General features: G+C 71.1%; 67 protein-coding genes and 1 riboswitch. Of the genes, 20 read left to right on the top strand and 47 right to left on the bottom strand.

Annotation, left to right across the window (positions count from 1 at the left end; all coding sequences use genetic code 11):
• Positions 1 to 117: 117 nt before the first annotated feature.
• From ilvC to ACFWA7_RS09655, 5 genes are all read right to left on the bottom strand, one after another.
• Positions 118 to 1,119, bottom strand: coding sequence for a ketol-acid reductoisomerase (ilvC, locus tag ACFWA7_RS09675; RefSeq protein WP_385536461.1), 1,002 nt, complete (start codon positions 1,117 to 1,119; stop codon positions 118 to 120).
• Between the two features lie 101 nt (positions 1,120 to 1,220).
• Positions 1,221 to 1,748, bottom strand: coding sequence for an acetolactate synthase small subunit (gene ilvN, locus ACFWA7_RS09670; RefSeq protein WP_358836664.1), 528 nt, complete (start codon positions 1,746 to 1,748; stop codon positions 1,221 to 1,223).
• Positions 1,749 to 1,771: 23 nt separating this feature from the next.
• Entirely contained in the window at positions 1,772 to 3,640 is a 1,869-nt protein-coding gene (locus ACFWA7_RS09665) for an acetolactate synthase large subunit (RefSeq protein ID WP_385536463.1), read from the bottom strand.
• A gap of 229 nt (positions 3,641 to 3,869) precedes the next feature.
• Complete coding sequence (locus tag ACFWA7_RS09660) at positions 3,870 to 6,719, bottom strand: putative bifunctional diguanylate cyclase/phosphodiesterase (protein ID WP_385536581.1); 2,850 nt, start codon at positions 6,717 to 6,719, stop codon at positions 3,870 to 3,872.
• 468 nt (positions 6,720 to 7,187) lie between these two features.
• Positions 7,188 to 8,126: a 2-hydroxyacid dehydrogenase gene (locus tag ACFWA7_RS09655; RefSeq protein ID WP_385822032.1), complete on the bottom strand. Its 939-nt coding sequence runs from the start codon at positions 8,124 to 8,126 to the stop codon at positions 7,188 to 7,190.
• Positions 8,127 to 8,209: 83 nt separating this feature from the next.
• Between ACFWA7_RS09655 and ACFWA7_RS09650 the strand changes: the two genes are divergently transcribed.
• Positions 8,210 to 9,211, top strand: coding sequence for an aldo/keto reductase (locus tag ACFWA7_RS09650; protein WP_385536467.1), 1,002 nt, complete (start codon positions 8,210 to 8,212; stop codon positions 9,209 to 9,211).
• A 207-nt stretch (positions 9,212 to 9,418) separates the two neighbouring features.
• A complete protein-coding gene (locus tag ACFWA7_RS09645; RefSeq protein WP_385822029.1) occupies positions 9,419 to 10,576 on the top strand; it encodes a PQQ-dependent sugar dehydrogenase in 1,158 nt (385 codons plus the stop codon).
• 42 nt (positions 10,577 to 10,618) lie between these two features.
• On the opposite strand, the gene ACFWA7_RS09640 is transcribed toward ACFWA7_RS09645, so the two are convergent.
• Together ACFWA7_RS09640 and ACFWA7_RS09635 are read right to left on the bottom strand one after the other, a co-directional pair.
• A complete protein-coding gene (locus ACFWA7_RS09640; RefSeq protein ID WP_385822026.1) occupies positions 10,619 to 13,726 on the bottom strand; it encodes an AAA family ATPase in 3,108 nt (1,035 codons plus the stop codon).
• Positions 13,727 to 13,744: 18 nt separating this feature from the next.
• Positions 13,745 to 13,972, bottom strand: a complete 228-nt coding sequence (locus tag ACFWA7_RS09635) for a hypothetical protein (protein ID WP_385822023.1) — start codon at positions 13,970 to 13,972, stop codon at positions 13,745 to 13,747.
• Between the two features lie 231 nt (positions 13,973 to 14,203).
• Here ACFWA7_RS09635 and ACFWA7_RS09630 point away from each other — a divergent pair, with 231 nt between their 5' ends.
• A complete protein-coding gene (locus tag ACFWA7_RS09630) occupies positions 14,204 to 14,905 on the top strand; it encodes an SIMPL domain-containing protein (protein WP_385822020.1) in 702 nt (233 codons plus the stop codon).
• A 4-nt stretch (positions 14,906 to 14,909) separates the two neighbouring features.
• Here ACFWA7_RS09630 and ACFWA7_RS09625 read toward each other — a convergent pair whose 3' ends face one another.
• From ACFWA7_RS09625 to gatC, 8 genes are all read right to left on the bottom strand, one after another.
• A complete protein-coding gene (locus tag ACFWA7_RS09625; protein WP_385822018.1) occupies positions 14,910 to 15,554 on the bottom strand; it encodes a hypothetical protein in 645 nt (214 codons plus the stop codon).
• Between the two features lie 35 nt (positions 15,555 to 15,589).
• Positions 15,590 to 16,159 carry a GNAT family N-acetyltransferase gene (locus tag ACFWA7_RS09620; RefSeq protein WP_385536479.1) on the bottom strand — a complete coding sequence of 190 codons (570 nt, stop codon included), beginning with the start codon at positions 16,157 to 16,159 and terminating at the stop codon, positions 15,590 to 15,592.
• Between the two features lie 11 nt (positions 16,160 to 16,170).
• Positions 16,171 to 18,405, bottom strand: coding sequence for an MMPL family transporter (locus tag ACFWA7_RS09615; protein ID WP_385822016.1), 2,235 nt, complete (start codon positions 18,403 to 18,405; stop codon positions 16,171 to 16,173).
• 205 nt (positions 18,406 to 18,610) lie between these two features.
• Positions 18,611 to 19,123, bottom strand: coding sequence for a hypothetical protein (locus ACFWA7_RS09610; RefSeq protein WP_385536483.1), 513 nt, complete (start codon positions 19,121 to 19,123; stop codon positions 18,611 to 18,613).
• A 159-nt stretch (positions 19,124 to 19,282) separates the two neighbouring features.
• On the bottom strand, positions 19,283 to 20,791 hold the full coding sequence (gene gatB, locus ACFWA7_RS09605; protein WP_371654886.1) for an Asp-tRNA(Asn)/Glu-tRNA(Gln) amidotransferase subunit GatB: 1,509 nt from the start codon (positions 20,789 to 20,791) through the stop codon (positions 19,283 to 19,285).
• A 17-nt stretch (positions 20,792 to 20,808) separates the two neighbouring features.
• The gene (locus ACFWA7_RS09600; RefSeq protein ID WP_385536485.1) at positions 20,809 to 21,048 is read right to left on the bottom strand and encodes a hypothetical protein; all 240 of its coding nucleotides are present in this window, start codon (positions 21,046 to 21,048) and stop codon (positions 20,809 to 20,811) included.
• The gene (gene gatA, locus ACFWA7_RS09595) at positions 21,045 to 22,538 is read right to left on the bottom strand and encodes an Asp-tRNA(Asn)/Glu-tRNA(Gln) amidotransferase subunit GatA (RefSeq protein ID WP_385536487.1); all 1,494 of its coding nucleotides are present in this window, start codon (positions 22,536 to 22,538) and stop codon (positions 21,045 to 21,047) included. Before gatA ends, ACFWA7_RS09600 begins: the two co-directional genes overlap by 4 nt.
• A gap of 4 nt (positions 22,539 to 22,542) precedes the next feature.
• Positions 22,543 to 22,839, bottom strand: a complete 297-nt coding sequence (gatC, locus tag ACFWA7_RS09590; protein WP_073772988.1) for an Asp-tRNA(Asn)/Glu-tRNA(Gln) amidotransferase subunit GatC — start codon at positions 22,837 to 22,839, stop codon at positions 22,543 to 22,545.
• 301 nt (positions 22,840 to 23,140) lie between these two features.
• On the opposite strand from gatC, the gene ACFWA7_RS09585 reads away from it, so the two are divergent.
• Positions 23,141 to 24,559 carry a hypothetical protein gene (locus tag ACFWA7_RS09585; protein ID WP_385536489.1) on the top strand — a complete coding sequence of 473 codons (1,419 nt, stop codon included), beginning with the start codon at positions 23,141 to 23,143 and terminating at the stop codon, positions 24,557 to 24,559.
• Positions 24,560 to 24,623: 64 nt separating this feature from the next.
• The gene (locus ACFWA7_RS09580) at positions 24,624 to 26,600 is read left to right on the top strand and encodes a phosphocholine-specific phospholipase C (RefSeq protein ID WP_385822013.1); all 1,977 of its coding nucleotides are present in this window, start codon (positions 24,624 to 24,626) and stop codon (positions 26,598 to 26,600) included.
• A gap of 25 nt (positions 26,601 to 26,625) precedes the next feature.
• On the opposite strand, the gene ACFWA7_RS09575 is transcribed toward ACFWA7_RS09580, so the two are convergent.
• From ACFWA7_RS09575 to ACFWA7_RS09555, 5 genes are all read right to left on the bottom strand, one after another.
• Positions 26,626 to 28,740, bottom strand: a complete 2,115-nt coding sequence (locus ACFWA7_RS09575; protein ID WP_385536493.1) for a putative bifunctional diguanylate cyclase/phosphodiesterase — start codon at positions 28,738 to 28,740, stop codon at positions 26,626 to 26,628.
• A 253-nt stretch (positions 28,741 to 28,993) separates the two neighbouring features.
• Positions 28,994 to 31,195 (bottom strand): NAD-dependent DNA ligase LigA, encoded by a 2,202-nt coding sequence (gene ligA / locus ACFWA7_RS09570; protein WP_385536495.1) that lies wholly within the window; start codon positions 31,193 to 31,195, stop codon positions 28,994 to 28,996.
• Positions 31,196 to 31,220: 25 nt separating this feature from the next.
• Positions 31,221 to 32,249, bottom strand: coding sequence for a methionine synthase (locus tag ACFWA7_RS09565; RefSeq protein ID WP_385822011.1), 1,029 nt, complete (start codon positions 32,247 to 32,249; stop codon positions 31,221 to 31,223).
• A complete protein-coding gene (locus ACFWA7_RS09560) occupies positions 32,246 to 32,935 on the bottom strand; it encodes an SDR family oxidoreductase (protein ID WP_385822009.1) in 690 nt (229 codons plus the stop codon). The genes ACFWA7_RS09565 and ACFWA7_RS09560 overlap by 4 nt, the downstream gene beginning before the upstream one ends.
• Positions 32,936 to 32,951: 16 nt before the next feature.
• Complete coding sequence (locus tag ACFWA7_RS09555) at positions 32,952 to 33,491, bottom strand: TIGR00730 family Rossman fold protein (protein ID WP_385536500.1); 540 nt, start codon at positions 33,489 to 33,491, stop codon at positions 32,952 to 32,954.
• Positions 33,492 to 33,670: 179 nt separating this feature from the next.
• Here ACFWA7_RS09555 and ACFWA7_RS09550 point away from each other — a divergent pair, with 179 nt between their 5' ends.
• On the top strand, positions 33,671 to 34,048 hold the full coding sequence (locus ACFWA7_RS09550; protein WP_385536583.1) for a DUF427 domain-containing protein: 378 nt from the start codon (positions 33,671 to 33,673) through the stop codon (positions 34,046 to 34,048).
• A gap of 7 nt (positions 34,049 to 34,055) precedes the next feature.
• Here ACFWA7_RS09550 and mnmA read toward each other — a convergent pair whose 3' ends face one another.
• The 4 genes from mnmA to ACFWA7_RS09530 all read right to left on the bottom strand — a co-directional run bounded on the left by mnmA (position 34,056) and on the right by ACFWA7_RS09530 (position 36,905).
• Positions 34,056 to 35,180: a tRNA 2-thiouridine(34) synthase MnmA gene (gene mnmA, locus ACFWA7_RS09545; RefSeq protein ID WP_385536502.1), complete on the bottom strand. Its 1,125-nt coding sequence runs from the start codon at positions 35,178 to 35,180 to the stop codon at positions 34,056 to 34,058.
• 89 nt (positions 35,181 to 35,269) lie between these two features.
• Positions 35,270 to 36,439: a cysteine desulfurase family protein gene (locus tag ACFWA7_RS09540; protein ID WP_385822007.1), complete on the bottom strand. Its 1,170-nt coding sequence runs from the start codon at positions 36,437 to 36,439 to the stop codon at positions 35,270 to 35,272.
• Positions 36,440 to 36,474: 35 nt separating this feature from the next.
• Entirely contained in the window at positions 36,475 to 36,744 is a 270-nt protein-coding gene (locus tag ACFWA7_RS09535) for a DUF4190 domain-containing protein (protein WP_385536506.1), read from the bottom strand.
• Between the two features lie 2 nt (positions 36,745 to 36,746).
• Positions 36,747 to 36,905 carry a hypothetical protein gene (locus ACFWA7_RS09530; protein WP_329401865.1) on the bottom strand — a complete coding sequence of 53 codons (159 nt, stop codon included), beginning with the start codon at positions 36,903 to 36,905 and terminating at the stop codon, positions 36,747 to 36,749.
• Between the two features lie 135 nt (positions 36,906 to 37,040).
• On the opposite strand from ACFWA7_RS09530, the gene ACFWA7_RS09525 reads away from it, so the two are divergent.
• Positions 37,041 to 37,688 carry a TetR family transcriptional regulator gene (locus ACFWA7_RS09525; RefSeq protein ID WP_385536508.1) on the top strand — a complete coding sequence of 216 codons (648 nt, stop codon included), beginning with the start codon at positions 37,041 to 37,043 and terminating at the stop codon, positions 37,686 to 37,688.
• 60 nt (positions 37,689 to 37,748) lie between these two features.
• Here the strand turns inward: ACFWA7_RS09525 and ACFWA7_RS09520 are convergent, their stop codons facing one another.
• The 11 genes from ACFWA7_RS09520 to ACFWA7_RS09470 all read right to left on the bottom strand — a co-directional run bounded on the left by ACFWA7_RS09520 (position 37,749) and on the right by ACFWA7_RS09470 (position 50,065).
• Positions 37,749 to 38,594, bottom strand: coding sequence for a thioesterase family protein (locus tag ACFWA7_RS09520; protein WP_385536511.1), 846 nt, complete (start codon positions 38,592 to 38,594; stop codon positions 37,749 to 37,751).
• A gap of 172 nt (positions 38,595 to 38,766) precedes the next feature.
• Entirely contained in the window at positions 38,767 to 39,426 is a 660-nt protein-coding gene (locus ACFWA7_RS09515) for a trimeric intracellular cation channel family protein (protein WP_385822005.1), read from the bottom strand.
• 58 nt (positions 39,427 to 39,484) lie between these two features.
• Positions 39,485 to 40,891, bottom strand: coding sequence for a M1 family metallopeptidase (locus ACFWA7_RS09510; RefSeq protein WP_385536515.1), 1,407 nt, complete (start codon positions 40,889 to 40,891; stop codon positions 39,485 to 39,487).
• A 96-nt stretch (positions 40,892 to 40,987) separates the two neighbouring features.
• Complete coding sequence (locus ACFWA7_RS09505) at positions 40,988 to 42,247, bottom strand: ABC transporter ATP-binding protein (RefSeq protein WP_385536516.1); 1,260 nt, start codon at positions 42,245 to 42,247, stop codon at positions 40,988 to 40,990.
• Positions 42,244 to 43,338 (bottom strand): ABC transporter ATP-binding protein, encoded by a 1,095-nt coding sequence (locus ACFWA7_RS09500; protein WP_385536519.1) that lies wholly within the window; start codon positions 43,336 to 43,338, stop codon positions 42,244 to 42,246. The genes ACFWA7_RS09505 and ACFWA7_RS09500 overlap by 4 nt, the downstream gene beginning before the upstream one ends.
• Positions 43,335 to 44,345, bottom strand: a complete 1,011-nt coding sequence (locus tag ACFWA7_RS09495) for an ABC transporter permease (RefSeq protein WP_385536521.1) — start codon at positions 44,343 to 44,345, stop codon at positions 43,335 to 43,337. The genes ACFWA7_RS09500 and ACFWA7_RS09495 overlap by 4 nt, the downstream gene beginning before the upstream one ends.
• A gap of 99 nt (positions 44,346 to 44,444) precedes the next feature.
• The gene (locus tag ACFWA7_RS09490; protein ID WP_385822002.1) at positions 44,445 to 46,202 is read right to left on the bottom strand and encodes an ABC transporter substrate-binding protein; all 1,758 of its coding nucleotides are present in this window, start codon (positions 46,200 to 46,202) and stop codon (positions 44,445 to 44,447) included.
• Between the two features lie 65 nt (positions 46,203 to 46,267).
• Positions 46,268 to 47,266: an ABC transporter permease gene (locus ACFWA7_RS09485; protein ID WP_385822000.1), complete on the bottom strand. Its 999-nt coding sequence runs from the start codon at positions 47,264 to 47,266 to the stop codon at positions 46,268 to 46,270.
• Positions 47,267 to 47,641: 375 nt separating this feature from the next.
• On the bottom strand, positions 47,642 to 48,439 hold the full coding sequence (locus ACFWA7_RS09480; RefSeq protein ID WP_385536527.1) for an enhanced serine sensitivity protein SseB C-terminal domain-containing protein: 798 nt from the start codon (positions 48,437 to 48,439) through the stop codon (positions 47,642 to 47,644).
• 96 nt (positions 48,440 to 48,535) lie between these two features.
• The gene (locus tag ACFWA7_RS09475) at positions 48,536 to 49,312 is read right to left on the bottom strand and encodes an enhanced serine sensitivity protein SseB (protein WP_385821998.1); all 777 of its coding nucleotides are present in this window, start codon (positions 49,310 to 49,312) and stop codon (positions 48,536 to 48,538) included.
• A gap of 126 nt (positions 49,313 to 49,438) precedes the next feature.
• On the bottom strand, positions 49,439 to 50,065 hold the full coding sequence (locus ACFWA7_RS09470; RefSeq protein WP_385536531.1) for an AAA family ATPase: 627 nt from the start codon (positions 50,063 to 50,065) through the stop codon (positions 49,439 to 49,441).
• Positions 50,066 to 50,194: 129 nt separating this feature from the next.
• Positions 50,195 to 50,317: riboswitch (glycine riboswitch) on the top strand.
• Between the two features lie 143 nt (positions 50,318 to 50,460).
• Here ACFWA7_RS09470 and gcvT point away from each other — a divergent pair.
• The 4 genes from gcvT to ACFWA7_RS09450 all read left to right on the top strand — a co-directional run bounded on the left by gcvT (position 50,461) and on the right by ACFWA7_RS09450 (position 54,838).
• Positions 50,461 to 51,573 carry a glycine cleavage system aminomethyltransferase GcvT gene (gene gcvT, locus ACFWA7_RS09465; protein ID WP_385536533.1) on the top strand — a complete coding sequence of 371 codons (1,113 nt, stop codon included), beginning with the start codon at positions 50,461 to 50,463 and terminating at the stop codon, positions 51,571 to 51,573.
• Positions 51,574 to 51,642: 69 nt separating this feature from the next.
• A complete protein-coding gene (gene gcvH, locus ACFWA7_RS09460; RefSeq protein ID WP_385536536.1) occupies positions 51,643 to 52,017 on the top strand; it encodes a glycine cleavage system protein GcvH in 375 nt (124 codons plus the stop codon).
• Positions 52,018 to 52,040: 23 nt separating this feature from the next.
• Positions 52,041 to 53,300 carry a serine hydroxymethyltransferase gene (gene glyA / locus ACFWA7_RS09455; protein WP_385536538.1) on the top strand — a complete coding sequence of 420 codons (1,260 nt, stop codon included), beginning with the start codon at positions 52,041 to 52,043 and terminating at the stop codon, positions 53,298 to 53,300.
• A gap of 152 nt (positions 53,301 to 53,452) precedes the next feature.
• On the top strand, positions 53,453 to 54,838 hold the full coding sequence (locus ACFWA7_RS09450; protein ID WP_385536540.1) for an L-serine ammonia-lyase: 1,386 nt from the start codon (positions 53,453 to 53,455) through the stop codon (positions 54,836 to 54,838).
• Positions 54,839 to 54,889: 51 nt separating this feature from the next.
• Here ACFWA7_RS09450 and ACFWA7_RS09445 read toward each other — a convergent pair whose 3' ends face one another.
• Entirely contained in the window at positions 54,890 to 55,102 is a 213-nt protein-coding gene (locus ACFWA7_RS09445) for an EF-hand domain-containing protein (RefSeq protein ID WP_385536542.1), read from the bottom strand.
• Between the two features lie 137 nt (positions 55,103 to 55,239).
• Between ACFWA7_RS09445 and ACFWA7_RS09440 the strand changes: the two genes are divergently transcribed.
• The 3 genes from ACFWA7_RS09440 to ACFWA7_RS09430 all read left to right on the top strand — a co-directional run bounded on the left by ACFWA7_RS09440 (position 55,240) and on the right by ACFWA7_RS09430 (position 57,355).
• The gene (locus ACFWA7_RS09440) at positions 55,240 to 55,878 is read left to right on the top strand and encodes a GNAT family N-acetyltransferase (RefSeq protein WP_385536544.1); all 639 of its coding nucleotides are present in this window, start codon (positions 55,240 to 55,242) and stop codon (positions 55,876 to 55,878) included.
• A 182-nt stretch (positions 55,879 to 56,060) separates the two neighbouring features.
• Positions 56,061 to 56,780, top strand: a complete 720-nt coding sequence (locus ACFWA7_RS09435) for a tRNA-dependent cyclodipeptide synthase (protein WP_385821996.1) — start codon at positions 56,061 to 56,063, stop codon at positions 56,778 to 56,780.
• Entirely contained in the window at positions 56,777 to 57,355 is a 579-nt protein-coding gene (locus ACFWA7_RS09430) for a hypothetical protein (RefSeq protein WP_385821994.1), read from the top strand. Before ACFWA7_RS09435 ends, ACFWA7_RS09430 begins: the two co-directional genes overlap by 4 nt.
• Positions 57,356 to 57,407: 52 nt before the next feature.
• Here the strand turns inward: ACFWA7_RS09430 and ACFWA7_RS09425 are convergent, their stop codons facing one another.
• The 6 genes from ACFWA7_RS09425 to ACFWA7_RS09400 form a co-directional block, all read right to left on the bottom strand.
• On the bottom strand, positions 57,408 to 58,589 hold the full coding sequence (locus ACFWA7_RS09425) for a YncE family protein (protein WP_385536550.1): 1,182 nt from the start codon (positions 58,587 to 58,589) through the stop codon (positions 57,408 to 57,410).
• A complete protein-coding gene (locus ACFWA7_RS09420; RefSeq protein ID WP_385821992.1) occupies positions 58,589 to 59,389 on the bottom strand; it encodes a polysaccharide deacetylase family protein in 801 nt (266 codons plus the stop codon). The genes ACFWA7_RS09425 and ACFWA7_RS09420 overlap by 1 nt, the downstream gene beginning before the upstream one ends.
• A 423-nt stretch (positions 59,390 to 59,812) precedes the next feature.
• On the bottom strand, positions 59,813 to 60,454 hold the full coding sequence (locus ACFWA7_RS09415; RefSeq protein ID WP_385536585.1) for an ATP-binding protein: 642 nt from the start codon (positions 60,452 to 60,454) through the stop codon (positions 59,813 to 59,815).
• 115 nt (positions 60,455 to 60,569) lie between these two features.
• Entirely contained in the window at positions 60,570 to 61,337 is a 768-nt protein-coding gene (locus tag ACFWA7_RS09410) for an enoyl-CoA hydratase/isomerase family protein (RefSeq protein ID WP_371654851.1), read from the bottom strand.
• A gap of 112 nt (positions 61,338 to 61,449) precedes the next feature.
• Entirely contained in the window at positions 61,450 to 62,706 is a 1,257-nt protein-coding gene (locus tag ACFWA7_RS09405; protein WP_385536556.1) for an Ig-like domain-containing protein, read from the bottom strand.
• 227 nt (positions 62,707 to 62,933) lie between these two features.
• Positions 62,934 to 64,181 carry an Ig-like domain-containing protein gene (locus tag ACFWA7_RS09400; RefSeq protein WP_385821989.1) on the bottom strand — a complete coding sequence of 416 codons (1,248 nt, stop codon included), beginning with the start codon at positions 64,179 to 64,181 and terminating at the stop codon, positions 62,934 to 62,936.
• A gap of 141 nt (positions 64,182 to 64,322) precedes the next feature.
• Between ACFWA7_RS09400 and glgX the strand changes: the two genes are divergently transcribed.
• The 4 genes from glgX (at position 64,323) to ACFWA7_RS09380 (ending at position 73,111) form a co-directional block, all read left to right on the top strand.
• Positions 64,323 to 66,584: a glycogen debranching protein GlgX gene (glgX, locus tag ACFWA7_RS09395; RefSeq protein WP_385536560.1), complete on the top strand. Its 2,262-nt coding sequence runs from the start codon at positions 64,323 to 64,325 to the stop codon at positions 66,582 to 66,584.
• 178 nt (positions 66,585 to 66,762) lie between these two features.
• Positions 66,763 to 68,697, top strand: coding sequence for an ABC transporter ATP-binding protein (locus ACFWA7_RS09390; protein ID WP_385536562.1), 1,935 nt, complete (start codon positions 66,763 to 66,765; stop codon positions 68,695 to 68,697).
• Positions 68,694 to 70,643 (top strand): ABC transporter ATP-binding protein, encoded by a 1,950-nt coding sequence (locus ACFWA7_RS09385; protein ID WP_385821987.1) that lies wholly within the window; start codon positions 68,694 to 68,696, stop codon positions 70,641 to 70,643. Before ACFWA7_RS09390 ends, ACFWA7_RS09385 begins: the two co-directional genes overlap by 4 nt.
• A gap of 425 nt (positions 70,644 to 71,068) precedes the next feature.
• On the top strand, positions 71,069 to 73,111 hold the full coding sequence (locus ACFWA7_RS09380; RefSeq protein ID WP_385536566.1) for a M4 family metallopeptidase: 2,043 nt from the start codon (positions 71,069 to 71,071) through the stop codon (positions 73,109 to 73,111).
• 141 nt (positions 73,112 to 73,252) lie between these two features.
• Here ACFWA7_RS09380 and ACFWA7_RS09375 read toward each other — a convergent pair whose 3' ends face one another.
• The 5 genes from ACFWA7_RS09375 to glgP all read right to left on the bottom strand — a co-directional run bounded on the left by ACFWA7_RS09375 (position 73,253) and on the right by glgP (position 88,211).
• Positions 73,253 to 73,606, bottom strand: a complete 354-nt coding sequence (locus ACFWA7_RS09375; RefSeq protein ID WP_385536568.1) for a hypothetical protein — start codon at positions 73,604 to 73,606, stop codon at positions 73,253 to 73,255.
• Complete coding sequence (locus tag ACFWA7_RS09370) at positions 73,606 to 84,186, bottom strand: LamG-like jellyroll fold domain-containing protein (protein WP_385821985.1); 10,581 nt, start codon at positions 84,184 to 84,186, stop codon at positions 73,606 to 73,608. The genes ACFWA7_RS09375 and ACFWA7_RS09370 overlap by 1 nt, the downstream gene beginning before the upstream one ends.
• A gap of 251 nt (positions 84,187 to 84,437) precedes the next feature.
• The gene (locus tag ACFWA7_RS09365) at positions 84,438 to 85,070 is read right to left on the bottom strand and encodes a BMP family ABC transporter substrate-binding protein (RefSeq protein ID WP_385821983.1); all 633 of its coding nucleotides are present in this window, start codon (positions 85,068 to 85,070) and stop codon (positions 84,438 to 84,440) included.
• Positions 85,067 to 85,462, bottom strand: coding sequence for a hypothetical protein (locus ACFWA7_RS09360; RefSeq protein ID WP_385821981.1), 396 nt, complete (start codon positions 85,460 to 85,462; stop codon positions 85,067 to 85,069). The genes ACFWA7_RS09365 and ACFWA7_RS09360 overlap by 4 nt, the downstream gene beginning before the upstream one ends.
• Before the next feature lie 121 nt (positions 85,463 to 85,583).
• On the bottom strand, positions 85,584 to 88,211 hold the full coding sequence (gene glgP, locus ACFWA7_RS09355) for an alpha-glucan family phosphorylase (protein WP_385536575.1): 2,628 nt from the start codon (positions 88,209 to 88,211) through the stop codon (positions 85,584 to 85,586).
• Positions 88,212 to 88,763: 552 nt separating this feature from the next.
• On the opposite strand from glgP, the gene ACFWA7_RS09350 reads away from it, so the two are divergent.
• Both ACFWA7_RS09350 and treS read left to right on the top strand, forming a co-directional pair.
• Positions 88,764 to 90,848, top strand: coding sequence for an alpha-1,4-glucan--maltose-1-phosphate maltosyltransferase (locus ACFWA7_RS09350; protein WP_385821978.1), 2,085 nt, complete (start codon positions 88,764 to 88,766; stop codon positions 90,846 to 90,848).
• On the top strand, positions 90,845 to 92,554 hold the full coding sequence (treS, locus tag ACFWA7_RS09345) for a maltose alpha-D-glucosyltransferase (RefSeq protein ID WP_385536579.1): 1,710 nt from the start codon (positions 90,845 to 90,847) through the stop codon (positions 92,552 to 92,554). Before ACFWA7_RS09350 ends, treS begins: the two co-directional genes overlap by 4 nt.
• Positions 92,555 to 92,617: the final 63 nt, after the last annotated feature.

The following is a 92,617-nucleotide window of genomic DNA, read 5'->3' as shown; positions in this document are numbered from 1 at the left end:
GGGGTGCTCAAGGGGGGGTTCTCCGCCGGGGCGCACCGAACCCCGGTTGGGTTTGGACGGGGTTTCCAGGGCGGCGAGGGGGCCGGCCGCGATGTCCGCCCCCGTCGGCCCGGAGGCTTACGCCTCCTCGTTGTCCACCCAGCTCATGAGCTTGCGCAGCTCCTTGCCGGTGGTCTCCAGGAGGTGGTTCTCGTCCTGGGTCTTGTACTCGTTGTACTTCTTCAGACCGCCGTGGTACTCGTCCATCCAGTTCTTGGCGAACGTGCCGTCCTGGATCTCCGTGAGGACCTTCTTCATCTCGGCCTTGGTGTCGGCGGTGATGATGCGGGGGCCGGTGACGTAGTCGCCCCACTCGGCGGTCTCGGAGACCGACCAGCGCATCTTCTCCAGGCCGCCCTCGTACATCAGGTCGACGATGAGCTTCAGCTCGTGGAGGCACTCGAAGTAGGCGATCTCCGGCTGGTAGCCCGCCTCGACGAGGGTCTCGAAGCCCGCCTTGACCAGCGCGGACGTACCGCCGCAGAGCACGGCCTGCTCGCCGAAGAGGTCGGTCTCGGTCTCCTCGGTGAAGGTCGTCTTGATGACGCCGGCCCGGGTGCCGCCGATGCCCTTGGCGTACGAGAGCGCGAGCGCGAAGCCGTTGCCGGTCGCATCCTGCTCGACGGCCGCGATACACGGGACGCCGCGGCCCTCCTCGTACTGGCGGCGGACCAGGTGGCCCGGGCCCTTGGGGGCGACCATGCAGACGTCGACGCCCTCGGGGGCCTTGATGAAGCCGAAGCGGATGTTGAGGCCGTGGCCGAAGAACAGCGCGTCGCCGTCCTTCAGGTTGTCCTTGATGGACTCCTCGTAGACCTGGGCCTGGATCGGGTCCGGGACCAGGATCATGATGACGTCGGCCTCGGCGGCGGCCTCGGCGGGCGTGACCACGCGCAGGCCCTGCTCCTCGGCCTTGGCCTTGGACTTGGAGCCCTCGTGCAGACCGACGCGGACGTCGACACCCGAGTCACGGAGCGACAGCGCGTGGGCGTGGCCCTGGCTGCCGTAACCGATCACCGCGACCTTGCGGCCCTGGATGATGGACAGGTCGGCGTCGTCCTCGTAGAACAGCTCGGCCACTGGGATATCTCCTTGGTGTGCTGGTGTTGCGTCCCACCGTACGGCGGGGATGCGTCGGGAAGTTTTGAGTCTCGCGATACGAACACCGCGAGGGGGCGGGTTCAGGCCGAGCGGTCCAGGGCCCGCAGGCTGCGGTCGGTGATGGACCGCGAGCCGCGCCCTATGGCGATCGTCCCGGACTGGACGAGCTCCTTGATGCCGAACTGCTCCAGCATCTTGAGCATCGCCTCCAGCTTGTCGGCGCCGCCGGTGGCCTCGATGGTCACGGCCTCGGGCGAGACGTCGACGGTCTTGGCACGGAACAACTGGACGATCTCGACGATCTGGGAGCGCGTTTCGTTGTCGGCACGCACCTTCACCAGAACGAGTTCACGCTGGATCGCAGCGCTGGGCTCGAGTTCGACGATCTTCAGGACGTTGACCAGCTTGTTGAGCTGCTTCGTCACCTGCTCCAGGGGCAGGTCCTCGACATTGACCACAATGGTGATGCGGGAGATGTCGGGGTGTTCGGTGACACCGACCGCGAGCGAGTCGATGTTGAAGCCGCGACGGGAGAAGAGCGCGGCGATCCGGGCGAGGATGCCGGGGGTGTTCTCCACCAGGACGGAGAGCGTGTGCTTGGTAGACATGGTGACGGTCTCTCTCTGCTCTCTCAGTCGTCTTCGTTGTCGCCGAAGTCGGGACGGACGCCCCGGGCGGCCATGACCTCGTCGTTGGAGGTGCCTGCGGCGACCATCGGCCACACCTGCGCGTCCTCGTGGACGATGAAGTCGATGACGACCGGGCGGTCGTTGATGGAGTTGGCCTCCTCGATGGCCTTGTCCAGGTCCTCCGGGCGCTCGCAGCGGATCGCGTAGCAGCCCATGGCCTCCGACAGCTTCACGAAGTCCGGGACGCGGGTGCCGCCGCTGGGCTTGCCCTGTTCGGCGATGCCGTCCTCCGGGCCGCTGTGCAGCACGGTGTTGGAGTAGCGCTGGTTGTAGAAGAGGGTCTGCCACTGGCGGACCATCCCGAGGGCGCCGTTGTTGATGATGGCGACCTTGATCGGGATGTTGTTGAGCGCACAGGTGGTGAGCTCCTGGTTGGTCATCTGGAAGCAGCCGTCGCCGTCGATCGCCCAGACCGGGCGGTCCGGCATTCCGGCCTTGGCGCCCATGGCCGCCGGGACCGCGTACCCCATCGTTCCGGCGCCGCCGGAGTTCAGCCAGGTGGCGGGGCGCTCGTAGTTGATGAAGTGGGCGGCCCACATCTGGTGCTGGCCGACGCCTGCCGCGTAGATGGTGTCGGCGGGGGAGAGCTCGCCGATGCGCTGGATGACCTGCTGCGGCGAGAGGGTGCCGTCGTCCGGCTGGTCGTAGCCGAGCGGATAGGTCTCGCGCCACCGGTTGAGGTCGTTCCACCAGGCGGTGTAGTCACCGGTGTGGCCCTCGGTGTGCTCGGCCTGGACGGCCTGCACCAGATCGGCGATGACCTCGCGGGCGTCGCCCACGATCGGCACGTCGACCTCGCGGTTCTTGCCGATCTCGGCCGGGTCGATGTCCGCGTGGATGATCTTCGCGTACGGGGCGAAGCTGTCCAGCTTGCCGGTGACCCGGTCGTCGAAGCGGGTGCCGAGCGCGACCAGCAGGTCCGCCTTCTGCAGCGCGGTGACGGCGGTGACCGCGCCGTGCATACCGGGCATCCCCACGTGCAGCGGGTGGCTGTCGGGGAAGGCGCCGAGCGCCATCAGGGTGGTGGTGACGGGCGCTCCGGTGAGCTCCGCGAGGACCTTCAGCTCGGCGGTCGCGCCGGCCTTCAGGACGCCGCCGCCGACGTACAGGACCGGGCGCTTGGCCTGGACGATCAGCTTGGCCGCCTCGCGGATCTGCTTGGCGTGCGGCTTGGTGACCGGGCGGTAGCCCGGCAGGTCCATGTGCGGCGGCCAGGAGAAGGTGGTGCGCGCCTGGAGGGCGTCCTTGGCGATGTCGACCAGGACGGGACCCGGGCGGCCGGTGGAGGCGATGTGGAAGGCCTCCGCGATGGTGCGCGGGATGTCCTCGGCCTTGGTGACCAGGAAGTTGTGCTTGGTGATCGGCATGGTGATACCGACGATGTCCGCCTCCTGGAAGGCGTCGGTGCCGATCGCCTTGGAGGAGACCTGGCCGGTGATCGCGACCAGCGGGACGGAGTCCATGTGGGCGTCCGCGATCGGCGTGACCAGGTTGGTGGCGCCGGGGCCGGAGGTCGCCATGCAGACGCCGACCTTGCCGGTGGCCTGCGCGTAGCCGGTGGCGGCGTGACCGGCGCCCTGCTCGTGGCGGACCAGGACGTGGCGGACCCGGGTGGAGTCCATCATCGGGTCGTACGCCGGGAGGATCGCGCCGCCCGGAATGCCGAAAACGGTCTCGGCCCCGACTTCCTCAAGAGAGCGGATGAGGGACTGCGCGCCCGTGACGTGCTCAACGGTGGCGGCGTGGTGTCCGCCGTTACGGGCCCGCGGCTGCGGGTGGTGGGCCCCGGTGGCCTGCTCGGTCATCGGCATTCTCTTCTCGAAGCTGAGGGTTTTTGCAGGGGTTTGGTCGAGATCGCTGTCGTGCTTCAGGGGTGCCAGTGCAACAAAAAACCCCTCGTGCCGTGAGGCAAGCGAGGGGAGCGCGTCGGGGTGTGGTCCACTGGGCCCGCGTGCGGGCCCGGCTTCAGCCGACGCGCTTTCCAAGTACGAGAATTCGGGTGCGCATGGCAATGACCCTCCCCCCGGCGCCCCGGTAGTGTCAAGTGGGTGGGACGGGTGTCTCACTATTTGAGTGGTTGACCCGGACGGAGGGCAGCGCCCGGCCGCTGAGCACGGGCAACGCGGCCCCGCCCGGCACCGGGAAGGTGCCCCGCACCAGGGCCCGGCGCAGCCGGTACTCGTCCAGCGGCCCGGAGAAGGCCATGCCCTGCCCGTGGGTGCATCCCATGGCCCGCAGCGCCAGGACCTGCTCCGGCACGTCCACGCCGTCGGCCACGGACTGCATCCCGAGGTCGCAGGCGATCCGCAGCAGCCCGCTGGTGATCTTGTGCAGCCGGGCGGACTCGACCACGCCCTCGACCAGTCCCCTGTCCAGTTTCAGTACGTCGATGGGGAGCCGGCGCAGGGCGTTGATCGCCGCGTACCCACTGCCGAAGCCGTCGAGGGCGATCCTTACGCCGAGCCGGCGCAGGGCCACCAGACGTCGCTCCAGCTCGTCGAAGGAGATCCTGGGATCACTGTCGGCCAGCTCGATCACCAGGGCGCCCGACGGCAGCCCGTGCCTGGCCAGCAGGGCTTCCACGGAGCCCAGGGGCATCGACTTGTCGAGCAGCCGGCGGGCCGGGAGGCGGACCGCGACCGGGGTGTGGTGCCCGGCCCGGCCGCGCTCGGCGGCCTGCGCGACGGCCTCTTCGAGGAGCCAGCGGCCCAGCTCCGCGGTGCGCTCGCTGTCGTCGGCGACCCGTAGGAATTCGGCCGGGGTGAACAGGATCCCCTGGGCGGATCTCCAGCGCGCCTGCGCGGCCACGGCGGCCACCCGCCCGGTGGTGAGGTTGACCACCGGCTGGTGCAGCAGCGCGAACTCGCCCTCGTGCAGCGCGGTGCGCAGCCGGGCGGCCAGCTCGGTCTTGCGGACGACCTCGGCCTGCATCTGCGGCGCGTACATCTCGACGCGGTTCTTGCCGCCGGACTTGGCCCGGTACATCGCGAGGTCGGCGTTGCGCATCAGTTCGCGGGCGCTGACGTCGCTCTCGGCGAAGGCGACGCCGATGGAGGCGGCGACCCGTACCTCGTTGCCGTCGATCTGGTACGGCTGCGAGAGCTTCAGGCGCAGGCGGTCGGCGATCTCGTACACCTGGCGCTGGCGGGCCGCCCGGTCGCGGCCGCCGTCGCCGAGGATCAGGGCGGCGAACTCGTCGCCGCCGAGACGGGCCGCGGTGTCCCCGGCGCGCACCGAGTCCTGGAGGCGGCGGGCCGCCTGGATCAGCAGCTCGTCGCCGGCCTGGTGGCCGATGGTGTCGTTGACCTGCTTGAAGCCGTCGAGGTCGATGAAGAGCACCGCCGTGCCGGGGTCGGAGGCGCGGCGCCCGCTCAGCGCCTGGCGGACGCGCTCGGTGAACAGGGCGCGGTTGGGCAGGTCGGTGAGCGGGTCGTGCTCGGCGTTGTGCTGCAACTGGGCCTGCAGGCGCACCCGTTCGGTGACATCCCGGCTGTTGAGGATGAGGCCGCCCTGGTGGCGGTTGATGGTCGACTCCACGTTCAGCCACTCGCCGGTGCCCGACCTGAAGCGGCACTCGATCCGGCCCGCCGGCTCGTCCTGCGGGGGCGCGGCAAGGAAGCGCCGCACCTCGTGCACGACCCGGCCCAGGTCCTCGGGGTGGATGAGGGAGGCCAGCTCGGAACCGACCAGGTCCTCCGCGTCCCGCCCGTAGACGCCCGCGGCGGCGGGGCTGACGTAGCGCAGTATCCCGGTGGGAGCGGCGATCATGATGACGTCGCTGGAGCCCTGCACCAGGGAGCGGAAGTGGTTCTCCTTCTGGGCCAGTTCATGGGTCAGCGCGATGTTGTCGACGAGCATGATCCCCTGGCGTACGACCAGCGCGAGCACCACCGTGCACCCGGTGAAGACCACCACGCGGTCGACCCGGCGGCCCTCGATGACGTTGTAGAGGATCCCCAGGGTGCACACGGCGGCCGCGAGGTAGGGCGTGAGCGCCCCCAGCGAGCCCGCGATCGGCCTGCCGGCCGGCAGCGCGCCGGGCCGCCGGGGCGGCGGTGGCGGTGCGAACCCGAGGCCCGGGGCGAGCTTGCGGGCGCCCCACGGCGCGTAGGCGAGCAGCAGCGACGCGGCGAACCAGCCCGCGTCCAGGAACTGGCCGGAGCGGTAGTGCTCGCGCAGCAGCGGTGAGGTGTACAGCGCGTCGCACAGCACGGTCAGGGCGAGCGCCGCGATGGCCGTGTTGATCGCCGACCGGTTGGCGTAGGAGCGCCGGAAGTGCAGTGCGAGCACCATGCTCACGAGCGCGATGTCGAGCAGCGGGTACGCGAGCGCCTGCGCGGCCCGGGCGACGCTCTCGCCCTCGAAGTGCGCGGTGTGCGCGAGGGCCAGGCTCCAGGAGAGGGTCAGCAGCGAGCCGCCGATCAGCCAGGAGTCCAGGGCCAGGCAGACCCAGCCCGCCCGGGTGACCGGACGCTTGGCCAGCACCAGCAGCCCGACGATCGCGGGCGGCGCGAAGAGCAGGAAGAACAGGTCGGCCAGCGAGGGCGAGGGGACCGGTTGCCCGAGGACCACTTGGTACCACCCCCAGACTCCGTTGCCGCTTGCCAACATGGCGGAAGAGAAAGAGAAGAGCAGCCACGCGGGCCGAAAGCGGCTCTCCACCTCCCCGGCGCTTCCGCGCGCGTAGAGGAAGCAGGAGACCGAGGCCGCCGTCGCCGCGGCGCTGAGCCCGAAGTCCCCCATCACATCGGCGACTTCCGGGGATCCCCAGCCGAGCGCCGCTCCCGTCGCGTACCCCGCGCAGATCACCGCGAGGACGAGCTGGAGCACCGTGCCCGTCCCGCCACCGGGGCCGGGCCGGTGGGGCAGCGCCACTCCCGGGGCGCTCACCGGGCCCCTCCGGGTCCGGACGCGGTACGGGTGCGGGGCGACCCGGGGCCGCTCCCCCGGCCCGGCGGGTGGGCCCTCGCGGCCGCCGGGCGGGCGGTCGGGGAGGGCGGACGGGCCGCCCGGGCCGGCGGCCGGGTCCGGGCCGGCATCCGGGTGCGGGCCCGGCTGCGGATCCTGGGCCGGCTGCGGCCCCTCGGGAGCCCCGCCCGTGCGCCCCGGGGTAGCCGTCGACGGCTCCGCCGCGTCGGATCGTTGGTCCATTGGCAGTGCATCGCCCGTCGCCCCCCTCGCTGTGACTTCCGCTCCCCCGCGCCGCCAGACACACGGCGCAGCCCCCGGTCGGGACGATACACCAGTCTCGTCACTCAGGGACATAGTTCCTCTACGCTCCGTGACCACCAAGGGAGTTGTGGACACGGATCGCATTCAGGCCGGTGCGCAGGGTTGCCAATCGAAGGCGGCGGGGCCCTACTCGGTGGTCAGGACGATGTTGTCCAGCGGCCGGCCGGCCGCGTACTCGGTCAGCTGACGGGCGATCAATACCTTCGCGCGCGGCAGGAACGCCGAAGTGGAGCCCCCGACATGAGGGCTGATCAGAACGTTCGGCGCATGCCACAGCGGGTGTCCGGCGGGCAGCGGCTCGGGGTCGGTGACGTCGAGGGCGGCGCGGATGCGGCCGTTCTCCAGCTCGGCGAGGAGCGCCTTGGTGTCCACCACCGGGCCCCGGGCCACGTTCACCAGGAGCGCCCCGTCCTTCATGCGGCCCAGGAACTCTGCGCCCGCCAGGCCCTTCGTCTGCTCGGTGAGCGGCGTGGAGAGGACCACCACGTCGGCTTCCGGGAGGAGTGCGGGCAATTCGGTGAGGGGATGCACTGGGCCGCGCGCAGTCGTGCGCCAGGAGCGCGCCACGCGCGCCACCCGGGCGCATTCAAATGGCGCGAGCCGGTCCTCGATGGCGGCGCCGATCGATCCGTACCCGACGATCAGCACCGACTTGTCGGCGAGGGCCGGATAGAACCCGGACCGCCACTCCTCCTTCTCCTGCCCCGCGATGAACGAGGGAATACCCCGCAGCGAGGCGAGGATCAGCGCGAGGGTGAGCTCGGCGGTGGACGCCTCGTGCACACCGCGCGCGTTGCAGAGCCGTACGCCCGCCGGCAGCGCGCCCAGGCCCGGCTGTACGTGGTCGATGCCCGCCGACAGGGTCTGCACGACCCGTACACCGGTCATCGCGGCGAGCGGCCGCACCGCGGTGGCGGTGCCCTTCATGTACGGGACCACGTAGAAGGCGCAGGCGGCGGGATCGGCGGGGTAGTCCGGACCGCCGTCCCAGAAGCGGTAGGAGAGGCCGTTGGGCAGGCCCGGGATCTCATCGGCCGGGAGGGGGATCCATACGTCTGCAGTCATGCCGGGAGGCTATGTCAGGACCGGTGGCGGCCAGAGGTTAGTTTGGGGGGCACACCCAGGGCGGTACGGAGGGGTACGGGGAGTTGGAGCGCAGGACTATCGGTGCGGCGGCCCTGGAGGTGGGCGCGATCGGCCTCGGCTGTATGCCGATGAGCTGGGGCTACACCACGTCGCAGCAGCGCGGGGACCGCTCGCTGCGCGCCGTGCACGCCGCGCTCGACGCCGGGTCCACCCTGCTCGACACGGCGGACATGTACGGCCCGTTCAAGAATGAGCTGCTGGTGGGCCGGGCCCTGAAGGAGCGGCGGGCCGAGGCTTTCGTCGCCACCAAGTGCGGGCTGCTCGTCGGCGGCGATGCGCACGTCGTGGCCAATGGGCGGCCCGGCTATGTGAAGCGCGCCTGCGACGCCTCGCTGCGGCGGCTCCAGACGGATGTGATCGACCTCTACCAGCTGCACCGGGCGGACCCCGAGGTGCCGGTCGAGGAGACCTGGGGCGCGATGGCGGAGCTGGTGACGGCGGGCAAGGTGCGGGCGCTCGGGGTGTGCGCGACAGGCGGCGCGCCGAGGGCCCGCCGGTCCGGCGCCCCTTATGAAGTGACGATTCGTCAACTGGAGCGCGTACAGCAGGTCTTCCCGGTCAGCGCCGTCCAGGCGGAGCTGTCGGTGTGGTCGCGCGAGGCGCTGGACGCGCTGCTGCCGTGGTGCGCGGCGCGGGGCGTGGGCTTCCTGGCCGCGATGCCGCTCGGCAACGGCTTCCTCACCGGCACGCTCACCCCGGGCCAGGGCTTCGAGCCGGACGACGTACGGGCCCGGCACCCCCGCTTCACCGCCGAGATGATGGCGGCCAACCAGGTGGTGGTGGTGGGCCTGCGCCGGGTCGCGGCGCGCCACGGGGACGAGGTGACCCCGGCCCAGGTCGCCCTGGCCTGGCTGCTCGGCCGGGGCCCGCACGTGGTGCCGGTCCCGGGCACCAAGCGCGAGGAGTGGGCCCGCGAGAACGCCGCGGCGGCCGGGCTCGCGCTGACGGCCCGGGACGAGGCGGAGATCGAACGGCTGCCGGGTCCGCGGGGGTCCTGGGACTGAGGGGGCGGGTGGGGCTGGAGGTGACCCGGGTGCGGCCGGGCGGCGGCCGGGGTGCGGCCGGGCGGCGGCCGGGCGGCGGCCGGGGTGCGGCCGGGTTTCCGCGGAAGCCCGCGATTTCCCGGAGCGCCGGAAACGTGATCGGGAACCTGAGCGGCTCGGGCGGTGTAAGTACGGTAGAGACCGCAGCCGCTCGAAAGGAAGCGAACCGTGCAACGTCCTGCTGTGACGGCCCTGTTGGCCGCTGCCGTGCTGGTGCTCGCGGCCGGGTGCTCGTCCGGGACCGCCCCGCGGCCCGACGGCGGCGCCCGCTCGACGCCCGCGCCCAGCTCCCCGGGGGCCTCGGCCTCCACGCCCGCCGCCGACCTCCCACCGCCGAAGGGCTCGGTGAAGGTCACCAGAACCGTGGCCCAGGGCCTGAAGTCGCCCTGGGGCGTGGCCCCGCTGCCCGACGGGGGCCTGCTGGTCGCCTCGCGCGACGAGGGCACGGTCAGCCGGATCGACCCGGCCGGCAAACAGACCGTGATCGGCAGCGTGCCGGGGGTCGAGCCGGGCGGCGAGGGCGGCCTCCTCGGCCTCGCGCTCTCCCCCGCGTACGCCTCGGACCACCAGGTGTACGCGTACTTCACCACCGAGTCCGACAACCGCATCGCCCGCATGATCTACGACGAGAAGCGCCCGGCGGGCGAGCAGCTGGGCGCACCCGACACCATCCTGCGGGGCATCCCCAAGGGCACCATCCACAACGGCGGCCGGATCGCCTTCGGCCCGGACAAGATGCTGTACGCGGGCACGGGCGAGACGGGCGACCGGGGTCTGGCGCAGGACAAGAAGTCGCTGGGCGGCAAGATCCTGCGGATGACGCCGGACGGACAGCCGGTGCACGGCAACCCGGAGGCGGACTCGGTGGTGTATTCGTACGGCCACCGCAATGTGCAGGGCCTCGCCTGGGACGGCGCGAACCGGCTGTGGGCCTCGGAGTTCGGTCAGGACACCTGGGACGAGCTGAACGTGATCGGGCCGGGTGAGAACGACGGCTGGCCGGTGGTCGAGGGCAAGGGGGGCAAGCCGGGGTTCGTGGACCCGGTGGAGCAGTGGAAGACCGCAGACGCCTCACCGAGCGGTATCGCGTACGCGGCGGGCAGCATCTGGATGGCGTCCCTGCGCGGCGAGCGGCTGTGGCGCATCCCGCTCGACGGCACCAGACCGCTCGCGCGGCCCGAGGCGTTCCTGACGTCCACGTACGGACGGCTGCGCACGGTGACAGCGACGGGGCCGCACACCCTGCTCCTGGTCACCAGCGCGACCGACGGCCGGGGCACCCCGAAGCCGGGCGACGACAGGATCCTCGAACTGGAGGTGACGTAGGCGTACGGGACGGGGCGCGCCGAACCGCGCCCCGCGCCCCGCTCAGGCCGCCCGCTCCGTGAAGAGGTTGAGCCGGTGGGCCAGTGCGGCGGCCTCGCCCCGGCCCGAGACGCCCAGCTTGGCCAGGATGTTGGAGACGTGCACGCTGGCCGTCTTCGGGGAGATGTACAGCTCCTCGGCGATCTGGCGGTTGCTGTGTCCCACGGCGACCAGCCGCAGGACGTCCTGCTCGCGGCTGGTCAGCCCGAGCGCCCCGGCCGGGTCGGCGGCCTCGTCCGGGACGGCGGGCTCCGGCGCGGTGAGCGGCAGCCGGGCCCGGCGGGCCAGCAGCTCCAGCTCCTCCACGAGCGGCCGGGCCCCGAGGCGTACGGCGGCCGAGTGCGACTGCCGCAGCAGCGTGCCGACGGTGTCGCGCTGGTTGCCCTCGGCGAGCAGCGCGACGGCCCACCGGTGGCAGACCCGGGCGAGTTCGTAGGGGCGCTCAAGGGGCTGGAGCGCGGCGGCGGCCGCCTCCCAGCGGGCGGCGTCGTCCCGGCCCTCGGCGCGGGCCAGCTCCGCCTCGACGCACCGGGCGTACGCCTTGGCGAGCGGGCTGGGGGTGGGCATCGTCCGGGCCGCCGAGCGGATCAGGACGAGGGCCTCCGCCCGGCCGGGCCCGGCGGCGGGCAGCCCGCGCAGATCGGCCTCCACGGCGGCGGCGGCGATCAGCAGCGGCCAGCCGTACCGCTGGGTGCCGGGCGGGAAGCCGGCCTCCACCGCGCGGGCGAGCCCGGCCCGCGCGTCGGCGAACCGGCCCTGCCCGGCCGCGACGGCCAGCTCGGCCCTGGCCACCTGCAACGCGTTCTGCGGGAGCGGGTCGCGGGCGCCGAAGTAGCCGACGGCGTCGGCGAGACGGGCGGCGGCGAGGTCCAACTCGCCGCGCACCAAGGACAGTTGGGCAAGACGGAGTGCGGAGTAGCCCCTGGGTTTGCCGCTCACCCCGGAGCGCTGGACCCACTCGACGCGCTCGGTGGCCTCGTCCCAGCGGCCGAGGCTGAGCAGGGCGTCGGACTCGTTGCCCGCGGCCCAGGCCTCGTTGTCCAGGAGGCCGTACTTGCGCGACACCCGTACGCCCTGGGCCGCGGTCCGCGCGGCCTCCTGGGAGCGGCCGACCGATTCGAGACTGGAGGAGAGGTTCACATAGCCGCGGCCCGCCTCGCCGACGAGACCGAGCTCCAGCGAGCGATCGACGACCCCGCGCATCATGGCGAGGCCGCCCTCGATGTCGCCCGCGTCGACCATCAGGCTACCGAGGGTGAGCCGGGCGTTGAGCTCGGTCTCCTCGGCGTCGACGAGCTTGGCGTATTCCACGGCCCGTTCGGCGGCGGCGAGCGACTCGGGGCCGGGGCGGTGCAGCATGCCCCAGCCCGCGGCGGTGGCCAGGACCGCCGCGTGCACGGCGGACGGCGGCAGTCCGCGCACCAGCTCCTGGGCGGTGGCGATCTCGTCCCAGCCGTCGCCGCGCCCGAGGTTCTGCACCAGCTTGGAGAGCTCGGTCCAGAACCAGGCGGCCCGCAGCGGGGCGCCGTGGGGGGTGCCGGGCGGGGCGGCCGCCTCATCGGCCTCGATGAGCCGCAGCGCGCGCTTGGCTATCTTCACGGCGCGCTCGCGCTCACCGCAGAAGCGGGCCGCGACGGCCGCCTCGGCGAGCAGGTCGAGATAGCCGAGCGCAGTGGTGGCGGGGTCGCAGCCGCCGCACGAGGGGTAGGCGCCCGCGTAGTCCAGCGGACGCAGGTCGGCGCGGACTTCGGCGGGCACCGAGTCCCACAGCTCCATACCGCGTTCGAGCAGGCGCAGCTGCTCGGAGTAGGCGTGCCGCTTGCGGGCCTCGACGGCGGCGCGCAGCACCACGGGCAGCGCCTTGGCGGCGTCGTGCGCGGAGTACCAGTAGCTGGCCAGGCGGGTGGCGCGCTCGTCGGCGCGGACCAGCGAGGGGTCGGCCTCCAGGGCCTGGGCGTAACGGCGGTTGAGGCGGGAGCGCTCGCCCGGCAGCAGGTCGTCGCTGACGGCCTCGCGGACCAGCGAGTGCCGGAACCGGTAGCCGTCGCCGTCCTCCGTCGGCAGCAGGATGTTGGCGCCGACGGCCGCCCGCAGCGCCGCGTTGAGGTCGTCCTCGGCGAGCCCGCACACCGCGGCGAGCAGCGGGTGCTCCACGGTGGAGCCGCCTTCGGCGAGGATGCGCACGACGACCTGGGCGTCCTCGGACAGCGTCTCGACCCGTACGAGCAGCAGGTCGCGCAGGGTCTCGCTGAGGCCGCCGCCGGGGACGCACCCCGACTCGTGGCACACGCTCAGCTCCTCCACGAAGAAGGCGTTGCCGTCGGAGCGCGCGAAGATCTCGTCCACCAGCGCCTGTTCGGGCTCGGCGGCGAGGATCCCGGTGAGCTGGTGGTGGACCTCGCCCCGGTTGAAGCGGGACAGCTCGATGCGCCGGACCGTGCGCAGCCGGTCGAGTTCGGCGAGCAGGGGGCGCAGCGGGTGGCGGCGGTGGATGTCGTCGGCGCGGTAGGTGGCGACGACGACGAGCCGGCCGCGCCGCAGGGTGCGCAGCAGATAGGCGAGCAGATGGCGGGTGGAGGCGTCCGCCCAGTGCAGGTCTTCGAGCACCAGGACGACCGTGCGGTCGGCGGCGGTCCGCTCCAGGAGCCGTACGGTGAGTTCGAAGAGGCGGGCGGTGCCGTCCTCGCCGCTCTCCCGGCTGGCCTCGCCGAGCTCCGGCAGCAGCCGGGCCAGCTCCTCCTCCTGGCCTTCGGCGGCCGCGGCGAGCTCCTCGGGCAGCCGGCGGCGCAGGGTGCGCAGGGCGGTGGAGAACGGGGCGAACGGCAGGCCGTCGGCGCCGATTTCGACGCAGCCGCCGACCGCGACCACGGCTCCCGCGTCGCAGGCGGCGTTGGTGAACTCCTCGATGAGCCGGGTCTTGCCCACTCCGGCCTCACCGCCCACCAGCAACGCCTGCGGCTCGCCCGCGGTGGCGCGGGCGAGCGCTTCGTTCAAGGCGGTCAGTTCACCGGCGCGGCCGACGAACACGGGGCTGAAAGACCTGGTCTCCACGTCGCCGAGCATCGCACAGCCGTCCGGTCCCGCGGCACCCGTTGTGACGATCAAGGTCATCGCGGTTCTCGTGGGCGCTCAGGCGGCGTGCGCGAAACGGTCGCGCAGGTCCCGGAGGTGGCTCACCCGCCCTTCGGCTTCGTGACCGGCGTTCCGGCGGGCCCGGCGGGCCGCGCGGGCCTGGTGGACCAGCCGCTGGGCGGCGGCCTCGCGGAGCAGCTCGGCCTGGTTCACCTTGTGCATCTCGTACGCGAACATCTTCGGCTCCCTGGTGCCCCGGGTGAGGGGCTTGAGTGGGTGGTCCATCGCTTCCTGCGATGCCTCAACTCTCGTCTCCCAGGGGGTCCCGGCACATCGGGAGAGTGCCGCATCCGCACGGCGGCGGGGCCTTAGACGCGCGGCGGGCGGCCGGGCGGGGTGCTTAGGCGCCCGGCGAGCGACTTAGACGTCGGGCAGGGGACTTGGGCGTCCGGTGGATGCCTTGGGGGCAGGGCCGGTGGAAGAGTGGGCCGCACCCAGCCACCCCAGGGAGCCGAGATGACCCAGCCGTCCCCGCACCTGCCCTACGGCACCCCCGACGCCCCCCGGATCGCGGTCCGGGGCGAGGCGGTGCTCGACGTCGACCCGGAGATCGCCCGGCTCGGTGTGACGGTCACCGCGCGCGGTACCGACCGCCGTTCCGCGCTGGAGGACCTCACCCGCCGCAACGCGGCCGTCCTCGACCTCGCCAAGTCGTACGGGGAGGCGGTGGAGCAGTTGGAGACGGGCTCGTTCTCGGTCGGCCCCGAACTGGGCAGGCACGGCCGGGGCGAGCGGGTGCGCGCGTACCACGGGCAGGTGCGGGTGACGGTGGAGCTCGGAGACTTCACGGCGCTCGGCGAACTCGTCTCGCGCCTGGCCTCCCTCGAACTGACCCGGGTGGACGGCCCGTGGTGGGGCCTGCGCCCGGCCTCGCCCGCGTACGGGAAGGCCCGCCGCCGGGCCGTCGAGCAGGCGGTGGAGCGCGCCCGCGAGTACGCGACGGCGCTCGGAAGCGAGCTGGTGGCGCTGCTCGAACTGGCCGACGAGGGCGCCGAGGACGCGCGGCCGTATCCGGCGGCGGCGCCCGGGATGATGCGCGCGGCGGGATACGGCGGCGGCGCGCCGGAAGCCGTCCTGGAGCTCGATCTGGAGCCTCAGCGCCAGACCGTGCGCGCCGCCGTCCTGGCCCGCTTCACGATGGCGCCCCCGGCGCTCTGAGGCGTCAGGAGCCGGTCGAGGGCAGGGTCGCGAACAGGTCGAAGTACATCCCGACGGAGAGCAGCAGGCCGATCGCGCCGAGGACGAGGCCGCCGAGCGCGACCGCCCGCACCCAGACGGGCTGCGGCGGGGCGCCGGGGGCGCCGAACGCCGGGCGGGCCAGGACGAACGCGCCGACGAGCAGGGCGAGCAGCGCGAAGCCGCCGTTGACGGCGGCGGTGGTGTGCCAGGAGTCGCCGTAGATCTCGTGGATCTGCGCGGAGGCGGAGCCGCCCTGAGCGGTCTTGATCTGGCCGAGCAGGGTCTCCCGCTCGGAGAGGATCTTGCCCGTCCAGGTGCCGGTGAGCGAGGCGAGGCCGAGCGCCCCGGAGACGACGGCGGCGGCGCCGGCGCCGATCCCGGTGCGGACGGGCGCGACGGGCGGAACGTCGTCATCGAGCTCGTCGCCGAGCTCGTCGCTGTCGCCGTCCTCGGCCTCGGCCTCGTCGGTGAGCGGTTCCTTCGAAAGCGGCGCCTTCTCGGCGTGGTTCTGCGAGCCTTCCGGGGTCTGCGCGGCGGTGTCACCGGCAGCGGCCCCGGACTCCTCGGCAGCCGTCGCCTGGGCGTCGGCTTCGTTGTCGGTCTTGGTGGTGGCGGGGGTGACAGTCATGCCGGGGACGGTAGGCGGCCTTTCTGAGAGGCGCCTTAACGGACGGGCCGCGCCTTGCGGGCCGCCCGCCACTCCGGGGCCAGCACCGCCCACACCTCGGTGTCCTGGCGTACGCCCCGGTACGGGTAGTTCTCCCGCAGCACCCCGTCCCGCGACATCCCGAGCCGCTTGGCGACGTTGATGCTGGCGGTGTTGCCGGAGGCGGCGAGCCACTCCACGCGGTGGATCCCGCGCTCCTCGACGGCCCAGTCGATCAGCACCCGGACCGCGCGCGTGACGAGCCCGCGCCCGACCGCCGACTCCTCCAGCCAGCAGCCGGCCTCGGCGGTGCCGAGCCGGGCGTCGAACGTACGGAAGAGGACACCGCCGACGAGCGTGCCGTCGGACCAGATGCCGTAGAGGCGCCCGGTGTCGGCGGCCGCCTTGTCCGCGTACCCCTGGAGGAACGCCCGCGACGATTCGAGGTCCTGGCTCACCTCGGCGAGCAGGATGAACTGCCCGATGAAGTCACGCCCCCGGTCGATGTGCGCGAGGTACTCCTCGGCGTGGTGCGGCTCCAGCGGCCGCAGCTCGGCGCCGTCGTCCCCCAGCGATATCGCGAACATCCCGCTGCTCCTCACATGTCGTGCGTCGTCCCGTTCGGCTGGCCCACGAGCTCGTCCACCGACTCGCTCGCGCGCTGCACCGGAATCGTCGCACGGCGGCACTCGGGCGGTTCGATGCTGATCCTGGGGAGCCGCCGGTCCAGCCAGCCGGGCAGCCACCAGTTGGCGCCGCCGAGCAGGTGCATCAGGGCCGGTACGAGCAGGGTGCGCAGCACGAACGCGTCGAGGGCGACGGCCGCCGCGAGGGCGATGCCGAACATCGCGATCACCCGCTCGCCGCTGAGCACGAACGCCAGGAAGACCGAAATCATGATCACGGCGGCCGAGTTGATCACCCGGCTGGTCTCGGCGAGGCCGACCCGGACCGCGCGCCGGTTGTCGCCGGTCGCCAGCCACTCCTCGTACATCCGGCTGACCAGGAACACCTGGTAGTCCATGGAGAGCCCGAAGAGCACCGAGACCATGATCACGGGAAGGAACGGCTCGATCGGGCCGGACCGGCCCAGGCCCAGCAGCTCGCTCCCCCACCCCCACTGGAAGACGGCGACGACGATGCCGAACGCGGAGGCCACCGCCGCCACGTTCATCGCGGCGGCCTTGAGCGGGATGCCGAGCGAGCGGAAGGCGAGGAGCAGCAGGACGCAGCCGAGGGTGATCACCACACCGACGAAGAGCGGCAGCTTCCCGATGATCACGCCCGCGAAGTCGTCGTAGCTCGCGGTCACGCCGCCCACGTGGACGTCGAGCGAGGTGCCCTTCTCGGCGCCCGGCAGCACCTCGTTGCGCAGCCGGTCGACGAGGGCGCTGGTGTCCTGGGACTGCGGCGCCGAGTCCGGCACCACGGTGAGGACAGCCGTGTCGCCGCTGGCGTTGTACGTCACCGGGCTCACCGAGGCGACGCCCTCGCTGGACCGCAGCAGCCCGGGCAGCCGCTCCATGGCGAGCCGGTCGTCGGCGCCGTCGAGCTTGCCGGCGAGGGTGAGCGGCCCGTTGACGCCGGGCCCGAACCCGTCGGCGAGCAGGTCGTAGGCGGTCCGGGTGGTCGACTTCGCCGGGTTGTTGCCCTGGTCGGAGGTGCCCAGATGGAGCGAGAGCGTGGGCAGGGCGAGCACCAGCATCACCACGGCGGCGACCGCGCCGAGCAGCTTGGGACGGCGCTCGACGAAGGCGGACCAGCGGGCCGCGAAGCCGGTGGGCAGCTCCGGCTGCGGCCCCCGCTCGGCGAGCCGGCGCCGCTCGCGGCGGCTGAGCGCCCGCGTCCCGATGAGGGAGAGCAGCGCGGGCAGCAGCGTCACGGACGCGGCGACGGTGAGCACGACGGTCAGCGAGGCCGCGACGGCGACCCCGTTGAGGAAGCCGAGCCGCAGGATGAGCATGCCGAGCAGCGCGATGCAGACGGTCGCACCCGCGAAGACCACGGCACGCCCGGTCGTCGCCACGGCCCGGGTCGCCGCCTCGTCGACCGAGAGCCCCTGACGCAGGCCCCGGCGGTGCCGGGTGACGATGAACAGGGCGTAGTCGATGCCGACGCCGAGCCCGATGAGCAGGCCGAGCATGGGCGCGAAGTCGGCGACGGTCATGGCGTGGCCGAGCAGCCCGATGCCCGCGTACGCGGTGCCGACGGAGATCACCGCGGTGACGATGGGCAGGATGCTGGCGGCGAGCGAGCCGAAGGCGAGGAAGAGGACCACGGCCGCGACGACCACGCCGACGATCTCACTGAGGTGCGCGGAGCTGGTCTCGGTGAGCGCGGCGGCGCTGCCGCCTACCGCGACGTGGAGGCCGTCGGCGGAGGCGGCCGTCGCGGTGTCGACGACGGCCCGCGCCTGGGCCTCGGGGATCTCGTCGGCGGCGTGGTCGAAGGTGACGGAGGCGTAGCCGGTGCGCCCGTCGGCGCTGATCTGCGCGCCGCCGTCGCGGCCGTACGGGCCGGTCACGGAGGCCACACCGGGGAGCTTCGCGACCGTGCCGAGGGCCTTGGACACGCGCTGCTGTACGTCGGGGGCGCGTACGGATCCGGTGTCGGTGCGCCAGACGACCGTGTCGGTGTCGCCGCCGAGGCCGCCGTGGAATCCGGCGTCGAGCAGGGCGGTGGCGCGGCCGGACTCGGTGCCCGGGACTTCGTAGTCGTTGGAGTACGCGGAGCCGGCGACGGCGGTGGCGGCCGTGGCGCCGCCGAACGCGAGGAGCCAGAGCAGGACGGCGACGAGGCGGTGCCTGATGCACCACCGTGCGATGGCTGCCAACGAAGGTGCTCCCTGGATGGTTCGTGGATCTTTGCCCGGGAACAGCCGGTACGACTTGAACAGCCCGCAAAGAACGCATGACCTCTACGCGCTGCAACTCTGACAGCGAATAGTGATCGTTTGCCCGTTTCGTGGGGTTACTCACAGGGCAGTGCGGGATTACTCACCGGTCACTGCGGGCAGGGGCCCCAGCGGCCCCTGTCGGTCACTTGCGGCGGGCGCAGGTGACGAGCAGGTCCTCGGCGCCGTCGCCCCGGAAGGCGAGGGCGAGGACGCCCTTGCTGTAGCGGGCCTCGACGGCGGTGCCGATGCTCGACCAGCCGCCGGAGAGCGTGAAGAGCTCGGAGAACGACCGGGTGACCTTCTCCGGCATGCTCGTCAACGTGAAGGCTTCCTGCTCCTCGGACTCCGCGTCTCCGGCGGGGGCGTCGGTGCTCACCGAGAGGACGGCGCCGTCGAGCATCCACTGACCGGACATTCCACCCCATTGAGTGACAGACCAGTGGCCGTCGGGGTTGACCGTCAGAACGCCCTGGTGGTTCTGGTTCGAGCGGTAGGCCCACTCGCCCTTCATGAACGCCTTCAGCGCCTGCTTGCGGGGCCCCTCCGCCGCCCCCGCGCCGGTACAGGCCGACACCGCACTGGCCGCCGTCCCCAGCGCCAGATACCGCAGCGCCGTACGCCGCCCGAGCACTCTCACCGCTTCTCGCCCGTCCACGCTCGGCACCCTATAGACGTTCTGTAACGAGGTCACCCGGCAGGAGGGTTTGATTCCGCCCAGCCGTGGCGTATGACCCGGCCCCCGCATCCCTGGGATGCGGGGGCCGGCTCGTACACGTACGGCGTACGCGGGAGAACGTGCTCCGGGATCAGGGGCTCAGCCCTCGACGCCCAGCTTCTCCAGGATGAGCTCCTTGACGCGGGCCGCGTCCGCCTGGCCGCGCGTGGTCTTCATGACCGCGCCGACCAGCGCGCCGACGGCCTGCACCTTGCCGCCGCGGATCTTGTCCGCGATCGCCGCGTTGCCCGCGATGGCCTCGTCCACGGCCGCGCCGAGCGCGCCCTCGTCCGAGACGACCTTGAGGCCGCGCTTCTCGACGACCGCGTCCGGGTCGCCCTCGCCCGCGAGGACACCCTCGATGACCTGGCGCGCCAGCTTGTCGTTGAGGTCGCCGGAGGCCACGAGGGCCGCCAGACGGGCCACCTGGGCCGGGGTGATGGGCAGCTCGTCCAGGGCCTTGCCCTGCTCGTTGGCGTTGCGCGCCAGCTCGCCCATCCACCACTTGCGGGCGGCCGCGGCGTCCGCGCCCGCCTCGATGGTGGCGACGATCGGGTCGACCGCGCCCGCGTTCAGGATCGACTGCATGTCGTGCTCGGAGACGCCCCACTCCTCGCGGAGCCGGTTGCGGCGCACCCGGGGCAGCTCGGGCAGCCCCTTGCGGAGCTCCTCGACCCACTCGCGGGCCGGGGCGACCGGGACGAGGTCGGGCTCCGGGAAGTACCGGTAGTCCTCGGCGTTGTCCTTGATGCGGCCGGAGGTGGTGGAGCCGTCCTCCTCGTGGAAGTGACGGGTCTCCTGCACGATCGTGCCGCCGGACGAGAGGACCGCCGCGTGGCGCTGGATCTCGAAGCGGGCCGCGCGCTCGACCGACCGCAGCGAGTTGACGTTCTTCGTCTCGCTGCGGGTGCCGAACTTCTCGGTCCCGTTGGGGCGCAGCGACAGGTTCACGTCGCAGCGCATCTGGCCCTTGTCCATCCGGGCCTCGGAGACGTCGAGCGCCTTGATGAGCTCGCGCAGCTCGGCGACGTACGCCTTGGCGACCTCGGGGGCCCGCTCGCCCGCGCCCTCGATCGGCTTGGTGACGATCTCGATGAGCGGGATGCCGGCCCGGTTGTAGTCGAGCAGCGAGTGCGAGGCGCCGTGGATACGGCCGGTGGCGCCGCCGACGTGCGTCGACTTGCCGGTGTCCTCCTCCATGTGGGCGCGCTCGATCTCCACGCGGAAGATCTCGCCGTCCTCCAGCTGGACGTCCAGATAGCCGTTGAAGGCGATCGGCTCGTCGTACTGGGAGGTCTGGAAGTTCTTCGGCATGTCCGGATAGAAGTAGTTCTTCCGGGCGAAGCGGCACCACTCGGCGATCTCGCAGTTGAGCGCGAGGCCGATCTTGACGGCCGACTCGACGCCGATCGCGTTGACGACCGGGAGCGAGCCGGGCAGGCCGAGGCAGGTGGGGCAGGTCTGCGAGTTGGGCTCGGCGCCCAGCTCGGTAGAACAGCCGCAGAACATCTTGGTCTTGGTGCCGAGTTCGACATGGACCTCAAGGCCCATGACGGGGTCGTACGACGCGAGGGCGTCCTCGTACGAGACCAGGTCAATGACGGTCACGGTGAAAAACTTCCCTCTCAGCCCAGCAGGACGTCGTCGTCACCGATGCGCTTGAGCTCGCGCAGCAGGATGGCGACGCCGGTGGCGATGGCGGCGGCGGAGACGACGGCGTCGAGCAGCTTCAGCGTGTCGTGCTCGGTGCGGGCCTTCTTGGCCTGCTTGACCACGCTGATGACGCCGAACGCGGTGGTGCCGATGGACAGGTACGTACCGGTCTTGGACTTCTTGAAGCCCTTGGCCTTGGTCAGTGCACTCACAGCGACGGTGCCTCCTCAAGCAGCGGGTGGCCCCACTTTTCCACGAAGGCGGCCTCGACGGCGGCGCCGACCTTGTAAAGACGGTCGTCCTTCAGGGCGGGGGCGATGATCTGCAGGCCGACCGGCAGGCCGTCCTCCGGCGCCAGGCCGCAGGGCAGCGACATGGCGGCGTTGCCCGCCATGTTGGTCGGGATGGTGCACAGGTCCGCGAGGTACATCGCCATCGGGTCGTCGGCGCGCTCGCCGATCGGGAAGGCGGTGGTCGGGGTCGTCGGCGAGACGATCACGTCGACCTGCTCGAAGGCCTTCTCGAAGTCCCGCGTGATGAGCGTGCGGACCTTCTGGGCGCTGCCGTAGTACGCGTCGTAGTAGCCGGAGCTCAGCGCGTACGTACCGAGGATGATCCGGCGCTTGACCTCGTCGCCGAAGCCCGCCTCGCGGGTGAGTGCGGTGACGTCCTCGGCCGACCTCGTGCCGTCGTCGCCGACCCGCAGGCCGTAGCGCATGGCGTCGAAGCGGGCCAGGTTGGACGAGCACTCGCTCGGCGCGATCAGGTAGTACGCGGAGAGCGCCAGGTCGAAGGACGGGCAGTCCAGCTCGACGATCTCGGCGCCGAGCGACTTCAGCAGCTCGACCGACTCGTTGAAGCGCTGGACGACGCCGGCCTGGTAGCCCTCGCCGCCGAACTGCTTGACGACGCCGACGCGCATCCCGGCCACCGAGCCGTTGCGCGCGGCCTCGACGACCGGCGGGACCGGCGCGTCGATGGAGGTCGAGTCGAGCGGGTCGTGCCCGGCGATGACCTCGTGCAGCAGCGCCGCGTCCAGGACCGTACGGGCGCAGGGCCCGCCCTGGTCCAGGGAGGACGAGAAGGCGACCATGCCGTAGCGGGAGACCGCGCCGTAGGTCGGCTTGACGCCGACGGTGCCGGTGACGGCTGCGGGCTGGCGGATGGAGCCGCCGGTGTCCGTGCCGATGGCGAGCGGGGCCTCGTAGGACGCGAGCGCCGCGGAGGAGCCGCCGCCGGAGCCGCCGGGGATCCGGGTGAGGTCCCACGGGTTGCCGGTCGGGCCGTACGCACTGTTCTCCGTCGAGGACCCCATGGCGAACTCGTCCATGTTGGTCTTGCCGAGGATGACGACGTCGGCGGCCTTCAGCCGCTTGGTGAGCGTGGCGTCGTACGGCGGGATCCAGCCTTCGAGGATCTTCGAGCCGACCGTGGTCGGGATGCCCTCGGTGGTGAAGATGTCCTTCAGCGCCAGCGGGACACCGGCGAGCGGGCCCAGCTTCTCGCCCGCCGCGCGCTTGGCGTCGACGGCGCGGGCCTGCGCGAGCGCGCCCTCGCGGTCGACGTGCAGGAAGGCGTGCACCTTCTCGTCGACGGCGTCGATCCGGGCCAGGTGGGCCTCGGTGACCTCGACGGCCGTGAGCTCGCCGGACGCGATCTTCGAGGCGATCTCGGCGGCGGTGAGCTTGATGATGTCCGTCATGTGATTAGTCCTCCCCCAGGATCTGCGGCACCTTGAAACGCTGCTGCTCCTGGGCCGGGGCGCCGGAGAGCGCCTGCGCGGGGGTGAGCGACGGACGGACCTCGTCCGCGCGCATGACATTGGTCAGCGGCAGCGGGTGGGAGGTCGGGGGCACGTCTTGGTCGGCGACCTCGGAGACGCGGGCGACCGCGCCGATGATGTCGTCGAGCTGTCCGGCGAAGTGGTCCAGCTCTTCGCTCTTCAGCTCCAGACGCGCCAGCCGGGCGAGGTGGGCGACCTCCTCGCGCGTAATGCCAGGCATGCAGCGATCCTCAGGGGTGAGTGAGTGTGGTTTGGGGCCAATCCTATGGGGCCGGGCCGCCACAGGACTAAACGGTTTGTGCGGCGGCCCCGATCACGGCCCGCGCGGCCCCACCCGCCGCCACCCCCACCGCGCCCCCGGCCACGCGCGCGTGCCCCGTCGGCCCACCGCGCGCGTGCCCCGCCGACGCGTCCCCGGATCTGCGGCCGCCGGTCATGTCCCGTTCACGTCACGGGAGGGAAGTCCTGGCTGACTGGGCGAAGTTGTCCAGCCAACTCAGCCCGAGAGGACCAGACCCTCCGTGTCCCCCCTCAGAACGGCCGCGGCCCCCGCCGCCACCCTGACCCTCACCACGCCCACCGCTCCCCGCGAGGGCGACCGGCTCGCCTTCCACTGGGCCACCGACGCGCCCGACCCGAAGAACTGGATCGGGATCTACGACGGCGACCGCCGCCCCGGCACCGGCTCCGCCCTGGTCTGGTCGTACGTCACGGCCGCGTCCGGTGACGTCACGCTCGACACCTCCGGCCTCGGCGAGGGCGTCTACACCGCGTACCTGCTGGCCAAGGACGGGTACGGGATCCTCGCCCGGACACCGCCCGTCACCGTCGCCGCCCGGCCGCCCGTCGTCCGGCCGCACGCGGTCACCGACGCCTTCACGACCGGCGCGTACGGGCCGGGCGAGCGCGTCTCGGTGGCGCTGGCCCCGCTGTGGATCCGCCCGGCGGGCAACCCGTCCGGCACCCCGTCCTTCCGCCGGCTGTCCGGCGACGCCTGGCTGAACATGGGCCCCGACGGGACGGTCACCGGCACCGCACCCGCCCGGCCCGGCGCGCACCCCGGCCGGATAACGGTCGCGGTGAGGGACAGCGCGGGCGGCTCCGACACGGTCACGGTCCAGGTGCCGGTGCGCCGCCCCGGGACCCGGCCGACGCTCACGGTGGCGTCGCTGAACCTGTGGGACGCGGGGGCGCACACCGCCGACGCGCACGAGAAGCTGCTGCGGCTCGTCCTCGGGCAGCGGCTCGACGTGGTGGCGCTTCAGGAGTCCGCCGCGTCCTCGGCCGAGGCTCTCGCGCGTGCCCTCGGGTGGCACGCCCATGACACGGCGGCAGGGGTCGGGCTGCTCAGCCGCTTCCCGCTCGACGACCTCTCGGAGCCGGTCGCGGACGTCCCCGCGGTGGCCGCCACCCTGCGACTGCCCGGCGGCCGGGCGGTACGCGTGTGGGCCGCGCAGCTCGACGAGGGCGGGTACGGCCCGTACGCGCTGCGCGACGGGCGCTCCCCCGCCGAGGTCGAGGCGGCCGAGCTCACAAGCGCGCGCTACCGGCAGGCCAAGGCGCTGCTGGCGGCGATGAAGGACGACCTGGCGTCCCGGCGGACCCCGCTCGTGCTCGCCGCCGGGCTCGCCTCGCCCTCGCACCTCGACCGGGGCGCCCGGGTGCGCTGGCCGGTCACCGTGGCGCTGGCCGCCGCCGGGCTGCGCGACGCCCACCGCGAGGCGCACCCGCGTCCGGCGCGCGAGCCGGGGGCCACCTGGTCGCCGGTGCGCCCCGACGAGCCGCAGGACCGGATCGACCAGGTCCAGTACGCCGGGCCGCTCCGGGTCGAGGCCGCGCACACGCTCTGCACCGGCTGGCCCCGGCCGGTACCGGACACCGCCGCCAACGGCTGGCCGTCCGACCACGCCGCCCCCGCCGTCACCTTCACCCTCCACTGAGCTTCCGACCGAGCTTTCCCCTGAGCTTCCCCCTGAGCCTGAGCTTTCGAAGGACATCGCTGACATGACTCCGCTGAGCCGCCGCGCCTTCGTGGGCGCGTCCGCCGCGACCGCCGCCGCCGCTGCCGTCGGCCTGCCCGAGACCGCCGCCGCCGTCACCGGGGCGCGCGCCGAGGGCAGCGTCGAGGACGTGAAGCACGTAGTGATCCTGATGCAGGAGAACCGCAGCTTCGACCACTACTTCGGCACCCTCTCCGGCGCCCGCGGCTTCGACGACCGCCAGGCGCTGACCCTCCCCGGCGGCGACTCCGTCTTCCGCCAGCCGAGCCCGGGCCGCGCCGACGGCTTCGTCCTGCCGTTCCGGATGGACACCACCAAGTACAACGCGCAGAACGCGGGCGGGCTGCCGCACGACTGGGGCACCGGGCACACCGCGATCAACGGCGGCGCGATGAACAAGTGGGTCGCCGCCAAGGGCGAGCGCACCATGGGCTACTTCACCCGCGAGGACATCCCCTACCAGTACGCACTCGCCGACGCGTTCACGCTCTGCGACGGCTACTTCTGCTCGCAGGCCGGGCCCACCGACCCCAACCGGCTGTATCTGTGGTCGGGCACCTGCGGCCCCGGCAAGGACGGCACGACCGGCCCGTGGACGGACAACACCCCGGTCACCGACAACCCCGTCGCGGACTGGACGACGTACGCCGAGCGCCTGGAGACGGCCGGGGTGAGCTGGCGCGTCTACCACAACCCCGGCAAGGACGACCGGACCGGCGACTACGACGACAACGGGCTGTCGTACTTCAAGCAGTTCCACGCCTTCCCCAAGGACGACCCCCGGTACGTCAACGCGATGACGAAGTTCGACCTCACCGCGTTCGACCAGCACTGCAAGGACGGCACGCTGCCGACCGTGTCGTGGCTGGTGGCGCCGTACCTGTTCTGCGAACACCCGGCCGCGAGCCCCGACTACGGGGCGCACTGGGTGAACACCGCCCTCCAGTCGCTGTTCGCCAACCCCGAGGTGTGGAAGCACACGGTCTTCCTGCTGATGTACGACGAGAACGACGGCTACTTCGACCATGTGCCGCCGCCGTTCCCGGAGCCCGGCACGCCCGACGAGTTCGCCGGCGGGCGGCCGATCGGGCTCGGCAACCGGGTGCCGCTGTGGGCGATATCGCCCTGGTCGCGCGGCGGCTGGGTCAACTCCCAGGTGTTCGACCACACCTCGGTCCTGCGCTTCCTTGAGGTGGTCACCGGGGTGCGGGAGCCCAACATCTCGGACTGGCGCCGGGCCGTCTGCGGCGATCTGACCAGCTGCTTCGACTTCAGCAAGCCGGACTACTCGATTCCGCGGCTGCCCGACACCACGGCGCTGATGGCGAAGGCGGACGCGGGCAACGCGCTGCCCGCGGTGAAGCTGCCCGGCAACGGCGCCCAGTCCATGGCCACCCAGGAGCCGGGCTCCCGCCCGCACCGCCCGCTGCCGTACCGCCCGTGGGCGGACGTCTCGGTGGACCGGGTCTCCGGCAAGGTCACCTGCACGCTCGCCAACCACGGGAGCGAGACCTTCCACTTCCTGGTCCTGCCGAAAGCCCTCAAGCCGTTCACCGGTACGCCGTTCACGGTGGCCCCCGGGGCGCGCGCCACGTACGTCTGGGACACCGCCGAGACGGACGGCCGCTACGACTTCTCCGTGCACGGCGCCGACGGCTTCCTGCGGCGCTTCTCGGGCACGGTCGTACGGGCGGCCCGCGAGGCGGGAGCGGCCGCGCCGTCAGCGACGGCGGTGCTGCGCGGCGCCCGGCCGGAGCGCGCCACGGTGGAGCTGCGGTTCGCCAACTCCGGTGACACGGCGACCGCGTTCACGGTCACGGCCGACGACGACGTGCGCGGCGCGCGCACGGTCTGGGTGGGCCCGCACGGCCACGGCTCGCTCAACTGGCGTGTCCTGGAGGGCCGCTACGACGTTACGGTGACGTCGGACGCGGGCACCCGGTTCGTCCAGCGGTACGCGGGCACGGTCCACGCGGGCTGAGCACCGCGACGACGGGCACGCCGGGTCACTGGACCGGCGTGCCCGACGGCTCCTCGGCCGCGGCCAAGTTGGCCGCCGCCTCCAGGTCGGCGGGGCGCTGCCAGCCGCGCGAGCCGCGGGCGAGCAGCCAGGCGGTGGCCTCGGCGGGCGGCATCGCGGCGGCGACCAGCCAGCCCTGGACGGCGTCGCACCCAAGGTCGCGCAGCCGCTCCCAGGTCTCGTCGTCCTCGACGCCCTCGGCGACGACGAGCAGGCCCAGGGAGTGGGCGAGGTCGAGGGTGCAGCGGACGATCTCGGCGTCCTCGTTGTCGATGGCGAGCCGGGCCACGAAGGAGCGGTCGATCTTGAGTTCGCTGACGGGCAGCCGGCGCAGATGCACCAGCGACGAGTACCCCGTACCGAAGTCGTCCAGGGACATCTTCACGCCGTGGCTGGTCAGGCCCGCCAGGGTGTCGGCGGCCCGCTGCGGGTCCTCCAGGAGGACGTGCTCGGTTATCTCCAGCTGGAGGGAGCCCGCCGGGACCCCGTGCCGGGCCAGCCGGGCCGCCACCGCACCCGCGAAGCCCGGGGTGTGGACGTCGCGCGGTGACACGTTCACCGCGACCGGGACGTCGAGCCCCTGCGCCCGCCACCGGGCGACCTGGGCGAGCGCCGTCTCCAGGACGTACTCGGTCAGGTGCGGCATCAGCCCCGAGGACTCCGCGATGGCGATGAACTCGTCGGGAGGTACCCGGCCGCGCTCCGGGTGCACCCAGCGCACCAGCGCCTCAAGCCCGGCCACCTGGCCGTCGAAGCGGACCTTCGGCTGGTAGTGGAGCTCCACGTCGCCCGCGTCGAGCGCGCGCCGCAGATCACCCAACAGGCCCAGCCGGTCAGGGGTGTTGGAGTCGCGCTTCGACTCGTACACCTCCACGCCCGTGCGGTCCCGCTTGGCCTGGTACATCGCCACGTCCGCCCGGCGCAGCAGCCCCTCCGCGTCCAGCGCGTGGTCGGGGTAGACCGAGACGCCCGCGCTGGCCTCCAGGACGAGGGTGAGTCCGTCGAGGTCGAGCGGCGAGGAGAGCTCGGCGACCAGGCCGCGGGCTATCCGCATGGTGCTGGTCGCGGAGTCCGCCACGGGCAGCAGCACGGCGAACTCGTCGCCGCCGAGCCGGGCCGCCTCGGCGCCGCGCGGCAGGGCGAGCCGCAGCCGTTCGGCTATCTGGAGGAGCAGCCGGTCTCCGGCGAGGTGTCCGAGGGTGTCGTTGACCGAGCGGAACCGGTCCATGTCGATCAGGACGAGGGCGGCCCGGTTGCCGGGGCCCTCGGCCTCCTCCAGGGCCGCCCAGGTGCGTTCCAGGAGCCACTGGCGGTTGGGCAGTCCGGTCAGCGGGTCGCGCAGCTGCTCCTCGGCGCGGGCGCGGGCGATCCACAGGGTGGAGTCGAGGGCGATCAGCGGGACCGCGAAGAGCGGCAGCAGGACCGGCAGGGCCATCGCGACCACGCAGATCAGCGGGGCGATGCCGAGCAGGGCGACCGCGACGAGGCCCTGCCGCAGCAGGGCCGTCCGGGCGACCGTGGGCAGTCCGCCGCCGCGCGGCGCCAGCGCGTACCAGAGCAGTATCCGGGTGACCACCAGATACGTTCCGGCGGCCAGGACCACCACCGGAGCCGAGGAAACCGTCCACTCGATGGGCCACCAGGGTGAGCGGACGCTGGGATGGTGGCCGAACACGGCGAGCACCAGCGCGGCCGCGCCGATGCCGAGGACGTCGACCGCGCCGTGCAGCACGCCCTGGCGCCAGCGGTGGCGGCGGGCGGCGCCGACGAGCACCACCACCGCCATGGAGACGAGCCCGGCCGGCACCCAGCCGTACAGGAGCAGTACGGCCAGGGTGAGGGCGGCGCCGGAACCGGTGCCGCCCCACCAGCGGTCGCGCCCCAGCGCGACCAGATGGCCCACGATGATCCCGGTGAGGACAGCCAGCGCCCAGCCCGTGGTGGAGCCGGGGAAGAGGGCGTCGCCCGTGTCGAGGGCCCGGTAGAACCCCACGGCCAGGGCGAGGGCGGCGGTCCCGAGGACTCCTGCGGTCAGCCTGGAGGAGAATCCCGCGAACCCGCGCAGCCGTGCGGCCGGGGCGGCGCTCTCGGTCGGTTTCATTCCCGTCCCTCTCACAGCCGGCGGTGCCGATGCCACGCGATGGCCCCTTGGTCATGCCACCACGACCGGGAACTCCCCCAAGCTCCCCGGTTCAGCCGTGCACGACTGGCGCTCATCACAACAGTAGGCCGCGGAGGGCTCTGACGGGCAGCGGTCTACAGCTCTTGCCCGAATGCCACCTGGCCACCGTGATCCGTCTGCTATGCGCTGAACGGGTGACCGAACGCCGTCCGAGAGGAGCCCTCCACTCCTGTTATTCCCCCTCTTCCGCGCTCGGCACAGCTGCTTCGCGAGCCGCTTCGGGACCGTGTTCCAGCAGGACAGCGAACCCGTCCTCGTCGAGAACCGGAACCTTCAGCTGCATCGCCTTGTCGTACTTCGAACCAGGGCTGTCTCCGACGACGACGAACGACGTCTTCTTGGAAACGGAACCGGTGACCTTGGCTCCACGGCTCTGGAGCGCCTCTTTCGCGCCATCTCTGGTGTGGTTGGCCAGGGTTCCGGTCACCACGACGGTCAGCCCCTCCAGCGGACGCGGCCCCACGTCCTCGCCGGAGCCCTCCTCCTCCATGCGGACGCCCGCGGCCTTCCACTTGCGCAGGATCTCGCGGTGCCACTCCTCCTCGAACCACTGCTTGAGCGAGGCCGCGATGGTCGGGCCGACGCCCTCGACCGCCGCCAGCTCCTCCTCGGTGGCCTGTTCGATGCGCTCGACCGAGCGGAACTCGCGGGCCAGCGCCTCGGCGGCGACCGGGCCGACATGACGGATCGACAGACCGGTGAGGATCCGGGCCAGCGGGCGCTCCTTGGCGGCCGCGATGTTCTCCAGCATCGAGACCGCGTTCTTGCGCGGCTCGCCGTTCATGTTGGCGAAGACCAGGGCGACCTTCTCCTCGCCGGTCCTGGGGTCGCGCTTGGGCAGCCCGCTGTCCTGGTCCAGGACGTACGCCTTGATGGGCAGCAGCCGGTCCATGGTCAGGTCGAACAGGTCGCCCTCGTCGAGCAGCGGCGGCTCGGACGGCTCCAGCGGCTTGGTGAGGGCCGCGGCGGCGACATAGCCGAAGTTCTCGATGTCCAGGCACTTGCGGCCCGCCAGATAGAACAGCCGCTCACGCAACTGGGCTGGGCACGACTGCGCGTTGGGGCAGCGCAGATCGATATCGCCCTCCTTCATGGGCCGCAGCCCGGTGCCGCACTCGGGGCACTCGGCGGGCATCACGAACTCCCGCTCGGTGCCGTCCCGCAGGTCCGCGACGGGGCCCAGGATCTCCGGGATGACGTCACCGGCCTTGCGCAGCACCACCGTGTCCCCGATGAGGACGCCCTTGGCCTTGACCACGTCCTGGTTGTGCAGGGTGGCGAACTCGACCTCGGAGCCCGCCACGGTCACCGGCTCCACCTGCGCGTACGGCGTGACGCGGCCGGTGCGGCCGACGCCGACGCGGATGTTGACCAGCTTGGTGTTGACCTCCTCCGGCGCGTACTTCCAGGCGATCGCCCAGCGCGGGGCGCGCGCGGTGGAGCCCAGGCGGCCCTGGAGGGGGATCTCGTCGAGCTTGACGACGACGCCGTCGATCTCGTGCTCCACCACCGAGTGGCGGTTCTCTCCGAAGTACGTGATGAACTCCCGCACCTCGTCCAGGGAGCCGACCACCTTGTTGTGCTGGGCGGTGGGCAGGCCCCACTCGCGCAGCAGCTCGTACGCGTGCGAGAGGCAGTCGATGGTGAAGCCGTCGCGCGCGCCGATGCCGTGCACCACCATGTGGAGCGGGCGGGTGGCGGTGACCTTGGGGTCCTTCTGGCGCAGCGAACCGGCCGCCGCGTTGCGGGGGTTGGCGAACGGCTTGTCGCCCGCCTCCACCAGACGCGCGTTCAGCCCCTCGAACGCCTCCATCGGGAAGTAGACCTCGCCCCGGATCTCGACCAGGTCGGGGACGCGGTCGCCCTTGAGGCGGTCGGGGATGTCCGCGATCGTACGGACGTTGGGCGTGATGTCCTCGCCGGTGCGGCCGTCGCCGCGGGTGGCGGCCCGGGTCAGCCGCCCGTGCTCGTACGTCAGGTTGACCGCGAGGCCGTCGACCTTCAGCTCGCAGAGGTAGTGGTACGCGGCGGTGCCGACGTCCTTGGCGACGCGCTCGGCCCAGGCGCCCAGCTCCTCGTCGTCGAACGCGTTGTCCAGCGACAGCATCCGCTCGCGGTGCTCCACCGAGGCGAAGTCCGTCTCGTACGCCCCCGCGACCTTCTGGGTCGGGGAGTCCGGGGTGCGCAGCTCCGGATACTCCTCCTCCAGGGCCTCCAGGCCGCGCAGCAGCTTGTCGAACTCGCCGTCGCTGACGACCGGCTGGTCCTTCACGTAGTACCGGAAGCGGTGCTCCTCGACCTGCTCGGCGAGGAGCGCGTGCTTCTCCCGTGCGTCCGCGGGCACCACGTCGTTCTGTTCGCCAGCCACTGTCATGTCCTCCCGTTTCCCGTCTTCCCCGTCACTCAGGGTTGTCCGCGAGCGATCTCGCCGCCCGGACGCAGTGGGCGAGGGCCGCACGGGCATACGCCGGCGAGGCGCCCGCGAGTCCACACGACGGGGTGACCACCACGGACTCGGCGAGAGTCCCCGGATGCAGCCCCAACCTGCGCCACAACGTCCTGACACCCATGACGCTACCGGCAGGGTCTGACAATGGGCCGTCGGTGCCGCCGACCACTCCGGCGAACAGCCGGGTGCCGCTCTCCACCGCCTCACCGATCACCTCGTCGTCACGCTCGGTGAGCAGGGAGAAGTCGAACGAGACGGCGGCGGCGCCGGAGCGGCGCAGCAGCGCGAAGGGCACGTCGGGCGCGCAGGAATGGACGACGACGGGGCCGTCGTGCACCGCGACGACGTCCCGCAGCGCCGACTCGACGACCTGCCGGTCGACCGCCCGGTGGGTGCGGTAGCCGCTGGCGGTCCTGATCTGCCCGCGCAGCACGGCGGTGAGGGACGGCTCGTCGAGCTGGAGCAGGATCCGCGCGCCCGGCACCCGGCGGCGCACGTCCGCGAGGTGGGCGCGCAGGCCCTCGGCGAGCGACCCGGCCAGGTCGCGGGAGGCGCCCGGGTCGCCGAGCGCGGCCTCGCCGCCGCGCAGTTCAAGGGCGGCGGCGAGCGTCCACGGCCCGACCGCCTGGACCTTGAGCGGACCCTCGTACCCCTGGGTGAACTCCTCCAGGGCGTCCAGGTCCTCGCCCAGCCAGGAGCGGGCCCGCCGGGTGTCGCGGCCCGGCCGGTCGCCGAGCCGCCAGCCGCTGGGCTCCACGCGCGCGTACATCTCGACGAGCATCCCGGCGGTGCGCCCGATCATGTCGGCGCCGGGGCCGCGCGCGGGCAGTTCGGGCAGGAACGGGAAGTCGCCGGCCGATCCGTCGGCCCCGATGAGGGAACCGGTGGCGGTCCTGGCGGCCTCGCGCGCGTCGCCGCCGGGCATGGAGCCGACGCCGGTGGCCGAGCCCCAGGGGAAGTCGCTGACGGTGTCGCTCATCGGCCCGGCCGCACCGTCAGGTCGTTGACCTCGGCGTCGCGCGGCAGATCGATCGCCATGACGATCGTGGTCGCCACCGACTCGGGGTCGATGAACTTCGCCGGGACGTACTCCTTGCCCTCCTGCGAGTGCACCTTGGCCTGCATGGGGCTGGCGGTGCGCCCCGGGTAGACGGAGGTGACGCGCACCCCGCCCGCGTGCTCCTCCTGGCGCAGCGAGTCCGCGAGCGCCTTCAGACCGTGCTTGGAGGCGGCGTACGCGCCCCACTCGGCGTGCGCGTTGAGCCCGGCGCCGGAGTTCACGAACAGGACGTGTCCGCGGGCCGCGCGCAGCTGGGGCAGGAAGAGCCGGGTGAGCTCGGCGGGCGAGATCAGGTTCGCGTTGAGCTGCTGGTGCCAGGTCTTGGGGCGAAGGTCACCGATGGGGCCGAGGTCGACGACACCCGCGATGTGCAGGAGGGAGTCGAGGCGGTCCGGCATCGGCTGCATGCCGAGCGACTTGGAGATGCGGTCCGGGTCGGCGAGGTCCGCGACGACGGTACGGGCGCCGGGGAAGCGCCCCGCGAGTTCCTTGGCGCGCCCGGCGTCGCGCGCGAGCAGCAGGAGCTCGTCGCCGCGCTCGTGCAGCCGCCGCGCCACCGCCGCGCCGATGCCGGAGCCTGCCCCAGTGATCAAGTGTGTAGCCATACCCGACATGCTCGCACTACTGGATGCCGGCGGACTCCTCCAGGTAGGCGAGGGCGGCGACCGCGTCCTCCGCGAAGAAGACCAGGTCAGTGAGGGGCACCGGCAGGAAGCCCTCGTCGTCCATGCGGCGGAACTGCTCCTTGAGGCCGTCGTAGAACCCCGCGGTGTTCAGCAGCACCACCGGCTTGGTGTGCTTGCCGTGCTTCTTCAGCTCCAGGATCTCGGTGGCCTCGTCGAGGGTGCCGGTGCCGCCGACCATGATGACCACGGCGTCGGCCCGGTCCAGGAGCAGCGCCTTGCGCTCCGCGAGGTCCTTGGCGATGACCATCTCGTCGGCGTTCGCGCGGGCCTTGGCCGCCAGGAAGTCGACGGAGACCCCGACGAGCCGTCCGCCCGCCTCCTGCACGCCGTCCGCGACGACCTTCATCAGACCGCTCTCCGAGCCGCCCCACACGAGGGTGTGGCCGCCCTTGCCGAGCAGTTCGGCGAACTCGCGGGCGGGGCCCGTGTAGCGGTCGTCGAGGTCGGCGGCGGAGAGGAAGACGCAGATGTTCATGACTCAACCGTACGCCGGGACACCTCCACCACTCGAACGGGTGAACAGTGTCCCGAACGGCGAATCGGGGGAACAACCGGCGGGCTATGGGCCGTTGAGCGGGCATGACTACGACGATTCGCACGATTCTCGCCGAGCCCACCGGCGCCGCGACACCTCCGCCCGGTCCGCCCCCGGCGATGGATCCCGACCATGCCGTGACCGCCGAGGAGGGCTCGGTGCGCGTGCGGGTCCTGTGGGACGGGCAGGTGCTCGCCGACAGCACCCGCCCGCTGCTGGTCCGCGAGACGGGCCTCCCGGTCCGCTACTACCTGCCCGCGCAGGACGTGCGCCTCGACCTGCTGGCGCCGTCCGGCACGCGAACGACCTGCCCGTACAAGGGAGTCGCCTCGTACTGGTCGCTGCCGGACGCGCCGGACATAGCGTGGTCCTACCACGAGCCGCTGGCGGCCGTGAGTTTGATAAAGGACCACCTGTGCTTCATAGGCACGGAGTCCGACGCCGAATCCGACACCGAGTCCGGCACTGCCTCCGGCGAGACCCTCGCGGTGAACTAGGCCCGGACTAGGCCAGCGCCTCGGTACGCCGCGTGGTGGTCGCGATCGTCGCCGATCCCACCACGCGCGTGCCGTCGTAGAGCACGATCGCCTGGCCGGGCGCGACGCCGCGCACCGGCTCGGCGAAGGTCACCACCAGCTCGTCGGCCACCAGCTCCGCCGTCACCGCCGTCTCGCCGCCGTGGGCGCGCAGCTGGGCGGTGTACGTGCCGGGGCCGGCCGGGGCGTCGCCGCACCAGCGGGGCCTGATCGCGGTCAGGCCGGTGACGTCCAGGGCCTCCACGGGGCCGACGGTGACCGTGTTGTTCACCGGGGAGATGTCCAGGACGTAGCGGGGCTTGCCGTCGGCGGCCGGGTGGCCGATGCGCAGACCCTTGCGCTGGCCGATGGTGAAGCCGTACGCGCCCTCGTGGGAGCCGACCTTCGTGCCGGACTCGTCGACGATGTCGCCCTCGGCCTTGCCGAGCCGGTTGGCCAGGAAGCCCTGGGTGTCGCCGTCGGCGATGAAGCAGATGTCGTGGCTGTCCGGCTTCTTGGCGACGGCCAGGCCCCGGCGCTCGGCCTCGGCCCGGATCTCGTCCTTGGTGGTGAGGGTGTCGCCGAGCGGGAACATCGCGTGGGCGAGCTGCTTCTCGTCGAGGACGCCGAGGACGTAGGACTGGTCCTTGGCCATGTCGCTGGCGCGGTGCAGCTCGCGGCTGCCGTCCTCGTTGAGGACGACGGTGGCGTAGTGGCCGGTGCAGACGGCGTCGAAGCCGAGGGCGAGGGCCTTGTCGAGCAGCGCGGCGAACTTGATCTTCTCGTTGCAGCGCAGGCACGGGTTGGGAGTGCGGCCCGCCTCGTACTCGGCGACGAAGTCCTCGACGACGTCCTCGCGGAAGCGTTCCGCGAGGTCCCAGACGTAGAAGGGAATGCCGATGACATCGGCTGCGCGGCGGGCGTCGCGGGAGTCCTCGATGGTGCAGCAGCCCCGGGCGCCGGTGCGGAAGGACTGCGGGTTCGCGGACAGGGCGAGGTGGACGCCGGTGACGTCGTGGCCCGCCTCGGCGGCGCGGGCGGCGGCGACGGCCGAGTCGACGCCGCCGGACATGGCGGCGAGCACACGGAGGGGGCGCGGGGGTGTCTTCGTCATAGCACCCATAAGGGTACGTGGCGTGAGGAGCGGCTGGCTCGTGAGTATCCCGGGGCGCGGGGTGCGGGCCGCGCCGCATCCCGCCGGGGTCAGCTCAGCCCCGCCGTCCTGGCCCGCTCCACCGCCGGGCCGATCGCCGCCGCCACCGCCTGGACGTCGGCTTCCGTGGAGGTGTGGCCGAGGGAGAAGCGGAGGGTGCCGCGAGCCAGGTCGGGTGGGGTGCCGGTGGCGAGCAGGACATGGCTGGGCTGGGCCACGCCAGCCGTGCAGGCGGAGCCGGTGGAGCACTCGATGCCCTGGGCGTCCAGGAGCAGCAGCAGCGAGTCGCCCTCGCAGCCGGGGAAGGTGAAGTGCGCGTTCGCCGGGAGGCGGCCGCCCGGGGCGGGGTCGCCGCCGAGGATCGCCTCCGGGACCGCCGTGCGGACCGCGTCGACCAGCCGGTCGCGCAGGCCTCCGACCTCGTGGGCGAAGTCGGCGCGGCGCTCGGCGGCCAGCCGGCCCGCCACCGCGAAGGCGGCGATCGCCGGGACGTCCAGCGTGCCGGAGCGGACGTGGCGCTCCTGGCCGCCGCCGTGCAGCACGGGCACGGGGGTGTACTCACGGCCGAGCAGCAGCGCCCCGATGCCGTACGGGCCGCCGATCTTGTGGCCCGACACCGTCATCGCGGCCAGGCCCGACGCGGCGAAGTCGACGTCGAGCTGGCCCACGGCCTGGACCGCGTCGGCGTGCATCGGGACGTCGAACTCCCGTGCCACGGCGGCGAGTTCCGCCACCGGCAGGACCGTGCCGATCTCGTTGTTGGCCCACATGACGGTGGCCAGGGCCACGTCGGAGGGGTCGCGCGCGATCGCCTCGCGCAGGACTTCCGGGTGCACCCGCCCGTACCGGTCGACGGGCAGGTACTCGACCGTCGCGCCCTCGTGCTCGGCGAGCCAGTGGACCGCGTCGAGCACGGCGTGATGCTCGACGGGGCTGGCCAGGACCCGGACCCGGCGCGGGTCGGCGTCGCGGCGGGCCCAGTACAGGCCCTTGACGGCGAGGTTGTCGGCCTCGGTGCCGCCGGCCGTGAAGACGACCTCGCTGGGCCGCGCGCCGAGTGCCTCGGCGAGCTCCTCGCGGGCCTCCTCGGCGGTACGGCGGGCCCGGCGTCCGGCGGCGTGCAGAGAGGACGCGTTGCCGGTGGCGGTGAGCTGGGCGGTCATCGCCTGGACCGCCTCCGGGAGCATCGGGGTGGTCGCGGCGTGGTCGAGGTAAGCCATGGTGGGCCCGATTCTACGAGCCACCGGGACCGGCCTCAGGCGCCGAGCCCCCAGGAGATGGTTCCGTCGGCCATGACCAGGCCCGCGAGCACCGCCAGGTCGGCGATGCCGAGGGCGAGTCCGAGCCAGGCGCGGGCGGGGCGGGTGGTGCGGTACCGCAGGGCGAGTCCGGCGAGCACGATGGCCATCGGGCCGAGTACGACGTTCATGACCAGCAGGCCCAGCAGGCCGAGGACGAAGGCGGCGACGGCCATGCCGTCGGCGTCCTTGTCGCGGACACGGCGGCGGTTCAGGACGAGTTCCATGGTCAGGCCCTCCGGTGCGAGGAGATGCGTTCACGTACGGCGAAGACGATCAGCCAGAGCCCGATGGCGCCGGCGACGGCCAGGGTGACCGGGAGCGGAAGGTGCGCCGCTGAGCCCAGCACGACCCCCAGCAGGAGGAGGGCTGCGACGAGGAAAAGCATGGGATGCCTCTCTGGCTCGTTTTCGGATCAGGCTTCGGATCAGGTTTCAGATCGAGTCGCTTTCGGAGCACGACTGTTCACTGACTACCCAGTCTAGCCTTCCCAAATTCAGCGAACAGCTGTTTACTGAGTGGTATGAGCCACACTCTCGGGATCCGGCAGGCCCAGAAGCAGAAGACGCGTCAGGCCCTCCTGGACGCGGCGCTCGGGCTGTTGGAGCACCAGAGCCTCAGCAGCCTGGGGCTCCGTGAGGTCACCCGGGCCGTGGGGGTCGCTCCCGCCGCGTTCTACCGGCACTTCAAGGACACCGCCGACCTCGGGGTGGCGCTGGTGGAGGGGGCGCTGGGGAGTCTGCACGAGACGATCCGGGCGGCGATCGTGACGACCGGCGGGAGCGACGAGCGCATCGACCGGGCCGTGGATCTGATCGCCTCTCATGTACGGGCGCACCCGGCGCACGTCCGCTTCATCGCACGGGAGCGGCACGGCGGGGTGGCGCCGGTGCGCGAGGCCATAGGCGTCCAGCTGCGGCGGTTCGCCGACGAGGTGGCCGAGGCACTGGGCGCGGACCCCGAGTCGCAGGGGTGGAGCGCGGCGGATCTGCGGATGCTGGCCGGGGTCTACGTCGACCACATGGTGATGACGGCCTCGGCGATCCTGGAGGCGGGCGCGGGCGCGGAGGGCGACGAAGAGGCCGCACGGCGCGCCGAGGAGACCGTAGTGGCCACCGCGCGGCGTCAGTTGAGGCTGGTCACGCTGGGCCGCCGCCACTGGCTGGACTGAGGCGGCGACGGCCCGACGGCGGCCCGGCGAGAGGTACGCGTACGGGCTGCGGGCTGCGGGCTACGGCGTGCGCAGGGCGCGGGCGAGCTGGCGGGACTGGGCCACGAGGCGGTCGGCGCTGTCCCAGACCTCGGCGTCCTCCTCCAGGAAGCCGCCGGCCAGGTTGCGGGTGGTGATGGAGACCCGCAGCGGGCCGGGCGCCGGGCGGCAGCGGATGTGCGCGGTCAGCTCGACCGTGGGGGTCCAGCCCGTCAGGCCCATCTCGAAGGCGGTCGGCGGGAGCGCGTCGACGGCCAGGAGCAGCGAGTACGGGTCGGCGTCGCGGCCGTCGGCCAGGCCGAACCAGCCGCGCATCTCGCCCTTGCCGGAGGGGGCGCCGACCGCCCAGCCGAGGGTGGTCGGGTCGAGCTTCAGCATCAGCCGCTCGGTGATGGCCGAGCTGCCCGGGATCGGGGCGGGGCCGTCCGCCGGGCCGAGGCAGTGCTCGATCGGCGGGATCACGGGCGGCTTGGCGGTGGTGCGCACGTCGTCCGGGAGCGCGTCCAGGTCGCCGTACGAGGCGAGGACGCGGATGCGCTCGACCTCGGCGCCGTCCTCGTCGTACTGGAAGAGCGAGGCCTGGCCGGTGGAGAGCGTACGGCCGGTGCGGACGCGCTGGGTGCGGACGACGGCCGGGCCGGGGGCCGAGGGCGTGAGGTAGTGGGCCGTCACGCTGAACGGGTCGGCGTGCGGGAGGGCGCGGCCGAGCGTGCGGCCGAGGAGGGCGAGGAGATATCCGCCGTTCACGGCGTGGATGATCGTCCACCCCGCCGAGAGGTGGGCGTCGTAGACGCCGTCTTCGTTTTCGCGCGGGGTGACGGCGGTGTCCCGGTCGAACTCGCTGTCCCCGATCGTTGCCTGTGCCATGCGGCAAAGGTACACCGACACATTACTGAGCGGTAGCTTTTTTTCTGAGACTCCCCGCCCCTTCCCCGAACCCGCCGGCGGTGGGGGCGGGGGAGGAAGGGATTACCCGGGGCTCCGCCCCAGGGCCCCGGCGGGGCTGCCGCCCCAGGACCCCGCCACGGGACTTCGCCCCCTACCCCTCCTCCGCCGCAGCGCTCCGCCGGTTCCACGCCCTCGGCGCGCGCCAGTGGTAGCGCATCGCCGCCAGCCGCAGCAGGAACGCGGTGACGATGGCGAAGCCGCTCGTGACCGCGTTCAGGGTGTCGAAGCGGATGCAGAGGGCCACGATCGCGGCGCCCACGATCGCCGGGACCGCGTACAGGTCGCGGTCCCAGCGGAGCAGGGACGGGACCTCGTTGGCCAGCACGTCGCGCAGGACGCCGCCGCCGACCGCCGTGGCGAGGCCGAGGGCCGCGGACGAGGTGAGGCCGAGCCCGTGGTCGTACGCCTTCGTCGTGCCCGTGACGCAGAACAGGCCGAGGCCCGCCGCGTCGAACACGTTGACCGCGTTCTGGGTGCGTTCGACCTCCGGGTGGAGGAAGAAGACCAGGACGGCGGCGAGCAGCGGAGTGATGAAGTACCCGAGATCGCTGAACGCTGCGGGCGGCACCGCGCCGATGATCAGATCCCGGAACAGCCCTCCGCCCAGCGCGGTGACCTCGGCCAGGACCGCGATGCCGAACACATCGAAGTTCTTGCGTACGGCGAGCAGCGCGCCGGAGATCGCGAAGACGAAGATTCCGACGAGGTCGAGCGCATGCTGGACGGAGGGGGTGAACAGTTCGTGGAGCACCCGATATTTTTACCCCGATACGGTTTCCCGCTCGAACGTGTCGGGTGTTCGGGCTCTCCTACCAGGTCGGCTTGCCGGTCGAGTAGATCCACGTCTGGAAGAGGTCGTCCAGCTGCTGCCCGGAGACCTTCTCGGCCAGCTTGATGAAGTCGGACGTGTTGGCGTTCTGGTACCGGTGCGATTTCGTCCACGCGGGCAGCAGCTTGAAGAACGCCCCGTCGCCGATGCGCTCGCGCAGCGCCTGGAGCGTCAGCGCGCCGCGCCGGTAGACGGCGTTGGCGAACATGGTGTCGCGCTGCGGGTCCGCGACCTTCGTCTGCCAGAACGCGTCCCCGGCCGGGACCCGGTTGTAGTAGGCGCGGGCCAGGTCGTGCGCGGTCCCCCGCCCCTTGTGCTCCTCCCACAGCCACTGCGAGTAGCTCGCGAAGCCCTCGTTGAGCCAGATGTCCTTCCATTGCGCCACCGAGACCGAGTCACCGAACCACTGGTGGGCGAGCTCATGGACGATGGTGGTCTCGTTGCGCACCGCCGAGTACGCGGGCTTGGACTGCACTTCGAGCGAGAAGCCCGCCTGGGGCATGTCGTCGACGATCGCGCCCGTCTCCTCGAACGGGTACGGGCCGAAGACCTTGGACCAGTAGTCGGTGGCCTCGGCGGTGACCGCGTACACGTCGACCTGGTTCTGCCCCTTGAGCACCGGGTCGATCGCCACGTAGATCGGCGTCCCGGCCGGGGTCTTCCCGGTCTTCACGTCGAACTTGCCGATGGTCGCCGTGGCCAGGTAGGTCGCCATCGGCCTGTTCTCGCGCCAGTGGGCGTACGAGCGGTCGCCGCGGTCGTACGAGGAGACCAGCCGGCCGTTGGAGACGCCGGTCAGACCCTTGGGGGCGTCGATGCGGATGTCGTAGGTGGCCTTGTCGGCGGGGTGGTCACTGGAGGGGAACCAGGTGGAGGCGGCGTTCGGCTCGCAGGCCACGAAGACGCCGTCCTTGGTCTTCATCCAGCCGTAGTCGGAGCCGAAGACGATGGGCCCGTTGAGCGCGACGGGCACTCCGCCGTAGACGACGGTGACCTCGAACTCCTGCCCCTTTCGCAGCTTATGACGGGGCGTCACCACGATCTCGTCGCCGTTGCGGGTGAAGTCGGCAGGTCTGCCGTTCACCCGTATCGCGTCGACCGTGAGCTTCTGGAGGTCGAGGTCGAAGCTGGTGAGGGTCTGGGTGGCGCGGGCGGTGATCGTGGTACGCCCGTCGAGCCGCCCGGAGTCCGGGTGGTAGCTGACGCCGAGGTCGTAGTGGAGGGCGTCGAAGCCGCCGTTCCCGAGGTCGGGGAAGTAGGGGTCGCCGATGCCGGCGGCGCCGGGCGAGCCGCCGCCGGGTGCGGCGGCGATGGTGAAGGCCGATGCCGCCGCGGTGGCGAGGGCGAGCAGCCGTGAGGTACGGCGTGCCGAGCGGGAGAGTGCCATGGGTCTGCCCTTCGAACGCGTTTCCGTGCGTACGGACAGGCAGACTCTGCACTCTCCCGTTTCGGCGTGAACATGACTTTGCCGAACCGTCATGCGTTACTTGTCGGTTGACTCCTGAACGGTGGAGTCCGGTCCGGTCGCCGACTCCGGCTCGGCCTCGGCGGCGTCCGGCGTTTCCGCGTCGGCGGGCGTCTCGGCGACCTCGGCGGCCTCGGGGGCCGTCTCCTCCGCCGCGGGCTCGCCCTTCGCGATCGAGACCACCTCCACCGACTCCCGCGCCTCGGGCAGCACCGCCTCGCCCGGGGCCTGGTCCGGCGCGTTCTCCGGGTGGTGGCAGGCCACCTGGTGGCCGGTCTTCAGGGCGATCAGCGGCGGCTCCTGCGTCTTGCAGATCTCCGTCGCCTTCCAGCACCGGGTGTGGAAGCGGCAGCCGCTCGGCGGCGAGATGGGCGACGGCACATCGCCCTTGAGCAGGATCCGCTCGCTCTTGGCGCCCTTGCGCTTGGGGTCCGGCACCGGCACGGCCGAAAGGAGCGCCTTGGTGTACGGGTGCATGGGCGCCGAGTACAGCGACTTGCGGTCGGCGAGCTCCACGATCTTGCCGAGGTACATCACCGCGATCCGGTCCGAGACGTGCCGGATGACCGACAGGTCGTGGGCGATGATCACGTACGTGAGGCCCAGCTCGCTCTGGAGGTCGTCGAGAAGGTTGACCACCTGCGCCTGGATCGACACGTCGAGCGCCGAGACCGGCTCGTCCGCCACGACCAGCTTCGGGTTGAGCGCGAGCGCGCGGGCGATGCCGATGCGCTGGCGCTGGCCGCCGGAGAACTCGTGCGGATAGCGGTTGTAGTGCTCGGGGTTGAGGCCCACCAGCTCCATCAGCCGCTGGACCTCCTTCTTCACCCCGCCCTCGGGCGTGACGCCCTGGAGCCGGAAGGGGGTGGAGACGATCCCGCCGATGGTGTGGCGCGGGTTCAGCGAGCCGTACGGGTCCTGGAAGATCATCTGCATGTCGCGGCGGAGCGGACGCATCCGTCCGGCCGACATGTGCGTGATGTCGTGGCCCTCGAACTCGACCTTGCCGCCCGTCGGTTCGAGCAGCCGGGTGACCAGCCGGCCCATCGTCGACTTGCCGCAGCCCGACTCGCCCACCACGCCGAGGGTCTCACCCGCCCGGACGTCGAAGGAGATGCCGTCGACCGCCTTGACCGCGCCGCTCTGCCGCCCGAACAGGCCCTTCTTGATGGGGAAGTGCTTGACGAGCCCCTCCACCTTGAGAAGCGGCTCGGGCGAAGAGGCCGACTGCTCCGGGATCGCCTTCTCGGTGCCCTGCGTGGGCTTGTTGTCGCTCACAGCTTCGGCGCAATCTCTTCGGTCCAGATACGGGCCCGCTCCTCCTGCGACATGTGGCAGGCCGAGAAGTGCCCTTCGGCGTCGTCCCACTGCTTGAGCTCGGGACGCACGGTGCGCGTGACGTTGTCCTTGGGGAGGTCCGCGTACGGGCAGCGCGGGTTGAAGGCGCAGCCGGACGGCACGTTGATCAGCGACGGCGGCTGGCCCTTGACCGGGATCAGCCGGTCCGTCTCCTCGCGGTCGATGCGCGGCATGGACCCCAGCAGACCCCAGGTGTACGGGTGCTGGGGCTCGTAGAAGACCTTCTCGGCCGGGCCGCGCTCGATGCACCGGCCGCCGTACATCACCAGGAGGTCGTCCGCCATCTCGGCGACCACGCCAAGATCGTGCGTGATCATGATGACGGCGGAGCCGAACTCCTTCTGCAGATCGCGGATCAGGTCCAGGATCTGCGCCTGGACGGTGACGTCCAGGGCGGTGGTCGGCTCGTCCGCGATCAGCAGCTCGGGGTTGTTGACCAGCGCCATCGCGATCATCGCGCGCTGGCGCATACCGCCGGAGAACTCGTGTGGATAGGAGTCCACGCGCTTGCCCGGCTCGGGGATGCCGACCCGGTCGAGCATCTCGATCGCGCGCGTGCGGGCGACCTTCTTGCTGACCGGGTTGTGGACCCGGTAGGCCTCCACGATCTGCGCGCCGACCGAGTAGTACGGGTGCATCGCGGAGAGCGGGTCCTGGAAGATCATCGCCATCTTCCGGCCGCGCAGCCGCCGTACGTGCTCGGGGTCGGCGCCGATCAGCTCCTCGCCGTCCAGCCACACCTCGCCGGAGATCTTGGCGTTGGCGCTGCGGTGCAGCCCCATCAGACCGAGCGAGGTGACGGACTTGCCCGAGCCGGACTCGCCCACGATGCCGAGGGTCTGGCCGGGCTTGATGTCGAAGCTGACCCCGTCGACGGACTTGACCAGGCCGTCGTCGGTGTTGAAGTGGATGCGCAGGTCCCGTACGGAGAGGAAGGCCTCCCCGGCGTCGGCGGGGCGGTCGGCCACCGGCTCGCCGACGGCCGCGCCGGTCTTGTTCAGGTCGCTCACGAGAGCCTCACCCTGGGGTCGATCGCGGCGTACACCAGGTCCACCAGCAGATTGCAGAGAACGATGAAGAAGGCGGCGACCAGGGTCACGCCCATGACGATCGGGAGGTCGTTGTTCTGGACGCCCTTGACCGCGTAGAAGCCGAGGCCCTGGAAGGAGAAGACCTGTTCGGTGATGACCGCGCCACCGACGAGCAGACCGAAGTCCATGCCGAAGATGGTGACGATCGGGGTGAGCGCGGCGCGCAGGCCGTGCTTGCCGACGACGGTCCGCTCCCGCAGGCCCTTGGCGCGGGCGGTGCGGATGTAGTCCTCCCCCATGGTCTCCAGCATTCCGGCCCGGGTGAGCCGGGCGTAGAGCGCGGAGTAGAGGAAGGCGAGGCTGCACCAGGGGATCAGCAGGTTCCAGGCCCAGTCGGCCGGATTTTCCGTGAACGGCACATAGTTCACGCCGTCCCAGATGGGCCATTGGACGGTGAACAGCCCCAGGAACAGCATTCCGGTGAAGAAGATCGGAAGGGAGACGCCGGCGAGGGCGATGCCCATGAAGAAGCGGTCCAGGAGCGAACCCCGCTTGAGGGCGGAGACCACACCCACCGCAACACCGGAGATCAGCCAGATGACGGCCGCACCGATGGCGAGCGAGAAGGTGACCGGGATACGTTCGGTCAGCTGCGGCCAGACCTCGACGTGGTTCTTGAACGAGTAGCCGAAGCAGGGGGCGTGGCAGACCGAGGCGTCGGGACCGAACTGGTAGGTCGCGCCGACGAAGATCTGCTTGAGGAAGTGCCAGTACTGCTCGTAGAGCGGTTGATCGAACCCGAGGTTCTTCTTCACCGCGGCGATCGCACTGGCATTGGCGTCCTTGCCCACGTACTGGGCGGCCAGCTGGTCCATCGTCTGGCCGGCGAGCCGGGGCACCAGGAAGTAAATCGCGAAGGTGACCGCGCTGACGATCAGCAGCAGGACCACCGCGCCGAAAGCGCGTCGGAGGATGTACGCAGCCACAGCTGTCCGGCAGCCGGTGCCCGCCAGGCCGGGGGTTTCCCGACCCGGCGGGCACCGGAGCCTTCACCTGCCTTTCAAAGAACTCGGGGGCTCAGCCGCTTACTTGGAGGAACCCATCAGCAGGTAGTCGTACATACCGAGGTACGCCTGGGTGACCGTGACGTTCGTCGCGGACGTCGGGCGGAACAGCAGGTTCTTGCGGTAGATCAGCGGAACGGCGGAGGCGTTGTCGGCGACCATCTTGTCGATGTCACCCCAGGCCTTCTCACGGGCGGCCTTGTCCGTGTTGGAGATGGCGTCGTTCAGCGCCTTGTTGATCGCCGGGTCGTTCAGCTCCTGGACGTTGTTGCCACCGGACGGCTTGATGGCCGAGCCGTTGATGATCTGGTCCAGGAAGCCGAAGCCGGTCGGCCAGTCGGCACCCCACGCGGTCATGATCATGCCGAGCTTGTGGTCGTGCACGTACTGCGGGTTGCCGGCGAAGTTCTGGAAGTACTTACCCGCGGGGAAGGACTTGATCTCGGCGTTGATGTTGAGCTTCTTCAGCGACGCCTGGACCGCGGTGGCCATGGCCATCTCGGACGGGCGGTCGGAGCGGGCCGTCAGGTTGGTCGAGAAGCCGTTCGGCTGATTGCACTGCTTGAGCTCGTCCTTGGCCTTGGCCTCGTCGCCCTTGTCGCCCGGGGTCTCGTAGAGGTTGAACTTGGCGTAGCCGTTGACGGTCGGCGGCAGCAGCGTCGAGGCGACGTCACCCTTGGGCGCGCCACCCGCGGCGGCCTGGATCGACGCCTTGTCGATGCCCCACTGGACGGCCTTGCGGCAGTGGATGTTGTCGAACGGGGCGACGTTCACGTTCAGACCGATGTACGAGGTCGCGCCGGCGTACGAACCGTCCGTCTGCGCCTTCAACTTCGCGCTGGTGAGGACCTTCGGCTGTGTCTGCGGGGCGACACCGGTGCCGGCCGCGTCGACCGTCAGGTTGTCGGCGACCAGCTCGTTGTCGACGGTGACCGCGTTGACCTGGAACCGGATGCTGATCTTGTCCGGCAGCGCCGGGCGGTTCGGGTCGGTCTTCGGGTCCCACTGCGGGTTGCGGACGAGGGTCGCGCTCTTGCCCTCCTCGTACGACTCGAACTTGTACGGGCCGGAGGAGACGATGTGCTGGACGTAGGTCGCGCCCTTGTCCTTGTCCCTCGGCACCGGCGCCGTCTGCGAGAACGTCGCCAGGTAGTCGAAGTCCGCGAAGGCGTCCTTCAGCTTGAAGACGATGGTGTTGTCGTCCGGCGTCTCGATCGACGCGATGCCCTTGGGGTCCTTGTTCTTGTACGGACCCTCGTACTTGTCGCCACCCTCCAGGTGGGACTTGAAGTACGTCGGGCCGTTGGACAGGGCCTCGGGGGCGAAGTTCGAGCGCTCGACGGCGTACTTGACGTCCTTCGAGGTGATCGGCGTGCCGTCCTCGAACTTCAGGCCCTTGCGCAGGGTGTACGTCCAGGTCTTCGCGTCGGCGCTGGCCTTGCCGAGCGACTCCGCGAGGTCCGGGACCACGGTCAGACCGTCCTTGCCGGCGGCCGGCTTGAACGTGGTGAGCGTACGGCCGTACAGACGGGAGAAGTTCTGCACCCAGCCGTAGTACGTGTTGCCCGGGTCCAGGGAGTCCGGCACGTCCGTCATGGCGTACGTGGCGGTGCCCCCCTTCTTGTCGGACTTGTTCACGATCTGGCTGAGCCCGGCGTCAGTGACGGACTTGCCGCCGCTGCTGCCACCCTTGTCGTCCTTGGAGTCGTTGCACGCGGTGGCCCCCAGTGTCAGCGCCACGGCAGTAGCGATCAGAATGGTCGCTTTTCTCGTCTTCACCTGAGGAATGCCCCCTCTATGGATGGTTGCGGCAGATGTGTCGTTGTCCGGCAGGTGCCGCGTGCTTACTTGCCTCGCGGGTCGAGGGCGTCTCGCAGCCCGTCGCCCAGCAGGTTGAACGCCAGGACCGTGATGAAGATCGCCAGGCCCGGCACGATCATGTACTGCGGGTCCGCCTCGTAGAGGTCGGTCGCGGTGGAGAGCATTCCGCCCCACGATGCCTGCGGCGGCGCGATGCCGACGCCGAGGAAGCTGAGGCCGGCCTCGAACAGGATGTTCGTGGGGATCAGGAGCGTCGCGTAGACCAGGATCGGTGCGACCAGGTTCGGCAGCAGCTCCCGGATCAGGATGAACGGACCGCGCGCGCCGAGGCTCTTGGCGGCCTCGACGAACTCGCGTTCACGCAGGCTGAGCGTCTGGGCCCGGACGATACGTCCCATGTACGGCCAGCTGAAGAAGCCGATCACGAAGATCAGCACGCACATCCTCAGTGGCAGCCCGGTCAGTCCGAACGCCCCGTCCTGGAGGGACGCGGAGATCGAGATGGCGAAGAGCAGCAGCGGGAACGCCAGGAAGACGTCCATCGCCCGGCTGATCAGGGTGTCCGCCCAGCCTCCGTAGAAGCCTGCCGTGACGCCCATGATCACGCCGATGACCACGGAGAGCATGGTGGCGCCGCCCGCGACGAGCAGCGACACCCAGGAGCCCTCGATGATCCGGGACAGGATGTCGCGTCCGTACTGCGGGTCGACACCCAGTGGGTGCTCCCAACTCATGCCGCCCCAAGCTCCCTTGGGTGCCAGCAGGGCCGGGTCGATCAGGTCCTGGTGGAACTCGTTCGGGTCCAACCCGAACGCCCACTGGATGGGCTTGGAAAGAACGGCGAGCAGGACGAGCAGGACGACGACGACGCCACCGGCGACCGCGAGTTTGTCGCGCTTGAAGCGCGTCCAGGCGATCTGTCCGAGCGAACGGCCCTCGATCTGGCTCTGCTTGGCCCCCGTGAGTACTGCCTCCGGCGGCACCTCGGCAGCCGATCCGGTGGTCTCGAGCGGTGCGGTCACAGTGCCTCTGACCCCTCCCGGCCGGCGGATGGCCGGCCCGTACCAGCCGCTGTGGCGGCTTGTTCCATCAGGTGGTGCGGTGATCTGCGACGGGCCAACCGGCCCTTGTTAGCCGGGAGTCTTCAACGCGTTCGCGATCACCCGCCAGACCTGACGGTGAATGGTTGCCTAAACGTGATGCGGTCAGGTGTCTTCCGTTATCCGGACGTCGTGATCGTCTGAGCGGATCAGTCGTGCACTAACCGGCCAGATCGGTCATGTCACCCAACTGCCTTTATGCACTGCCAAATTGGGTGAAGAAGTTCGGGCAACCGGGACAGGAGGTGACCGATGAAGAGGGATTTGATCGGTGTTGCGTAGGTGACGCGTGTGACGTCAATATGCGCGCGGGGCCGCCGGGGGGTATCCGTACCCGCCCGCGGGGGCTGCCGGGGCGGCGTGCGCCTCGCGGTCGTAGAAGGGGCGCCCGTTGGCGCGCAGCCACATCCCGACCGGGTCGTACTCGTCGGACAGGGCGACCGTGGAGACCGGCAGCCCGTCGGGCACGGCGGAGACGGCCTGCTGCATCATCGCGCGCACCGCGTCGACGGACTGCGGCCCGGTGTCGTAGAGGTCGAGACCGATGGCCAGATACGGCGTGCCGAGCGCGGGCTGCACCCAGGCGCGGCGCAGCGCCCGGACGGCCGGGGTGCGGTGCGCGTGCTGCGTGAGCAGGGCGTAGAACTGCGGGATCTCCACGGCCGGTTCGGTGATCCGCAGCGGGCCCGCGGGCATCCGGTCGAGGCCGGTGGCGATCCGGCGCAGATCCGGCCAAGGGATGCCGACCCCGCCGCCGGGGGCGTGCGGGTTGAGCCAGATCCCGTACCGGTCGGGGTAGAGGGCGCGGGCGATGTCACGGCCGGTGACCATCTCGTGGTCCCGGTTCCAGCCACTGGCGGAGAGCTCCTGGGCGGAGGTCACACAGGGCGCGTACGCCACCCCGTCGACCTCCATGTTCCCGTACTGCGCGTCGGAGGCGCCGGGCCGGCCGTGCCAGAGCAGCATCCACAGCCGGCCGGACGAGGGGTCGGCGAGGGCGTGCAGCAGCGCCTCGTACGCGTCGTAGCGTCCGGGGGCCACCTGGCGCAGCATGTGCTCGACCTGCCCGGCCGCCGCGGTGCCTGACGCACTCACCCTGGGTCCCGCCCCTCTTCGTTCCCCCGCGCCGCCGGTGCACAGGCGTGCGGCCGTGGGGATCTACGGATTATGAAACCAGCTTATGCGGGAGGACTAGGGGGTGGCCCGCGTGTAGAAGGGGCGCACGCGCTCCCGCATCCACTCGCCCACCGGGTCCTGGGCCACGTCGAGCAGCACCAGGTTCACCGGCCGGCCGACCGGGGCCCGGCCCAGCGCGCGGCCCAGCGCCTCCATGGGGGCGTTGCGCCCGGCCCCGTCCCAGGTGGAGAACTCCACGCCGATGAAGAGCGTCGGGTCGTCGCCCTCGATGGAGGCGAGCGCGCGGCGGGCGGTGCGCACCACGCCGGTGGCGTCGAACTCCTCGGCCGCGGCGGTCAGGAAGTCGATGGGGTCCTCCTGCCAGTCCGGCTCGAAGAGCCGCACCCGGGCGCCGGAGGCGGGCCCGTCAAGGGCGGTGCGCCCGGTGCGGCACAGCTCGGCCACAGCGGGCGGCGGCAGCGGTACGCCGACCGCGCCCTCCGGGTTCAGCGCGATGCCCAGCTGCGGCGGCAGCCCGCGGGCGAACTCCACGGCGGGCGCGACGGCGAACGACATGTGCGGGCCGACACACTGGAGGAACTGCTGCTCGGAGCTGTAGACGGGGACGTAGGGGGAGCCGGCGATCTCCATGGTGGGGAGGTCGAGGTCGGCGCTGTCCCGGCTGCCGCCGTTGGGGAGGGGGATCCAGACGGGGTTGCGCCCCAGGACCTCTATCAGGCGGGGGCCCGCACCCGGGACGCCGAGCGAGGCGGACAGTGCCTCCTCCAGCTCGTTGCCCGGCCAGCCGCCGCCGCCCTGGGGGTGCGGAACCGCATGCTGCGGGTAGTCCATGTGCCGTCCTTCTCCCCCGGTTCGACTGCGGGCCGTGCGTGGCTGTTCGCGCTCACGCGGCGGAGCCGCGTATGCCAGCGCCCCGCGCCCCTGAGAGCAGGGGGCGGATCCCCTGCACCTGAAACCTTAGCGGCGGGCGGCCCCCTCCCCGAAAGCGATCCGGCTCACCGTTTCCGCCGCCGGCCTGTCCAGCAGGACCGCCGATGCGACCCCCCGGGGCAGGCGGCCCTCCGCCACCGCCGCTATCAGGCGGGGTACCGCCCTCGCGTGGCGGGCGAAGGCGTACGAGGAGACCTTGCGGCCGCGGGCCACCTGGCCCGCCAGGGCGGTCTCCGGGGTGACGTCGAGGAGCACGAGGTGCAGCGAGCGGCCTTCCCGTGCCGCACCCTTCGCCAGCGACCAGCGCACCCAGGCGTGGGTGCCGCAGTCGTGGACGGCCAGGCCCCCGCCGGACCGCAGCGCCCGGTGCATCCGCAGGAAGTGGGCGACCCGCACCACCGGGCGGTACAGCGCGTACGGCACGCCGCCCATCCTGGCCTCCCAGGCGCGGCGGGTGTCCTGCGAGTCGATACCGACGCCGGTGACGGCCCGGCGCAGCAGGGTCGTCTTGCCACTGCCGGGCAGGCCGGAGACCACCACCACGTCCCCCTCGGCGAACCGGAGCGTGTGCGGTGAGCGACCGTCCCGGCCGCGCAGGTCCCGTACCGCCGGAACCGGGGCCTCCGCCTGCGCCGCCGCCGTGTGAACCGTCATCGGTGCTCCCCCTGCCGGGTCGGACGACCCTTTACCCATGCGCGTAAAAGGATGGTAATGAGACTCAGGTGATGTGATGCCCGTGGGAGGCGTGCAATGATGTGCGCGCCTAACTGCATACCGGCCGCTTGAATCCACGCGGGAGAGTCCCCGGCAGTTCCCCCAAGGCCCCAGAAGGCCGGGAGGATCGCGGGGCGCCGAAGGAGCAAGTCCCTCCCTTGAATCTCTCAGGCCCCGTACCGCGTGGATGAGGCAGATCTGAAAAGCGGGCCGCACGTTCTCGGACGGAGCGGCTCCACCCAAGGTGCAAGCCGGGTCTCCCGGCGAACCTCTCAGGTTCCGATGACAGATGGGGAGGATCGTCCTCGCCGTCATGCCCTGGGAGCCACACCCTCATGAGCAATCCCCGTCTCACCGCCCTTGACGCGACTCACCGTTCGCTGGGCGCGACCATGACCGACTTCGCCGGCTGGGACATGCCGCTGCGGTACGGCAGCGAGCGCGACGAGCACAACGCCGTCCGTACCCGGGCCGGTCTCTTCGACCTCTCCCACATGGGCGAGATCACCGTCACCGGCCCGGACGCCGTCAAGGCGCTGGACTACGCGCTGGTCGGCAACATGAGCACCATCGGTGTGGGCCGCGCCCGCTACACGATGATCTGCCAGGAGGACGGCGGCATCGTCGACGACCTGATCGTCTACCGCCTCGGCGAGGACGAGTACATGGTCGTCGCCAACGCCGGCAACGCCCAGGTCGTGCTGGACGCGATCACCGAGCGCGCGGCCGCCTTCGACGCCGAGGTCCGCGACGACCGCGACGCGTACGCGCTCCTGGCCATCCAGGGCCCCGAGTCCCCCGGCATCCTGAAGTCGCTTACCGACGCCGACCTGGACGGCCTGAAGTACTACGCGGGCCTGCCCGGCACCGTGGCCGGCGTCCCGGCGCTGATCGCCCGTACGGGCTACACCGGTGAGGACGGTTTCGAGCTCTTCGTGGCCCCGGCCGACGCCGAGCAGCTGTGGCGCGCGCTCACCGACGCGGGCCAGGACGCGGGCCTGGTGCCGTGCGGTCTGTCCTGCCGCGACACGCTGCGCCTTGAGGCGGGCATGCCGCTGTACGGGCACGAGCTGACCACCGCGCTCACCCCGTTCGACGCGGGGCTCGGCCGGGTCGTGAAGTTCGAGAAGGAGGGCGACTTCGTGGGCCGGGAGGCCCTGGAGGCCGCCGCCGAGCGCGCCGCCGCCAAGGCCCCGCGCAAGCTGGTCGGGCTGATCGCCGAGGGCCGCCGGGTGCCGCGCGCCGGATTCTCCGTGGTGGCGGGCGGCGAGGTGGTCGGCGAGGTCACCTCGGGCGCCCCGTCGCCGACGCTGGGCAAGCCGATCGCCATGGCGTACGTGGACGCCGCGCACGCCGCACCGGGCACCTCCGGCGTCGGCGTCGACATTCGCGGTACGCATGAGCCGTACGAGGTCGTGGCGCTGCCGTTCTACAAGCGCCAGAAGTGACCCCTCGCACACGCACCGCACGACTCATCTGTTCACCACCACTCCCCCTCGTACAGGAGAATTCAGGCCATGAGCAACCCCCAGCAGCTGCGCTACAGCAAGGAGCACGAGTGGCTGTCGGGCGCCGAGGACGGCGTCTCGACGGTCGGCATCACGGAGCACGCGGCCAACGCGCTCGGTGACGTGGTGTTCGTCCAGCTCCCGGAGGTCGGTGACACGGTGACCGCGGGCGAGACCTGCGGCGAGCTGGAGTCGACCAAGTCGGTCAGCGACCTCTACTCCCCGGTCACGGGCGAGGTCGTCGCCGCCAACCAGGACGTCGTCGACGACCCGTCGCTGGTGAACTCCGCCCCGTTCGAGGGCGGCTGGCTGTTCAAGGTCCGCGTCACGGACGAGCCGGGCGACCTGCTCTCCGCCGACGAGTACACCGACTTCGCCAGCTGACCTACCACTCCAGGGATCTTCTGATGTCGCTTCTGAACCAGTCCCTCCATGAGCTGGACCCGGACGTCGCCGCCGCCGTCGACGCCGAGCTCCACCGTCAGCAGTCCACCCTCGAAATGATCGCCTCGGAGAACTTCGCTCCGGTCGCGGTCATGGAGGCCCAGGGCTCGGTCCTCACCAACAAGTACGCCGAGGGCTACCCGGGGCGCCGCTACTACGGCGGCTGCGAGCACGTCGACGTGGTCGAGCAGATCGCGATCGACCGCATCAAGGCGCTCTTCGGCGCCGAGCACGCCAACGTGCAGCCGCACTCGGGTGCGCAGGCGAACGCGGCCGCGATGTTCGCGCTGCTCAAGCCGGGCGACACGATCATGGGCCTGAACCTGGCCCACGGCGGTCACCTGACCCACGGCATGAAGATCAACTTCTCCGGCAAGCTCTACAACGTGGTCCCGTACCACGTCGACGAGACCGGACAGGTCGACATGGCCGAGGTCGAACGCCTGGCCAAGGAGTCCAAGCCGCAGCTGATCGTGGCCGGCTGGTCCGCGTACCCGCGCCAGCTGGACTTCGCCGCGTTCCGCCGCATCGCGGACGAGGTCGGCGCGTACCTGATGGTCGACATGGCCCACTTCGCGGGCCTGGTCGCCGCGGGTCTGCACCCCAACCCGGTGCCGCACGCCCACGTCGTGACCACCACCACGCACAAGACCCTCGGCGGTCCGCGCGGCGGTGTCATCCTGTCGACGCAGGAGCTCGCCAAGAAGATCAACTCGGCGGTCTTCCCCGGTCAGCAGGGCGGCCCGCTTGAGCACGTGATCGCGGCCAAGGCGGTCTCCTTCAAGGTGGCGGCCTCGCCCGAGTTCAAGGAGCGCCAGGAGCGCACCCTGGAGGGCGCCAGGATCATCGCCGAGCGCCTGATCCAGGACGACGTGACCGAGGTCGGCGTCTCGGTCCTGTCCGGCGGCACGGACGTCCACCTGGTCCTCGTGGACCTGCGGAACTCCGAGCTCGACGGCCAGCAGGCCGAGGACCGCCTCCACGAGGTCGGCATCACGGTCAACCGGAACGCCATCCCGAACGACCCGCGCCCCCCGATGGTCACCTCGGGCCTGCGGATCGGCACGCCGGCACTGGCCACCCGCGGTTTCGGCGCCGACGACTTCCGCGAGGTCGCCGACATCATCGCCGAGACCCTGAAGCCGGACTTCGACAAGGACGCTCTCGCCGCCCGGGTCTCCGCCCTGGCCGCGAAGCACCCCCTGTACCCCGGCCTGAAGTAGTTTCGTACCCTTTTATTCGTACGAACCTTCGGGGCACCGCGCACACTGGACAGTGAGTGCGGTGCCCCGAACCCTTGCACCGCCCGTTTTCCTGCTCGTTCCGCACCACCCCGGCAGACAACGGCGTCTACCAACCCACAAGGAGTCCTCCCGTGGCCATCTCGGTCTTCGACCTGTTCTCGATCGGCATCGGCCCGTCCAGCTCCCACACGGTCGGCCCTATGCGCGCTGCCCGGATGTTCGCGCGGCGGCTGAAGAACGAGGGTCTGCTGGCCCACACGGCCTCGATACGCGCCGAGCTGTACGGCTCGCTCGGCGCCACCGGCCACGGCCACGGCACCCCCAAGGCCGTGCTGCTCGGTCTGGAGGGCAACTCGCCGCGCACGGTCGACGTGGAGAGCGCCGACGAGCAGGTGGAGCGGATCAAGTCGGCGGGCCGGATCAACCTGCTCGGCGCCCACGAGATCCCCTTCGACTTCGACGAGGACCTGATCCTGCACCGCCGCAAGGCGCTGCCGTACCACGCCAACGGCATGACGATCTTCGCGTACGACCGCGAGGGCGCCCTGGTCCTGGAGAAGACGTACTACTCGGTGGGCGGCGGGTTCGTCGTCGACGAGTCCGCCCTGGACAAGGAAGGGGTGGCGGGCGAGAACCCGATCGTGCCCGACGACACGGTCCTGAAGTACCCCTTCCGCACCGGTGACGAGCTGCTGCGCCTCGCCAAGGAGACGGGCCTGTCGATCTCCGCGATGATGCTGGAGAACGAGAAGGCCTGGCGCACCGAGGACGAGATCCGTACCGGTCTCCTGGAGATCTGGCGCGTGATGCAGGCGTGCGTCTCGCGCGGCATGTCCCGCGAGGGCATCCTGCCGGGCGGCCTCAAGGTCCGCCGACGGGCCGCGACCACCGCCCGCCAGCTGCGCGCCGAGGGCAACCCGGACGCGCACGCGATGGAGTGGGCGACGCTGTACGCGATGGCGGTGAACGAGGAGAACGCGGCGGGCGGCCGCGTGGTCACCGCGCCCACCAACGGCGCCGCGGGCATCATCCCGGCCGTGCTGCACTACTACATGAACTTCGTGCCCGGCGCGGACGACGAGGGCGTGGTCCGCTTCCTGCTGGCCGCCGGCGCCATCGGCATGCTGTTCAAGGAGAACGCCTCGATCTCCGGCGCCGAGGTCGGCTGCCAGGGCGAGGTCGGCTCCGCCTGCTCGATGGCCGCGGGCGCGCTTGCCGAGGTCCTCGGCGGCACCCCCGAGCAGGTCGAGAACGCCGCGGAGATCGGCATGGAGCACAACCTGGGACTGACCTGCGACCCGGTCGGCGGTCTGGTCCAGATCCCGTGCATCGAGCGCAACGGTATGGCGGCCGTGAAGGCCGTGACCGCCGCGAAGATGGCGATGCGCGGCGACGGCAGCCACAAGGTGTCCCTCGACAAGGTCATCAAGACCATGAAGGAGACCGGCGCCGACATGTCCGTGAAGTACAAGGAGACCGCGCGCGGCGGTCTGGCCGTCAACATCATCGAGTGCTGACGGCTCCGTCCGCCGGGCCGCGTCACCGCGGGCCGGCGGACGGGCTCGGGGTCACTTGTTGAGGGACGCCCAGAACTCCTCGAAGGAGAGCTTGCCGTCGCTGTTGGCGTCCTTGGCCCTGATGATGGCCTGGGCCACGGTCTCGGTGACGTGGAAGTCGCCCAGCTGGGCCATGACCTGCTTGTACTCGGTCGCCGTCACCTCGCCGTTGCCGTCGACGTCGAGTCGCGCGAACGCCTTGCGGGCCTCTTCGATGTCCGCCACTGGGTCCACCCCTATCTTGGTGCGTTTTTGACGGGGGTCAGACTAACCGGCCCGGCGCCCTCCCCCGTACGGCGCCCGGCCCCGCCCGTGGGCGATCATGGTGGGCAGCACAGATGGTCAGGAGAGGTGGCAGGGGCATGGGGCAGGAACTGGGCGACATACTGGCCGCCGCCGCGCGCGGGCACTTCCCGCCGGCGGACGGGGCGACGACCGTCGTTCCCCAGCCGAACCCGCGCGACGCGGGCGTGCTCGCGTTCACCGCGCACTCGGTGGTCTTCCTGGACGAGGACCCGGAGTGGCTTCGCGCCACCCTGGCCGCGACCGACGCCGATCCGCTGGGCGCCTCGATGAATCCGGGATTCCTGGCCGCGCTGATGGCCCGTACCGGCCGTCGGATGAACTGCGTCGACCTCCTCACCTGCGCGCCCGCCCTGCCCGGTGAGCCACCGCTCGCGCTGACCGAGCTGGCGGACCCGGACCACCCCCGGGTGGCGCGGGCACTGAAGTTCCGCGACGAGGTCCGGGTGTGGGCGACCTACGGCGGGGTGCTGGTCCTCGGGCGGGGCGTGGCGGGCCGCTGGGAGGCGGCGATCGAGGTGGACGAGAGCGCGCGGGGACGCGGTCTGGGCGTACAGCTCGCGCTGGCGGCGCGGCATCTGGCGCCGGAGCCGGTGATCTGGGCGCAGCAGTCGCCGGGCAACGCCCGCAGCGTACGGACGTTCCAGGCGGCCGGGTACCGCCCCGTCGGCTCGGAAGCGCTGCTCGTCGCGCACTGAGCCGCCCGACCGCCGGGGACGGGCGCCAAACACCGGCCACGGCATTTCGCGGGGGCGAATTCCCGCCAAAAGTCCGGGATCCCCTTCCCTACGCTCCGCCACCGGGCGATAACTTCTTGTCGTCGCCGCCACACCGGGAGCACAGGGCTCCCAGGGACTCGCGGCGCTGGGGCGATTCAGGAGTGACTGCCACCACTGAAGCAACCACCACCTTTACCTTCCAGCCGTTCACCCGGAGCTGTCGGTTCATCTGGGACGAGGGCGACCACGTCCTCATCGGGGTGAGTCCGGGAAACAGCTATTTCAGCGCCGACCGCATCGCAGGTCTCGTCCGCTGGGCCGCCACCCGCTTCGACCGGGTCGACCTCGTCTACGCCGACCGCCATGTGGACCGGATGTTCGCGACACTCGGCCATGACGACGAGCACGCGCGCAGGCGGGCCGCCAAGGAGCTGAAGGCGGTCCGCAGAAGGATCGTGCGGGGCGTCGAGGAGGCCGGCCGCCCCGGGCTCCCGGTCGGCGTGCACGCGCTCTCGGAGTTCGAGGGGAACCCGGTGTACGACCTGTTGCACCGCCGGGTGCGGCACTTCCTCGCGACCGACCGCGAATTCCGCACCGGCTGCGAGGAGATGGCCGCCGCGTTCCTGGCCGGGAAGGCCGACGGCGCCCCGGTGAGCCCGGCGCAGACCGCCGCCTGCCTCGACTACATCGCCGCGGAGCTCCCGTTCTTGCTCGACACCCCGGGAATCCTCCAGGTCCCGTCCTCGGTGTCCAGCTATCACGCGCTGATCCCGCTCACCGAACTCCTCTACGCCAAGGGCGGCGGTCTGCGCGCCTCCCGCAACCAGGCGTACGCGGTCGTACGCCCGCAGGCCGTCCGCCCGGAAGGAGTCGCCGCATGAGCCGCACGAGCACCACCAGCCCGACCACCAGCACCACCAGCACCACCAACACCAACACCACCACCAGCAGCACCGACCGGCTGCTCCACTTCCCGCTCGGCCGGCGCGGTGACGTGCTCCCCGAGGAGTGCGCCGCCCTGCGCGCCAAGGAGCCGGTGGCCCGGGTGCGCACCATGACCGGCGACACCGCCTGGCTGGTGAGCAGTTACGCGCTGGCCAAACGCGTCCTGGAGGACGACCGGTTCAGCCTCAAGGACACCGCGGCCCCGGACGCCCCGCGCCAGTACGCGCTGACGCTGGTGCTCGTCCTGGTCGAGGGCGCCAACTTCGACCCGGAGGTCTTCACCGACCCCGAGCGGCTCGACCTGGACCGCGAGGTCAACCCGCACCTCTCGTTCGGCGCGGGCCGCCACTTCTGCCCGGCCACGGGCCTGGGCCGGGCGCACGCGGAGACCGCCCTGAGCGCGCTGGTGGAGCGGCTCCCGGGGCTGCGCCTGGCGGTCCCGCCGGAACAGCTGGTGTGGCGCACCGGCTTCATCAAGCGCCTGCCGGAACGGCTGCCGGTCCTCTGGTGAGACGCGGCTGCCCCCGGGGATGTCCTCCCCGGGGGCAGCGGTGCGTACGGGCTCAGCGGAAGATGCCGGTGTGGCCCAGCGAGTAGCGGCCCGGCTGCGGGTAGACCGCGAGGCCGTGCGGCCCCGAGCCGACCGGGATGCGGGCGAGCTCACGGCCGGTGGTGGTGTCGATCGCGTACACCTCGGCGTCGTAACGGCCGGACAGCCACAGGACCTTGCCGTCCGCCGAGACCCCGCCCATGTCGGGGCTGCCGCCGCCCGGCAGCTGCCACTTCTTGGTCAGCTTGTTCTGGGCGAAGTCGAAGATGGAGATCGTGCCCTCGCCCCGGTTGGAGATGTACATCTCCTTGGAGTCGCGGCTGACGTACAGGCCGTGGCAGCCCTTGCCGGTGGGCAGCAGCGTCGGCGTGCTGAACCGGTCGCCGTCCAGGACCCACATGCCGTGGGCCATCATGTCGGCGATGTAGAAGGTCTTGCCGTCCGGGGACATCTTCACGTCCTGCGGCATCGCCCCCTCGAACGGCAGCTTCTGATGGGCGATGACCTGCATCTTCTCCGTGTCGACCTTGAGCAGCTCGCCGGAGAACTCGCAGGAGACGATGAAATAGCGGCCGTCCATGGAGAAGTCGGCGTGGTTGACGCCCGCACAGTGGACCGGGACGGTCTTGACCCGGTCCATGTTGACGGGCTCACGGAACACCAGCTCGCGGTCCATCGACGCCATCACGACCGCGTACTTGCCGTCGGGCGTGAAGTAGAGGTTGTACGGGTCGGAGACCTTGACCGTGCGGCCCGTCTTGCCGGTCGCCGGGTCGATGGCGGTGAGGCTGTCCCCCAGGTCGTTGTTGACCCACAGGGTCTTCATGTCCCAGGAGGGGACGACGTGCTGGGGCTGGTGCCCGACCGGGATGGTCTCGATGACCTTGTACGTCTTGGGGTCGATCACCGACACCGTGTTGGAGTTGGTGTTGGGCACATAGACGCGTTCGAGGAAGTTCTTCACGGCCGGCTGGAGCGCGCCCGGGCGGTCCGCGGCGTAGGCGTCCTTGGGGTCCAGGACCGGCGGCATCCCGGGCAGGCCCTGCGGCACGGCCTTCTTCGGCACGGGCTGCGCGGCGCCCTTGGTGCCCAGGGCCTCGTTCCCTCCCTTGTCCGCGGACGAGCCGCATCCGGCGAGCGCGGCGAGCAGCAGGCCGCACAGCAGCGCGGCGGTCCTCTTGGTGGGGGTCGGCATCAGGTCAGCAACTCCGTGGTGGTCACCGCGCGCAGTCCGCGGCGGTCGAGATCGGCGAGGAGGACCGGCAGCGCGGCGACCGTGTCCGCGTAGCCGAAGTGCAGACTCACCACGGATCCGTTGCGGATCCGCCCGGTGACATTGCGCGTCACGGCCGAGGCGCCGGGCGAGGTGAAGTCGAGCGAGTCGACGTCGTACGAGAGGATGTGCGGGTACCCCGCCCGCCGCGCCAGTCTCTGAACGAGCGGCGTCGCGTACTGGGTACGGGAGGGCCGGAACCAGGTCCCGATGGAGCCGGTCATCCGGCGCAGCCGGTCCGCGCAGCCGGTGATCTCGGCGTACGCGTCCCGCTCCGCGAGCGCGGAGATGTCGATGTGGCGCTGGGTGTGGTTGCCGAGGTCGTGGCCGCCGTCGAGGATGCGGCGGGCCATCCGCGGGTGTTCGTCGAGCCAGGTTCCGACGGCGAGGACGGTGACCTTGGCACCGGCCCGCTCGGCCTCGGCGAGGACGGCGGTGGCCACCTTGGGGTCGCCCTGGCCGTGGAAGGTGAGCGCGATCTTCGGCCGGTCGCGGGGTCCGTTCACGATCTGGGCCGGCTGCGCCGGGAAGGTGCGGGGGGCCGGGGCGGCGCGGGTGGTCCCGGGGCGGGCGGAGGCGGCGGGCGTCGCTGCGGCGGGCGGCGGTCCGGCGCCGCCCTCGCCGTCCGTGCAGCCGGCCGCGAAGGCCCCCGCGACGGCCGCCCCCGCCCCGGCACGCAGTGCGCTGCGGCGGTCGACCCCACGGGGAGATGGATTGAGCACATGGACATTTAAGTGCGCCGACGGGCGGAAGGTAATGATTGACCCATTTAAGGACCTTTACGGGTCGCCGGGACACGCCATTCGCCGGACGTGTTGGTTCGCTGAATCACTCATCGATACCCATACTTATTCACCATTTACAAGGTGCGTGCTCTAGCTCACCTACGATTCATAGCTAAACTGTGGGGGTATGCGGAAGTTTGTCCGAGTAAGGACTTTTGGCGTGAAGGCCCCCCGTCTGCCATAGTCGGGTACACGACCCCTCATTGACCCGAGCCCGGTCGTCTTCAGTCGCCGTGGATCACACCCCCTCCGGTCCACGGCGGCGCTCCGCAGAAGCCCCCGCAGGCAGGCCGCATCCGGCACGCCCGGGGGCTTCGGCGCATCCGGGGGCCGCCCCGGGGGGCTCGGCACGGGCTGGGGTCAGCGGTCGGCGACCCGCATCTCGAACCAGGTGGTCTTGCCGCGCGGCAGCAGATCCACGCCCCAGCGGTCGGAGAGCTTGTCGACGAGGAAGAGCCCGCGCCCGCTGGTGTCCATCTCGTGGACCGGCATCAGACAGGGCAGCCCGCGCGAAGGGTCGCGCACCTCGATCCTGATCCAGCCCCGGCGCCGCAGCATCCGCAGCCCGAAGGCTCGGGCACCGGTATGCCGCACCGCGTTGCCGACCAGTTCGGAGACGAGCAGGATCGCGTGCTCGGCGAGGGCCGGGGAGAGCGCCCACTGGCGCAGTATCACGCACTGGGTGAGCCGGCGCGCGGTCGCCGCGGACTCGGGCCGGGACGGCAGCCGTACCTCTTCCTCCGTCGGGTTGCCGAACAACTCCAGTGCCTTGAGCGCCCGTTCGTCCTCGACGGCCGGCGTCCACCGAGCCGCGGTCGCGCTGCCGCGCTGCCACGGTTGTTCCACACCCTCCAGCCCCGCCATGCCCCCATCATGGCCGCCCGGGACGGCCTCCGGGGCCGTTCCCGGGGAAAACGACCCCCGGAACCAGAGGTTCCGGGGAGCTCGCTCAGCATGTGCCGAGGGCGGCGGATCACTCCCGTACCGCCCACGAGCTGCGATGACGGGCCGCGACCAGCGGATCACCAGGCGTTCGGAGCCCGGCGCACTTAAGGCTCCATTAAGGCCAGGCTAATCCACCCTCAGGGTGTACGACCGGCCTCCAACCGCGCGCGGCTCAGAGGAACTTGGCCTTGCCGGGGCCCTCCTCGACGAAGCTGCGCATCCCGCGCTCGCGGTCCTCGGTCGCGAACAGGCCCGCGAACCAGTTCCGTTCGATGGCGAGCCCGGTCTCGATGTCCGTCTCCAGACCCGCGTCGATGGACTCCTTGGCGGCGCGGAGCGCGAGCGCCGGACCCTGGGCGAGCTTCGCCGCCCAGGCGTGCGCCTCCTCGTACACCTTCTCCGCCGCGACCACCCGGTCCACCAGACCGAGCGTCAGCGCCTCGTCGGCCCTGACCATCCGGCCGGTGAAGATGAGGTCCTTGGCCTTGGCCGGGCCGATCAGCCGGGACAGCCGCTGGGTGCCGCCCGCGCCCGGGATCAGGCCGAGCAGGATCTCGGGCTGGCCCAGCTTGGCGTTGTCGGCGGCGATCCGGATGTCGGCGCAGAGCGCGAGCTCGCAGCCGCCGCCTAGCGCGTACCCGGTGACGGCGGCGACGACGGGCTTGGGGATGCGCGCGACGGCGGTGAACGACTCCTGGAGCGCCCGGGACCGCACCACCATCGCGGTGTGGTCCATCGCCTGCATCTCCTTGATGTCCGCGCCCGCCGCGAACACCTTCTCGCCGCCGTAGATCACCACGGCCCGTACGTCGTCGCGGCGGGTCGCCTCCTCGGCGAGCTCGCGCAGCCGGTCCTGGATCGCGATGTCCAGGGCGTTCATCGGGGGGCGGTCCAGGCGGAGGGTGCCGACGCCTTCGGAGACTTCGAGGGTCACAGTCATGGCAGCAGGTTAGTTGCCGTCAACAGCGACGGACCCGGTGCTGTGCGTCACAGCGACCGGGTCCGTTCCCCTCGGATCTCTTCGGATCTCTTCGGATCTCTTCAGGCGCGTCCTACTTCGTCCACTCCGCCCAGGACATGTTCCAGCCGTTGAGGCCGTTGTCCGGCTGGATCTGCTTGTCCTTGGAGTTCTTCACGATGACCACGTCACCGATGAGCGAGCGGTCGTAGAACCAGGCCGCCGGGGTCGAGGAGTCGCCCGCGCCGCGCGCGTCCCGCAGGCCCACACAGCCGTGGCTGGTGTTGGTGTTGCCGAACACCGACGGGTCGCCCCAGTAGTTGCCGTGGATGAAGGTGCCCGAGCTGGACAGACGCATCGCGTGCGGCACGTCCTTGATGTCGTACTCGCCGCCGAAGCCCACGGTGGCGCCGTTCATCCGGGTCACCTGGTACTTCTCGCTGATCACCATCTGGCCGTTGTACGTGGTGTTCGCCGGGGAACCCGCGCTGATCGGGATGGTCTTGAGGGTCTTGGCGTCACGCACGACGGTCATGGTGTGGGCGGCCGCGTCCACCGTGGCGACCTGCGAGCGGCCGACGGTGAACTTCACCGTACGGGTCTGCTTGCCGTAGACGCCGGGCCGGCCCTCGACGCCGTCGAGGTTGAACTTGACGGTCACCTTGGTGCCCGCCGCCCAGTACTTCTCCGGGCGGAAGTCCAGGCGGTCGTTGCCGAACCAGTGACCCTCGACCGGCACCGGCGGCTCGGCCGTCACCTTGATGGCTTTCTCGACGGCCTGGGGGTTGGTGATGCCACGGCTGAAGTTGACCGACACCGGCATGCCGACGCCGACGGTGTCGCCGTCCTCGGGGACGTAGGTGCCGATGAAGGTGTTCTTGGGGACGAGCGTGGTGAAGGTCGTGTCCTTGGCGGACTCGCGGCCCTGGTCGTCCTTGGCGACCGCGTGGACCTTGTACTTGGTGGCGGAGGCGAGGTGCTGCTCCGGGGCCCAGGCGGCGCCGTCGGCGGAGATCTTCCCGGCCACCGCGTTGCCCTTGGTGTCCGCGACCGCGACGGCGGTGAGCTTGCCCTGGGCGGCGGATATCTTCAGCGCGCCGCTCGTCGCCACGTCGCCGGCGCCGTCCTTGGGCGCGACGGTCACGACCGCGGCCGAGGCCTTGGTGTCCTCGGCCGCCTTGCCGGCGCCGCCCTTGCCCTTGCCGTCACCGTCGCCGGCGGAGTCGTCGCCGCCCCCGCACGCGGAGACCAGCAGAAGCAGCGCCCCCAGCAGCAGAGCCAGCAGACCCGGCGTGCCGCGCCGCCGCCCCGCCGCTCTCTTCGGAGCCCCCGATATGTGCTGCCCGTTCACGACAGTTCTCTCCCCTCGCACGGCCTGGATCAAGCCACGGCCCGCACTGTGAAAACACCCCCGCGCGCATCCTCGCGCGCACACGATTGCCTAGGTAATCACACCGGACGCACACGCACCGCCACGCGAATGTCACCGTTCGGTGCCAATGGTCCCGTGCGTTCGCTGTGGCGACATCGCGACGTCACCGGGGGTGTGTACGGGCCGGGCCGGCCGGCGAGGGAGGGTCAGAGGGCCGAGCCCGCCCTCCACTTCGCCCAGCCGAGGTTCCAGCCGCCGAGGCCGTTGTCGGGCGCGACCGTTTTGTCACGGGAGTTGATGACTTCCACCACGTCCCCGACGAGCGTGCGGTCGAAGAACCAGCCCGCCGGGGTGTCCGGGCTGCCGCCCTTCACATCGCGCAGGCCCACACAGCCGTGGCTGGTGTTGCTGGAGCCGAAGGTGCCCGACGTCGCCCAGTAGTTGCCGTGCAGGAAGGTCCCGGAGGCGGTCAGCCGGATGGCGTGCGGCACGTCGGGGATGTCGTACTCCCCGCCGAAGCCGACCGTACGGCTGTTCATCCTTGTCACGTCGAACATCTCGGTGACGACCATCTTGCCGTTGTACGTGGTGTTCTTCGGCGCCCCCGCCGAGATCGGGACCGTACTGACCAGCTCGCCGCCCCGGCGCACCTCCATCGTGTGCGCGTCGGCGTCCACCAGGGACTCCTGGTCGCGCCCGATGGTGAAGCCGATCCGCTTCTCCTGGATGCCGTACACCCCCGGGGCGCCGGGGACGTCGCGCAGCCGCATGTCCACGGTGACCTTGGTGCCCGGCTTCCAGTACTTCCTGGGCCGGAAGTCCAGGCGCTCCTTGCCGAACCAGTGGCCCACCACCTCGACCGCCGGCTTCGAGGTGACCCTGATGGCGCGCTCCACGGCCGCCCGGTTCTGGATCGCCTGGTTGAAGTTGAACGAGACGATCATGCCGACGCCGACCGTCGAGCGGTTCTCCGGCTTGAAGTAGCCGATGAACCGGTGCTCGGGCACCAGCGTGGTGAAGCTGGTGTGCCGGGCCTGGCGGCGGCCGTGGCCGTCGAGCGCCACCGCGTCCACCGTGTACTTGGCGGCCAGTTCGAGCCGGCCCGCCGTACCCTGGGTCGGCTCCCAGGAGAGTCCGTCCTCGCTGATCCGGCCCGGCACCTCCTCGGGCTGGGCGTCCTCGGCCTTCATCACCCTGACCCGCTCCAGGCGCCCGCCGGGCACCCGCACTCCGATCCTCCCGTCCGCCTTGACTCCCTTGGCCCCGTCGTCGGGGGTCACCAGGATCACGTTGCGGGGCGGCCGCGCCTTGCCCGCGACGACGTCCTTGACCCCGCCGATGTCCAGATGGGCCCCGCTGCATCCGGCCAGCCCGGCCACCAGCGCCGCCGTCAGTCCCGCCCATGTCAGGGCGGCCGCGGTGCTCGCCCCTGCCCGCTTCAGTACGAATCTCACGACGGCTCAACGACCGCGCCCCGCCGGGGGAAACGTGAGTACGAGCCGGGTAACGGGAAGAAAGCCTGCGAGGACACGCGTGGGGAGCCGCGGCCGGGACGCCGCGCTCCGTCCAGGCGCCGAGCCGCGGGAGGCCGAGGGGTGTCGAGCGCAGCAGAGCAGGAGGCGGAGCGGGGGGTGGGGCGACCGGCTCCGCACGGGGAAGAGCACCGGGAACTGAACGGCCACGGCCGGCGGGGCGGCCCCGGCGGGCTGCGGCCACCGGTCTGGCCGGGTGCGCCGACCCCGCTGGGGGCCCGGTTCCGGGTGGGGCCGGACGGGGTGGCGGGCACCAACTTCGCGCTGTGGGCGGGCGGGGCGGAGTCGGTGGAGCTGTGCCTGTTCGACGCGGCGGGCACCGAGACCCGGCTCGCCCTGGTCGAGCTCACCCATGAGATCTGGCACGGCTTCGTGCCGGGCGTACGGCCGGGGCAGCGGTACGGCTACCGGGTGCACGGCCGCTGGGACCCCTGGACGGGGGCCCGCTGGAACCCGTCGAAGCTGCTGCTCGACCCGTACGCGCGGGCGGTCGACGGAGACTTCGGGCTGCCGCCGCAGGTGTACGGGCATGTGCGCGACTGGCCGCAGCAGCAGGTGGCCGACACCGTCCGCGACGACCGGGACTCGGCGCCGTACGTCCCCAAGGGGGTCGTCGTCCACGATGACGACGACTGGTCGGACGACCGCCGCCCGAAGACGCCGTGGGCCGACTCGGTCATCTACGAGCTGCACGTGCGCGGCTTCACCAGACTGCACCCCGGGATCCCGAAGGAGCTGCGCGGCACGTACGCGGGGCTCGCGCACCCGGCGGCGCTCGACCATCTCGTACGGCTGGGGGTGACGGCGGTCGAACTGCTCCCGGTGCACCAGTTCGCCCACGAGGACCATCTGCTGCGCCGGGGCCTGCGCAACTACTGGGGCTACAACTCGGTCGGCTACTTCGCGCCGCACGCGGCGTACTCGTCCTCGGGGACTGCGGGCCAGCAGGTCGGCGAGTTCAAGCGGATGGTGCGGGCGCTGCACAGGGCGGGGATCGAGGTCATCCTCGACGTGGTCTACAACCACACGGCGGAGGCGGGCGAGCGCGGCCCGACGCTGTCGCTGCGCGGCATCGACAACAAGGGGTACTACCGCCTCCAGTCGGACGCGCGCCGGTACGCGGACTACACGGGCTGCGGCAACACGCTGCACGTGGTGCAGCCCCAGGTGCTGCGGCTGATCACGGACTCGCTGCGGTACTGGGTGACGGAGATGGGGGTGGACGGCTTCCGCTTCGACCTGGCGGCGGCGCTCGCCCGCTCGATGCACGACGTCGACATGCTCTCCCCCTTCCTGGCCGTCATCGCCCAGGACCCGGTGCTGCGCCGGGTCAAGCTGATCGCGGAGCCGTGGGACGTGGGGCGCGGCGGGTACCAGGTCGGCGCCTTCCCGCCGCTGTGGACGGAGTGGAACGACCGCTACCGGGACGCGGTGCGGGACTTCTGGCGCGGCGCGCTGCCCGATGTGCGCGACCTGGGCTACCGCCTGTCGGGGTCGAGCGACCTGTACGCGTGGGGCGGCCGCCGCCCGTACGCGTCGATCAACTTCGTCACGGCCCACGACGGCTTCACCCTGCGCGACCTGGTCTCGTACGAGCGCAAACACAACGAGGCGAACGGGGAGGGCAACCGGGACGGGACGGACGACAACCGGTCCTGGAACTGCGGAGTGGAGGGCGAGACGGACGACCCCCGGGTCAACGCCCTGCGCCGCCGCCAGCTGCGCAACCTGCTGACGACGCTCCTGGTCTCCACCGGGGTGCCGATGCTGGTGGCCGGGGACGAGATGGGGCGCACCCAGGGCGGCAACAACAACGCGTACTGCCAGGACGGCGAGGTGGGGTGGATCGACTGGTCCCTCCTGGAACAGCCGGGCCCCCGGGGGCTGCTCGAACTGGCCCGCCGCCTGGTCGCGCTGCGCCACCGCCACCCGGTGCTGCGCCGCCGCGCGTTCTTCTCCGGCCGGGCGCAGGGGGCGGACGGGCTGCGGGACCTGGCGTGGTTCACCGCGCGCGGGGCGGAGATGACCGAGCGGGACTGGTACGCGCCGACGGCCACGCTCGGCCTGTACCTGTCGGGCCGCGACATCCCCGGCCGGGATGCTTTTGGCGCGCCGGTGGTGGACGACAGCTTCCTGATAGTCCTCCACGCGGGCAGCCGCCCGACGGGGTTCGTGGTGCCGGGGGCGCCGTGGGGGGAGGGGTACGAGGTGCTGGTGGACACGGCGGTGGAGGACCAGGCGGGGGTGCCGGGGCGGGTGCACCGGGGTGGGGTGGAGGTGGGGGTGGGGGCGCGGTCGGTACAGGTGCTGCGGGTTACGGGGTGATGATCCCCCACCCCGCCCCGCCCACGCCTCAAACGCCGACGCGGCTGGATTCGCCCGGGCCGGAGTTGCCCAAGGGGCGCGGGGAACCGCGCGAACAGCCCCCGCCCACCCGCAGACGAAGCACTCGGTCAAAAAGCCGGTGGGCGTTGTCGGTGGTGAAGTTTAGGCTCGATGATTGATGTCAGACATACATGCTCCCACCAAGAACCAGTCGACGGTCCGTACGCTGCTGAGGCTCTGGCCGTACGTACGACCCGTCCGAACTCGCCTGTTCAACGCGGCGTTAGTCGCCGTCGTCGCGTCCTGCCTAGGTCTGGTGATCCCGCTCGTACTGAAGTGGATCGTCGACGGCCCGGTCAGCGACGGTGACCCCGGCGGGGTCTGGCTGGGCGCGCTCGTCCTGCTGCTGCTCGGGATCGCGGAGGCGCTCCTCTTCGGCCTGCGGCGGTGGCTGGTGGCGCGCCCGCTCGCGGGGGTCGAGGCGGCGATGCGGGCGGATCTGTACCGGCATGTGCAACGGCTGCCGGTGTCCTTCCACGACCGGTGGCCGTCGGGCCAGTTGTTGTCGCGGGGGACGACGGATCTGAGCCTGGTACGGATGTTCCTGGCGTTTCCGCTGACGTTCTTGCTGGTCAACGGGGTGACCATCCTGGTGGGCTTCATCATCCTGCTGTCGCAGGAGTGGACGCTGGGGCTGGTGCTGATCCTTCCCGTGGTGCCGCTGGTGGCGCTGTGTTCGCTCTTCGAGTCGCGTTACTCGGTGGCGGCGCGGCGGGCGCAGGACCAGGTGGGCGATCTGACGACACTGGTCGAGGAGAGCGTGCTCGGCATCCGGATCATCAAGGGGTTCGGGCGCCATCGCAGCCAGGCGCGCGCGTTCGGGGAGCTGGCGCGGGGGCTGCGGGGCACCGAACTGCACAAGGCGCGGCTGCTCGCGGCGCTGTGGGGCGTGATCACGGCGATACCCGAACTCGCCATCGGGGCGGCGCTGGTGCTGGGGACCGTGCGGGTGGCCGACGGTGACCTGTCGGCCGGGACGCTGGTGGCGTTCCTGTCCACGGCGCTGGCGCTGCGGTGGCCGGTGGACTCGATCGGGTTCCTCCTGGCGATGAGCCAGGAGGCGGGGACGGCGACAGAGCGGTTCTTCGAGGTCCTGGATGAGGGCCCCCACGGCCCCTGCACCCCGCTACAGGGCTCCGCCCCGGGACCCGCTCCTCACACTCCGGAGGAGCTGGAGATACCCAGGGGCGCGGGGAACCGCGCGACCAGCCACACACAGCCCGCGGACGAACCCCACAACCCCCCGGAGGGCTCCGCGGGGAACCGCGCGACCAGCCACCCACAACCCGCGGACGAACCCGCGCCCCACCACCTCGGCATCCGATTCCACCGCGTCGCCTTCCGCTACCCCGACGCCCCCGCCGACACCCCACCCCTCCTCTCCGGGATCGATCTCCACATCCGGAGCGGCGAGACCATGGCCATCGTGGGTGGGACCGGGTCCGGGAAGACGACGCTCACCGCGCTCGTGCCGCGGCTGTACGACGCGACCGGTGGGCGCATCACGCTCGACGGGGTCGACATCGCCACCATGCCCCGCGAGCGGCTCCGCGAGCTCGTCGCCGTGGCGTTCGAGGAGCCCACCCTCTTCTCCGCCTCCGTGGGCGAGAACGTCCTGATGGGCGGCGGCGGGCCCGAGGACCTCGACCGCGCGCTGGACGTCGCGCAGGCCGGGTTCGTACGGGAGCTCCCGTACGGCGTCGACACCCAGGTCGGCGAGCAGGGGCTCAGCCTCTCCGGCGGGCAGCGCCAGCGGCTCGCCCTCGCGCGGGCGGTCGTCGGGCGGCCCAGGTTCCTGGTGCTCGACGACCCGCTCTCCGCGCTCGACGTACACACCGAGGCCCGTGTCGAGGCGGCCCTGCGCGACGTCCTGCGCGAGACCACCGCGCTGGTCGTCGCCCACCGCCCGTCGACGGTGATGCTCGCCGACCGGGTCGCGCTGCTCTCCGGCGGCCGCGTCGCCGCCGTCGGCACCCATCAGGAACTGCTGCGCAGCAACGCCGAGTACGCCTGGCTGATGTCCGGCGCGGGGGATCAGGGGGAGGACCGATGACGACCACCATGGGTGCGGAGCGCCAGGCCGATCCGGAGGAGCCGGAGGGGCCGGAAGGGCCAGAAGGGCCAGAAGGGCCAGAAGGGACAAAGGGGGCAGAGGGGCCGCCGCCCCCTACCGATCCCTTCGATCGCGACGCCCTCCCCTCCCCCGCCGGCGCCACCCGCGCACTCCTCTTCGACCTGTTGCGCCCCATGCGGCGCCGCGTCGTCGTCACCGCGCTGCTCATCCTGTTGCAGCAGGCCGCCGTGCAGGCGGGGCCGATGCTCGTCGCGTACGCCATCGACCGGGGCGTGCCCGCATTCCGCAGGCACGAATACGGACCCCTCATAGCCGTCGGCTCCGGGTACCTCGTCTGCGCCCTGGGGGCCGGGCTGCTGCAGTACGCGTTCATCAGCGCCTCCACCCGCGTCGGCCAGGACGTGCTGCTCGATCTGCGTGGGCGGATCTTCCGGCACGCGCAGGCGCTGAGCGTCGACTTCCACGAGCGGTACACCTCGGGCCGGCTCATCTCCCGTTCCACCTCCGACGTGGAGTCGCTGCGCGAACTCTTCAACGAGGGGCTCCAGGAGCTCATCGGTGTGGTGCTCTCCGCCGTGTACATCTGCGCGATGCTGCTCTGGCTCGACTGGGGCATCGGCGCGCTCGCCGTCGCCTCGTACGCGCCGCTGCACCTGCTGATCCGCCGCTACCGGCGCCGTGCTTCGCGCGCGTTCGACGCCCGCTCGACGGCGATCGCGGCCGTGATCGTCAAGTTCGCGGAGACCCTCAACGGCATCCGGCCGGTCCAGGCGTTCCGCCGTGAGCGCGCCAACGACGAGGAGTTCCGCAGGCTCAACCGCCACCACGAGCGCACCAACGGCGACGCGATCCTCGAAATGGCCCAGTACGTGGTGGGTTCGCGCCTGGTGGCCAACACCGCCGTCGCCGCGATGGTGCTGTGGGGTGCCTCCCGGGTCGCCGACGGCACCCTCGCGCTGGGCGTGCTCGCCGCCGCGGTGCTGTATCTGCGGCGGCTGTACGACCCGATCGACAGGCTCGGGATGTTCCTCAACTCGTACGAGGCTGCCGTCTCGTCCCTCGGGAAGATCGCCGGGCTGCTCGCCCAGACGCCGACCGTGCCCGAGCCCGCGCATCCGGTGCCGCTGCCGGAGCGGTCCGGTGAACTCCCGGGGCGGCGGGTCGAGTTCGACGGCGTCGGGTTCTCGTACCGTACGGGCGGCGAGGTCCTCCCCCGCTTCGACCTGACGATCCCGGCCGGGCAGACCGTGGCCGTGGTCGGCTCGACCGGCGCCGGCAAGTCCACCCTCGCCAAGCTGCTCGCCCGCTTCTACGACCCTTCCCCGAGCTCTCCGACAAGCTCCGAGCAGGGGACGCCCCAACCGGGCCGGGTCCTGCTCGACGGCGTCGATCTGCGCGAGCTGGCCGTGCCCGAGCTGCGGCGCGGGGTCGTGATGATCACCCAGGAGGCGTTCCTCTTCTCCGGCACGGTCGCCGACAACATCGCCATCGGCCGCCCGGAGGCGACCCGCGAGGAGATCGAGCGGGCCGCGAAGGCGATCGGCGCGCACGACTTCATCGCACGGCTGCCGGACGGCTACGACACGGACGTGCGCAAGCGGGGCGGGCGCATCTCGGCGGGCCAGCGCCAGCTGGTCGCCTTCGCCCGCGCGCTGCTCGCGGACCCGGCGGTGCTGATCCTCGACGAGGCGACCTCGTCGCTCGACATCCCGGGCGAGCGGGCGGTCCAGCGCGCGATGCACACGGTGCTGCACGGCCGTACCGCCGTCGTCATCGCCCACCGGCTGTCGACCGTGGAGATCGCGGACCGGGTGCTGGTGATGGAGCACGGGCGCGTCGTCGAGGACGGCTCGCCCGCCGAACTCATCGCGGGAACCGGCCGGTTCGCGGATCTGCACCGGGCGTGGCGGGAGAGCCTGGTGTAGCCGGAAGGGGCGGGGCGACGGGAACCGACTCGTCGCCCCATCCGCCCCACTGTCCGCCTGGCGGACACCGGGCGGGGCTCCGGAGCGACAAGTGCGGAGTCGCATTGCGGCCATTGTCGCAAGCGGTTTCCACGACCGCTCCGGACGCCTTTCTTGCTGGTGGGACAGGGTGCGTATCCGGACACTCCCGTCGATCGTGACGCACCCAACTGCTCACTGGACACAAGGTGTTGACAAAGGAAACGTCCGCTTAACGAACGGCGTCCTTCGTACAACGAACGATTTCCGGCCAACTTCTTGACGCGCTCCTGACAGCGGTCGGCCACTCCTGGCACTCTCTCCCCGATCCAAGAATCACCGCTCCGCATGCTCCGCCCGGACGGCCCTACCCAGCCGCCGGTACCCCCCTCGCAGAAGGAGTTCGCGTGAGATCCACGCACCGTCGTCGTGCCACCGCCACCGCCGCCCTGCTCTCCGCAGCCGCCATGCTCACCGTCGGAGTCCAGGCAGGTAGCGCCAGCGCACGCCCCGACAACTCCGCGTCCGCCAACGCCCTCAAGGCGCAGGCCGTACGCAATCCGGGCGCTCTGCCCGCCAAGCTCTCGCCCTCGCAGCGGGCCGAGCTCATACGCCAGGCCGGCGACAAGACGGCGGAGACCGCCAAGAACCTCGGCCTCGGCGCGCAGGAGAAGCTCGTCGTCCGCGATGTGATCAAGGACCAGAACGGCACCCAGCACACGCGGTACGAGCGCACGTACGCCGGGCTCCCGGTCCTCGGCGGCGACCTCGTCGTCGACACGGCCGCCGGCGGCCGGACCCAGGGCGTCATCAAGGCGAACGGCGCCCAGCTGAAGAACATCGCCACCACGGCCAAGCAGGGCCCGGCCGGCGCGCAGAAGCAGGCCCTCGCGGCCGCCGCCGACAAGGGCGCCAAGAAGGCCACCGCCGACCGCGCCCCGCGCAAGGTCGTCTGGATGGCCAAGGGCACGCCGACCCTCGCGTACGAGACGGTCGTCGGCGGTCTGCAGGACGACGGCACCCCGAACCAGCTGCACGTCATCACCGACGCGGCGACCGGCGCGAAGCTGTACCAGTGGCAGGGCATCGAGACCGGTGTCGGCAACACCCACTACAGCGGCCAGGTCACCCTCGGCACCACGCAGTCGGGCTCGAACTACACGCTGACCGACGGCGGGCGCGGCGGCCACAAGACGTACAACCTGAACCACGGCTCGTCCGGCACCGGCACGCTGTTCTCCCAGACCAACGACACCTGGGGCGACGGCACCAACTCCAACGCCGCCACCGCGGGCGCGGACGCCGCCTACGGCGCCGGGGAGACCTGGGACTTCTACAAGAACGTCTTCGGCCGCAGCGGCATCCGCGGCGACGGCGTCGGCGCGTACTCCCGCGTCCACTACGGCAACGCGTACGTCAACGCGTTCTGGGACGACAGCTGCTTCTGCATGACGTACGGCGACGGCACGGGCAACAACGACCCGCTGACCTCGCTGGACGTGGCCGGCCACGAGATGACGCACGGCGTCACCTCCAACACGGCGGGCCTGGAGTACAGCGGCGAGTCCGGTGGCCTCAACGAGGCGACCTCGGACATCTTCGGCACCGCGGTGGAGTTCTACGCCAACAACGCGTCCGACGTCGGCGACTACCTCATCGGCGAGAAGATCAACATCAACGGCGACGGCACCCCGCTGCGCTACATGGACAAGCCGAGCAAGGACGGCGGCTCCAAGGACAGCTGGTACTCCGGCCTCGGCAACCTGGACGTCCACTACTCCTCCGGCCCGGCGAACCACTGGTTCTACCTGGCCTCCGAGGGCAGCGGCACCAAGGTCATCAACGGTGTGACCTACAACTCGCCGACCTCCGACGGCCTGCCGGTCACCGGCATCGGCCGCGACAAGGCCCAGCTGATCTGGTACAAGGCGCTCACCACCAAGTTCAACTCAAGCACCGACTACAAGGGCGCCCGCGACGGCACCATCGCCGCGGCGACCGAGCTCTACGGTGCGGGCAGCGCCGAGGTCAACAACATCACCGACGCGTGGGCGGCCATCGCGGTCGGCGCCCGCCACGGCGGCGGTGGCGACCCGGGCGGCAAGGTCTTCGAGAGCGGCACCAACGTCAACATTCCGGACTCCCCGGGAGCGGCGGTCACCTCGTCGGTCGCCGTCACCGGTGTCACCGGCAACGCGCCCAGCACCCTCAAGGTCGGCGTGAAGATCGTCCACACCTACATCGGTGACCTCCAGATCGACCTGGTGGCGCCCGACGGTTCGGTGTACTCGCTGAAGACCACCGGGACCGGCGGCTCGACGGCCAACCTCGACACCACGTACACCGTCAACGCCTCCTCCGAGGTCGCCAACGGCACCTGGAAGCTGAAGGTCCAGGACAAGGCGCGGTACGACACCGGCTACATCGACAACTTCAAGCTCACGTTCTGAGCTCCCGAGCTCACCTTCCGGTCAGGCGGCTGACCGGCGCGTGAAAAGGTGCCCGGACCCCCACAAGGGGTCCGGGCACCGTGCGTTCGTGGTGCGCGGTCCGGGAGGCCCCCTGTGAGGGGGCCTCCCTTGGTGTACCGCTCAGCCCGCGGGGCGGACCCGTGCGAACTTCGCGGCCAGGACCGGGCCGAGGTGCTCCACCAGCTCATGCCCCGGCTTGCCCGGGAACGGCAGGGAGTTGAGGAACGACGTCACGATGACCTCGTCGATCTCCGGTACGCCCAGCGCGCTCTGCTCCTCAAGGAACTCCAGCGTGCTGCGCCAGTCCGGCTCGTCCTCGTTCCCGAGGAAGGAGTCCACGGTCGCCTGGGTCACGTCCCAGAAGAAGACGTGCGGCAGCACGCCGTCCTCGTTGAACACATGGCTCTCGTAGTGATCCTCGAAGGCGGGGACCCGGGCGACCAGGTCCTTCACCAGTTGTACGTCCCTCGTCATCAGCAACTCAGTCCCGGGTAGTTGTGCGCGCCTTCGTACTGGCCTTGATGGGCATCATCAATAGCATTGATGAGGCTCTTCGCGACCTGGATGTCCCTGGCGGTCCGCACCACGGTCTCCTTCTTTCCGCCCTTCGGCTTGATGACGTCCTTGGTGAGGAAGTTGTTGAGCGCGCTCCGGTACTGAGCGGTGCTGCCCAGGTGGTTCTTGCCCTCGACTCCGTCGCCGCCCAGGAACTCGTGGTTGGCCGCGGCCATCGCCGATCCGTCACCGACGAGGTTCTCGTTGCCGATGCCGTGGTAGAGCGCGTCCACCGTCTTCTGCAGTCGCGCGTTGTCCACCTGCGGGATGGACGCCGGACCGTCCTGGTTGTGGACGAGGAACCCCTCACCGCCGGCCATCACGTGGTAGGTGTGCAGGCCCTCGATGCTGAGGTCGTAGGTGATCCGGGTCGCCTTGTACGGCATGACGCCGACGATCTTCGCCGTCTCACCCGTGTCCAGCTGTAGCCGCTGACCGGTCTTGAGGTCGCCCGCCTGGGTCCAGGAGTTCCGGGTGGCCTCGTAGAACTGGTGGTGCTGCGTGGTCTGGATCGTCTTCGCGCCCGACTTGGTCGCGACCGTCACATCGACGTAGTCGCGGTCGGTCTTGGTGACGATCACTTCCTTGACGCGGTGCTTCTCCGTGCCCTTCTTGCCGGGCTCTGCCGTGAGGACGTAGTCCCCGACCTTGATCTCGGAGATCATCTTCGAGACGCCGGGGCCCACCAGCACGGGAGTCGAGCCGACGAAGCTGTGCCGGGTCGGGCAGCTGCCGCCCCGGCCCCGCGACGGCACCCCGTCGGTCTCCGCCGTGGGCTTCGGCTTGGGCCCGTACTTGCCGGCCGCGGCTCCGAAGACACCGCCGAACGCCGCACCGGCCGCGGTGGCCTTCGCCGCGCCGCTGACGCTGCAGCCCTCCTCGCTGCTGGAGCAGGAGACACCGTAGTACGCAGCGCTCTCGGCCGCCCCGGCGGCGGCTCCCGTGGCCGCGCCACGGGCCACGGCACCGACCGCGGTGCCGAGCGCCCGCCCGGCGACCGCGCCCGCGCCCGCGCCGATCAGACCGGTGGCCGCGCCGACCGCCGCGGCTCCGAGGAAGCCGCCCAGCGTGTGCGGACCATCGCTCATGGCGTAGCCAAGCGAATTGATCAGCGCTCCGGCTCCGACGGCGCAGGCGACCGCGCCGACTCCCGCCGTCAGGGCCGTGCACGCCACCGCGGCAGCGATACCGGCCACGATGGGCACGATGGTCGCCGCGTGTTGCTTCACATAGTTGGCGGTGGCCTTGACGGCCTTCTTGACCGCTCTGCCGACCTTCTTGGCGGCCTTGACCACCTTGTGGGCGACGTGCTTGACCGCCTTGGCGACCCGCTTCACCGCGTGCTTGACGGCCTTGGCGACCTTGTGGACGTAGTGCTTGACGCGCTTGTAGGTCCGCTTGACGTATCTCTTGACCTTTTTGACGGCGTCGTGCACGTAGTGCACGGCCTTGCGGACCGCGTGCTTGACCCGCTTGACCGCCTTCTTGACCGCGTGCTTGATCTTCTTCGCGGCCTTCTTGACGGCCTTGGCGACGTGCTTGACGGCCTTCTTGGTCTTGTGCCAAGCGGACTTGGCGGTGTGCTTGACCTTCTTCTTGAACTTCTTCCAGGCTCCGCCGAGGCTCCAGTGACCGGTGGGGTCGGTCATGGTCAGCGGGTTGGCGTTGGCATAGGCGAACTTGTTCGCGCCGACCGATGCCGGCAGCCCGTCCACGTCCGCCGTGTCCCGGCTGTTGAACTGGCCGGTCTGCGGCGAGTACCAGCGCGCCGCCATGTTGACCTTGGCCGTCTCCGGGTCGGTCCAGCCCGACTGGTAGCCGAGGTGGCCGGCCATCCCGGCGCTCTGCGCGACCTTGCCGAAGGGCGAGTACGAGGTCGAGCCCGCCAGCGCCTCCCCGTCGGCGGTGAACTGCCCGATGACGTCGTCGTGCAGGTCCGTCATCGCGAGCACCGACTGCGTGCCCGCCTTGACGCCGAGAAGCGTTCCGTCGGCGTTGCGGCTGTAGGTCGCGGTGCCGTCGGAGGCGACCTCGTTGCCCGCCCCGCTGTACTGGAAGGTGAACAGCGGACCGGATCCGGGATCGGACGCGGCGAGCACCCGGTCCAGGCCGTCGTAGCTGTAGGTGCGGTCCCCTTCGTTGATGACGCGGTTGAAGGCGTCCGACTTCATCACGGTCTGCTTGCCCGCGTCGTCCGTCATCGAACTCAGCGTGCCGCGAGGCGTGTAGGTGTAGCTGTTGTGCCCGTCCGAGCTGAGCTGGTTGCGGGCGTCGTAGGTGTAGGTGTCGCCGCCCACGCGCGTCCGGTTGCCGGAGGCGTCGTAGCCGTAGCTCTCCGTCGCCGTCCCGTTGTTCCAGGACGACAGGCGGTTCGCCCAGTCGTAGGTGTACGTGTTGGCGGACGCGCCCGCGACCCCGGTGGTCGTCTTGGACGTCTCGTTGCCGTTCTCGTCGTACCCGTAGCCCACCGAGGCCAGTGTCCTGCCGGTCGGGGAGGTCAGGGTGTCCGACTTGAGCTGCTCCAGGGCGTCGTAGCCGAAGGTGCGCTTGGCCTTGCCGGTGCCGTAGTCGATCGACTTGACGTTGCTGTTGACGTCGTAGCCGTAGGTCAGCGTGGAGCCGGTGGCGCCGTCGTTGACCGTGGACAGGCGTCCAGCGGTGTCGTAGCCGTACGTCGAGGTACCGGAGGCGTCCGTCCGGGAGGTGACGGCGCCGTCCCCGTTGTACGCGAAGGAGCTGGTGCCGGACGGGCCGCCGGCCGACAGCATCATGCCGCGGTCGTCGTACCCGAACGTGTCCTTCCCTGTGTCCGCGTCGGTCCCCGTCACCGAGATGACGCGGTCGTCCGAGTCGTAGGAATAAGTGTGGTCGACCGTGGCGGCCTCGGCGCCCGTACCCGTCTGACGGGTGAGCCGACCCTTGGCGTCGTACTGGTCGACGATCTTCACGCCGCCGGGCGAACGCTCCTCCACCACGTCGCCATTGGCGTTGTACACGGTGGTGAAGGTGCGGTCGGCCGGTGCCGGAGCCGCCGGTGTGGACGGCTCGATCGCCGACTCCGCCATGCCCCATGTGTTGTACGTGGTGATGAACGGGTTCCCTCGCCCGTCGGTGAACCGGGTCTGGTTGCCCGCCGTGTCGTAGCCGAACGTCGTGGTGATCGACTCCGTCGCGGAGACCGGCTGCACCGCCTTGGTCACCATGCCGGTGGCGTCCACGGTGAGCGAGGTCGTGTGTCCCCGGAAGTCGGTGAGCGTCGACGGGGCGCCCATCCGGTCATACGTGGAGCTGGTGGTCCGCAGCACCTTCCCGGTCGCGTCCAGGTCGCTCATCGAGACCAGCTGGCCGAACCCGTCATAGGTGTTCTTGGTGCTGGTCCCGTCCGGGTCGGTCGAGGTGAGCAGCTCGCCGTCCTTGTCGTACGTGAACCGCGTCGTATTGTTCGCCCCGTCCGTGCTGGACGTGACCTCGCCGAGCGCGTTGTACCCGTACGACTCGCTGACCCCCGCCGGGCTCACCGTCTTCGACAGCTGCTGCCCCGGCGCGTCGTAGTAGTTGATCGCCGTGAACGCGCGCTGGGTCGGCTGGCGGACGATGTCCGTGTTGGTGACCTCGCGGCCCAGGTAGTCGAAGGTCGACTCCTGGCGGGCGCCGTTCGGGCGGGTCGCCGAGAGCTGGTCGCCGTTGGTGTCGTAGGTGTACCTGGTGGTGTCGCCGCCCGGTTCCGTCACCGACGCGAGGTCGCCGAGCTGGGTGTACGTGTAGGACGTGCGGTTGCCCAGCGGGTCGACCTCCGCGGAGACCTGGCCGAGATGGTTGTACTCGTTCCAGGACACCGCCTTGATCGGCGTCGAGGCACCCGGCGCGGTGTAGTCGGGAAGCGTCGTGGACGCCTCCTGGCCCTCGCCGTCGTAGGCGGTGACCGTGACGTTGCCGAGCGGGTCCGAGGACTCGGTCTGCTCGCCGTACGTGTTGTAGCCCGTCAGCGAGACCGGGCGGACCGACGTAGGAGTGCCGCCGTTCTGCTCGGCGTTGACCGCGGGCTCGGTGACGCTGGTCTGCTGGCCCGACTCGTCGTAGCCGTAGTCGGTGGTCGCGCCGTTGGCGTCGGTCATCGAGACCGGCATGCCGCGCTGGTCCAGCTTCCAGCTGGTGGTGCGCACCGAACTGCCCGCCGCGGGCAGGGTCTTGCCGTACACGCCGGAGATCTGCGACGCGGTGAGCGCCTCGCCGTACACCTGGACGTCCGCGAGGGAGCCCTTGTGGTACTCGCCCTGCGTGCCGCCCGACATCCGCCGGCCGATCTGGAGCGGGCCGGTGGCCTCCCAGGAGCCGCTGTACGGGGTGGTCGCCTTCAGCGCGCCGTTGACGTAGAGGCGGATCTCGCCCGCCGTCGCGTCGTAGACACCCGTCAGATGCGTCCAGGTGTTGGCCGTCACCGCCGCCGTGCCGGAGGTGGCACGGGCCAGCGTCGGGCTCGCCACGTCGCCGGAGGTGCGGTTGAACGACCAGCCGTACGCCGTCGAGTAGTACAGCTGGAAGCCGTGGTCGGCGGTGCCGTCCTGGGAGACGAACGTGTGGTTGGCGGTGGTGTCGGCCAGCTTCACCCAGGTCGAGACGGAGAAGCTGCCGTTGGTGTTGACGGCCGGGCCGCTGCCCTGGCCGTACGCGTTGGCAGTGCCGTCGAAGACCGCGCTGCCGCCCTGCTCGGTGGAGCGGGTCACGCCGGTGCCGAAGGTGACCTTGTTGTTGCCGCCCGAGGAGTCGGCGGCGAGCGTGCCGCTGGTCTCGTTCAGCTTCCAGCGGCCGACCGGCGCGGTGGTGCCGTCGTGGACGGTGTTGCCGGTGACGTTGCCGAGCGCGTCGTAGCGCGTGTCGGTGGTGCTGGTGTCGCCGGTCGGGTCGTAGTCCGTCTCGGACACGACGTTGTCGTCGGGGTCGTAGGAGACCTTGTTGGTCCGGGCGAGCCCGCCCGGGTCCATCGTCGTCGACGTCGTACGGTCCGCCGCGTCCACCGTGAACGAGGTGGTCGTGGTGGAGTCGTTGGTCACCTGCTTGACCAGGTTCCCAGCCGCGTCATAGGTGTTCGCCTGCTCGGTGAACGCCTTGTTGTTCTGCGGGTCCCTGCGCACCACGGACGCGGACAGGCCGTCGTCGGTGTAGGTGTACTCGGTGACCCAGCCCATCGCGTCGGTGATCGACGCGAGCCGGCCCGCCGGGTCGTACGCCCGCGACTCCTGCACCAGCTTGGTGGGCGAGGACGGGCTGTTCGGGTCGCCGGTGTAGTTGAGCAGACTGGTGGTGAGCGGACGGCCCTCGGCGTCGAAGGTGTACTCGTTGACGTTCCCGACCGGGTCCGTCTCCTTGACCTTGTTGCCGTAGACGTCGTACTCGAACGCCGTGACGTCGCCGCCCGGGTCCGTCCGGGTCGCGACCCGGTTGTACGCGTCGTACGTCATCGAGGTGACCCGGGCGGTGTCGCCGCCGGTGGTGTCCGCGACCGTCTGGGACTGGACGTTGCCGTCCGGGTCGTAGACGGTCGTCGACTTCGCCTGGTGGACGGCGCCGGTGACCCGGTTGGTGACCTTGGGGCTGATCTCCGAGACGACCTGGTCGTCCTTGTCGTACGCCAGCGTGGTCGTCAGACCCGCCGGGTAGGAGTCGGAGACCTCCGTCTTGGTGATCTGGCGGCCCAGGTTGTCGTACGTGTACTTCACCGAGGCGCCGTTGGCGTCGGTGATCTGCGCCAGGTCGCCGTTCTTGAAGTAGGTGTACTTGGTGCTGCGGCCACCGGGTGTGCGCACCTCGGCGACGAGTCCGGCCGGGGCGTAGTTGGTGCCGCCCTCGGCCGCGACGGTGGTCGCGGTGGTGTACACGGTGGACGCCGTACGGCCCGCGGGCGAGCCCGGCACCGGCGGGGTGGTCACCGAAGTGACGTTTCCGCCCGTGTCATAGGTGTAGCTGGTGAGGTACGTGTTGTCCGTGGGGCCCGAGGAACGGCCGTCGCGCTCGGTGAGCACCAGGTCGTTGCGCGGGTCCATCGCCGGGAACAGCGTGGTCGCGTCCGGGTAGAACGTGTAGTACTCGGTGGCGCAGGTGTTGGCGGCCGTGTTCTGGCAGGTGGTCGTGGAGACCGTGTTGCCGCGTACGTCGTGGCCGGTCACCGAGCGGTTGCCGTTGGCGTCCGTGACGGTGTGCAGGAAGCCGGACGTGTCGTAGCCGTACGTGGCGCGCTGCCCGTTGGTGTCGGTCGCCGCGAGCAGCCGGTTGCCGAGCTCCGCGTCGTACACGTAGGTCAGCGTCTTGTCGGTCGGGTCGGTCAGCTGGACCGTGCGGACCGGGGCGGTGCCCGAGGACGCCTTGGCGGCCGCGTAGTGGCGGCCGACCTCGTCCGCGGTCAGCGGCTCCGCGTAGAAGGCGGCCTCGGCGATCGAGCCGTCGAAGTAGCTGACGTCCGAGGGCGAGCTGATCCAGCCCTTGGCGAAGCCCGCGCCGATGAAGGTGCGGGTGGTCGTCTGGTCACCGGCGGCGCCGGTGTAGTCGGCCTGCTTCTCGCCGTCCAGATAGAGCGTCTGGGTGGTGCCGGAGGCGGAGAGGACCGCGTGGTGCCAGGTGTTGTCGGTGACCGTCGACCTGGAGCCGAAGTCGGTCGTGCCGCTGCCGGTGGCGCTCCACCAGTGGCCGCGCAGCTTGCCGTCCGCGCCCACGTACATCAGCGGCGAGTAGGCGGCGCCCGCGCCCGCCGGGTCATTGGGGACCCGGGCCTGGTCGGCGGCGATCACACCGGGCTTCGCGGTGCGGAACCACAGCTCGATCGCCCGGTTGCCGGAGCGGTGCAGCGGGGCGTACGGCAGCTCGGCGAAGGAGGTGGCGCCGTCGAAGTCGACCGCCGTCGCGTCGTCGGGACCGAACGGACCCTCGGCGCCCTGGGTGACCGTGTTGTACGTGCCGAAGCCGGTGTGCACCTCGTTGGCGGCCTGCGGCGCGCCCTGGACGTCGCCGAGGCGCCAGTACCCGGAGGGGGCGGCGCCCATCACGGCCGAGCGGTAGACCTGGGAGGAGCCGGTCACGGTGGCCGGGTTGAGCTTCCAGGTGCCGCCGTCGCCGTCGACGGCCTGGGTGACCATGTCGTCGGCGGTGGAGTAGGTGACGGCGCTCTGGTTCTTGCCGTTCGGCGTGGTGATCTTGTTGAGCAGTCCGGCCGGACGGGTCGCCGCCTGGTACTGGGCGGTGATGACGTCCTGGCTCAGCGGCTCGGAGTAGATCGCCGCCTCGGCGAGCTGGCCGCTGAAGTGGCCGAGCGGGTCGGCCGCGTTCATGTTCGGCCAGCCGTCGGTGTTCACCCCGGCGCCGAGGGTGAGGTAGGGCTGCGCCCAGTCGTTGATGGTGCCGGCCTTGGTGCCCTGGGCGACGCCGTCGAGGTAGAGCGACATGGTGGTGGCGGCGCCGGTGAGGACGGCCTGGTGCCACTTGTTGTCGTTGACGGCGGCGGTGGAGACGATCGTGGTGTTGCAGCCGGGCGACGAGGCGAAGCAGCCGTGCAGCTTGCCGTCGGTGCCGACGTAGACCGCCGGGGTGTTGTGGGTCGTGGTGCCCACCGGGTCCGGGTCGCTCAGCGGCTTGTCGCCGTAGTAGAAGAGGACACCGCCCGCCTGGGAGGTCTTGAACCAGAGCGAGACCGTCGCGTACGAGGGGGTCGCGCCGGGGGCGCTGGGTATCTCCACGTAACTGCTGGTGCCGTTGAACGTGGCGGCCGGCTGGGTGGACCCGGCGAGCACGCCCGTGCCACCGGTGGTCACGTTGTGGTAGATGCCGTTGTACTTGCCCTGGTTGAGGTCGACCGCGTCCTTGGCGACGCCGTCACCGGCCGCCTCGCCGAGCCGCCAGTACGCGAACGGGTCCTCGTCCAGGACCGTGGTGCGGTAGTGGTTGCCGGTGGCGTACCCGTAGGTGACGCACTTGGACCAGTCGGCGGGCGGGCAGACCTTGGTGAGCTGGTCACCGGTGTAGCTGTACTGCCAGGTCTGCGCGGTGGCCGGGTCGCCCGCCGTCGACGGGTCGGTGGCGACCGTGTTGACGTGCGCGGCGGTGGCGCCCGCGGGGGTCTGCCAGCTGAGGGTCAGCGAACGGTTGGACGTGGTGTTCGTGATCTTGGTCAGCTGGCTGCCGGTGTAGTAGAACGTTTCCCCGCGGTTGGCGAAGTCCGTGATGGTCTTGATCGCGTAGACCCCGGCCTTCGCCGTGGTCTGGGTGAAGCTGTAGGTGGTGAAGTCCTTGTCGACCAGCGTGTAGCCGCCGGTGACCGCCTGGAAGCGGGCGTACCGGCCCAGCGGCGGGACGAAGGTGCCGTCGCTGTTGCGGCCGAAGGCGACCTGCTCACCGCCGGGGTAGGTGATGACCACGCTGGTGACCGCGCCGGAGCTGTCCTTGACCTCGGCGGCCTTCATGTCCGCGATGGTCGCCCAGCCCGCGCCGAACGCGCTGTCCCGGCGCGGGTCGAGGCTGTTGTAGGAGCGCTCGATGGAGAGCGAGGGCCCGGTGACCTCGACGTCCGCGTCGGTGTCGTCGGTGGTGTAGTTGCCGTCGCTGGGGTCGAACTCGTGGCCGTCGGTGTTCTGGGAGAGCCCCGAGGTCACCGGCGGCTGCGGCACGGCGGTGGTGAACCGGCTGTCGTACGACACCGAGTTGGTGCCGTCGCTGACGGTGGCGAACCAGAGGTAGTTCTTGCTCCACTTCAGCTTGCCCGCCGGGATCGCCCAGGCGCCCTTGGTCAGGGTGCCGGAGCTGACCACCGGGGTCTGGCTGGTGGAGTCGGCGTCGAAGACGTCGAAGGAGTACGAGAGCGCGCTCGGCCCGTGGTCGGCGTCGCTGGCGTACACCGTGAGCTCCGGGCTCAGGGTGTTGGCCTGGAAGTTCTCCGGCGGGTACTGGGCGTTGACCTGCGGGGCCACATTGGCCGTGTAGGTGAGGTCGAGCGCCGGGCGGAAGCCCGCGGTGGTGGAGTTGTCCGAGTGGAACTTCTTCCAGTGCAGCATGTCACTGGTGATCGCGGTCATCGCGAGGCCGTAGTTGGCGCCGCCGCCCGCGACCGTGTTGAACCAGCCGGTGTTGAGCGGGACGGGCATCTTCACGCCGACGCTCGTGGAGCTGGAGGAGTTGGTGCAGGACGCGCCGGGCGCCGGCGTCGCCGAGCCGATCGCCGCGCCGTAGGTGGGGCCGGGGTAGCTGGTGACCGTGGAGGGCGTCCAGGCCTTGGTGACCGGGTGGACGTTGAACGGCTCGGCGGTGCAGGTCGAGGACCAGACCGCGTAGACGTTCAGGGTCGCCGCGGTGACCTTCTGGCCGGCCAGTGTGGTGCCGAGCGAGGAGAACTGCAGGAACGAGTTCGCCTTGTTGGTGCCGGAGTCGTACGACCCCACCTTGATCATGTTCTCGGTGGAGTGGTCCCCGCCGATGGTGTTCTGGGTGTACGTCGAGTTGCTGGCCGTCACCGTCGGGTCGACGGTGACCGGGAAGACCCGCTTCGGGTCGTCCAGCCAGGCCCGGTCGGCGGTCATCCGCAGCGCGGGGGCGCCGTCCAGGGTGGTGAGCTCATAGGTGACCGCGCGGGACTGGGCGGCGTCGCCCGAGCGCGGGTCGATCTTCGAGTCCTCCATGAAGGCGTGCGGGACGGTCGCGGTCACCTTGCCGTCGGCGTCGGTGAACACCACGTCGCCGTTGGCCGCGATCTCCGGGGTGAGCCCCTTCGCCTTCAGCGGGAAGAGCCAGGTGCTGGGCGCCGCCTTGGAGCGCAGGACGATGCGCTCCTTGAAGCCCTCGGTCAGCGGCGACAGCTTGAGGTCGGTGTCCTGGAGAACGTTGTCGTACGTGGCCGTGGAGTCGCCGTCGACCACCGGCTCGCTCCTGGCGGCGCCGTGCAGCCCGTACGAGAGTGCCCGCCCGGAGCCGAAGTCGACCGAGGCGAGGTCGGGGGTGACCGCGTCGGGGGCGAAGGCGACGCCGAGCGAGTTGGCGTTCTCGACGAGGCGGCCGCCCTTCTCCTCGCGCAGCTTGGTGTCGATCTGCTTCCAGCTGCCGTCGGCGCCCTTGAAGTTGGAGCGGCCGGTGTAGTGGCGCACCGTCGTGGAGCCGTCGGCGTTGGTGTAGAAGTCCGAGGTCGCCGTCGACTTCTCGGCGTCGCGCCGGCTGGTGCGCGCGTCGAAGCTCTTGGCGTTCCCGGCCGCCTTGCCGGTCTTCACCGGCTCGGCCTTGTCCCGCGGCCGCTCGTACGCGCCGAGCTCGCCCTTGCCCTTGCCGGGCCGGTGGCCGTTGCCGCCCTTGGCCCGGGTCTGCTTGGCGGCGGCGGTGTGGCTCTTGCCGCGCGCGGTGCCGCCCTGCTGGTCCGGGGTGTCGAGCGGGGACTTGTTGGCCCACTCCCACAGACCCGACAGGGACCACTTGGGCATGGACAGACGGGGCAGCGTGGCCCCGGTGGCTTCCGCGGTCTCCGTCGTCAGCATGAAGGAGAAAGCCAGCAGGACCAGGAGGGCGATCCTCCTGGTCCTGCGGCGCCCGGTTCTACCGGGTGGAAAGAGAAGACGGGACGTTCGGGCCCATCGAGCACGCATTGAGACAGCCTTTACTTACGCGAGGCTTACAGAAGACAAAGCCTGGCGATCGTGCCCCACGCGTTTACGGAGGTTGCTTCCACCCCATGATCCTTTGACGTTTCTTTGCCATGTCCTTGCGGTGCGGAACAATAAATTCCGGGCTATCCGGGTGTATTGGCTTCCTGCTCGACGGCCCGGGCGACATCCGCCCGCACTCCGTCACCCGGCTTCACGGCCGTCACATTGGCCGCCTCGGCCTCTGAACCGACCACCACGAAACGCACCTTGGGGTGGGCCTTCGCCGCCGCCTCGGCCGCCGCCACCGGAGCCTTGCCGACCGCCACGACCACGTCGCAGGAGCGCTGGAGGAGGCTGTTGACGAACGGGGTGGCGTTGGCGGCGGTCTGCTCGCCCGTCACCGGGACGAAGTTGACGCGCGCGCGGGTGGCCTTCGAGGCGTCCTGCATCCCCGCCCACACCGGCGCGCCCTCCGTGCCCTCGGTGACGCCCTTGTCCCCGGTCAGCAGACAGGCGTCGACGTTCTTGTACTGGCGGGCCCGCGGGTCCGGCGGCCCCGGCTTGTCGTCCCCGCCCAGCACCGGGATGAGCACCGCGGCGACCGCGACGGCCGCCGCCGCGCCGGCGGCGATCCAGATCCGGCGCCGGTGCACCCGCGCCAGCGCCGTGAGCCGGGCGAACCGCACCCGGTAGCGCGCGTATCTGTCCTGCTTTTCCTGCTCCTCCCGGGCGGCCTTCGCCGCCTGGGCCTTACGTACCTGCTTGACTTGCTTCACTGCTGTTCACCTTGCACTTGCGGTCCGTTGTACCCCTTTGCCCCGTCTGTACTGCTGGGGGTCCGGGGGTCGCCCCCCGGGAGATTGCAGTACGCGCTCTTGCCGTTCTCGTTCGGGGACCGCCGGGCCGCCGGCCACGCCTTCCAGGCGTGCGCGGCCGCCCCGGCCGTCGACAGCCCGATGAGCAGCACGTCGGCCGCGAACTTCATACCGTGCGTGGTGTCCGGGGTGGTGGCCAGCTGGAGCACCCAGGACACCCACACCGCGCAGAAGACCGCGAAGGCGACCCAGTCCGCGCTCCGGTGCCGCTTGATGGCGATCACCAGCGACGGCACCGGGCACAGCAGCCCCAGAGTCGCGAAGGGCAGCAGTGCGAGGCCCGTGCGCGCCACCCGGGTCCCATACGGATGTATGGGACGGGCGGCGACATTCTCGGCAGGGTTCACAATCGGACCTCGCAGTTCCGTACGGGGTGCATGGCAGCGGCCGACGTACGGTACAACCCATCGGCCCTCAGCGCATCAGCACCCCCGCCCCCTCCCCCGTCGCCTCGGTCGGCAGCGCGACCAGGCCGAGATCGGCGCCGTCGGCCAGGAGCCGGTGGGCCGGCAGGACGCGGACCGTGTAGCCGTAGGGGCCGGTCCGGTCCAGGGCGAGCGGGCCCTCGTACACCCAGCGCCCCTCCAGGTCCGGGCCGCCCGCGGGCTTCAGGGCGACCGTACGGGCCTCCGCGAGCGTGTCGGCGGCGTCCACCCGCCCGGCGACCGCCTGCACCTCCACATCGTCCGGCTGGAGCCCGCCGAGCCCGGCCCGCACCCGCAGGGAGAGCGTGGAGCCGAGCTCCGCGTGACCGTTCGGCGCCGTCGCGGCCACCGCCTCCACATGGTCGACGGTCACCTGCGGCCAGGCCGCCCGCACCCGGGCCTTCCAGGCCGCCAGCTCCCGGGCCGTGTCCGGACCGAGGTCGCGGTGGGCGTGGGCGGCGGGCGCGTACAGCCGCTCCACGTACTCGCGCACCATCCGCCCCGCCAGCACCTTCGGGCCGAGCGAGGCCAGGGTCTCGCGGACCATCTCGATCCAGCGGCCGGGCAGCCCGCCCGCGCCCCGGTCGTAGAAGCGCGGCGCCACCCGGTCCTCGATCAGGTCGTACAGGGCGGTCGACTCCAGCTGGTCCCTGCGGTCCTCGTCGGTGGCGGAGCCGTCGGCGGTCGGGATGGCCCAGCCGAAGTCCGGCTCGAACCACTCGTCCCACCAGCCGTCCAGGACCGACAGGTTGAGGCACCCGTTCAGCGCGGCCTTCATCCCGCTGGTCCCGCACGCCTCAAGCGGCCGCAGCGGGTTGTTGAGCCACACGTCGCAGCCCGGGTAGAGCTTCTTGGCCATCGCCATCCCGTAGTCGGGCAGGAAGACGATGCGGTGGCGCACCCGGGGGTCGTCGGCGAACCGCACCAGCTCCTGGACGAGGCGCTTGCCGCTGTCGTCGGCGGGGTGCGCCTTGCCCGCCACCACGATCTGCACCGGCCGGGTCGGATGGAGCAGCAGCTCCATCAGCCGGTCCCGGTCGCGGAGCATCAGGGTCAGCCGCTTGTACGAGGGGACGCGGCGGGCGAAGCCGATGGTGAGGACGTCGGGGTCGAGCACCCCGTCCACCCAGCCGAGCTCGGCCGTGCCGGCCCCGCGGGTGCGCCACGACGCGTACAGCCGCTCGCGCACTTCGAGGACCAGCTGTTCGCGCAGCTCTCGCCGGAGCTCCCAGATCTCCGTGTCGGAGATGTCGGCGACCGCGTCCCAGCGCGGCGAGCCGCCCACGGTCAGCGCGTCCTCGGCGCGCCCGGCACCGATCTGCCTGGCGCCGAGCCGGAACACCTCGGGCGCCACCCAGGTCGGCGCGTGCACCCCGTTGGTGACGGAGGTGATCGGCACCTCCGAGGGGTCGAACCCGGGCCACAGGCCCGCGAACATCCCCCGGCTGACCTCGCCGTGCAGGGTGGAGACGCCGTTGGCGCGCTGGGCCAGGCGCAGCCCCATCACGGCCATGTTGAAGAGGTTGGGCTCGCCGCCGGGGTAGGTCTCCATGCCGAGCTGGAGGATCTTCGAGACGTCGACGCCCGGCAGTTCGCCGTCGTCGCCGAGGTGGTGGGCGACCAGCTCGCGGTCGAAGCGGTCGATCCCGGCGGGGACCGGGGTGTGGGTGGTGAAGACGGTCCCGGCCCGCACCGACTCCAGGGCCGCGTCGAACTCCAGCCCCTCACCGGCCAGTTCGCGGATGCGTTCCAGACCGAGGAAGCCCGCGTGGCCCTCGTTGGTGTGGAAGACCTCGGGGGCGGGGTGCCCGGTGATCCGGCAGTACGCGCGCACCGCCCGCACCCCGCCGATGCCGAGCAGCATCTCCTGGAGCAGCCGGTGCTCGCTGCCGCCCCCGTACAGCCGGTCGGTGACGTCGCGTTCGCCCGGGCCGTTCCCCTCCACGTCCGAGTCGAGCATCAGCAGCGGGACCCGGCCGACCCGGGCGATCCAGACCACCGCGTGCAGCGCGCGGCCGCCGGGCAGGTGCAGCGAGATCCGGGCGGGCTCGCCGTCGGCCTCCCTCAGCAGCGCGAGCGGCAGCTCATTGGGGTCGAGCACGGGATAGTGCTCCTGCTGCCAGCCGTCGCGCGAGAGCGACTGGCGGAAGTAGCCGTGCCGGTAGAGGAGCCCGACGCCGATCAGTGGCACGCCGAGGTCGCTCGCGGACTTCAGATGGTCGCCGGCCAGGATGCCGAGCCCGCCCGAGTACTGCGGCAGGGCGGCGGTGATCCCGAACTCCGGCGAGAAGTAGGCGATGGCGTGCGGCAGCCCCTCGGGCTGCTGCTGGTACCACCGCCGCCCGCCCAGATAGTCGGCGAGGTCGTCGGCGCAGGCGGTCAGGGAACGGACGAAACGGCGGTCCTCGGCCAGCGCGGCGAGCCGGGCGGCGGAGACGGACCCCAGCAGGCGCACGGGATCCTCTCCGGCCGCCCGCCATCCCTCGGGGTCGACGGACTGGAAGAGTTCGCGGGTCTCGGGATGCCAGGACCAGCGCAGATTGCGGGCCAGTTCACTCAGCGGCCGCAGGGGCTCGGGGAGGACGGGGCGGACGGTGAATCGACGGATTGCCTTCACGTGTTCCACCTTCGCAGGGGATGTACGCAACAGGGTGGACGTACAGCTCTGTTCGACTGTCCTTCACCCTCGAAGGTAGTGGGCGGACGCCCCGCGCTACCACGGCGCACGGAAGCGACCGCCCCCGGCGTGCGCCCTTGTGGGCGTCCCCCGGGGGCGGGAGGCTGCGAAGGGCGCCGGCCGGCCGAGGCCGGGGAGGGGGACCGCGGCATGGGAGCGACACGATCTGTTCGCCCCGGGTGTGGGCGCCGCCTCGGCGTGGAACACGGACGACGGGCACCCGGCGGCGGATCCGGCCGGGACGGGCGCGGACCTGACCGTGCGGGCCGCCACCGGGAGGATCATCCGTACCGGGCCAACTGAACTTGTGGGTAGGCAAATTCTGGTGCGGTCCCGCCGAAAGACGGGGCCGTTTCCTTGTCTGAGCCGTTACGCCCAGGTAGTTAACAAACCACCGGAATGCCCACTCGGAGCCTGTGGAAGGCTCCATCGGTAGGACGCCGTCTGTGCAACCGCTAACCGCCACCCGAGTGAACGCGGACAGGAGCGGCCATGCCCGCAGCCCGTCAAACGCCAACGGAGCAGTTACAAAGAGCAGACTCCGCCACGCCCCGCACCCACCAGCCACCAGGTGATCCCGTGAATCTGCCCATCGGCCGTATCCCCGTCCTGGACGTCCGCCCCGCCGTCGACTGCGGCAGAAGGCCGGCGAAGGCGGTGGCGGGCGAGACCTTCATGGTCACCGCCACCGTCTTCCGCGAAGGCCATGACTCGGTGGCCGCCAATGTGGTCCTGCGCGACCCGCGCGGGCGGCCCGGGCCGTGGACGCCGATGCGCGAGCTGGCGCCCGGCAGCGACCGCTGGGGCGCCGAGGTCACTCCGGCGGCCGAAGGGCGCTGGTCGTATACGGTCGAGGCGTGGAGCGACCCGGTGGCCACCTGGCGCCGGCACGCCGGGATCAAGATCCCGGCGGGTCTGGACACCGAGCTCGCCCTCGCGGAGGGCGCGGCGCTGTACGAGCGGGCCGCGCGCGGGGTGCCGAAGACCAAGGGCCGCGAGGCGGTGCTCGCCGCGGTGGACGCGCTGCGCGACGGCTCCCGCCCGCCGGCCGCCCGGCTGGCCGCGGCCCTGACCCCCGGGGCCGACGCGGCCCTCGCCCGGTACCCGCTGCGCGAACTGCTCAGCGCCTCGGAGTCGCTGCCGCTCCTGGTCGAGCGTGAGCGGGCGCTCTTCGGTTCCTGGTACGAGCTGTTCCCGCGCTCCGAGGGTGCGGTGGTGCAGGCCGGGAAGCCGCCGGTGAGCGGCACGTTCCGGACCGCCGCCGAGCGGCTGCCCGCGGTCGCCGCGATGGGTTTCGACGTGGTCTATCTGCCGCCCGTGCACCCCATCGGCACCACGTTCCGCAAGGGCCCCAACAACAGTCTGTCGGCCGCGCCCGGCGACGTGGGCGTGCCCTGGGCCATCGGCTCGCCGGACGGCGGGCACGACGCGATCCACCCCGACCTCGGCACCCTCGACGACTTCGACGACTTCGTACGCACGGCCCGCGATCTGCGCATGGAGGTCGCCCTCGACTTCGCGCTCCAGTGCTCACCGGACCACCCCTGGGTGGACAAGCACCCCGACTGGTTCCACCACCGGGCCGACGGCACCATCGCGTACGCCGAGAACCCGCCCAAGAAGTACCAGGACATCTACCCGCTCGCCTTCGACCGGGACATGCCGGGCCTGGTCGCCGAGACCGTGCGGCTCCTGCGGTTCTGGATGGACCACGGGGTGCGGATCTTCCGCGTCGACAACCCGCACACCAAGCCGGCGGTGTTCTGGGAGCAGGTGCTCGCCGAGGTCAACGGGACCGACCCGGACGTGGTGTTCCTGGCCGAGGCGTTCACCCGGCCCGCGATGATGCACACACTGGCCCGGATCGGCTTCCAGCAGTCGTACACGTACTTCACCTGGCGCACCACCAAGCAGGAGCTGACCGACTACCTCACCGAGCTGACCGGCGAGGCGGCCGCGTACATGCGCCCCAACTTCTTCGTGAACACGCCGGACATCCTGCACGCCTACCTCCAGCACGGCGGCCGCCCCGCCTTCGAGGTGCGCGCGGTGCTCGCCGCGACGCTCTCGCCCAGCTGGGGTGTGTACGCGGGCTACGAGCTCTGCGAGAACACGGCGCTGCACGGCGGCAGTGAGGAGTACCTGAACTCGGAGAAGTACGAGCTGCGGCCCCGGGACTGGGAGGCGGCCGAGCGCGAGGGCCGCTCGCTGGCCCCGCTGCTGACCTCGCTCAACCGGATCCGCCGCCGCCACCCGGCGCTGCGGCAGCTGCGCTCGCTGCGCTTCCACCACACCGACAACGACGCGGTGCTCGCGTACAGCAAGCGCTCGGGGTCGAACACCGTTCTGGTGGTCGCCAACCTCGACCCCCACCACACCCAGGAGGCCACGGTCTCGTTGGACATGCCGGAACTCGGCCTTTCGTGGCACGAGTCCGTCCCGGTGCGCGACGAGCTCACCGGTGAGACCTACCACTGGGGCAGGACCAACTACGTGCGCCTAGAGCCGGGCCGCGCGCCCGCGCACGTGCTGGTCCTGCGACCGTCCCCGCCGATCGGAGGGTCACCCACACCATGATCGTCAACGAGCCCGTCCACGACACCTTCGAGGACACTCCCGCCAAGGACCGCGACCCCGAATGGTTCAAGCGGGCCGTCTTCTACGAGGTGCTCGTGCGGTCCTTCCAGGACAGCAACGGCGACGGCGTAGGGGATCTGAAGGGCATCACCGCCAAACTCGACTACCTGCAGTGGCTGGGGGTGGACTGCCTCTGGCTGCCGCCCTTCTTCAAGTCCCCGCTGCGGGACGGCGGTTACGACGTCTCGGACTACACCGCGGTGCTCCCGGAGTTCGGCGACCTCGCCGACTTCGTGGAGTTCGTGGACGCCGCCCACCAGCGCGGCATGCGCGTGATCATCGACTTCGTGATGAACCACACCAGCGACCAGCACCCGTGGTTCCAGGAGTCGCGCAAGGACCCCGCGGGCCCGTACGGCGACTACTACGTCTGGGCCGACAACGACAAGCAGTTCCAGGACGCCCGGATCATCTTCGTCGACACCGAGACCTCCAACTGGACCTTCGACCCCATCCGCAAGCAGTACTACTGGCACCGCTTCTTCTCCCACCAGCCCGACCTCAACTACGAGAACCCGGCCGTCCAGGACGAGATCCTGGCCGCGCTGCGGTTCTGGCTGGACCTGGGAATCGACGGCTTCCGCCTGGACGCCGTCCCGTACCTCTACCAGGAGGAGGGCACCAACTGCGAGAACCTGCCCGCCACCCATGAGTTCCTCAAGCGGGTGCGCGCCGAGATCGACGCGAGCTACCCGGACACCGTGCTGCTCGCCGAGGCCAACCAGTGGCCGGAGGACGTCGTCGACTACTTCGGCGACTACGCGGCGGGCGGCGACGAGTGCCACATGGCGTTCCACTTCCCCGTGATGCCGCGCATCTTCATGGCCGTGCGCCGAGAGAGCCGTTACCCGGTCTCCGAGGTGCTCGCCAAGACCCCGGCCATCCCCAAGACCTGCCAGTGGGGCATCTTCCTGCGCAACCACGACGAGCTGACCCTCGAAATGGTCACGGACGAAGAGCGCGACTACATGTACGCGGAATACGCCAAGGACCCCCGGATGCGCGCCAACATCGGCATCCGGCGCCGGCTCGCCTCCCTGCTGGACAACGACCGCAACCAGATCGAGCTGTTCACCGCCCTGCTGTTCTCGCTGCCCGGCTCGCCGATCCTCTACTACGGGGACGAGATCGGGATGGGCGACAACATCTGGCTGGGCGACCGGGACGCGGTGCGCACCCCCATGCAGTGGACGCCCGACCGCAACGCGGGCTTCTCGTCCTGTGATCCGGGACGGCTGTTCCTGCCCACCATCATGGACCCGGTCTACGGCTACCAGGTGACCAACGTCGAGGCCGCCATGGCCTCGCCGTCGTCGCTGCTTCACTGGACCCGGCGGATGATCGAGATCCGCAAGCAGAACCCGGCCTTCGGACTCGGCTCGTACACCGAACTCCAGTCCTCGAACCCGGCGGTCCTCGCGTTCCTCCGGGAGGACAAGGACGACCTGGTGCTCTGCGTGAACAACTTCTCGCGGTTCGCCCAGCCCACCGAGCTCGATCTGCGGGCCTTCGCCGGACGCCATCCGGTGGAGCTGATCGGCGGGGTGCGCTTCCCGGCCATCGGCCAGTGGCCGTACTTGCTGACCCTGGCGGGTCACGGCTTCTACTGGTTCCGGCTGCGCAAGGACTGCATCGTGATCGGCTAGTTCCACCCCGCCGAGGGGTGCCTCCGGGCGGCCCCGGGCGGGCCGGTTTCCTCCGGCCCGCCC

Origin of the sequence: Streptomyces sp. NPDC059994 (genome assembly GCF_042737755.1) — a bacterium.
Classification (GTDB): domain Bacteria; phylum Actinomycetota; class Actinomycetes; order Streptomycetales; family Streptomycetaceae; genus Streptomyces.
The sequence above is the reverse complement of the archived record's forward strand: the minus strand, read 5'-3'. Positions and strand labels throughout refer to the sequence as shown.

Excerpts from the sequence above, each read along its gene's own strand:
- ilvN (WP_358836664.1), bottom strand. The coding sequence starts at position 1,748 with ATGTCTACCAAGCACACGCTCTCCGTCCTGGTGGAGAACACCCCCGGC.
- ACFWA7_RS09665 (WP_385536463.1), bottom strand. The coding sequence starts at position 3,640 with ATGCCGATGACCGAGCAGGCCACCGGGGCCCACCACCCGCAGCCGCGG.
- ACFWA7_RS09655 (WP_385822032.1), bottom strand. The coding sequence starts at position 8,126 with ATGACTGCAGACGTATGGATCCCCCTCCCGGCCGATGAGATCCCGGGC.
- ACFWA7_RS09640 (WP_385822026.1), bottom strand. The coding sequence starts at position 13,726 with ATGACCTTGATCGTCACAACGGGTGCCGCGGGACCGGACGGCTGTGCG.
- ACFWA7_RS09635 (WP_385822023.1), bottom strand. The coding sequence starts at position 13,972 with ATGGACCACCCACTCAAGCCCCTCACCCGGGGCACCAGGGAGCCGAAG.
- ACFWA7_RS09630 (WP_385822020.1), top strand. The coding sequence starts at position 14,204 with ATGACCCAGCCGTCCCCGCACCTGCCCTACGGCACCCCCGACGCCCCC.
- ACFWA7_RS09625 (WP_385822018.1), bottom strand. The coding sequence starts at position 15,554 with ATGACTGTCACCCCCGCCACCACCAAGACCGACAACGAAGCCGACGCC.
- ACFWA7_RS09620 (WP_385536479.1), bottom strand. The coding sequence starts at position 16,159 with ATGTTCGCGATATCGCTGGGGGACGACGGCGCCGAGCTGCGGCCGCTG.
- gatA (WP_385536487.1), bottom strand. The coding sequence starts at position 22,538 with ATGACGGACATCATCAAGCTCACCGCCGCCGAGATCGCCTCGAAGATC.
- gatC (WP_073772988.1), bottom strand. The coding sequence starts at position 22,839 with ATGCCTGGCATTACGCGCGAGGAGGTCGCCCACCTCGCCCGGCTGGCG.
- ACFWA7_RS09580 (WP_385822013.1), top strand. The coding sequence starts at position 24,624 with ATGACTCCGCTGAGCCGCCGCGCCTTCGTGGGCGCGTCCGCCGCGACC.
- ACFWA7_RS09575 (WP_385536493.1), bottom strand. The coding sequence starts at position 28,740 with ATGAAACCGACCGAGAGCGCCGCCCCGGCCGCACGGCTGCGCGGGTTC.
- ligA (WP_385536495.1), bottom strand. The coding sequence starts at position 31,195 with ATGACAGTGGCTGGCGAACAGAACGACGTGGTGCCCGCGGACGCACGG.
- ACFWA7_RS09565 (WP_385822011.1), bottom strand. The coding sequence starts at position 32,249 with ATGAGCGACACCGTCAGCGACTTCCCCTGGGGCTCGGCCACCGGCGTC.
- ACFWA7_RS09560 (WP_385822009.1), bottom strand. The coding sequence starts at position 32,935 with ATGGCTACACACTTGATCACTGGGGCAGGCTCCGGCATCGGCGCGGCG.
- ACFWA7_RS09555 (WP_385536500.1), bottom strand. The coding sequence starts at position 33,491 with ATGAACATCTGCGTCTTCCTCTCCGCCGCCGACCTCGACGACCGCTAC.
- ACFWA7_RS09550 (WP_385536583.1), top strand. The coding sequence starts at position 33,671 with ATGGATCCCGACCATGCCGTGACCGCCGAGGAGGGCTCGGTGCGCGTG.
- mnmA (WP_385536502.1), bottom strand. The coding sequence starts at position 35,180 with ATGACGAAGACACCCCCGCGCCCCCTCCGTGTGCTCGCCGCCATGTCC.
- ACFWA7_RS09540 (WP_385822007.1), bottom strand. The coding sequence starts at position 36,439 with ATGGCTTACCTCGACCACGCCGCGACCACCCCGATGCTCCCGGAGGCG.
- ACFWA7_RS09535 (WP_385536506.1), bottom strand. The coding sequence starts at position 36,744 with ATGGAACTCGTCCTGAACCGCCGCCGTGTCCGCGACAAGGACGCCGAC.
- ACFWA7_RS09530 (WP_329401865.1), bottom strand. The coding sequence starts at position 36,905 with ATGCTTTTCCTCGTCGCAGCCCTCCTCCTGCTGGGGGTCGTGCTGGGC.
- ACFWA7_RS09525 (WP_385536508.1), top strand. The coding sequence starts at position 37,041 with ATGAGCCACACTCTCGGGATCCGGCAGGCCCAGAAGCAGAAGACGCGT.
- ACFWA7_RS09520 (WP_385536511.1), bottom strand. The coding sequence starts at position 38,594 with ATGGCACAGGCAACGATCGGGGACAGCGAGTTCGACCGGGACACCGCC.
- ACFWA7_RS09510 (WP_385536515.1), bottom strand. The coding sequence starts at position 40,891 with ATGGCACTCTCCCGCTCGGCACGCCGTACCTCACGGCTGCTCGCCCTC.
- ACFWA7_RS09475 (WP_385821998.1), bottom strand. The coding sequence starts at position 49,312 with ATGGACTACCCGCAGCATGCGGTTCCGCACCCCCAGGGCGGCGGCGGC.
- ACFWA7_RS09470 (WP_385536531.1), bottom strand. The coding sequence starts at position 50,065 with ATGACGGTTCACACGGCGGCGGCGCAGGCGGAGGCCCCGGTTCCGGCG.
- gcvT (WP_385536533.1), top strand. The coding sequence starts at position 50,461 with ATGAGCAATCCCCGTCTCACCGCCCTTGACGCGACTCACCGTTCGCTG.
- gcvH (WP_385536536.1), top strand. The coding sequence starts at position 51,643 with ATGAGCAACCCCCAGCAGCTGCGCTACAGCAAGGAGCACGAGTGGCTG.
- glyA (WP_385536538.1), top strand. The coding sequence starts at position 52,041 with ATGTCGCTTCTGAACCAGTCCCTCCATGAGCTGGACCCGGACGTCGCC.
- ACFWA7_RS09440 (WP_385536544.1), top strand. The coding sequence starts at position 55,240 with ATGGGGCAGGAACTGGGCGACATACTGGCCGCCGCCGCGCGCGGGCAC.
- ACFWA7_RS09430 (WP_385821994.1), top strand. The coding sequence starts at position 56,777 with ATGAGCCGCACGAGCACCACCAGCCCGACCACCAGCACCACCAGCACC.
- ACFWA7_RS09425 (WP_385536550.1), bottom strand. The coding sequence starts at position 58,589 with ATGCCGACCCCCACCAAGAGGACCGCCGCGCTGCTGTGCGGCCTGCTG.
- ACFWA7_RS09410 (WP_371654851.1), bottom strand. The coding sequence starts at position 61,337 with ATGACTGTGACCCTCGAAGTCTCCGAAGGCGTCGGCACCCTCCGCCTG.
- ACFWA7_RS09390 (WP_385536562.1), top strand. The coding sequence starts at position 66,763 with ATGTCAGACATACATGCTCCCACCAAGAACCAGTCGACGGTCCGTACG.
- ACFWA7_RS09385 (WP_385821987.1), top strand. The coding sequence starts at position 68,694 with ATGACGACCACCATGGGTGCGGAGCGCCAGGCCGATCCGGAGGAGCCG.
- ACFWA7_RS09375 (WP_385536568.1), bottom strand. The coding sequence starts at position 73,606 with ATGACGAGGGACGTACAACTGGTGAAGGACCTGGTCGCCCGGGTCCCC.
- ACFWA7_RS09370 (WP_385821985.1), bottom strand. The coding sequence starts at position 84,186 with ATGCTGACGACGGAGACCGCGGAAGCCACCGGGGCCACGCTGCCCCGT.
- ACFWA7_RS09350 (WP_385821978.1), top strand. The coding sequence starts at position 88,764 with ATGCCCGCAGCCCGTCAAACGCCAACGGAGCAGTTACAAAGAGCAGAC.
- treS (WP_385536579.1), top strand. The coding sequence starts at position 90,845 with ATGATCGTCAACGAGCCCGTCCACGACACCTTCGAGGACACTCCCGCC.